Source organism: Paenibacillus sp. J22P143 (assembly GCF_059692035.1).
On the sequence record NZ_JCAUAQ010000002.1, the window covers coordinates 230,686 to 346,028 of the forward strand.

Annotated in this window: 105 protein-coding genes, 2 pseudogenes and 1 riboswitch (2 of these 108 only partly in view); of the genes and pseudogenes, 80 read left to right on the forward strand and 27 right to left on the reverse strand. The window is 45.3% G+C overall.

The features are described 5' to 3' along the window. The 4 genes in view from bioB to bioC are tightly spaced (at most 22 nt apart) and all read left to right on the forward strand, a layout consistent with a single transcriptional unit that may run on beyond the window. On the forward strand, positions 1-313 hold the end of the coding sequence (gene bioB / locus AC58PQ_RS04805) for a biotin synthase BioB (protein WP_497240834.1). The gene continues 686 nt to the left of window position 1, outside the view; the window shows 313 of its 999 coding nt (coding positions 687-999); its start codon lies beyond the left edge, outside the window; the stop codon is at positions 311-313. 22 nt (positions 314-335) lie between these two features. Continuing rightward, complete coding sequence (gene bioF, locus AC58PQ_RS04810) at positions 336-1,514, forward strand: 8-amino-7-oxononanoate synthase (RefSeq protein ID WP_497241290.1); 1,179 nt, start codon at positions 336-338, stop codon at positions 1,512-1,514. Continuing rightward, positions 1,511-2,293, forward strand: a complete 783-nt coding sequence (locus AC58PQ_RS04815) for an alpha/beta hydrolase (protein WP_497240835.1) — start codon at positions 1,511-1,513, stop codon at positions 2,291-2,293. Before bioF ends, AC58PQ_RS04815 begins: the two co-directional genes overlap by 4 nt. Continuing rightward, entirely contained in the window at positions 2,256-3,125 is an 870-nt protein-coding gene (gene bioC, locus AC58PQ_RS04820; RefSeq protein ID WP_497240836.1) for a malonyl-ACP O-methyltransferase BioC, read from the forward strand. The genes AC58PQ_RS04815 and bioC overlap by 38 nt, the downstream gene beginning before the upstream one ends. 64 nt (positions 3,126-3,189) lie before the next feature. On the opposite strand, the gene thiC is transcribed toward bioC, so the two are convergent. Continuing rightward, positions 3,190-4,965 carry a phosphomethylpyrimidine synthase ThiC gene (gene thiC, locus AC58PQ_RS04825; RefSeq protein ID WP_497240837.1) on the reverse strand — a complete coding sequence of 592 codons (1,776 nt, stop codon included), beginning with the start codon at positions 4,963-4,965 and terminating at the stop codon, positions 3,190-3,192. A 91-nt stretch (positions 4,966-5,056) separates the two neighbouring features. Beyond that, positions 5,057-5,166, reverse strand: a riboswitch (TPP riboswitch). A 51-nt stretch (positions 5,167-5,217) separates the two neighbouring features. Continuing rightward, positions 5,218-5,454: an AbrB/MazE/SpoVT family DNA-binding domain-containing protein gene (locus AC58PQ_RS04830; protein ID WP_497240838.1), complete on the reverse strand. Its 237-nt coding sequence runs from the start codon at positions 5,452-5,454 to the stop codon at positions 5,218-5,220. Positions 5,455-5,665: 211 nt separating this feature from the next. Here AC58PQ_RS04830 and AC58PQ_RS04835 point away from each other — a divergent pair, with 211 nt between their 5' ends. After that, complete coding sequence (locus tag AC58PQ_RS04835) at positions 5,666-6,892, forward strand: GNAT family N-acetyltransferase (RefSeq protein WP_497240839.1); 1,227 nt, start codon at positions 5,666-5,668, stop codon at positions 6,890-6,892. Between the two features lie 563 nt (positions 6,893-7,455). On the opposite strand, the gene AC58PQ_RS04840 is transcribed toward AC58PQ_RS04835, so the two are convergent. The 3 genes from AC58PQ_RS04840 to AC58PQ_RS04850 are packed head-to-tail and all read right to left on the reverse strand — an operon-like array spanning position 7,456 to position 10,760. Continuing rightward, the gene (locus AC58PQ_RS04840; RefSeq protein WP_497240840.1) at positions 7,456-8,319 is read right to left on the reverse strand and encodes a transglutaminase family protein; all 864 of its coding nucleotides are present in this window, start codon (positions 8,317-8,319) and stop codon (positions 7,456-7,458) included. Beyond that, positions 8,316-9,272 (reverse strand): alpha-E domain-containing protein, encoded by a 957-nt coding sequence (locus tag AC58PQ_RS04845; protein ID WP_497240841.1) that lies wholly within the window; start codon positions 9,270-9,272, stop codon positions 8,316-8,318. The genes AC58PQ_RS04840 and AC58PQ_RS04845 overlap by 4 nt, the downstream gene beginning before the upstream one ends. Positions 9,273-9,305: 33 nt before the next feature. Further along, positions 9,306-10,760 (reverse strand): circularly permuted type 2 ATP-grasp protein, encoded by a 1,455-nt coding sequence (locus tag AC58PQ_RS04850; RefSeq protein ID WP_497240842.1) that lies wholly within the window; start codon positions 10,758-10,760, stop codon positions 9,306-9,308. Positions 10,761-11,109: 349 nt separating this feature from the next. Between AC58PQ_RS04850 and AC58PQ_RS04855 the strand changes: the two genes are divergently transcribed. Further along, positions 11,110-13,317, forward strand: coding sequence for a methyl-accepting chemotaxis protein (locus AC58PQ_RS04855; RefSeq protein ID WP_497240843.1), 2,208 nt, complete (start codon positions 11,110-11,112; stop codon positions 13,315-13,317). Between the two features lie 346 nt (positions 13,318-13,663). Next, positions 13,664-14,197 carry a hemerythrin domain-containing protein gene (locus AC58PQ_RS04860; RefSeq protein WP_497240844.1) on the forward strand — a complete coding sequence of 178 codons (534 nt, stop codon included), beginning with the start codon at positions 13,664-13,666 and terminating at the stop codon, positions 14,195-14,197. Between the two features lie 408 nt (positions 14,198-14,605). Here the strand turns inward: AC58PQ_RS04860 and trhO are convergent, their stop codons facing one another. Together trhO and AC58PQ_RS04870 are read right to left on the reverse strand one after the other, a co-directional pair. Further along, on the reverse strand, positions 14,606-15,511 hold the full coding sequence (gene trhO, locus AC58PQ_RS04865) for an oxygen-dependent tRNA uridine(34) hydroxylase TrhO (protein WP_497240845.1): 906 nt from the start codon (positions 15,509-15,511) through the stop codon (positions 14,606-14,608). Positions 15,512-15,595: 84 nt separating this feature from the next. Beyond that, complete coding sequence (locus AC58PQ_RS04870; RefSeq protein WP_497240846.1) at positions 15,596-16,273, reverse strand: response regulator; 678 nt, start codon at positions 16,271-16,273, stop codon at positions 15,596-15,598. Here AC58PQ_RS04870 and AC58PQ_RS04875 point away from each other — a divergent pair. From AC58PQ_RS04875 to AC58PQ_RS04900, 6 genes are all read left to right on the forward strand, one after another. Then, positions 16,272-16,619 carry a hypothetical protein gene (locus tag AC58PQ_RS04875; protein ID WP_497240847.1) on the forward strand — a complete coding sequence of 116 codons (348 nt, stop codon included), beginning with the start codon at positions 16,272-16,274 and terminating at the stop codon, positions 16,617-16,619. The two genes, AC58PQ_RS04870 and AC58PQ_RS04875, sit on opposite strands and share 2 nt — an antisense overlap. A 107-nt stretch (positions 16,620-16,726) precedes the next feature. Further along, positions 16,727-17,842, forward strand: coding sequence for a stalk domain-containing protein (locus AC58PQ_RS04880; protein WP_497240848.1), 1,116 nt, complete (start codon positions 16,727-16,729; stop codon positions 17,840-17,842). 1,038 nt (positions 17,843-18,880) lie between these two features. Next, entirely contained in the window at positions 18,881-19,201 is a 321-nt protein-coding gene (locus AC58PQ_RS04885) for an SPW repeat domain-containing protein (RefSeq protein WP_497240849.1), read from the forward strand. A 191-nt stretch (positions 19,202-19,392) separates the two neighbouring features. Then, positions 19,393-19,941 carry a cysteine hydrolase family protein gene (locus AC58PQ_RS04890; protein ID WP_497240850.1) on the forward strand — a complete coding sequence of 183 codons (549 nt, stop codon included), beginning with the start codon at positions 19,393-19,395 and terminating at the stop codon, positions 19,939-19,941. A 47-nt stretch (positions 19,942-19,988) separates the two neighbouring features. Next, the gene (locus AC58PQ_RS04895) at positions 19,989-21,434 is read left to right on the forward strand and encodes a nicotinate phosphoribosyltransferase (protein WP_497240851.1); all 1,446 of its coding nucleotides are present in this window, start codon (positions 19,989-19,991) and stop codon (positions 21,432-21,434) included. Between the two features lie 158 nt (positions 21,435-21,592). Then, complete coding sequence (locus tag AC58PQ_RS04900; RefSeq protein ID WP_497240852.1) at positions 21,593-22,432, forward strand: aldo/keto reductase; 840 nt, start codon at positions 21,593-21,595, stop codon at positions 22,430-22,432. A gap of 89 nt (positions 22,433-22,521) precedes the next feature. Here AC58PQ_RS04900 and AC58PQ_RS04905 read toward each other — a convergent pair whose 3' ends face one another. Both AC58PQ_RS04905 and AC58PQ_RS04910 read right to left on the reverse strand, forming a co-directional pair. Then, the gene (locus AC58PQ_RS04905; protein WP_497240853.1) at positions 22,522-23,313 is read right to left on the reverse strand and encodes a hypothetical protein; all 792 of its coding nucleotides are present in this window, start codon (positions 23,311-23,313) and stop codon (positions 22,522-22,524) included. A gap of 152 nt (positions 23,314-23,465) precedes the next feature. Next, positions 23,466-23,678, reverse strand: a complete 213-nt coding sequence (locus tag AC58PQ_RS04910) for a hypothetical protein (RefSeq protein WP_173111184.1) — start codon at positions 23,676-23,678, stop codon at positions 23,466-23,468. Between the two features lie 203 nt (positions 23,679-23,881). On the opposite strand from AC58PQ_RS04910, the gene AC58PQ_RS04915 reads away from it, so the two are divergent. The 8 genes from AC58PQ_RS04915 to AC58PQ_RS04950 all read left to right on the forward strand — a co-directional run bounded on the left by AC58PQ_RS04915 (position 23,882) and on the right by AC58PQ_RS04950 (position 36,039). Continuing rightward, a complete protein-coding gene (locus AC58PQ_RS04915; RefSeq protein WP_497241291.1) occupies positions 23,882-24,829 on the forward strand; it encodes an ABC transporter ATP-binding protein in 948 nt (315 codons plus the stop codon). Then, complete coding sequence (locus tag AC58PQ_RS04920; protein ID WP_497240854.1) at positions 24,826-25,929, forward strand: ABC transporter permease; 1,104 nt, start codon at positions 24,826-24,828, stop codon at positions 25,927-25,929. Before AC58PQ_RS04915 ends, AC58PQ_RS04920 begins: the two co-directional genes overlap by 4 nt. Positions 25,930-25,933: 4 nt before the next feature. Beyond that, a complete protein-coding gene (locus AC58PQ_RS04925; RefSeq protein WP_497240855.1) occupies positions 25,934-26,491 on the forward strand; it encodes a Uma2 family endonuclease in 558 nt (185 codons plus the stop codon). 146 nt (positions 26,492-26,637) lie between these two features. Further along, complete coding sequence (locus tag AC58PQ_RS04930; protein WP_497240856.1) at positions 26,638-27,882, forward strand: vWA domain-containing protein; 1,245 nt, start codon at positions 26,638-26,640, stop codon at positions 27,880-27,882. Positions 27,883-27,961: 79 nt separating this feature from the next. Continuing rightward, positions 27,962-28,927 carry a helix-turn-helix transcriptional regulator gene (locus tag AC58PQ_RS04935; RefSeq protein WP_497240857.1) on the forward strand — a complete coding sequence of 322 codons (966 nt, stop codon included), beginning with the start codon at positions 27,962-27,964 and terminating at the stop codon, positions 28,925-28,927. Between the two features lie 18 nt (positions 28,928-28,945). After that, positions 28,946-31,852: a PD-(D/E)XK nuclease family protein gene (locus tag AC58PQ_RS04940; RefSeq protein ID WP_497240858.1), complete on the forward strand. Its 2,907-nt coding sequence runs from the start codon at positions 28,946-28,948 to the stop codon at positions 31,850-31,852. Next, positions 31,845-35,174 carry a UvrD-helicase domain-containing protein gene (locus AC58PQ_RS04945; protein ID WP_497240859.1) on the forward strand — a complete coding sequence of 1,110 codons (3,330 nt, stop codon included), beginning with the start codon at positions 31,845-31,847 and terminating at the stop codon, positions 35,172-35,174. Before AC58PQ_RS04940 ends, AC58PQ_RS04945 begins: the two co-directional genes overlap by 8 nt. A 124-nt stretch (positions 35,175-35,298) precedes the next feature. Then, complete coding sequence (locus AC58PQ_RS04950) at positions 35,299-36,039, forward strand: Fic family protein (RefSeq protein WP_497240860.1); 741 nt, start codon at positions 35,299-35,301, stop codon at positions 36,037-36,039. 94 nt (positions 36,040-36,133) lie between these two features. Here AC58PQ_RS04950 and AC58PQ_RS04955 read toward each other — a convergent pair. The 3 genes and pseudogenes from AC58PQ_RS04955 to AC58PQ_RS04965 form a co-directional block, all read right to left on the reverse strand. Beyond that, positions 36,134-36,769 (reverse strand): annotated as a pseudogene (locus tag AC58PQ_RS04955) (SpoVR family protein); the annotation flags it as partial. A gap of 15 nt (positions 36,770-36,784) precedes the next feature. Further along, the gene (locus AC58PQ_RS04960; protein ID WP_497240861.1) at positions 36,785-37,849 is read right to left on the reverse strand and encodes a hypothetical protein; all 1,065 of its coding nucleotides are present in this window, start codon (positions 37,847-37,849) and stop codon (positions 36,785-36,787) included. Beyond that, positions 37,843-39,258: a DUF3696 domain-containing protein gene (locus AC58PQ_RS04965; protein WP_497240862.1), complete on the reverse strand. Its 1,416-nt coding sequence runs from the start codon at positions 39,256-39,258 to the stop codon at positions 37,843-37,845. The genes AC58PQ_RS04960 and AC58PQ_RS04965 overlap by 7 nt, the downstream gene beginning before the upstream one ends. 315 nt (positions 39,259-39,573) lie before the next feature. Between AC58PQ_RS04965 and AC58PQ_RS04970 the strand changes: the two genes are divergently transcribed. From AC58PQ_RS04970 to AC58PQ_RS04985, 4 genes are all read left to right on the forward strand, one after another. Continuing rightward, positions 39,574-39,756 carry a hypothetical protein gene (locus AC58PQ_RS04970; protein WP_497240863.1) on the forward strand — a complete coding sequence of 61 codons (183 nt, stop codon included), beginning with the start codon at positions 39,574-39,576 and terminating at the stop codon, positions 39,754-39,756. Positions 39,757-40,197: 441 nt separating this feature from the next. Next, positions 40,198-41,082 (forward strand): GIY-YIG nuclease family protein, encoded by an 885-nt coding sequence (locus tag AC58PQ_RS04975; protein ID WP_497240864.1) that lies wholly within the window; start codon positions 40,198-40,200, stop codon positions 41,080-41,082. A 200-nt stretch (positions 41,083-41,282) separates the two neighbouring features. Further along, positions 41,283-41,516: a hypothetical protein gene (locus AC58PQ_RS04980; protein WP_497240865.1), complete on the forward strand. Its 234-nt coding sequence runs from the start codon at positions 41,283-41,285 to the stop codon at positions 41,514-41,516. Next, on the forward strand, positions 41,517-41,798 hold the full coding sequence (locus tag AC58PQ_RS04985; protein WP_497240866.1) for a hypothetical protein: 282 nt from the start codon (positions 41,517-41,519) through the stop codon (positions 41,796-41,798). It abuts the gene before it with no gap. A 143-nt stretch (positions 41,799-41,941) separates the two neighbouring features. Here AC58PQ_RS04985 and AC58PQ_RS04990 read toward each other — a convergent pair whose 3' ends face one another. Continuing rightward, the gene (locus tag AC58PQ_RS04990) at positions 41,942-43,375 is read right to left on the reverse strand and encodes a SpoVR family protein (protein WP_497240867.1); all 1,434 of its coding nucleotides are present in this window, start codon (positions 43,373-43,375) and stop codon (positions 41,942-41,944) included. Then, the gene (yhbH, locus tag AC58PQ_RS04995; RefSeq protein WP_497240868.1) at positions 43,372-44,529 is read right to left on the reverse strand and encodes a sporulation protein YhbH; all 1,158 of its coding nucleotides are present in this window, start codon (positions 44,527-44,529) and stop codon (positions 43,372-43,374) included. Before yhbH ends, AC58PQ_RS04990 begins: the two co-directional genes overlap by 4 nt. A 219-nt stretch (positions 44,530-44,748) precedes the next feature. Here yhbH and AC58PQ_RS05000 point away from each other — a divergent pair, with 219 nt between their 5' ends. The 4 genes from AC58PQ_RS05000 to AC58PQ_RS05015 are packed head-to-tail and all read left to right on the forward strand — an operon-like array spanning position 44,749 to position 52,462. Continuing rightward, positions 44,749-45,795 (forward strand): Wadjet anti-phage system protein JetD domain-containing protein, encoded by a 1,047-nt coding sequence (locus tag AC58PQ_RS05000; RefSeq protein WP_497240869.1) that lies wholly within the window; start codon positions 44,749-44,751, stop codon positions 45,793-45,795. Next, positions 45,783-47,309 (forward strand): replicative DNA helicase, encoded by a 1,527-nt coding sequence (locus AC58PQ_RS05005; RefSeq protein WP_497240870.1) that lies wholly within the window; start codon positions 45,783-45,785, stop codon positions 47,307-47,309. Before AC58PQ_RS05000 ends, AC58PQ_RS05005 begins: the two co-directional genes overlap by 13 nt. Then, positions 47,293-48,054 carry a DUF6063 family protein gene (locus AC58PQ_RS05010; protein ID WP_497240871.1) on the forward strand — a complete coding sequence of 254 codons (762 nt, stop codon included), beginning with the start codon at positions 47,293-47,295 and terminating at the stop codon, positions 48,052-48,054. The genes AC58PQ_RS05005 and AC58PQ_RS05010 overlap by 17 nt, the downstream gene beginning before the upstream one ends. Beyond that, on the forward strand, positions 48,038-52,462 hold the full coding sequence (locus tag AC58PQ_RS05015) for a coiled-coil domain-containing protein (protein ID WP_497240872.1): 4,425 nt from the start codon (positions 48,038-48,040) through the stop codon (positions 52,460-52,462). The genes AC58PQ_RS05010 and AC58PQ_RS05015 overlap by 17 nt, the downstream gene beginning before the upstream one ends. A 240-nt stretch (positions 52,463-52,702) precedes the next feature. Here the strand turns inward: AC58PQ_RS05015 and AC58PQ_RS05020 are convergent. Further along, positions 52,703-52,877: pseudogene (locus AC58PQ_RS05020) on the reverse strand (DUF444 family protein); the annotation flags it as partial. Between the two features lie 376 nt (positions 52,878-53,253). Here AC58PQ_RS05020 and AC58PQ_RS05025 point away from each other — a divergent pair. The 6 genes from AC58PQ_RS05025 to AC58PQ_RS05050 all read left to right on the forward strand — a co-directional run bounded on the left by AC58PQ_RS05025 (position 53,254) and on the right by AC58PQ_RS05050 (position 58,759). Beyond that, a complete protein-coding gene (locus AC58PQ_RS05025) occupies positions 53,254-53,634 on the forward strand; it encodes a hypothetical protein (protein ID WP_497240873.1) in 381 nt (126 codons plus the stop codon). Further along, on the forward strand, positions 53,603-54,031 hold the full coding sequence (locus AC58PQ_RS05030; protein WP_497240874.1) for a hypothetical protein: 429 nt from the start codon (positions 53,603-53,605) through the stop codon (positions 54,029-54,031). Before AC58PQ_RS05025 ends, AC58PQ_RS05030 begins: the two co-directional genes overlap by 32 nt. Continuing rightward, positions 53,973-54,707, forward strand: coding sequence for an FAD-dependent oxidoreductase (locus tag AC58PQ_RS05035; RefSeq protein WP_497240875.1), 735 nt, complete (start codon positions 53,973-53,975; stop codon positions 54,705-54,707). Before AC58PQ_RS05030 ends, AC58PQ_RS05035 begins: the two co-directional genes overlap by 59 nt. A gap of 123 nt (positions 54,708-54,830) precedes the next feature. Further along, positions 54,831-55,451, forward strand: a complete 621-nt coding sequence (locus AC58PQ_RS05040) for a hypothetical protein (RefSeq protein WP_497240876.1) — start codon at positions 54,831-54,833, stop codon at positions 55,449-55,451. A 193-nt stretch (positions 55,452-55,644) separates the two neighbouring features. Further along, positions 55,645-56,601, forward strand: coding sequence for a 3'-5' exoribonuclease YhaM family protein (locus AC58PQ_RS05045; RefSeq protein ID WP_497240877.1), 957 nt, complete (start codon positions 55,645-55,647; stop codon positions 56,599-56,601). 250 nt (positions 56,602-56,851) lie between these two features. Continuing rightward, positions 56,852-58,759: an ATP-binding protein gene (locus AC58PQ_RS05050; protein ID WP_497240878.1), complete on the forward strand. Its 1,908-nt coding sequence runs from the start codon at positions 56,852-56,854 to the stop codon at positions 58,757-58,759. A 43-nt stretch (positions 58,760-58,802) separates the two neighbouring features. On the opposite strand, the gene AC58PQ_RS05055 is transcribed toward AC58PQ_RS05050, so the two are convergent. Next, positions 58,803-59,042, reverse strand: a complete 240-nt coding sequence (locus tag AC58PQ_RS05055; protein WP_497240879.1) for an NHLP leader peptide family RiPP precursor — start codon at positions 59,040-59,042, stop codon at positions 58,803-58,805. Positions 59,043-59,116: 74 nt separating this feature from the next. After that, the gene (locus AC58PQ_RS05060; RefSeq protein WP_497240880.1) at positions 59,117-60,058 is read right to left on the reverse strand and encodes a hypothetical protein; all 942 of its coding nucleotides are present in this window, start codon (positions 60,056-60,058) and stop codon (positions 59,117-59,119) included. A 437-nt stretch (positions 60,059-60,495) separates the two neighbouring features. Here AC58PQ_RS05060 and AC58PQ_RS05065 point away from each other — a divergent pair, with 437 nt between their 5' ends. From AC58PQ_RS05065 to AC58PQ_RS05085, 5 genes are all read left to right on the forward strand, one after another. Beyond that, on the forward strand, positions 60,496-60,936 hold the full coding sequence (locus AC58PQ_RS05065; RefSeq protein WP_497240881.1) for a MarR family winged helix-turn-helix transcriptional regulator: 441 nt from the start codon (positions 60,496-60,498) through the stop codon (positions 60,934-60,936). Positions 60,937-60,975: 39 nt separating this feature from the next. Beyond that, positions 60,976-61,896 (forward strand): AEC family transporter, encoded by a 921-nt coding sequence (locus tag AC58PQ_RS05070; RefSeq protein WP_497241292.1) that lies wholly within the window; start codon positions 60,976-60,978, stop codon positions 61,894-61,896. Positions 61,897-61,993: 97 nt separating this feature from the next. Next, on the forward strand, positions 61,994-62,296 hold the full coding sequence (locus tag AC58PQ_RS05075; RefSeq protein ID WP_497240882.1) for a hypothetical protein: 303 nt from the start codon (positions 61,994-61,996) through the stop codon (positions 62,294-62,296). A gap of 35 nt (positions 62,297-62,331) precedes the next feature. Continuing rightward, positions 62,332-62,700 (forward strand): DUF423 domain-containing protein, encoded by a 369-nt coding sequence (locus tag AC58PQ_RS05080; protein ID WP_477590314.1) that lies wholly within the window; start codon positions 62,332-62,334, stop codon positions 62,698-62,700. Positions 62,701-62,890: 190 nt separating this feature from the next. After that, complete coding sequence (locus tag AC58PQ_RS05085) at positions 62,891-64,756, forward strand: putative bifunctional diguanylate cyclase/phosphodiesterase (protein ID WP_497240883.1); 1,866 nt, start codon at positions 62,891-62,893, stop codon at positions 64,754-64,756. Between the two features lie 46 nt (positions 64,757-64,802). Here the strand turns inward: AC58PQ_RS05085 and AC58PQ_RS05090 are convergent, their stop codons facing one another. Further along, on the reverse strand, positions 64,803-65,297 hold the full coding sequence (locus tag AC58PQ_RS05090) for a hypothetical protein (RefSeq protein WP_497240884.1): 495 nt from the start codon (positions 65,295-65,297) through the stop codon (positions 64,803-64,805). A 203-nt stretch (positions 65,298-65,500) separates the two neighbouring features. Here AC58PQ_RS05090 and AC58PQ_RS05095 point away from each other — a divergent pair, with 203 nt between their 5' ends. The 13 genes from AC58PQ_RS05095 to AC58PQ_RS05155 all read left to right on the forward strand — a co-directional run bounded on the left by AC58PQ_RS05095 (position 65,501) and on the right by AC58PQ_RS05155 (position 80,458). Then, positions 65,501-65,773, forward strand: coding sequence for a hypothetical protein (locus tag AC58PQ_RS05095; protein WP_497240885.1), 273 nt, complete (start codon positions 65,501-65,503; stop codon positions 65,771-65,773). 125 nt (positions 65,774-65,898) lie between these two features. Continuing rightward, positions 65,899-66,201: a YunC family protein gene (locus AC58PQ_RS05100; protein WP_477590140.1), complete on the forward strand. Its 303-nt coding sequence runs from the start codon at positions 65,899-65,901 to the stop codon at positions 66,199-66,201. 227 nt (positions 66,202-66,428) lie between these two features. Further along, on the forward strand, positions 66,429-67,217 hold the full coding sequence (locus tag AC58PQ_RS05105) for a basic amino acid ABC transporter substrate-binding protein (RefSeq protein ID WP_497240886.1): 789 nt from the start codon (positions 66,429-66,431) through the stop codon (positions 67,215-67,217). 78 nt (positions 67,218-67,295) lie between these two features. Next, a complete protein-coding gene (locus AC58PQ_RS05110; protein ID WP_497240887.1) occupies positions 67,296-67,943 on the forward strand; it encodes an amino acid ABC transporter permease in 648 nt (215 codons plus the stop codon). 2 nt (positions 67,944-67,945) lie between these two features. Then, on the forward strand, positions 67,946-68,677 hold the full coding sequence (locus tag AC58PQ_RS05115; RefSeq protein WP_497240888.1) for an amino acid ABC transporter ATP-binding protein: 732 nt from the start codon (positions 67,946-67,948) through the stop codon (positions 68,675-68,677). Between the two features lie 220 nt (positions 68,678-68,897). Next, positions 68,898-70,547 (forward strand): sensor histidine kinase, encoded by a 1,650-nt coding sequence (locus tag AC58PQ_RS05120; protein WP_497241293.1) that lies wholly within the window; start codon positions 68,898-68,900, stop codon positions 70,545-70,547. 7 nt (positions 70,548-70,554) lie between these two features. Further along, on the forward strand, positions 70,555-72,126 hold the full coding sequence (locus AC58PQ_RS05125) for a response regulator (protein ID WP_497240889.1): 1,572 nt from the start codon (positions 70,555-70,557) through the stop codon (positions 72,124-72,126). Positions 72,127-72,275: 149 nt separating this feature from the next. After that, the gene (locus AC58PQ_RS05130) at positions 72,276-72,965 is read left to right on the forward strand and encodes an ABC transporter ATP-binding protein (protein WP_497241294.1); all 690 of its coding nucleotides are present in this window, start codon (positions 72,276-72,278) and stop codon (positions 72,963-72,965) included. Further along, on the forward strand, positions 72,955-73,989 hold the full coding sequence (locus AC58PQ_RS05135) for an efflux RND transporter periplasmic adaptor subunit (RefSeq protein WP_497241295.1): 1,035 nt from the start codon (positions 72,955-72,957) through the stop codon (positions 73,987-73,989). The genes AC58PQ_RS05130 and AC58PQ_RS05135 overlap by 11 nt, the downstream gene beginning before the upstream one ends. A 64-nt stretch (positions 73,990-74,053) precedes the next feature. Then, positions 74,054-76,954 (forward strand): ABC transporter permease, encoded by a 2,901-nt coding sequence (locus AC58PQ_RS05140; protein ID WP_497240890.1) that lies wholly within the window; start codon positions 74,054-74,056, stop codon positions 76,952-76,954. 1 nt (position 76,955) lies between these two features. Continuing rightward, positions 76,956-77,840, forward strand: a complete 885-nt coding sequence (locus tag AC58PQ_RS05145) for an ABC transporter ATP-binding protein (RefSeq protein WP_497240891.1) — start codon at positions 76,956-76,958, stop codon at positions 77,838-77,840. 173 nt (positions 77,841-78,013) lie between these two features. Then, complete coding sequence (locus AC58PQ_RS05150) at positions 78,014-79,309, forward strand: homocysteine synthase (protein WP_497240892.1); 1,296 nt, start codon at positions 78,014-78,016, stop codon at positions 79,307-79,309. A 294-nt stretch (positions 79,310-79,603) separates the two neighbouring features. Beyond that, on the forward strand, positions 79,604-80,458 hold the full coding sequence (locus AC58PQ_RS05155) for a M15 family metallopeptidase (RefSeq protein WP_497240893.1): 855 nt from the start codon (positions 79,604-79,606) through the stop codon (positions 80,456-80,458). A gap of 52 nt (positions 80,459-80,510) precedes the next feature. On the opposite strand, the gene namA is transcribed toward AC58PQ_RS05155, so the two are convergent. Further along, positions 80,511-81,515, reverse strand: coding sequence for an NADPH dehydrogenase NamA (gene namA / locus AC58PQ_RS05160; protein WP_497240894.1), 1,005 nt, complete (start codon positions 81,513-81,515; stop codon positions 80,511-80,513). 247 nt (positions 81,516-81,762) lie between these two features. On the opposite strand from namA, the gene AC58PQ_RS05165 reads away from it, so the two are divergent. Both AC58PQ_RS05165 and AC58PQ_RS05170 read left to right on the forward strand, forming a co-directional pair. Then, positions 81,763-82,779: a Gfo/Idh/MocA family protein gene (locus AC58PQ_RS05165; protein ID WP_497240895.1), complete on the forward strand. Its 1,017-nt coding sequence runs from the start codon at positions 81,763-81,765 to the stop codon at positions 82,777-82,779. 36 nt (positions 82,780-82,815) lie between these two features. Then, positions 82,816-83,787 (forward strand): cupin domain-containing protein, encoded by a 972-nt coding sequence (locus tag AC58PQ_RS05170; RefSeq protein WP_497240896.1) that lies wholly within the window; start codon positions 82,816-82,818, stop codon positions 83,785-83,787. A gap of 176 nt (positions 83,788-83,963) precedes the next feature. On the opposite strand, the gene mtnA is transcribed toward AC58PQ_RS05170, so the two are convergent. Together mtnA and mtnK are read right to left on the reverse strand one after the other, a co-directional pair. Then, the gene (gene mtnA / locus AC58PQ_RS05175) at positions 83,964-85,046 is read right to left on the reverse strand and encodes an S-methyl-5-thioribose-1-phosphate isomerase (protein WP_497240897.1); all 1,083 of its coding nucleotides are present in this window, start codon (positions 85,044-85,046) and stop codon (positions 83,964-83,966) included. After that, positions 85,043-86,263, reverse strand: coding sequence for an S-methyl-5-thioribose kinase (gene mtnK / locus AC58PQ_RS05180; RefSeq protein ID WP_497240898.1), 1,221 nt, complete (start codon positions 86,261-86,263; stop codon positions 85,043-85,045). Before mtnK ends, mtnA begins: the two co-directional genes overlap by 4 nt. Positions 86,264-86,553: 290 nt before the next feature. Here mtnK and AC58PQ_RS05185 point away from each other — a divergent pair, with 290 nt between their 5' ends. The 7 genes from AC58PQ_RS05185 to sufB all read left to right on the forward strand — a co-directional run bounded on the left by AC58PQ_RS05185 (position 86,554) and on the right by sufB (position 92,984). Continuing rightward, the gene (locus AC58PQ_RS05185; RefSeq protein WP_497240899.1) at positions 86,554-86,712 is read left to right on the forward strand and encodes a hypothetical protein; all 159 of its coding nucleotides are present in this window, start codon (positions 86,554-86,556) and stop codon (positions 86,710-86,712) included. Positions 86,713-86,965: 253 nt separating this feature from the next. Next, entirely contained in the window at positions 86,966-87,535 is a 570-nt protein-coding gene (locus AC58PQ_RS05190; protein WP_497240900.1) for a DUF1802 family protein, read from the forward strand. A 166-nt stretch (positions 87,536-87,701) separates the two neighbouring features. Further along, complete coding sequence (gene sufC, locus AC58PQ_RS05195; RefSeq protein ID WP_497240901.1) at positions 87,702-88,532, forward strand: Fe-S cluster assembly ATPase SufC; 831 nt, start codon at positions 87,702-87,704, stop codon at positions 88,530-88,532. Between the two features lie 53 nt (positions 88,533-88,585). Then, a complete protein-coding gene (gene sufD / locus AC58PQ_RS05200; protein ID WP_497240902.1) occupies positions 88,586-89,881 on the forward strand; it encodes a Fe-S cluster assembly protein SufD in 1,296 nt (431 codons plus the stop codon). Continuing rightward, positions 89,878-91,104 (forward strand): cysteine desulfurase, encoded by a 1,227-nt coding sequence (locus AC58PQ_RS05205; protein WP_497240903.1) that lies wholly within the window; start codon positions 89,878-89,880, stop codon positions 91,102-91,104. Before sufD ends, AC58PQ_RS05205 begins: the two co-directional genes overlap by 4 nt. Further along, entirely contained in the window at positions 91,091-91,525 is a 435-nt protein-coding gene (sufU, locus tag AC58PQ_RS05210; protein WP_497240904.1) for a Fe-S cluster assembly sulfur transfer protein SufU, read from the forward strand. The genes AC58PQ_RS05205 and sufU overlap by 14 nt, the downstream gene beginning before the upstream one ends. Before the next feature lie 61 nt (positions 91,526-91,586). Beyond that, positions 91,587-92,984 (forward strand): Fe-S cluster assembly protein SufB, encoded by a 1,398-nt coding sequence (gene sufB / locus AC58PQ_RS05215; RefSeq protein ID WP_056624188.1) that lies wholly within the window; start codon positions 91,587-91,589, stop codon positions 92,982-92,984. A 59-nt stretch (positions 92,985-93,043) separates the two neighbouring features. Here the strand turns inward: sufB and AC58PQ_RS05220 are convergent, their stop codons facing one another. Then, complete coding sequence (locus AC58PQ_RS05220) at positions 93,044-93,469, reverse strand: PH domain-containing protein (RefSeq protein ID WP_497240905.1); 426 nt, start codon at positions 93,467-93,469, stop codon at positions 93,044-93,046. Positions 93,470-93,654: 185 nt separating this feature from the next. On the opposite strand from AC58PQ_RS05220, the gene AC58PQ_RS05225 reads away from it, so the two are divergent. The 6 genes from AC58PQ_RS05225 to AC58PQ_RS05250 all read left to right on the forward strand — a co-directional run bounded on the left by AC58PQ_RS05225 (position 93,655) and on the right by AC58PQ_RS05250 (position 98,105). Continuing rightward, complete coding sequence (locus tag AC58PQ_RS05225) at positions 93,655-94,767, forward strand: C40 family peptidase (RefSeq protein WP_497240906.1); 1,113 nt, start codon at positions 93,655-93,657, stop codon at positions 94,765-94,767. 235 nt (positions 94,768-95,002) lie between these two features. Continuing rightward, on the forward strand, positions 95,003-95,221 hold the full coding sequence (locus AC58PQ_RS05230; RefSeq protein ID WP_497240907.1) for a hypothetical protein: 219 nt from the start codon (positions 95,003-95,005) through the stop codon (positions 95,219-95,221). Further along, a complete protein-coding gene (locus tag AC58PQ_RS05235) occupies positions 95,221-95,871 on the forward strand; it encodes a hypothetical protein (protein WP_497240908.1) in 651 nt (216 codons plus the stop codon). Before AC58PQ_RS05230 ends, AC58PQ_RS05235 begins: the two co-directional genes overlap by 1 nt. A 4-nt stretch (positions 95,872-95,875) precedes the next feature. Further along, positions 95,876-97,072, forward strand: a complete 1,197-nt coding sequence (locus AC58PQ_RS05240; protein WP_497240909.1) for a glutathionylspermidine synthase family protein — start codon at positions 95,876-95,878, stop codon at positions 97,070-97,072. Then, positions 97,069-97,719 carry a signal peptide protein gene (locus AC58PQ_RS05245; protein ID WP_497240910.1) on the forward strand — a complete coding sequence of 217 codons (651 nt, stop codon included), beginning with the start codon at positions 97,069-97,071 and terminating at the stop codon, positions 97,717-97,719. Before AC58PQ_RS05240 ends, AC58PQ_RS05245 begins: the two co-directional genes overlap by 4 nt. Further along, positions 97,716-98,105: a DUF350 domain-containing protein gene (locus tag AC58PQ_RS05250; RefSeq protein ID WP_497240911.1), complete on the forward strand. Its 390-nt coding sequence runs from the start codon at positions 97,716-97,718 to the stop codon at positions 98,103-98,105. Before AC58PQ_RS05245 ends, AC58PQ_RS05250 begins: the two co-directional genes overlap by 4 nt. 12 nt (positions 98,106-98,117) lie before the next feature. Here the strand turns inward: AC58PQ_RS05250 and AC58PQ_RS05255 are convergent, their stop codons facing one another. The 3 genes from AC58PQ_RS05255 to AC58PQ_RS05265 are packed head-to-tail and all read right to left on the reverse strand — an operon-like array spanning position 98,118 to position 101,007. Then, the gene (locus AC58PQ_RS05255) at positions 98,118-99,167 is read right to left on the reverse strand and encodes an HD-GYP domain-containing protein (RefSeq protein ID WP_497240912.1); all 1,050 of its coding nucleotides are present in this window, start codon (positions 99,165-99,167) and stop codon (positions 98,118-98,120) included. A 49-nt stretch (positions 99,168-99,216) separates the two neighbouring features. Then, positions 99,217-100,281 (reverse strand): ThiF family adenylyltransferase, encoded by a 1,065-nt coding sequence (locus AC58PQ_RS05260; protein WP_497240913.1) that lies wholly within the window; start codon positions 100,279-100,281, stop codon positions 99,217-99,219. A 21-nt stretch (positions 100,282-100,302) separates the two neighbouring features. Further along, positions 100,303-101,007: a molybdenum cofactor biosynthesis protein gene (locus AC58PQ_RS05265; protein ID WP_497240914.1), complete on the reverse strand. Its 705-nt coding sequence runs from the start codon at positions 101,005-101,007 to the stop codon at positions 100,303-100,305. Positions 101,008-101,130: 123 nt separating this feature from the next. Between AC58PQ_RS05265 and AC58PQ_RS05270 the strand changes: the two genes are divergently transcribed. From AC58PQ_RS05270 to AC58PQ_RS05320, 11 genes are all read left to right on the forward strand, one after another. Next, positions 101,131-101,601 carry a molybdopterin-dependent oxidoreductase gene (locus AC58PQ_RS05270; RefSeq protein WP_497240915.1) on the forward strand — a complete coding sequence of 157 codons (471 nt, stop codon included), beginning with the start codon at positions 101,131-101,133 and terminating at the stop codon, positions 101,599-101,601. Between the two features lie 69 nt (positions 101,602-101,670). Then, positions 101,671-103,137: a bifunctional metallophosphatase/5'-nucleotidase gene (locus tag AC58PQ_RS05275; RefSeq protein ID WP_497240916.1), complete on the forward strand. Its 1,467-nt coding sequence runs from the start codon at positions 101,671-101,673 to the stop codon at positions 103,135-103,137. 48 nt (positions 103,138-103,185) lie between these two features. Further along, a complete protein-coding gene (locus AC58PQ_RS05280; protein ID WP_497240917.1) occupies positions 103,186-104,004 on the forward strand; it encodes an undecaprenyl-diphosphate phosphatase in 819 nt (272 codons plus the stop codon). Positions 104,005-104,121: 117 nt separating this feature from the next. Continuing rightward, positions 104,122-105,255, forward strand: a complete 1,134-nt coding sequence (locus AC58PQ_RS05285; RefSeq protein WP_497240918.1) for an HD-GYP domain-containing protein — start codon at positions 104,122-104,124, stop codon at positions 105,253-105,255. Between the two features lie 72 nt (positions 105,256-105,327). Further along, positions 105,328-107,553 (forward strand): MMPL family transporter, encoded by a 2,226-nt coding sequence (locus AC58PQ_RS05290; RefSeq protein WP_497240919.1) that lies wholly within the window; start codon positions 105,328-105,330, stop codon positions 107,551-107,553. Between the two features lie 129 nt (positions 107,554-107,682). Next, positions 107,683-108,810, forward strand: a complete 1,128-nt coding sequence (yfkAB, locus tag AC58PQ_RS05295; RefSeq protein ID WP_497240920.1) for a radical SAM/CxCxxxxC motif protein YfkAB — start codon at positions 107,683-107,685, stop codon at positions 108,808-108,810. 23 nt (positions 108,811-108,833) lie between these two features. Next, the gene (locus AC58PQ_RS05300) at positions 108,834-110,171 is read left to right on the forward strand and encodes a hemolysin family protein (RefSeq protein ID WP_497241296.1); all 1,338 of its coding nucleotides are present in this window, start codon (positions 108,834-108,836) and stop codon (positions 110,169-110,171) included. Positions 110,172-110,189: 18 nt separating this feature from the next. Next, positions 110,190-111,236 carry a sporulation integral membrane protein YtvI gene (gene ytvI, locus AC58PQ_RS05305; RefSeq protein WP_497240921.1) on the forward strand — a complete coding sequence of 349 codons (1,047 nt, stop codon included), beginning with the start codon at positions 110,190-110,192 and terminating at the stop codon, positions 111,234-111,236. A gap of 178 nt (positions 111,237-111,414) precedes the next feature. Continuing rightward, entirely contained in the window at positions 111,415-111,654 is a 240-nt protein-coding gene (locus AC58PQ_RS05310) for a spore coat associated protein CotJA (protein ID WP_497240922.1), read from the forward strand. Beyond that, a complete protein-coding gene (locus AC58PQ_RS05315; protein WP_477590201.1) occupies positions 111,651-111,917 on the forward strand; it encodes a spore coat protein CotJB in 267 nt (88 codons plus the stop codon). The genes AC58PQ_RS05310 and AC58PQ_RS05315 overlap by 4 nt, the downstream gene beginning before the upstream one ends. A gap of 52 nt (positions 111,918-111,969) precedes the next feature. Further along, entirely contained in the window at positions 111,970-112,539 is a 570-nt protein-coding gene (locus tag AC58PQ_RS05320) for a manganese catalase family protein (RefSeq protein ID WP_497240923.1), read from the forward strand. Positions 112,540-112,880: 341 nt separating this feature from the next. On the opposite strand, the gene nagA is transcribed toward AC58PQ_RS05320, so the two are convergent. Continuing rightward, positions 112,881-114,056: an N-acetylglucosamine-6-phosphate deacetylase gene (gene nagA / locus AC58PQ_RS05325; RefSeq protein ID WP_497240924.1), complete on the reverse strand. Its 1,176-nt coding sequence runs from the start codon at positions 114,054-114,056 to the stop codon at positions 112,881-112,883. Next, on the reverse strand, positions 114,053-114,781 hold the full coding sequence (gene nagB / locus AC58PQ_RS05330; RefSeq protein WP_497240925.1) for a glucosamine-6-phosphate deaminase: 729 nt from the start codon (positions 114,779-114,781) through the stop codon (positions 114,053-114,055). Before nagB ends, nagA begins: the two co-directional genes overlap by 4 nt. 314 nt (positions 114,782-115,095) lie before the next feature. Between nagB and AC58PQ_RS05335 the strand changes: the two genes are divergently transcribed. Further along, positions 115,096-115,343, forward strand: partial view of an HAD family hydrolase gene (locus AC58PQ_RS05335; protein WP_497240926.1) — the 5' portion only. Its footprint extends 424 nt past the window's final position; the window shows 248 of its 672 coding nt (coding positions 1-248); it begins with the start codon at positions 115,096-115,098; its stop codon lies beyond the right edge, outside the window.

The following is a 115,343-nucleotide window of genomic DNA, read 5'->3' on the forward strand; positions in this document are numbered from 1 at the left end:
CGAACTCGATGTAGATTCGATTCCCATTAATTTCCTGAATGCGATTCCTGGAACCCCGCTAGAACACGCAGGCCGTACGCCTTCGATGAAAGCGTTGAAGGTACTGGCTTTGTTCCGTTTCATTTGTCCATCGAAAGAGATTCGTGTGGCAGGCGGACGTGAGGTCAACCTCCGTAGCCTACAGCCACTGTCCCTATATGCTGCTAATTCACTTTTTGTAGGCGATTATTTAACGACAGCAGGTCAAGACATTACGGCTGATCATCAAATCATTGAAGATCTGGGCTTTGAAATCGAATTAAACGCCCTTTAAGGTTGTGATAACCATGGATGCTATGAATTGGATGGAAAAAGAACTTGAGTTACTCGCTGGAGCCTCGTTGGAGCGATCCTTGCGCAGGAGTAATCCAGTAGTCGGATCTCCAGGCTACATCGTGCGAGGAGAAAAAGTGTTGCTCAACTTGTCATCCAATGACTACCTTGGACTCGCCCAGCATCCCGCAATCATTGAAGGGATGAGGAAGGCGCTGCTTACAGAAGGAGCAGGTTCAGGCGCTTCGAGGCTTGTGACGGGCAATCGGCCACCGTATGAAAGTCTTGAAGAACAGATAGCGATTTGGCAGAAATGTGAAGCGGCACTCGCTTTTGCAAACGGCTATATGGCTAATTCTGGTGTTATTGGCGCGCTTGTAAGCAGGGGAGATGTGGTCTTCAGCGATCAATGGAATCATGCGAGCATCACGGACGGGATTATAGGGAGTCGAGCTGAACACGCTAGGTACCGTCACAATGATATGGCACATTTACGTAGGTTACTGCATAAGTACCGAGACAAAAGAAGGAAGTTAATCGTAACGGACGCTGTGTTCTCGATGGACGGTGATCAGGCGCCATTGCGTGAGCTAGTGGCGCTTAAACGCGAGTTCGGAGCTATGCTGATGGTAGATGAGGCTCACAGCGGGGGAATTTACGGGAAGCGCGGAGAGGGATTATGCCACGAGCTCTCCCTGCACGATGATGTGGATATTCATATGGGGACGTTCAGCAAATCGTTCGGTGTCTATGGCGCATATATCTGCGGCAGTCATATGCTTATTCGATGGTTGATTAACAAAGCGAGACCGCTCATTTACTCGACCGCTTTACCCCCTTCGATCCTAGCTGGTATTGCGGAGGGGTTAGCCTTGGTCCAAGCTGAGCACTGGCGCCGAGAAAGGCTATTCGCGTTAAGCGGCCTATTCCGTTCCCTGCTGAGGGCGGCCGGTTTCACGATCGGTGTCGGCAACTCCCCGATTGTACCCGTGATTGTTGGTGATAACGCTACGACCTTACGCTTTAGCAGAGCACTTGAAGCTGAAGGAATTGCTGCAGTAGCGATACGTCCGCCGACTGTTCCTGTTGGCACGGCTCGTATCCGCTTCTCTTTATCAGCCGCCCACACAGAAAAAGAACTGACGGATGCTGTTGAACATATCCGCAGCATTGGATTCCAACTGGGAGTGTTGAAGCGATGATGACACAGGATGTGAAAACTCGGAGAGAGTCAAGATCAACCGTGTTGTGGCTGACTGGATGGAGCATGTCGGATCAGGTTTTCGATCGTGTGCGAGCGTTGTTGCCTGATTTTCATCACATATCTGTCGATTACAGTAAGGCGGATTCGCCTGAGGAAATGCTACTCTTGACGGAAACGGCCGCCATGCCTATCATTTCTTCGAATGAGCGTGGCAGGCTGTTGATCTGCGGATGGTCCCTCGGTGGATTATTAGCACTGAGATTAGCAGCCAAAGGTTACGGGGATGGACTTGTGGTCATTGCGGCAAATGCTCGATTTACCCGTTCCAAAGAAGAGAAGGAGCTAGGATGGTCAGCTGCAGCCATTAGACAGATGATGACAGAGCTGCAGAAGGATCCACAACGTGTTGAAACTAAATTTCGGCAAAACTTATTTACAGAAGATGAATTAGAAGAAGGTCTTGGAGGGGGACTTCCTTTCCCTGGTGGATGGACAATCTCAGGACTCCTATCTGGCCTCCAGATTTTGCGAGATGTGAACATCGTGTCTGAGTTGCCGACTCTCACTTGTCCTGTGCTGATCGTTCATGGAACTGCAGATCAGATTTGCCCTTACGGCGCTGCACGAGAGCTTGCAGCCCAATTGCCGGATGCGGAGTTAGTTGCAATTCCTAATCGTGGGCATGCTCCGTTTATGGAAAGAGAGGCTGACATAGCTGATAAAATGAGGAGTTGGTGGCATGAACGCGAAGAAAACCGCTATTCGTCGTCAGTTTAACCGTAGCTCCAAGGGGTTGTATGATCATCATGCCCATGTGCAGCGAAGCATGGCTGAGAGGCTGGCACAATCTCTGCGGGATGTCCACGCAGATGAGTTCAACATACTTGAGATCGGCTGCGGCACGGGAGCTCTTACCGAAATTTTGTTGAACAAGTGGTCGTCATCCGTGTCGATTACTGCACTTGATATCGCACCAGAGATGATCAAAGTAGCTGAACAGCGAGTGCGATCAAGTAGATGGAACGAGATAGATGCCGTATACGGCCTTTCGTCTCGATTACGATTTTTGGTTGGGGATGTTGAAACGTGGGCGCATGATGCTCCAACAGCTTCATTTGATCTCATCGTCTCTAACGCCTGTTTCCAATGGCTGAATCATCCAAGGCAAACGCTAGGGCATCTTCGGCGGATTATTCGTCCTGGAGGCAGGCTGGTGTTCACCACTTTCGGACCCGATACGTTCTATGAATTGCACGAGTCATTTCAAGAAGTATATCGAGCAATCGGTATAGAACCGCAGCGGCATGGGCTGTCTTTACAATCGAGAGCGCAGTGGAAGGAATGGCTTTTAGAAGCGGGATTTTCACATATCCAAGACGAGCATTCGATCCAAAAAGAAATGTATGCGTCTGTAAGAGAATTTCTTTACTCCGTAAAAGCAATGGGAGCTAGCACGTCAGAAGCCATTGCATGGCATGGTCTCAGCAAACGACGTCTGTTCGCCAAGATGTATGAAGTATACGAGGAAAAGTTCGGTATACAGGGGGGCGTTGTTGCGAGTTACGAGCTTCTTATGTTCGAAGCGGAGGCGGATGAGTGGAAAGGATAATTCCTTCTAATAGATGAAGATTCACTGAAAGGAAAAGAGGGTTGCCGCAGCAACCCTCTTTTGTTTACGTATAAATTTTGTGACCCGCTTTCTTAAAAGCCTCCGACTTTTCACTCATGCCTTGTTCAATGGCTTGCGCATCCTCAATGCCTTGTAGTTTGGCGTAGTCTCGGATATCTTGGGAAATCCGCATGGAGCAGAACTTAGGACCGCACATCGAACAAAAATGAGCGATCTTGGCACCTTCTGCAGGCAGTGTCTCATCATGATACGCTATGGCTCTTTCTGGATCCAAGGATAAGTTGAATTGATCATGCCACCGGAATTCGAAACGTGCCTTAGATAACGCATTATCGCGATCCATGGCGCCTTTATGACCTTTGGCTAAATCAGCGGCATGAGCAGCAATTTTATAGGTGATAACCCCTTCACGAACGTCATTTTTATTGGGCAAGCCCAAATGCTCTTTGGGAGTTACATAGCACAGCATGGCTGTACCAAACCAGCCTATCATCGCTGCTCCAATGGCAGAAGTGATATGGTCATAGCCTGGCGCAATATCCGTAGTAAGCGGTCCTAATGTGTAAAAAGGAGCTTCATCACAGATTTCAAGTTGTTTATCCATATTTTCCTTGATTAAATGCATGGGTACGTGACCAGGGCCTTCTACCATGACTTGCACGTCATGCTTCCAGGCGATTTTGGTGAGTTCACCTAACGTTTCTAATTCTGCAAACTGGGCTTCATCATTCGCATCTGCAATAGATCCTGGGCGTAAACCGTCGCCTAATGAAAAGGATACATCATAGGCTTTCATGATTTCACAGATCTCTTCAAAATGTGTATACAGGAAGTTTTCCTGATGGTGGGCGAGACACCAGGCTGCCATAATAGAGCCGCCTCGTGAAACAATACCTGTTACTCGTTTAGCCGTAAGAGGAACATAACGCAGCAGAACACCAGCATGAATGGTAAAGTAATCGACGCCTTGCTCAGCTTGTTCAATAAGCGTGTCTCGGTACACTTCCCATGTCAAATCTTCTGCTTTGCCATTCACTTTCTCTAGTGCTTGATAAATAGGTACGGTACCAATAGGAACAGGGGAGTTACGAATAATCCATTCTCGGGTGGTATGAATGTTTTTACCCGTAGAGAGATCCATAATATTATCAGCGCCCCAGCGAGTAGCCCATCTCATTTTTTCCACTTCTTCTTCAATGGAGGACGATACAGCAGAATTTCCTATATTCGCATTGATTTTCACGAGAAAGTTACGTCCAATAATCATAGGCTCACTCTCAGGGTGATTAATATTTGCGGGGATAATCGCTCTGCCGCGAGCGACCTCGTCCCTCACAAATTCCGGAGATACATTTTCGCGAATCGCGATATATTCCATTTCGGACGTGATGATACCTTGACGTGCATAATGCATCTGGGTTACATTACGACCATTTTTCGCTCGCATAGGGTGACGATGTAAACCGGGAAAAACCTCAGCAACGTGCTCGCCCTTGGAATATCCGTTATCTTCCGGTTTAATCGTTCTTCCTTCATACAGTTCAACATCGCTGCGTTCTAAAATCCAATTCAAACGATTAGGTGGAATTCCTTCACGAATATCCGTTTGGATCTCCTCGTCTGTATATGCGCCGCTCGTGTCGTACACACGCAGAGGGGCGTTTTCCTGTTCTCCGTAAGCACCTGTTGTAGGACTCAATGTGATTTCACGCATAGGAACTCGGATGTCCTTTCGCGAGCCCTCGACATACACTTTTTTGCTTCCCGGAAAAGAGGAGATTGAAGAAGAGACGTTTTCTTTACTTGTTTCCATTGACATTTTCCCATGCCTCCTATAATTGATTGTGATCAAGCGGAGGATTCATGCTGCGAAAAAAGACCGCATCTCTAATAGAGGCGGTCTCCTGGTATACAAAGAGATCTTGTGTTCCTCCGCTGGCATTATCCAGATCAGGTTTAACGGTCGATAGTTGTAACTATCCTCTCAGCCTGGTCTCACCAAGCTCCCGTGACTATGCACTTAGGTATTTAATTTACACGTTAATTCCAAATTATGCAAATGTTATTTTGTTTAGGTAATCTCATCAATACATTTGCTGCAAACGAGCTTCCCTTTGAAATAGGACATGTCCTCAAAATTACCACAGAACACACAAGCAGGCATATACTTCTTAAGTGTAATACGCTCTGGATCTACATAGACCTCGATCGCATCACCGATCTCAATATGAAGTGTACGTCGAAGCTCAATAGGCAAAACAATACGTCCCAGCTCGTCTACTTTTCTTACGATTCCCGTTGATTTCATATACATTTACCCCCCTTTATTTCATGAACGAATGAAAGGCATCTCCAAGTTACAAGGCATCATAATGTGTATATACATCTATTCCACATATGCACTCAAATTCCTTTTATTTACTTCTTCTGTTTTAAGAATGTTGATAATATTCGGGTTGTATGGATTGCTTTGAATTCTACATGTTAGAATGGAAGCAAATAGACAAATGGGAGGCCCTATGGATCAAATCAGATTATTGAAGCAGGATGAATTGAAGGACAGTCTTGCGTTGTCGGAGTTTGCTTTTCAATTTGCTATGTTGCCGGAGGAGCGGGAAGACCGGTTGGCTGTGATGAAGTCCGAACAGATCTGGGGATATTTCGTGGAGGATCGGCTAGCAGCGAAATTAATGATTCTGGAGTTGAAAACGTGGATTAACGGCAAAGCATTGGGGATGGGCGGCATTGCTTCTGTTGCGACATGGCCAGAATATCGTCGTCAGGGAATGGTCGGCCAACTGTTGTCACAATCGCTGAAATCGATGAAAGAGTCCGGGCAGGTCGTATCGTTCCTAGCGCCGTTTGCCTTTGCGTTTTATCGCAAATACGGCTGGGAAGCCTATATTGATTACATGCGTTATGAAATTGCCGCAAACCAGTTACCCAAGCCGGAGGTTGCAGAAGGTAGCACGCTGAGACGGATCGAAGCGGAAGCGGCGGTGCTGAATCCGATCTATGAGGCGTATGCGAAACGCTTTAACGGAATGCTCGTTCGGACCGAAGCATGGTGGAGTAATAGAGTTTTCAAGCCTAAGAAAGGGATCGTAACCCTGTACTTGAATCCTGCTGGTGAGCCGGAAGGCTACATCATATATCAGGTAAAGGAAAGGATACTCACCGTACATGAGTTGGTTGCACTAAGTGAGGACGCCAATCGTGCGCTATGGCGATTGATCTCCAATCATGACTCGATGGTTGACAAAGTAGTATGCCAGGCGCCGCTTGGCGACCCGCTGCCTTATTTGTTGGCGGATCCCCGAATCAAGCAGGAAGTCATTCCTTATTTTATGGCACGGATCGTCGATGCCGAAGCCTTTCTGCAGTCATATCCATTTAACGAAGTTGCGGATGGAACTGAGGTAAGCAAGCCATTCTATCTGCAGCTTCAGGACGATCAAGCCGAATGGAATAACGGGATATTCCGAATTCAACTTGGGAGCGCTGAAGGGAACGACATCGTAAAGCTGGATGAGGAACAAGTGTTCCATAGTGGGGGCGGCGCCGAGGTAGAGGCGGAGCGGGACGTCATTTCGTGTGATATCCAGACGTTATCAGCGCTGCTAATGGGTTATAAGCGAGCCTCGTTGCTGCATCACATTGGCCGTCTACACGGCAGCGCGGATGAGATCTCCAGATTGGAACGATTCATTCCGGAACGAACAACGTATCTGACGGATTTCTTTTAAGTATTGGTAGAGGAGGGGCTGGCTTTGACTAAAATATTACTAACTTCTAACGGTTTCTATACTGCGAGTATTTAGAACCAATTTTTAAAGCTAATTGACAGAGAAATCAGTCAGTTACATGTTACGATTATTACGACTGCCTCTCCAAAATAGGGAACAATAAGTAAGTACTGTACCCGACGATGAATTGATTTTCAGTTCCAATCTCCACCAATCTCTACCTCTGAACGGAAACACTGAAATCAATGGTCAAAGATGCTAAAGTACATTTATTTTGAGAGGGCATGGTTCTAAATCGTAGAATTAGTGCAAAAATACAACCTTTTGGAGCAAAAACTGCCAAAAAGTTGTTTACTTCCAGAAATAGTTGCATAATCGCACGCATTTTAGATTAAGGGGTTGCTTCGATTCAAAAGGATGCACTTTCGCATTTTTGGCCACATAAGATTATAAGTTTCCGGTACTCGGAAGAACAAATTCTTATTGATGTAAAAAAGAGGGTTCCCCGCCACATACATGACTGGGGACACCCTCTTTTCGCTGTAGCTCCTGTAACCGCAAGTTTACTCCACTAGCTTTACATCCACAATCACTTCCAAGTCTTGTGTACCCGAGCCGCGATAGACGCCTTTGACAGGTACGATATCGTTGTAATCTCGTCCATGCCCAAGCTTGATATAGCGCCAATTGACTTCACAATTGTTCGTCGGATCATATCCGAACCATCCTGCGCCAGGGATGAGACACTCTACCCAAGCGTGGGAGGCTTGCGTGAAATCTGCACTGCCTCCTTGCAAATCACCGACGAAGTGGTAACCGCTCACGTATCTGGTTGGAATGCCTTTGTCTCGGCAAATGGCAATCATGAAATGAGAGTAGTCCTGGCAAACACCACGCCGCAGCTTCAACATTTCGCCAACGGTAGTCACAACGGAGGTTGCATAAGCGTCGTATGTGAAGTCGCGATTGATCGTGGTATAGATGTTGTGGAGTAGATCATATAAAGCTACTCCATCATCGGAAATGGCGTCGGCGTACACCTTCAATTCCGGCGTTAGTTCCGTATAACTTGTGGGTAATAAGTATTCGGCATATTCATTTTGGAAGTCATCTCCGAATCTCACAGCTTTTTCCTCATAGGGCGAGGGAACGGGAACAGGATTGTTATCATTGTCATGTGTGACGACGGTGGAGACCATCTTGATTGTGAGCTCACGATGCAGCTTATTCACTGTAAAGGCATGTACGCGGTTATGGAAATAATCAGAATACGAGAAAAAAGCGGACACGGGCTCAGTAGTAATCGCATGGTGATAACAGGACTGACGATTGTCCGTTAAAGGGGTGAGCCGAATCTCATTGACACTGTCCTGTGCGGAGTCGGTGTAGGAATAGCGTGTAATATGCGTGATTTCCAACTTCTTCATGCGATAACCTCCTCCCGAGAGGGAAAAAAGACTTTGGACATCCTGGAGCCCATCAGGTTACAGGAGTCTAGAAGTGCTTGTAATGTCATTTCTAATTTGCCTGATTTCATATCATCTTCATCCATGCAGGCCAAATTCGCTTTCACTTTCCCAGCGAGCTTCGCTAGCTTATGCACGGCGTTGTTGAGTTCGGGATCATCCAATTGAATCCCCTGAAACGAGCGCTCCAACGACTGAATGGAGAAGGCGACCGAACGCGGGAAGGTCTCATTTAACAGTAGAAATATGATGATATTGTTCAGATTGACGGTATCCGCATATTCTTTTCGATACGATTCGTATCCACTTACCGACTTCAGTACCGCCAGCATGAGCGGATAGGAGGAATAGTCCTCCTTGGCATATACCGAACAAAGAGATTGAATCAAGCGAAGGAGATTCTCTGCACGTTCTAGATAGCGCCCGGCTTCGACGAAATGCCATTCGTTCTGACGAGGCATAACCGAAGTTGCGGCGCCTTGAAACATAGACAGCGTATCTCGGATAAAGCGATAGAAGAGATGAGGCGAATCATTGGTGATGTCGCGGACTTCTTTTTCTTTTAACCATAAATAAAGTCCGTTCATGATATCCCATAACTCGGATGGCATCTTTTCCCGAATATTTCGTAGATTAGCACGTGCATGATTGGTACAGGCGAGAAGTGAGTTGGCATTATTTTTATCCAATGTAATGTACTGAAGCACATGCTGCTCGGTGAAGCTGCCGTACTGTTCGGTGAAAACAGCGCGATCTCCAATCGTATCGATGAGTCGGCTCCAGGATTGTTTACCATCTTCCATGTCCTCACGTATATGATAATACACATCGATTAGCCTCGCGTGATTCTCTGTTCTTTCCGAATATCGACCGATCCAGAATAAAGCTTCCGCTGTTCGTCCCATCATCACCATACCACCAGCCTCCATTCGATTTGCAGGTCACACTTAACGTATGACCCACGTATCCTTACATCCCCCGCCTTGCGAAGAATTCACGATGAGTGAGCCTTCTTTCAAAGCAACACGCGTGAGTCCGCCGGGGATCACTTGAATGTCTTCGCCTGCAATCACAAAAGCTCGTAAATCAATGTGCCTAGCTGCCATTCGGCCATCTATCATCACAGGTGCTCTAGATAGTTGTATGGTTGGTTGTGCGATATAACGATCGGGGTTGGCTAAGATTTTGAGGCGGAAATCAGCGATTTCGGTTTCAGTAGCCGATGGTCCGATCAGCATGCCATAGCCTCCTGAAAGGGAGGTTTCTTTGACGACCATTTCATGCAAATGCTGTAGGACATGCTCTCGCTCAGCAGGCCGCGAAAGAATGTAGGTTGGCACATTATTCAGAATGGGTTCTTCATTTAAATAGTAACGAATCATATCCGGCACGTAAGCATAGATGGCTTTGTCATCGGCTACACCCGTACCTGGAGCATTCACGATATTGATATTTCCCGCCCGATAGGCGTTCATAATGCCTGCGACACCAAGCATGGAACTTGGATCGAAAGCGAGCGGATCTAAGAAATCATCATCAATACGGCGGTAGAGCACATCGATTTGGCGAAGTCCTTTGATTCCGCGGATATACACTTTATGATCAATGACGACCAGATCGTGTCCCTCGACTAGCTCTAACCCCATTTGCTGAGCGAGGAACGTGTGCTCGAAATAAGCAGAGTTATAGCAACCTGGTGTCAATAGTCCAATGACGGGATCTGGCTTACCGGAAGGACTGAGCTTGCGAAGCGCAGTAAGAAACACATTTAAGCTATGCTCAATATCTTGAATGGAATGACTGAACACGAGTTCACGGAATAAGTGCGTCATAATCGATCTGCTTTTATATAAGTAAGAGAAGCCAGAAGGCGACCGCAGATTATCCTCAAGAACGAAATACTCACCCTGCTCATCTCGAATTAAATCAATGCCAGAAGACGTAATGTAGATGTCATTAGGAATGGAAAGGCGCATCATTTCAGGTCGGAAATAACAATTCGAAAGTACCATCTTCCTGGGAATAATCCCATCTTTCAGGATGGACTGCTCATGATAAATATCTTTGAGAAACAGATTGAGTGCCTTTACGCGCTGCTTAAGCCCTCGTTCGAGCTTGATCCACTCCTCCTGCGGAATAATCCTAGGTATAGGATCGAAGGGAAGTGTGCGCTCTAGCGCCTCAGTCTGATCTGGACTATAGAGAGTAAAGGTAATGCCTTCTTCCATCATCCGTTTCATCGTAGCGGTTTGGCGCTTGCTTAAGTTACCCGTCTTCATCGACATGAATTGACGGAAGGTGCTTTGATAATGAGGGCGAACCGAATATTGGTTCATAAACATCTCATCAAAAAAAGGACGAGGATCATAAGGGGTAGTGACCAGATTCTCAGGTTTAGACATCGCAGCTCCCTGGTTTCATCACTATGCTTTCGGAAGCTACATGAAGCTGCGGGCCCGAAGCAGAAACCAGGCCTCCTTTCTGATCTTAGTTCTAATTTTGTTATCGAATAGGAAAATAAGTGCGCATGGAAGATTGTGGTTTTTATTATTGTAAATTTTTCAGAAAATTATGTCAATATAGCTAACATGTAAAAATACCGACATTCCTCGTGAAATTTTTGTGAATGTTCGGAAATTTCATGAATATTCCAGTAATTTAGCTTGATTTGCGTCGAAAATCACTATAAAATTGTCAAATAAGCGAATGTTAAATAAATTCACATTGAGTGTGATAAAAGGGGTGTTGGGTATGTTTGACTGGCTGGGAATTAAAAAAGGTCTGCCATTATGGTGGTCATTTAAACTGAATCGTCATATCAAAGAAGATGTTGAGCATATTTTTGAGGGTATAGCTCACACGAGAATGGAAATTTTACGTGGCTGGGCTCTTGCCTATTGGTCCAATTTGGACCGTTTGCTTGAACAATTAACATTGGCTGAATCGTTGACGGAGATTTTGTCGAAGGACTCCTCTGTGGTTGGCAGGCTGCTAGCAGCAACAATGAAGAGTGGGGCGGACTTCTCCGAAGTCTTTATATTGAATGAAAAAGCTTCTGTCATATACTCCACACATCAGGCTCATGTCGGAAGGTCCTATGTGACAGGTGGTGATCTATGGAAAGGGTTGGATGAATCGAGAAAAGGTGTGAAATGCTTATTTGGACCTTTCTCTGATCCGCTTACGCTCCAAATTGGATCCAGCACCTCTCCATTTCATGATGCCATGACGATCGCCTTTATCTTGCCCATTATGGTGGGCGGGAAGTGGAAAGGAGCTATCTGCGGTCGTGTGCCGAACGATGTGTTGGGTGATTTAATTCAGCGTGAGTCGGGACACGTGTATCCGGATTCTGGTGATAACTATTTATTTATGGCGAAGCCTGTGTTAAATAAACAAATCATTCCTGGTACCGCCTTATCGCGAAGCCGGTTCGAGGATTTGACCTTTACGCATGGGGACAATTTAAAAGATGGCGTTCGAACGGATTATGGTATCGTAGGTGTCAAAGAGCACACCGAGCTTGAGCTTATTTTCACGGATCCTGCAACGGGACAACTGCATCCAGGCGTTGCGGGAACGATTGCTAAGGGAAATAATTTATTCGTGGAATACCCCGGTTATTCCGATTATCGACATATTTCTGTTATTGGCAAAGGTGTGACCTTCCAGCTGCCTCATTGCCCGGATGTGTGGGGGATGATGTGCGAAGGAGATCTGGAAGAGGTCTATCGGATTCGTTCTATTGATTGGAAAATGTTCAGACTGCAAATTCGGTTTATCGCGCTCTTCATCCTTCTGTCAGCTGGAGGCTTCTGGTTGTTAAATGGACAAGTTTCGGATGGTGTGGGCGCTTCAATCATGGCAGGTGCCAGTCTACTCTTCGGTGGAATGGGCGCAAGCTTGATTAGGCGTAAAGGAAGTAAGCCGATTGTGAAACAACTCGCTGAAATTAATAAATTTATCCGGATTAACGCAGAGGGAAAAGGGGATTTAACACAGCGTCTGAAGGTTGACGATTTTGCAGGTGATGAGACGCGAGATTTGGCCAAATGGATCAATAATATGATCGATTCCTTGGAAGGCATTATGTTGCAAGTGAAGCAAGCGGCTGCTGAGGTGCAGGTTAGTCAAGAACGGATGAATGACTCGACTGGGTCTACGGAGCAATCGACGGGACGGATGAGTACGAAAATCCATGATATGATTCGCTCGCTGCGTGGTCAGCTGAAGGATATTGATGTCGCGAAGGATGTTACTCAATATATGAGCGGAACATTACGCGAATTGGAACAGAAGGCTTCTGGGCAAATTGCAGTCGCACAGGACGAAGTTGAACGGATCGGTCAAAAAATGACGGATATCTCGGCGAAGGTCGAGGAAACGAATCAGACAATTCAAACATTCCTACAAACGACGCAAGAAATTCCAAAGCTGCTTAAAGTGATTGAAGAAATTTCCGCGCAGACGAATCTACTTTCCTTGAATGCTTCTATTGAGGCTGCGCGTGTAGGTGAGCATGGCAAAGGCTTCGCGGTCGTTGCTGGCGAGATTCGGAAATTGGCTGATTTAACCAAGAAATCAACCACGGAAATTAATGAGACGATCGAGCACATTGAAAGGCATGCGAACGAAGCTTTTGTCTCCATGGAGGAAGGAACGAAGGTCGTTCTGGAAGGGACGCAGATTGTTGCTGCGGCTTCCGAGATTCTCAGCAATGCGAATGCACACGACACCATGAAAACCCAGGTTGTGGAGGAAGTGGTGGCGTTAATGGAGAAGATTGCAGCGGTCAGCAAAGAGAACCGTCAAATCTCGGCGGAGGTTGAGCTCACGGTGAAGGATCTTCTGCAGGACATGCATCATGTACGTCAAACGACTGGCGATGTAGGTGCGATTACAGAGTCCATGCTCCTGCTTGTGAATCAGTTCCATTTGACGGAGAGCCGTATTCGTTAAAAGTACGTGTTCAAAAAGTCTGGTTTTCAGCACCGAGAAGATTGAAAGAAGCTAGGAAATGAGGAGCGGAGCGTAGTGGAAGCTACGTGAGCACCGGAATTTCCGGCTGAATTCAATATTCGATGTCGAATAAGCTTCATGAACTACTTCGTGATCAAAATTGGACTTTTTGAACAACCTCTAAAGGTTATTATTAGACATTCGTTCGCATGTTAACAGCCCCATGCCGCATACAATGATAATGCGGTATGGGGTTTAATTTACATACGAAGCAAGTTTTCTCGCGAAAACGCTAAGTTGATGCTTACGTAGAGCGTTTCTAAAGAAACTTTGAGGAGGATGTCGAATGAGTGACCGTTTGAGCATTCAAACGAATCGGGCAAATAATGTGAATCCTAGTGAATTTAGAATGCTAGCCCAGCGTTTGAAGGAGGAGCATGTGCAAATGCGTGAGCAGCTCTCCGACATTCGAACACTAGCTGCAGCTTTGTACGCCCTTGAAGATTGCTCAATTGGCATGTGTCGTCTGATCGAGCTTCAGGACGGCATACTATCCCTGGTGGAGGAGTTGGAGCAGCATTCGGAGTGGGAGGAGCAAGTCTTATTCCCGAGTCTGCAAACTTATTTACATCCGACGATGGCCATCTCGGTATCGCGGTCCATGCATGTGTTGGAGCAGGATCATGATTTGGCCAAAAAAGTCGTACAGTCATACGTCAATGGTGTCAATGCCATGAGCGTGCCGATCGACATGGACTTTGTTCATGTGATGGCCTCTGAGCTGCTGACCGCCTGCCTGATCCTACTGAAGCACTTCACGTTGGAAGAGGAGCTTGTCTACCCGTTAATTGATCGGATCATGGAACAGATTGCGGAGTAGCGTGGGTAGAGAGGAGTGCGAGGTAGCTGAGAACAGGTTGTGGTGGGAAGGTAGCTGGAGTAGCTGTAGTAGCTAGAAGAAAACAAGAGTAGAAAGAGTAGCAAGAGTAGAGTAGTTAAAGTAGTTAAAGTAGATTATGTTGTCCGAAATACGCCTGGGGAAAAAAGGACCTTCCGAAGTCAATCGACTTGGGAAGGTCCTTTTTTTCAGCCATTTCTCTACTTCTTCGCTCGAGTTAGTCGATTATTTCGATTAACTCAACCCGAGCTAATCGCTTAACGCGAAAAAGGTAAAATTAACTGAATTTTTCCGTATATTCTCAAATCGGTCCCCGAATTGAGAGAAAGCAGCTTGGTTTGAGCAATGACTGGAGAGGCGCCTAGCTTGACGCCTTTTCTAGCAGCCCCACTAAGCCTCCAACGTGCTCAATGTTTTCTCTTCACATTCTTTGGAACAGAAGCTGTCATGCTCATCTTCACAAGCCTCGCAGCAAATATGCTTCAAGTGGCACAGATCGTTGGCGCAGTTAATATAGCGATCCTCTGCGGTTCCGCAATGGTAGCATTTGCCTACAACGATATCTTCATCGGTGCGGTTAATCGGTACGGAGATGCGCTCATCGAACACGTAACATTTCCCATCAAAAAGTCGACCTTGTACGTCTTCATCTTTGCCATAAGTGACGATACCGCCGTCCAGCTGATACACCTCTTTGAAGCCTTCGTTGATCAGGAAGCCAGATAGCTTCTCACAACGGATGCCGCCTGTACAATAGGTGAGGATAGGTTTGTCCTTAAAATCCTGTAGATTGTTGCGAATCCACTCAGGGAATTCCTTGGTTGTCTCGACCTCAGGACGAATGGCGCCACGGAAATGCCCGATATCATACTCATAGTGATTACGGCCATCGAGCACGATGACATCTTCATTTTTGAGCTTCTCGTAGAATTCTTTAGGCTTCAAATGCGTCCCAGTTAGCTCATTCGGATTCACATCTTCTTCCAGACGGAAGGTGACGAGCTCCTTTTTCGGACGAACAAAAAGCTTCTTGAAGGCATGCCCTTCATGCTCATCAATTTTGTAAACCATATCTGTAAACAATGGCATGAGGTTCATCATCGCCATGTAGGCTTCCGTTTGCTCTACGGTCCCAGAAAGGGTGCCGTTAATGCCCTCAGGAGCAATCAGAATGCGTCCTTTAACACCAAGCTTTTTGCAATAAGCCAGATGTTCGCGCGCCAATGCTTCGTGATCAGCAACAGCGACAAATTTATAATACAACAAGATGCGGTAAGAAGCGCCATGTTCAGTCATAACAATTAACCACCTATACGTATAAAATGACACACGCCATTCAGATGGCGTATACGCATATAGTGACATAAATTCATGTTTTTTTCAATCTAGTAGCAATTTTTGGATCGATTGATAAACGGCCTGCAGCTCATGCTCTAACTTTTGAAGCAAAAGCACCACACCAGAGAGATCTCTTTCCGCTTCTTGCAACGCCTCTTGCTCTTTCACATAATCCTCTAATACGCTTGCCGCGGCAAAAACACGATTGGCTGAAAGGTTGCTAGAAGAACCGCGTATGCCATGCAATAAGTGCAAAGCTTTCTCGAGGTTCCCTGCGTCGATGTCAGCCTTCAATTCCGACACAAGTGGTATAGTTTGGGTCTGGAATTTGCGGAGCATCTCGCGATAAATCTCCGTTTTGCCGCCCATGCGGTTGAGTGCTTCCGCGATATCGAGTCCAAGCACTGTCTGATCTTCCACGTGCAAATGGAGCGTGGCTTCAATGGCAGCTAGCAGCTTTTCGGGAATGATGGGCTTGGAAATCATTTCACTCATACCAACCTCGATGCAAGCCAATCGATTATCTAGCGTCGAATCCGCTGTTATCGCGATGATGGGGATGTGTGCCCATTCTGGCTCAAGACGAATGCGCTTGGTCGTTTCAATTCCATCCAACTCAGGCAAGTGGATATCCATTAGGAGCAAATCATACGTATGATTTGCCAAATCGTTCAAAGCTTCGAAACCGTTACCAGCCAATTGGATGCGACAGTTCATCATGCTCTCCAAAAGAGAACGCGCAACGGTTTGGTTAATTTCATTATTTGAGGTAAGCATTGCGGAGAAAGCGTTCGGTCAAATCGTACAAGCTTCGCAAGAAGTAGCGAGCAAGATTCAAGAAACGGCGGCGGCAGCGCAACAGATGGCAGCAAGCTCGGAAGAAGTGGCGGCTACAGTAGCCCAAGTAGGCTTCGTTGCACAGCAAACCTCAGGCACAGCGCAGTCCGTCGCAGCAGTGACCGAAGAACAGCTGGCATCTGCCGAAGAAATTACGGCATCAGCCAAAAGTCTAGCCGGCATTGCCACAGATCTAAGTCTAGTGGTGGGTACATTCCGCCTTTCTTAAAATAAAATGGTGTCGGTCAGACTTTTTCGAAAGCTGGTTCGTCTAGTTATCGTGAAGGTTAGAACAAGAGAGAAAAAACTTGATAACTTAGAAGGAGCGAATTAGAAATGAAAAAAAATCCATGGAACATGTTGAAAATCGGTGTTGTTGGTTGTGCGATGCTTGTAGGTGTGAGTGCCTCCGTATTGCCAGTAGCTAACGTGGCTTCAGCAGATACCGTAGTGGCTATATCTGCACCTACATCATCAGTGCCAGTTGTCATTAAGGACGTCGTGCTGACTTCGAAGAATGCAGATTTAAAAACAAACATCAAGGTGCCGCAGCTGACAGGTATGCAGGATACGAGATATCAGGATGAGCTGAATGACATTCTACTTTCGCATGCCAACAAAGATTTAGTGGATTGGGAAAAAGATGCTACAGAGGCTGCAGCTTCAGCCAAAGAGCATGACTATACGTATCGTCCTTACGAGCTTACGATCCTGTATGAACTGAAATCCGATGGCACAGGAAACCCGGCAGGCGTTGTATCGCTTGAGGTTACAACCTATGGATCAACAGGCGGTACGGGCATGCCAAGAGTAGATACGTACAACGTCTTGAATGCAGCTCAGGCTCAGCGTGTCACTCTCCAAGATTTACTAGGTGCGGACTACAAGGCGACGATCGATGCAGGTGTGAGTGCCAAAATTTCCGAGACGCCTGAAAAATTCTTTAAAGATCAATTTAAAGGAATTAGTTCAGAGCAAGGCTTTTATGTTGAAAAAGGGGAAGCCGTCGTGGTGTTTCCGAAATATTCGATCGCTCCCGGTTCATCAGGAAGCCCGAAATTCCATTTCAGCTTGCCTGAAAATATGACAATTAAGCCAAATCCTGTTCCGCTGCCTGGTGCAGATAAAGTGAAAGTGGACCTGGTAACAAGCGACGTTGTTCTTAATGCGGACGGAGTCTCACTCGTTCCTTTCCGTAAAGTAGCCGAAGGACTTGGCTACACGGTGAAATGGAATCAAGATACGTACGCTGCTGAGTTGACCAAGAGTGCGCAGTGGACGAGTGTGAGCGTGGGGAAAGACAGCTATTTCTTTGCCAAAATGGCGCCAGTTGCGCTTGGAGCGGCTCCAGTCATCCTGAACGATTCCCTTTATGTACCTGTTAAATTTGTATCTGAAATTCTTAAAGCCGATGTGACTACGGTTTCGACAGGTCTTCATATCGAACAGTAAGAAGTAAAGAGAGTGAATAAGTGAAAAATGAATTAAGGACGGTTGGTTGGTCACTAGACTAGCCAACTTTTTTATGTTCGAATAGTTCGAACGAAGCGGTAGTGGCAATTGGGGGGATAGTCGAAAAAGGGTCTTAAAGTGCTGCACATTGGCAGTGTGTGGCGGGATCCCGAGCTTTAACGCCCTTTTTGGGCGTTAAAGGAGTACCCTCGAGGCGCGTGCGCACCAATAAGGCCCGAAAAGGGCCTTAAAGTGCTGCACATTGGCAGTGTGTGGCGGGATCCCGAGCTTTAACGCCCTTTTTGGGCGTTAAAGGAGTGCCCCCGAGGCGCATGCGCACCAATAAGGCCCGAAAAGGGCCTTAAAGTGCTGCACATTGGCAGTGTGTGGCGGGATCCCGAGCTTTAACGCCCTTTTTGGGCGTTAAAGGCGTGCCTCCGAGGCGCATGAGCACCAATAAGGCCCGAAAAGGGCCTTAAAGTGCTGCACACTGGCAGTGTGTGGCGGGATCCCGAGCTTTAACGCCCTTTTTGGGCGTTAAAGGCGTGCCTCCGAGGCGCGTGCGCACCAATAAGGCCCGAAAAGGGCCTTAAAGTGCTGCACACTGGCAGTGTGTGGCGGGATCCCGAGCTTTAACGCCCTTTTTGGGCGTTAAAGGAGTGCCTCCAAGGCGCATGAGCACCAATAAGGCCCGAAAAGGGCCTTAAAGTGCTGCACATTGGCAGTGTGTGGCGGGATCCCGAGCTTTAACGCCCTTTTTGGGCGTTAAAGGAGTGCCCCCGAGGGGCGTGCGCACCAATAAGGCCCGAAAAGGGCCTAATAGTGCTGCACATTGGCAGTGTGTGGCGTGATCCCGAGCTTTAACGCCCTTTTTGGGCGTTAAAGGAGTGCCTCCGAGGCGCATGAGCACCAATAAGGCCCGAAATGGGCCTTATTGTGCTGCATACCCGCAGCGGTCTAGGGGATCCCATAAAGTAACACTTTACTGTAAGCGTTTGCATATACTATAACATCCCGCATTTAGGAGGTGTGATCGGTATGTATCTCAAAAATTGTTTGTCAGCGCTCCTGGGTCTCTGGTTTCTGTTAACGCCTTGGGTGTTTGGATTTGGAGATGACACCAATGCGCTTTTGACCTGTGCACTGTTCGGAAGTCTACAATTCGTAAGTTCTATGCTAGCTTTAGGGAAAACAGGGAAGCATATGTGGCAGAACTGGGTTTGTGTCGCCACCGGCGCCTTTTTTATCGTATTCCCGAATGTATTTCATTTCTCTTTTATGGTGTTTTTCTCATACGTTGCCCTTGGATTTATGACCATACTCATGAATTACGCCAATTTGTATCCTGACGAGCAATAATTTCAGTAAATGCCTGTTGAAAAATGAATTCAATTATGTCATAATGAGTTTATTGAACTGATAATATTAAATGGACGCATCGGATTGCCGATCATGTGCCTCAGCTGTCAATTTACAGTTAGGCTTTTCTTTTTAACTATCGATAAAGTCATTATAATAATATTAGTTATACAATATAAGGAGTGATGTACATGAAAGCCCTCGTTCTTATTGATTATACGGTGGATTTCGTAGTGGGAAAGCTGCCCTGTGGGGATCCAGCTATCGCGATTGAAGCTCGGTTGTGTGAGCTAAGCGAAAACTTTCTTACCGAGAGGGACTTTGTCGTGATGGCTGTTGATTTACATGAGGAAGGGGATCCTTACCATCCGGAGACGACTTTGTTCCCACCTCACAATATACGTGATACGGATGGCAGAGATCTCTATGGTCGCCTACGAAAGGTCCATGAAGAGCACAAGGATGCCATTTATTGGATGGATAAAAAGAGATACAGTGCTTTTTGCGGGACGGATCTTGAATTGCAGCTCAGAGCTAGAGGTATTCAGAAGATTCATTTAGCGGGCGTGTGTACAGATATATGTGTCTTACATACGGCAGTTGACGCGTATAATAAAGGTTTCTCCCTCACCATTCATGAGGATGCGGTTGCTAGCTTTGATGCGCAAGGTCATGCGTGGGCTTTGAGGCATTTTGAACATACGCTAGGGGCTAAGGTTGTTCGGGATTGGAAAAATTAACAAAGAAATGCACCATTGGATGGGATGAGCTGATGGGCTAGTGGAGGATGAATACGATGAATAACTTAACGCTGCACACCGATAAATATCAAATTAACATGATGTACGCCCACTGGCTGCAGGGGACGCATACGGAGAGAGCTGTGTTCGAGGTGTATTTCCGCAAGCTGCCTTTTGATGGGGGTTATGCGGTCTTCGCGGGTTTGGAGAGGGTGGTTCATTATATACAGAACCTGCATTTCGGCGAGGAAGAGATCGCCTATTTGCGCATGCAAGAGGAGAGCTACAAGGAGGAATTCCTCGATGCGCTTCGTGCGTTTACATTCAAAGGCGATATTCAAGCCATACCTGAGGGGACGCTTGTGTTCCCGAATATGCCGCTTGTTCGCGTAATCGGCAGCATTTTTGAGGCGCAGCTCGTTGAGACGGCGATTCTCAACTTCGTGAACTTCCAGACGCTTATTGCGACGAAAGCTTCACGCATGAAAGGCGTTGCTCCTCACGATGTGCTGCTGGAGTTCGGCACACGCCGCGCCCAGGAGGCTGACGCCGCCATCTGGGGCGCAAGAGCGGCCTATATCGCGGGGTTCCACGCGACATCAAACCTGCGAGCCGGGATGCTGTTCGGCATCCCGACGAAGGGCACGCATGCTCACGCATGGGTGCAGGCCCACGACACGGAAGCGGAAGCCTTCCGTGCGTATGCCGAGGCCCTGCCCGAGCAGGTGACGCTGCTCGTAGACACCTACGACACGCTGCGCAGCGGTGTGCCGAACGCCATTGCTACGGCGCGGCAGCTCGCGAGCCGCGGCAAGCGCTTGAACGCCATTCGCCTCGACAGCGGCGATTTGGCGTATTTATCCCAGCAGGCGCGGCGCATGCTGGATGAGGCGGGCTTTCCGGAGGTGAAGATTGTGGCATCCAATGACTTGGATGAGCACATCATCGCCGGGCTGAAAGCCCAAGGGGCTAAGATCGACAGCTGGGGCATTGGCACCCAGCTGATTACAGCGGCCGACCAGCCTGCGCTGGGCGGGGTGTATAAGCTTGTTGCCCGGGAGAAGGACGGCGCGTTCGTGCCGGTCATTAAGATTTCGGGCAACCGGGAGAAGGTGTCGAATCCAGGCTTCAAGGAAGCCTACCGGATTATGAACCGAGCGACGGGGAAAGCGGAAGCCGACTATTTGGCTTTGCAGGACGAAGTGGATATTCGTCAAGGGAAGCGGATTAAGCTATTTGACCCGATCCATCCGTATCTGTTCAAATATATCGAGAATTATGAGGCGATTCCGCTTTTGAAACCGATTTTCGAGGGCGGCAAGTTGGTCTATGAGCTTCCTAGCTTGGATGCGATTCGTGACTACCATGCAGAGCAAATGCAAACGGTTTGGCCGCAATATCTGAGGATGCTGAATCCCGAGGTGTATCGTGTCAATTTGAGCGCAGCCTTGTGGCAATTGAAAATGGATTTAATTCATGCGCATCAAAATTAAGCAGATCCAGTCTTTAGATTTTTAGCCAGTTCCGCTTCCTTTCTCCTACCTCCTGCTTTCGTAGATTTTGGAATATCCGACTTCAGTGGTATGATTAATGTGAGCTACACGGTATAGATGCGCTCATTCTAATCTTATTCCGATGGAGGTTGTTAGCAATGTCTACGCAAGCGAATCAAGCATTTACAACTGGAGTTACGCTCAACAATGGTGTACATATGCCATGGCTGGGTCTGGGAGTTTATAAAAGTAAAGAAGGACAAGAGGTTATTGGAGCAGTTCAAGCCGCTTTGCAATTAGGCTATCGAAGTATTGATACAGCTGCGGTATATCGCAATGAGGAAGGCGTTGGTCAAGGTCTGCGCGAAAGCGGCGTGCCGCGTGAGGACATTTTCGTAACCACGAAGGTGTGGAACGCGGATCAAGGCTACGAGTCTACGCTCCAAGCGTTTGAAGCAAGCCGCAAGCGGCTTGGGCTGGAAACGATTGATCTTTATTTGGTACATTGGGCCGTGTCCGCGACGTATCGGGAAACTTGGAAAGCGCTGGTCCACCTCTACAAAGAGGGGCACGTTCGTGCAATTGGCGTTAGCAATTTCCAAATCTCTCATTTAGAGCACGTGATCGAAGATACCGGTGTTGTTCCTGCGGTCAATCAAGTGGAGTATCATCCGGAGCTTTCGCAAAAGGAGTTGCTCACGTTTACGCGTGAACGGGGCATTCAATTAGAAGCATGGAGCCCGCTTATGCAGGGGAAGCTGAATCAACCTGAATTGGCGCAGCTTGCTGCGAAATACGGGAAATCGGCTGCACAAATTGTGCTGCGTTGGGACATACAGCATGGCGTCGTGACGATTCCGAAGTCCGTGACTGAGCATCGAATACGTGAGAACGCGGATATTTTTGATTTTGAGTTGAGCGCTGAGGATATGGCTTTGATCGATTCGATGAATAAGAATCAGCGTATCGGGCCCGATCCGGATAACGTGACGTTCTAGATCGTTTTTCATAAAAACCTAAAGAGGAAACGCCAACTTTCATGGGGTTTCCTCTTTTATATGCGTGGGAAGAGATTTCCTCCCTCCGCCTATTTCAACAATGCAATCATTTGATACACCTCGCGGTGATCACCTGGCAGTAAGAAATTCGCGACCTTCAGCTGTGAGGAACCATCTCCGTCAAGAAAAAGCCCATCGACCAGCTGATTCTCCCCTACTTGCTCCTGTACCGCTGTACGGAACTCTTCCCCTGTGCACGGGGTTGGCGCTACAACGAGATACACGTTGTTCATGCGATCATAGACGATACCGGATCGCATGCGCTTCTCGTTGATGACAGGCATTTCTTCCGAGATCGCTTGCTCGGCCCAGCCAAATGGATTCGTAAGCCCCATGCTTACACCACCCTGCGCCCAATAACGCGTGCGATCCATCACCTTTAACTCACTTGCATTTTCGACAACTTGGACGGTAAAGGTATGCGCCATTTCATCCCACACTAGCGTCCCTCGTTTCCGATCCGTATTGTACCAGCCCGAGCCGTAATCACCGGGTTGCCCCTTGACAGGCAGATCATTGGTCACTGCGATGCTTAGCAAATGCCCCTGCCAGAAAAATCCGCCGTTAATCCCATTGTCTTGTCGATCGGTCACATTGGCTTTAATTGCTTTGAGCCCTATGTTTTCAGGTGACGTTTGGATTACGTGAAGCATGACGCCATTCGTTGCAGGTTGGATGCTGTACGCGGTATTCGTTGCCCGAGGCGGTTGAGAAGCCGTGTGAAGACCCCAGACTAAGGTCCATACGAAACTAATGATCATGATGAGAAGATAGATTAGTAGCTGAGCAGCATGCGCTTTGAAAAGGTTGATAACATACATAGAGTTCTCCATCCCAGCAGTAGTGGTTTCTTTACTATTAGTCTATGAAAAGAGTAGAGTTGATATGCCTATTTATCTACGAAAAAAAACGCTTACGAAGGAATCTACCATTCGTAGGCGTTGGTCATGAAACATCTATGTAATGTCATGAGTTAAAAAATAGGTATACGTGCCTTATTCCCATCTTTGGCATATAAAATCGCTTCCGAACTAAATAAATCTACACGCTCTAACGAATTAACTAAATTCATGGTGGTGAATTTGTTATGACGAAGTGCGTTGATCAAAGAGGGGATTAACTTATGATCCGTGCCGACGAAATTAACAGAAATCGGCTTCTTATTAAACAAAATATTCATTCTCACTTCAACACATCTCCTTCTGAATGTTTTATTAAGTAGATATTAAGATTATCATAACTTTCTCAATAAGTTCGTCGATTGACGGTGTCGGAATTCCACTAGTTCTGTCGGTGGAGTTTGTCTGATAGAGTTGATGGACGGTGTAGCTGTTTATTTTGTATGATAGGGTGAGTTAAGTAAAATTTGGGAGCGGAGGGGCTAGCGTGATGGAGTCTTCACACATTGTTATTGAAGCGGATGGTTTAATTAAAAATTATGGATCCTTCCAGGCCGTGAGAGGCGTTAATTTTCAGGTTTATCAAGGTGAGGTATTCGGCTTACTCGGTCCGAATGGCGCTGGAAAAACGACAACGATGGAAATGATCGAAGGGCTGCGGAAGCCTGATGGCGGACGTGCCATTGTAGCTGGATTTGATACGCAAAAGGATTTAGGCAAGGTGAAGGAAGTCATTGGCGTTCAGTTGCAATCGACATCGCTGTTTGAGCTGTTAACGGTTGAAGAAATTATGAGAATGTATGCCAGCTTCTATCCGAAGTCAATTCCGATTCAGCCTCTGTTAGAAGATATGACGTTGATTGATAAAAGGAACGGCCGCGTAAAGCATCTGTCTGGCGGGCAAAAGCAGAGGCTTGCCATTGGTCTTGCGCTGCTCAACGATCCCAAGGTTATTTTCTTGGATGAACCTACGACTGGGTTAGATCCGACAGCGAGACGAACATTATGGGAGATTATTCTGAAGCTGAAGGAACGGGGCAAAACGATCGTGCTGTCCACGCATTATATGGAAGAAGCGCATGTGCTCTGTGATCGTATTTGTTTAATGGATCAAGGGAAGGTCGTTGCATTGGATACGCCGCGTAATCTAGTGAGCAGCTTACAATCGGATAGCGCGATCGAGTTCAGTTTGCAAGATTTGGAGGATACGGACAAGGAATCGATCCTTCAAGAGCTACGCGATATCCGTGAAGTAAAGGGAATCGATGTGCGGAAGGACGTATTCGTCCTCTATACAGATAAACTACAGGAATCGCTAATCGACCTCATTGAGAAAAGCGCTGGCGGCAGATGGCAATTGGCAGACTTGCAGACGCGTACGGCTACGCTGGAAGATGTGTTTATTTCCATGACCGGAAGGAGCTTGAAAGAAGAATGAACACCTATATCCAATTAACGTTAAGCCAGCTTCGGTTGTTTGTGCGTAATCGACAAGTGCTCGTATTCACCTTATTCATGCCGCTATTCTTCATGATTATGCTCGGTTCCTTTCTGGGCAAAGGAAATGACATCATCATAGATGGCGTTGTTATTGATCAGGATCAGAGTGTTGCATCCAAGATCATGGTGGAGGCACTTCAAACGAATAGTATTCTTAAGCTAAAAGTCTCTGATGACATGGATAAGTCGCTGGAGCAGTTGAAACATGGCGATCAGAAGCTAGTTGTGATTATTCAGAAAAATTACGGGCAAGCGGTAGGGCTGAAAGGAGCGGATAGCACTAAGGCAAGCTTCCTTCAGGTTTACTATGATCAAACCAACCAGCAGAGTGCGCAGATCGGATTGCAAACGGTTGGACAGGTGGCGGATGGTGTTTCCAAGCAAATCTCTAACTACATCCCGATTGTTAAAATAGAGCCCGTTGGCGTGCAAGCTTTGCAGCTTCGCTACATTGATTTCCTCGTACCAGGTATTCTGGCGATGATGATTATGACTAACAACTTAAATGGCGTCTCGGGGCAAATCGCTTCTTGGCGGGAGCGAGGTGTATTGCGGCGGATGCAAAGTACACCGCTGAAGGCTTCGACGTTCATCGCCGCGCAGATTACCGCGCGCCTAGTGATGAACACGGCTCAAGCCTTGATCGTACTGCTTGTAGGGACCTTGATTTTCGGGACCCAGGTGAACGGCTCTTGGCCGCTGCTCCTGTTGTTTATCATCATGGGTACATTGACGTTCATGTCCATCGGTTTCATCATCGCCGGTGTGGCCAAAACCCCGGAGAGCGCCGGGCCGATTTCGGGACTGATCTCGTTCCCGCTTATGTTCTTGGGCGGCGTGTTCTTCTCCGTTTCCAGCATGCCGGAGTTCTTGCAGCCGATCGTGAAATCGATCCCGATTACGCAGCTCAGCACCGCCCTTCGGCAGATCATGAACGTAGGAGCCGGGATCGGAGAGCTCTGGCAAGAAGGGCTAATGCTGGCCATTTGGCTGGTTGTGTCTTTCATTGTTGCTACGTTTACGTTTAAGTGGGAGTAGGCTTATGGATGAGAAGAATATCCACACCTATCAAGATTGGTTGACATGGGACGGAGCATGGGAGTTAATTGATGGCAAAGCCTACAATATGTCGCCAGCGCCGACCTCATTGCATCAATTTATTGTAGGAGAACTTCATTTCGCCCTGCGGACATTCTTTCAGAATCGGAGTTGCTTTGTGTTCGTGGCTCCATTTGATGTGTTTTTTAGCGAAAGTGAAGAGTATGAGTCGCCCGACCATGTCACACAGCCTGACCTCTCGGTTGTTTGCTCGAGGGATCAGATCTTAAAAAATGGCTGTCAGGGTGCTCCAATGGTAATCATTGAAGTGCTATCCCCTTCCACCGCATTGAAAGACTTTAATGAGAAGTTTAATTTATATCAGAAATATGGAGTTCAGGAGTATTGGATTGTCGATCCAGGAAACCGAACGGTTCACGTGTATTCGCTGCAGGATGGTAGCTACCAGGTACGTCATCTGTATACGGAGCAGGAAACGATCCAATCCATCGCATTTAAAGATTTGCAAGTGCCTATGAACAGGCTGTTTAGCCTGGAATAATTAGAACAATAAACCGGCGAGATGCGCTCTCGACCGGTTTTTTTATACCCAAAATGGATACCACCCGAACAAATATTCTCTGACACCTAGTTGACCAACTTGTTTGCTACACTATCTTCAGATGCAGACAAGAGAGGACGATAAACATGAACGCACCCATTCAAATCACGCACGCTTGGAATAACCAGTTTTGGCCAATAGGAGGAACGGAGAAAGCATTCTTGCTACTCGAAATGAAAGGAAATGCTGGTATTCAATCGGAGCGGGCGCCGATGAATGTATCGCTTGTCATGGATCGCAGTGGATCCATGTCGGGGGCGCCGCTTGAATTTAGCAAGAAAGCTTGCCAATTCGTCGTAGATCAAATGAGTCAAGAGGATCAACTTAGCATTGTGGCTTTTGATAATGAAGTCGATACGGTATTTGCACCACAGCCTGTTCAACACAAAGATTTATTGAAACAACAGATAAATAGCATCCGAACGGGTGGCTCGACGAATTTAAGCGGGGGTCTGCTGCAAGGGATTCAATATGTGGTGCAAGGGAAATCGGAAGGCACCGTTAACAGGGTTCTGTTATTGTTAGACGGGCATGCAAATGCAGGAATCACGGATCCTGCGAAGCTGCAAGCCATTGCGAAGGAATTCCATAGCATGGGAATCGGCGTCACAACGATGGGTGTCGGGGATGGTTTTGATGAAGAACTGATGGAGGGCATAGCTGACCAAGGCGGTGGTAACTTCTATTTTATTGAGCACCCGGAAGATATTCCTGTGATTTTTTCGAAGGAACTAGATGGTCTATCCTCGGTCGTAGCACAGAATGTACAGTTAACGATTAAACCTACGGATACAACACAGATTACCAACATATTCGGCTATAAGGCTGTGGATGTGAAAGGGGGATTGAAGCTGTCATTAGGGGATGTATTTGATCAAGAAGTGAAGTCTATCTTAATAGAATTTACGTTCTTTCCACACACAGTGGGGACTCATAAAATGGTTGATCTTCAATGGGATTTTGTTGATGTAACAGAGGGGGCTAAGATGATTTCCCTTCAACACATGGTGGAATCTCAATTCACGAATGATCTTAATTTGATCGCGCATTCGTCTAACCCGCATGTTGAGAAACAAGTGAAAATTACCGAATCTGCGATTGTCATTGAGCATGCGATAATCGCTTTTGACCAGGGTGATGAGGAAACGGGTAAAATGCTTCTTCAGCAGCAAGCTGATGAGATGTTGGTGGCCGCAGTTAACTCGGAGGACGCAGAGCTACGAGAGGAAGCACAATTGCTGTATAGCCATTTAGAGAATTTCACTTTTTCAAGCAAAACAAGAAAGACACTTCATGAACAGAAGTACAGGCAAATGAAAAGAAAGAAATAGGAAGGACTCCCCTAACCATAGGTCGAATTTACTATATCTAGTAATTAGATCAGTAGCACCTTAGAGGAGAGAAATCGACGTGAAAGAGCTTTTAATTCGGCTAATGCGAATGATTAATTTGATACAATCCAAACCGGGCATATTGGCAAGGGAGTTAGCGGATCGCTGCGAGACAACAGAAAGAACCATATATCGCGATATCTTAGCACTGCATGCTATGAATATCCCAATTTCGAATCATGGGCACGGGAAAGGCTATGCGTTTATCAGCAATTTCTCTATGTATCCCTTGGATTGGACGGAGCAAGAAGCCTTGTCATTCTCGATGTTGCCATCTGTACTGGAACAAATGAAATCATTATTGCCGGAAGGCTTTGACTCTGCTTTGGAAAAGGTCATGGGCGTTCATAAGAAATCGAAATCGAAGCGAGTCGATATTCTGCAGCATGTGACGGATGTGATCCAAATGGGGACACCCGCCTATCGCGAGGAAGATGGAAGCGCTTCCGTACTTTACGATATCATTCAAGCCATGTTATCTCAGCAAACGATAAGAACGGTGTATTACACGCAAAGCCGCAATGAGGAGTCTCATAGAGACATTGATCCCTATTATTTAATTCCTCGAGACCATCGCTTTTACTTAATTGGTTATTGTCATTCTGCTGGTGATATTCGAACATTTCGGATCAGTCGGTTTCGTGATGTGAAGCTGCTAAGTGATACCTTTGATAAAGGTGATTTTAATTTGAAAGGCTATATGAAGAACACGTGGTCCATTGAGCGAGGTGCAGACCAAATTCGTTTTAAAGTCAAATTCCATGAGAATATCGCTCGTTATATAAAGGAAGAAGAGCTCTTTGTGAAGCCGAAATTGACGCCTCAGAAGGATGGAAGTCTACTTTTTGAAGTAACGGTGAATCATGAACGTGAATTTATGAATTGGTTAAGTCAATATGGTCCGGAAGCGGAAATTCTCGAGCCTAAAGCTTATCGGGATATCATGAGGCAGAAGCTTGAACGATGGAAGACCTTATACGAGTAAAAAAGGAGCAAAATAGCCATGGTATCAGCCTTTATTCGTAACTTGCATGAGAACTTTCAGACATTTCCTTTGTCCAAAAAGGTACTTCTTGCGCCTCGGTTCGCTGACGGACAGATGTGGCTGCATCAAGTCTGTCGTGCCTACGGCCACGTTGTGAATGTTGAGGTACAAACGATAGAAAGTCTGGCATTGAAACAGGCTGCACTTAAGCTTTTTCAGCAAAAGAAAACGGTTATTCGCCCTCAGCAATCGTTCTGGATCATTCAGCAAATCATGATGGAACTGACGAAGGGGGGCGATCCCTACTTATCAGAGTCGATGATCACACCAGGTATGGTTTCCTGTTTTCATCGTTCCATTGAAGATTTACGTCAAGCCTTTGTTCATGCCAAAGACTTAGAACTGTCTTATTTCATTGACTTCCGTAAGGGGACGTATGTGAGGGAAGTCCTTCTGCGATATGAGAAGATGCTGGAGGAACATCATTTCGTGGATAAAATGCTGTTAGCTGGGCTAGTTGAAGTTGAGTCGGATGGTACTATGTTTATCGTGCCTGAGAATAGCTTGCTTTCCCAAGTCCAGCAGACGATCCTTCAGACAATAGCTGGAGAACGCTTAGTGAAGCCAAAGCTTGGCTTACCATTTACAGCATCCGAATCTGATTTTCCGGCAGACAAGGCGGAATTGTTTCATGCAACGGGTACATTGGCTGAGGTTCGCGAAGTGATGAGAAGGGCGTTATCTCAGGAGAATCCCCTCGATCAGGTCGAAGTCATTGCATCGAATTATGAGGCCTACGCAAGTGCGATGCATACACTGAGCGCTGAGTTGGACATATCCTGCACGTATGGCGGCGGGTTGCCGCTTCAATACGCTCGTATGGGCCGAACCTTACTTAAGCTGGTACATTGGCTCGAAAATGACTTCCCCATTGCGGATTTCATTGCTTTGCTTCGTGATGGAGGCTTATCGCTGCGGAATGTGGATGAGAACATCAGATCATCGGAGTGGATTCGAACAATAGAGAAGCTTCCTATTGGTTGGGGCAAAGAGCGGTATTTAGATTTGCTTGAAATGATTGAAGATAAGGGAGCTGCAGAAGAGAAGCCACTGGTAGTCAGTCTTAGAAAGATATTTCAAGGCATGTTTGCAAAATGGCCGAGTGAAGATGCATGGAGCCCAACTTTTATCCTGACATGGTTACAGCGTATCATTACGAACTACGGTACGATTCAGAATGAAGATGATGCGGGTATTGTCAAAGAAATCGATGAGCTGGCAGCCACGCTAGCTTCTGTGGATGCGATCTCGCCTTCCCTGATGAAGAAAGACGTTGCGCAACAATATGTCGCACAACTCCTATCCGGTATTCGAGTGAAAGCTGCTTCAACACCCTCACCCGGTGCTATCCACATTTCATCGCTTTCGAGTGGCGGCCTAACGGGAAGGCCATTCACATATATGGTCGGTATGGATGAACATAACTGGTCTGTGTCATCTCGTCAGGATCCGGTTCTATTAAATGAAGAAAGGCAAAACATTAGCGCTCATCTGCAACTAGCATCAGAGCGCGGCAAACTTGTGAAAATAGATCAACATAGAAGGCTAGGAAGCATTACAGGGAATGTAGCTTTAAGCTACTCCTCTTATCAGATCGCAGAAGGAAAGCAAGCGAGTCCTGCTTTTGAGCTTCTGCAAATTTTCCGAAACAAGCATCAAATGTCGGATGCAGACTACAGTGCGATGGGGAATGTGCTCGGCATGCCTGTTAGTTATTTATCTCAAAGGGCGACAAGTGAGGTGAACTTCCTGCCATTGGACAGTTCCGATCTATGGACGGTCGCGTTGATGGATCGGCACGATCAATTGCGTAACGGACGAGACAGGTTGAATACGGCGTATCCGCATATGAACAAAGGTACTCAAGCTGTGATGAATCGCGTTTCCAACGCGATCACAGCACATGATGGCTTCATACAATCAGACACATTAGTCGCTGAAATGGGACAACGCGCGTTTAGTGCAAGTCAGCTGGAACGCTATGCCGAATGCCCTATGAGATTTTATTTCGGTTACGTACTGGGGATATGGTCCAAAGATGAAGCCGTCTATGACCGAACGTGTTGGTTAGAACCTATGGATCGCGGGAACTTATTACATCGTATTTTCTATGAGTATCTGAAGCAAATCACGTCGGGCGGCTCATTGCCAGCGAATCATGACAGAACGATTATGCAAGCCATAACGGAAAAGCAATTGGCGGATTACGAGCAGTTAGTACCTGCACCAAGTCAGCTTATTCTGCAAAAAGAGTCTGATGAGATCCGTCAGGATGTGGAATGGTTCTATAACGAAGAATTGACAAAGACGACACGTCCTCTCTATTTTGAGCAAGACCTTACGATGGATGGCGAACCAATGACGTTAAAATTGACAGACGGTTCCTCTCTTACTTTAAAAGGATTTATTGACCGGATTGATCAGATTGGTACGAATACCTACAGGATCATCGACTATAAGACAGGGAGTCCGGAGAAATATCGGGACCATGCGTATTTTGCCGACGGAACGCAGCTTCAACATGCGCTGTATGCGCTAGCGGCGGAGCAGTGGTTGAAGGATACGGGAAGAGATAGGGATGCCCAGGTTACGGAGTCAGCGTACTATTTTCCGACGGCAAGAGGAGTTGGTCGGGAAGTGGTGCGTTTGCAAGATAAGCGTGAGGTGCTGACTGGACTTGTGAGACGTTTGTTGACCTCCATGGAACAGGGTGTGTACATACCGACAGAGGACGCGAGGCGTTGCCGTTATTGCGATTATGCGACAGTTTGTGTGAATCATGCTTCCTTCATGGCAGATAAAAAGAATGATCCCGATAATGCCGTGAGGCTGAAAGAGCTCTTGGAGGTGGAAGCCATTGACTAGACCTAACGATTGGGAAGCTAGAAATCGTATCGTAGATGATCTGGGAACCAACTTATTAGTTGAAGCAGGAGCGGGCTCTGGTAAAACGACGAGTCTTGTTGGCCGAATGGTGTCTCTGATTCGAACGGGGAGCGCACAGGTTGATCGGATTGCGGCGATTACTTTTACGAATAAAGCGGCAGATGAGCTCCGGGAGCGTTTTCGTTTGGCTTTGGAAAAGTCGCTGAGCAGCGCGAAAGATGCTGGGGAAAAGCAGCGTTATGCTGCCGCGATGGAAGGGCTCGATCAGAATTTCATAGGTACCATTCATGCCTTCTGTGGCATGCTGCTTCGTGAGCGTCCCGTAGAGGCGGGATTGGATCCAGCCTTTAGAGAATTAGATGAAATAGCGGGGGCGGAATTCCAAAGCCGTTGTTGGGACGACTATTTACTGCAGCTTGAAGAGCTTGGACGGGTAAACGAGCTAGAGGAGCTTCAAGGGTACGGCATCAACGTGAATACGCTGAAAGCTGTGTATGATCGTGTGTCTATGTTTAGCGATGTGCAGATCGATGCGTCTGATGTGCCACGGCCTGACTTCGATTTGATTCGTTTGTCCTTACCGCCATTGATGGCATTGGCGTGGCCTTATATGCCGTCCAATGAGCCGGAAAAAGGTTGGGATGCGCTACAAAAGGTCCTGCGTTTAATTAAGCAAAAAGAGCGCAATTGGAGCTGGGAGAACGACTTCCATGTGCTGTCGATGGCGATGGAGTTCGATAAGAAGCTGGAGGTCACGCAAAATCGCTGGACAGAGAAGGCCATGGCGAAGGAAATGCGGGATCGGTTCCAAGACGGGCAGATAACCGTTCTATTTCCCTTCCTGAGAGCTTGGCGAGAGTATCTGTATCCGAAGTTCATTAAATTTGTCATGCCAGCGGTTGCCTACGCGCAGCAGAGAAGAACGGAGTCGGGGGTTGTCAGCTTTCAGGATTTGCTCGAGAAGGCGACAGCTATGCTTCGGGAATCCTCCGCTGTGCGGGGCTATTTTGCTGGCAGATTCCAGCGGCTGCTTGTGGATGAATTCCAAGATACGGATCCGATCCAAGCGGAGATGATGTTTCTTTTGACTGGAAGCGGAGAGCGCGAGGGTGAACAAGATTGGCGCAAGCTGCAACCGCGTCCAGGCTCCTTATTTATTGTAGGTGATCCCAAACAATCGATTTATCGTTTCCGCCGTGCGGATATTTCCATCTATAACGAAGTGAAGCGCAGAATCGCAGAGTCTGGGGATGTGCTGCAGCTTCATGCTAATTTCCGATCTGTGCAGGCGATTGGCGACTATGTGAACTATCAGTTTGAGTCAAAATTTCCGAAGGTAGCGAGCGAGGAACAGGCGGCTTTTGTGAACATGCAGACGCAGTCTCCGAATCCTGCCGCTAAGAAAAAGGCCACACATGGCATCCATACCTTGACGTATCCGAAAATGGCCGGGGGCAAGGCAGCCGTTGCCAACGAAGATGCGAGAAGTGTATCGGCCTATATCGCTTGGGCCTGTGGCAAGAATGGGCTGAACATCCAGGAGAGAGATGCGAATGGCGAGTATCAGGTGCGGAGAGCTGTGCCGAGTGATTTTCTTATTTTGCTGAAAACGAGAGAGTTCATCAGTCTGTATGCGGAAGCACTGGATCGCTGCGGAATTCCGGCAGATACGGCTGGCAGCGCGGCCATTTATCCAGAAATGTTTAGTTTGGCGCAGTTGGCTACCTGTATAGCAGATCCTTCAAATAAAATTGCGCTCCTATCTGTGCTTCGCGGCGAGCTGTTTGGCATTAGTGATCAGGAGCTCTACGACTATAAAAAGGCCGGATTTGCTTTCCACTATTTGGTGTCACCTGATGAAGGTGTAGATGTTGTGGAAGCGTTGCCTGTATATGGCGTGCTGGAGAAGCTGCGCACCTACTACGCTTGGACCCGTAAGCTGCCAGCAGTAACAGCGTTAACCCGCATCATGGAGGATATGGGTCTGCTCGTCCATGCGTCACAGAAAGAAGCAGGATCGACACGCGCGGGGACGCTAATCAAGCTATTGCAGCAATTACAGGATGAAATCAACAGCGCGGCTGGTTGGGGGGCTTTGGCCGACACACTTGCGGAATGGTGCCAAGGCAGAGGTGTCGAAACCTCCAGCTTATATGCGGGACGGAACCAGTCTGTGCGCATTATGAACCTGCATAAGGCGAAAGGGCTGGAAGCACCTGTAATCTTTCTCGCTTGCCCTTGTAGCGAATCGGATCACGATGCAACAGAATATGTCGACCGAACCGTAGATCCGGCCGTTGGCTATTTTACCATCTCGCAGCAAAAGTACGAGTTTGCGAAGGAAACATTGGCTCAACCTGTCGGTTGGGAGGCGATGAATCTCCGAGAGCGTGAGTTTATGAACGCTGAAAAGGATCGACTCTTGTACGTTGCAGCTACGCGCGCGAAGCAAATGCTAGTCATCAGCCAGTATCCGGAGCAACCGGCGAAAAGCCCGTGGAGTCCACTCCTGCTCGGGATGGAGATGGTTCCCGAGCTTGAAGTTCCTGCCTTTGAGGCGGAGGAACGTGCGGAATATACCGGGCAGCTGGATGTAGCCGGGTTCATGGCAGAACGAGCTGCGAAAGTGGTGCGACTGGGGCAGTCCACCTACGCGCGGGCATCTGTCACTGGTCTGACCAAGAGTTCGGGGGAAGTACCCGAATGGTCCTCCGAAGGACGCGGCATGGCTTATGGAAGCCTTGTGCATATGGGCATTGAAGCTGCCGGTAAAGGCATGGCAGGCGAGCAGCTTGCGGCCTATATGGCCATGCTGGCAGATCAGCTCAAGGTGGCCGCGGATTTCGAAGCGGAAGCCGTTCTTGCTGTGGTTGCTTTTACGAAGAGTGAGCTCTGGATGCGAGCGCGAAGGGCGAAAACACGCCTGCACGAAGTGAGGCTTTTATTTAAGAAAAGTGCTGAGGAGATTGCTGTGGGGGATGACTCGGCCACGGAAGCTGCAGTTTCTGTAGAAGAAGAGACATTGGCTGACACTGTGCGTACTGTCTATGTCGAGGGTGTCATCGACTTCTTGTTCGAAGAAGAGGACGGTTGGGTGATCGTTGATTTCAAGACGGATCACTTCGAGGCGGGGAAGGAAGAGGAGTTTGTTCGCTTCTACCGGCCGCAGGTGATGACCTATGAGCGGGAGTGGGAGCAGACTTTCGGGTATAAGGTGAAGGAAGCGGGGCTTTATTTTATAGGGCATGAGAGGTATGTGGTGTTGGATAGACGACTGGACAAAAAAGGGGAATCCGTATGAAGCAAACACAGAAGTGAGTCTTAACTAAAGAAGATTACAAAATACTGATCAATTATTTTGGATGCGGAAATTTTCCTGAGGCTCTGTGATATAATGGTAATAAAAGTAGGACGGGAGGGGCAATATGACCTTTGGTAAAATAGATCTTTTGAAAAGTGAATTAGATAAATTACGTCCTTTGCCAGCGGCTGCAGTAAGAAATCTGGAACAAGTCTATCGAGTCGAGTGGACGTACAACTCTAATGCGATTGAAGGAAATACTTTAACACTTTTAGAAACTAAATTGGTTTTAGAAGAAGGTTTAACAATAGGTGGTAAAAAGCTACGTGAGCATTTTGAAGTCGTTAACCATTCAGAAGCGATTTATTACGTACAAGATCTAGTAAATAGAAGCATGGAATTGACTGAGTACATCATAAAATCAATTCATCATCTTGTACTTAAAAACATTGACGATGAGAATGCAGGGCGATACCGGATGATAAACGTTAGGATATCAGGCTCAGAACATACCCCTCCAAACTTTTCAGTGCTCTCCGAAAAAATAGAACAGTTGATTCAATGGTATGATGAACACAAAGATAAATTGCATCCAGTTGAACTAGCCGCGGAATTTCATTTCCGTTTCGTTTACATACATCCTTTTTCTGATGGTAATGGGCGTACAGCACGACTTTTAATGAATTTAATCTTAATGAAATACGGATTTCCGCCAGCCATTGTTAAAGCTGCAAATGAAGCTCGAATGAGATATTATGAATCTTTAGAGTTAGCAAGTATAGGAAATGATTTAAAACCGTTCGTGCAATTAATTTCCGAATGTGTGGAGGATAGTTTGCAAAAGTACATAGGTGCGGTAATGTGACTTGTGAATGTAGTTTCCCGTTAATACAACAAAAAACCTCAACCCTCACGCATCCAACGTGGTGGCTGAGGTTATTTTTCATTTCCAATCCGAGTTACAAAAACCGCCGATGATGCTTCTTCCCATCAAAGCTAAACAACACCGGTTTATCCTCCACAACTGTATGCATATGAATGGTCTTTCCCCACAGCTTATAAATATACGGCAGCGTTCGCTCCACATACTTCAGATCCAGTTCCACACCTTCAAAAGCGTGCTTCAAATACAACTCGCCGTTACGCTGGTAATCTCCGTCTTCCACCACGATGTAGGGAAAACCGCCATTCACCCTGGAATAAATAAGCTGATCGCGCGTATTTTCCCACGTTTTATCCGTAATTTTCCACTCAGGGCCCTTCTTCTCAAACACATACAGGTCTAACTCTTCAACCAACGGTTTATTCAAATAATTACGGATGAACGAGGTATCGGATTCGTATTCACGTACTTCAAAGATCTTCTTCCTGCCTTGCCCAGGTTTCCGCCCGAATCTGCGAATTTCTTCGTCCGTCGGCGCATCCCAGTGCTTCTCGATGTCTTCAAATATTTTCACGCCCAGATAATAAGGATTCAAAGAATGACGAGAGGGAACGACGACGGAGGAGTTCAGCTTGGAGTACTCAATCGTTTCTTCCTCGGTCAAGTCCATCTCACGCAGGATGTGCTGATGCCAGTATGAAGCCCAGCCTTCGTATCGCTAAGGTGCTTATAATTTGGAATGAATTGTATTTACGATATTAGTAAACTCTTCTTTGCTATCGTGTCCAAAACCATCTATTCCACATGATACCTCATTGAAAGCTTGCCAAACATGACTTCCGAATCCATCTAAAATTTTTGCTTTAGGTTCGTATGTACTTAAATCAATGGCATGAAAAAAATTCTCGAATATACTCTTTATTTCATTTGTTTCAGTATATTCCTTACAAACAATACCCTTTTTTAAGTCAAAATAGGATTTTTGTAATTCGTTAAAATTAAAAAAATGATGATTTAGTTCTGAGTATCTGCTTTGGTCATTTAACCACTTTTTTATTGCATTATCGGGCAGATAATTTTCTATTTCGCGTTTCTGAAGAACTATTATGTCGAAGTTTCTTTCTTTACATTCCTGTTTCAAATTTGATATTTTTTCTTCGAGCTCTTGCTCTGGATACTTTTTGTCACTATCAACAATACAAACAGCTCTAGTCGGAAAAATGAATGAGTTGATAACCCTTGGAGTGGTATTTCCTCCACCAAGCCTAAATTCTATTCTAGTGTCGGCATCCATATTCAACTTTACATCAATGTCAAAATCTAATTCGATATCCGCATTAACAATAATATCGTAGACAGTTTTAATGAACGCCTTATCAGAATCGCTATTTTCAACAACAATATAAAGAGGACGAGCAAGGTAAGTTTCGATAAATTCGTAATGAAGATATTGATGTTCAACAGAGTCTTTATTGTGAATAACCAAATTTCCGTTAAAACAAATTTTCGAGTCTGGATTATTGGGGGTATGTTGCTTATCAGTTACTCTAACAACCATTTTGTGATTCAATCTATTTGTGTAGAAATCTTGTTTAGATTGGGCTAGTAAGGTTTCGGTAAAACTACTAAAATAATCACAATTTATTATTTTATCAATTTCAATGTAATTTTCAAATATTATTAAGTGTTTACCAGTCTCAACTAAAATTAATATTTGTTTTATAGCAGTTATTATGATTTGATCTCCGCCACGAGCGCGGTCCCAAAGTCTTGGTGATACACTAATTACCATTCTTCTTCGACTCCTGCACTGTTTTTCGATCTTAATTTGTTGATCTCGATGATTTCCTTGTAATCCTGGTCAAAGAAGTCTTCTGGAAAATCGTCTATAAAACCATCATCATTAACATTGAGTTTTCTAATTATTGACCCATTATCGGTACTATTTTGTTTTTCCACAAAGTATATCGCTACATTGGAAGCCGAAATTTTTTTCTCTAAGATTCTTCTACGTAAGCGCAATAGTATATGCTCGCTGTGTGTCTCAATAACATAATGATTTTTCTTGTCGATTTTATTTCCTGCAATAAATAGGTCTGCTAATAAAGATTGTGCAGCAGGATGTAAGTGAAGTTCTGGTTGCTCTATAATATTTATTTTTTTTAAAAGGTTGTTTAAAATGCTGCTTCGCATACGAAAATTTGTCTTTTCTACCGCATTGTTATTAATAAAAACTTGAACAATAATAGGTAATACTTGGGAAAGTCCGAAACCTACATCTCGAATATTATTAATTACACCTGTGTCTAGATCTGTAACGAGGATTCTGTACATTCCTCCACTAAGATCTTCTACATGGATATTGATCCTTAGATGTTGTTTTAACCAATTATTAAGTTTTTCAAAAAAAACATGGTCCTTCTTCTTATAATAACTAGCAAGTATTTCAGAAGTGTATTCACCATCGGCTCCTAGGTTTAGCATACTTGCTTGTTGATAACGATAATTTCGGTCAGGTGTTCTTCTGAATGGACCAAGATAATTAATTCTAAGCATAGTTTCCTCAATTACTAGTTCAATTGTTCTTAAAAAGTGACGAATATTTTGAAATTTTTCATTTAATTCATTATCGACACCCTCTATTAGTCTTCCAAATTCTTCGAAATCTATTTCTGGAACAAAAGTATTAAATATTAAATTTAGTTTGGCAGATATGCCAAACATTACAGTTGTATAACTGTTTTCTTTATTTAATTCACAACCAAAAATTACATTCTCACCGTCTTTGATTAACAATTTTTTTATCTCGATATCCGACCATACATTTTTTTTATCAGACGTCTTCCCGATTTCAACATATATCGAAACCTCATCGGTTATATTGATCCTATTCTTACGTGGACCAAAATATCTGTAAAGAACATGTTTAATCATCTTGGCTTGATATTTTAATGTGAATGCAATGATTTCATCTTCCTCATGAAAAAAAACAACATCCTCAAAATTTCCATAGTCAAGGAGTTTTCCGTAAAAAAGTAGGGGTCCTATGTTCTCAAGTAATGTTTGTTTTAACACAATCGGAAAACGGATTAGGCTGCTTTTACCACTACTGTTTTTCCCGATGATAATAGTTATGGGTTTAATTTCGATTTCTCCAGAATTCTTAAAACTCTTAATATTGAATAATTGAAAGCTGTCCACAGTTCACACTCCTTTTTTGGTAAATGCTAGAATTTACTAATCATATAATAATTCTAAATAATTTACATCATAATGTGTTGCTTTAGGATGATGTTTTTTGAAATGTTAACTTTTGAAAAAAACCATTTTGCTAGAAATCATTGGAATGTCTAATTCCCTATATGCTAGATCGTAAATTGGGAGGTTCGAAAACATGCCGCTTTTCAATGATCCTCCGTTTTTCTGACCAAATAACCTATTTTTTTAGAGTTATTTCATTTTGGCTGGATTCCAATAACATATGCAGTTGGAATAAATCGCGGGAGGATTGAATGTGTGTTTATTCCGGAAAAGTGGAGTGTTGAAGAAGAAGGTAAAGACAAAGGGCGATTATCATTTGAAGGGACAGAGGGACCTGTCAGTCTATTAAAAAAGCTTCAAGGGCAAACAGACAAATTATTGAAGAAATTTGGCTCTAAAAGTGCGTTAGCATACTTGTCACTTTCCGAATTGGATTAAATGAAGCTAGGATACTCGGTGTATCATAGCATTTATTTTAATTGAGGAATAATTCGTCTTACAGCTTCGATAAATAGCAAAATTATGACAGAAGCTCTTTATGGAAATGATGAATAGAAGAGAAACATTGGATGCATGGGAGGGCGGTTCCACAGATGGAAAAAAGCGTATCATTAATATTTCGCGAACGCCCTGTTCAATGGGGGTTGAGGGGCGATCCCTACCTGTGGACGACTTGGAAATCTATTTTTTAAACGTATTTAATCCGTGTTCAAACGAAGAATTTCTTAAGGAATTCTTCGTTTGAACAGTTCACTGGCAATAAACTTGTAATCTCAGAATATGGTATTTACACTGGCAAGGAAGTAACGTGATCTTCACAATATCTCAACGCAAGAAAACGTAAACACAAGTTATTTTTTTAGGTTAAAGGAGATCTCAATGGGAAAGAAACTTACGATATTCCTAATCGATGGTTTAGCTACAGGTCCGAGAACAATTGAAATAGGCAATTGGTCTGGGAAAGCCATCTATTCGCAGCGGTCTTCATTAGCTAAGATTTTGGATCGTGAAGAATTTGAACGACCAGGTGTTTACATTCTTAAATCCATGCCCAATAGCGAGAACTTTAATGAGCGCGTCTATATTGGGGAGGCAGAGAATCTCAAGAAGAGGTTGAAACAACATTTAGCTAACTCAGAAAAAGATTTTGTTGAGTTGGTAGCATTCGTCAGTAAAGATGAAATGTTAACGAAATCTCATATTAAGTATCTTGAATCCAAAATCATTGGATTAGCTCGTGAAGCTAAAGCTGCTGAAATTGATAACAGCGTAAATCCTGAGTTGACTACGCTACCGGAAGCAGATCGATCCGATATGGAATTTTATTTGGAACAAATTAAATTGATTTTGCCAGTAGTTAATTTCATGTTCCTTGTTTCATCTGTATATAAACCATCTAATTATAATCATAATGAATTACAGCAAACAGTCGATTCAAAAATGTATTATTTAAAGAGCAAATTGGCTGACGCAATGTTGATTGAAACCGAAGAAGGGTTCGTTGTATTAGAGAACTCGCAGTGTTTGAAGCAGGTGCAAAATTCATTTCCAGAAGGCTATCTCAAGCTCCGAGAGAAACTAATTGCGACGAATGTTTTGACGGATAATGGAAACTTGTATATCTTTAAAGAAAATGCCATATTTACAAGTATTAGCGCAGCGGCGGCGGTAATCTTGGGACGATCAGCTGCAGGTCCTATGGAATGGTTGGACTCCGATGGCATGACCTATAAGCAAAACCAGGAAAGAAAATTCAATAGTTGAATATTGGATTCATTCAAAGCTAGGTTGCTGTTGGCAACTTAGCTTTAAATTTTGTCAAACTATATATGAAGGAAGTACTTGATTTGCAGCAGTCATCTTGAACTTGTTTCAGCTTCAGCACTGAATGTGGTATAATGCAAAGCATAGAATATGCTGACGAAGTCATGTTTTCTACGAAAACATTTAAGGAGGCCAAGCTCATGCAATTCAGTCTCAAAGCTCCAGACGGCAGTGTCATTGACTCTTATTTGAAAGACCACAAAGAGTTCATCCGTATTGCAGGCATGGAGTATGAAGTCTATAGCCCTGTCGATGAGTTTGATTCCGATCCGGAAATCCGACAAATGATCGAGGCTTCCGAGAAAGATTTAATCCAAGGGAAAGTTTATTCCACTCAAGAGATGGTTGAAGCGATTAAGCGTGGTGAATTGTAATTGATCGTTCAATGGACCGAAACGGCGCGAAATCGATTTCGACAAATCAAGAGCGATCATTACAGCGAGCTGGAAACCATCGAATATAAGATCAATTTAATTCAGCGAGTGGAGCAGAAGGTCACTAGAATGGGAACAATGATGCCCTCGCGTGAATACCGCGACACCTATTACTGCATAGTGGACCACTATATTGTGTCCTACAAGGTGTTGGATAACGGTGAGCGATACGTGATTACCTCGTTCAAGCACGGCGCCATGAAACGTAATCTAAAATATTGAATGACAACCGGCTCATAGGTGAGTCGGTTTTTTTTGCCCGAATTTTAAAAACCTTGGCCATATGAAGCCCAGCTACAACAAAAAACCTCAACCCTCACGCATCCAACGTGGTGGCTGAGGTTATTTTTCATTTCCAATCCGAGTTACAAAAACCGCCGATGATGCTTCTTCCCATCAAAGCTAAACAACACCGGTTTATCCTCCACAACTGTATGCATATGAATGGTCTTTCCCCACAGCTTATAAATATACGGCAGCGTTCGCTCCACATACTTCAGATCCAGTTCCACACCTTCAAAAGCGTGCTTCAAATACAACTCGCCGTTACGCTGGTAATCCCCGTCTTCCACCACGATGTAGGGAAAACCGCCATTCACCCTGGAATAAATAAGCTGATCGCGCGTATTTTCCCACGTTTTATCCGTAATTTTCCACTCAGGGCCCTTCTTCTCAAACACATACAGGTCTAACTCTTCAACCAACGGTTTATTCAAATAATTACGGATGAACGAGGTATCAGATTCGTATTCACGTACTTCAAAGATCTTCTTCCTGCCTTGCCCAGGTTTTCGTCCGAATCTGCGAATTTCTTCGTCCGTCGGCGCATCCCAGTGCTTCTCGATGTCTTCAAATATTTTCACGCCCAGATAATAAGGATTCAATGAATGACGAGAGGGAACGACGACGGAGGAGTTCAGCTTGGAGTACTCGATCGTTTCTTCCTCGGTCAAGTCCATTTCACGCAGGATGTGCTGATGCCAGTATGAAGCCCAGCCTTCGTTCATGATTTTGGTTTCGAGCTGCGGCCAGAAGTAGAGCATTTCATCGCGCAGCATGGTCAAGATATCACGTTGCCATTCTTCCATGTAGGGGGCATTCTCTTCTATAAAAAGAAGAATGTCCTTCTCCGGCTTCGGCGGGAAACGTTTCGTATCTTCTTTATCCAGTGAAACGAGAGGTTTGTGTCGGCTATCTAAATCCCATAAATCCTCATACCCGTAGGTAGCTTCCAACCGTACCGCTGGTGTAGCCGCTTTGTTGTTTTCTTGGCGTTTGCGAGATTGGCCATACGTTAGCGTTAGTACAGGATCAATGTGCTCTTGGATGGCAAGTACGGCGTCTATGAATTGTTCAACCTCATCGATCCCGTACTGAATTTCATATTGGTGAATGCGCTCGGCCGTGGCGGACATGCTCTCCACCATATTACGATTCGTTTTGGAGAAGCGTGCATTATTTTTGAAAAAGTCGCAGTGAGCCAACACGTGCGCGACGATGAGTTTATTTTGAATCAGGGAATTTCCGTCCAAAAGGAAGGCGTAACAGGGGTCCGAATTAATGACCAATTCGTAAATTTTACTGAGTCCAAAATCGTACTGGGTCTTCATGCGATGAAAATTTTTACCAAAGCTCCAATGACTATAACGCGTTGGCATGCCATAGGCACCGAAGGTGTAAATGATTTCTGCCGGACAGATTTCGTAACGCATGGGAAAGAAGTCGAGCCCAAAGCCTTTCGCGATCTCCGTAATTTCATCAATGGCATATTCCAACTTCTGGATTTCGGATTTACTCACTGTGCAGGCACTCCTTCCTGTTTGGTGAAAAAGGTTTTCAACGCTTTATACACTTCACCTTTCTCACGGATGACGTAATGCAGGAATTTCGGATTGTTAATATGACGGAAGGCGGACATCAGCGTAGAGCTGCGGTTATATTGATTCACTTCCCCGTAGCCAAACATGTTCGACCGTTCCATTAATTGCGAGATCAGCTTTACACAGCGCTCGTTATCCGAGGTTAAATTATCGCCATCTGAGAAATGAAACGGATAAATATTAAACTGAGAAGGGGGATACCTTTTATCTATAATATCGATGGCTGTTTGGTAGGCGGAAGAACAGATCGTCCCTCCGCTTTCACCTTTGGTGAAAAACTCTTCCTCTGTAACCTCTTTCGCCTCTGTATGATGGGCGATGAACACAATTTCAACATTCTCATACTTCGTGCGCAAGAAGCGAGTCATCCAGAAAAAGAAGCTGCGGGCTATGTATTTCTCGAAGGAGCCCATGGAACCAGAGGTATCCATCATGGCAATAATAAGCGCATTGGAATGCGGTTTCTCGATCTCTTCCCATGTTTTGAAACGAAGATCATCCGGGCTGATGTGATGAATACCTGGTGAGGTGGAGCGAGAGTTGCGGCGCATATTTTCCAGTATCGTACGTTTCTTGTCGATGTTGGACATGATCCCTTTTTTACGAATATCGTTGAAAATAACTTCAGTGGTCGTCATGTTCCGTTTCTCTTTTTGCTGTAAATTCGGTAGCTCAAGCTCCGAGAATAACATCGCTTGTAGCTCTTCCATACTCACTTGGGCTTCGTAATAGTCTTCACCGGCTTGATCACCCGCGCCTTCTCCTTTACCTGGACCCTGTGCAGGCTGTGGATCTGTTCCCAATACATCGCCGACTTGTGAGTCGCCGTCTCCTTGACCAACATGCTTGCCTTTGTTGAAGTTATAACGGAAGCGGTATTCATCCAAGCTTTTTATCGGTACCTTCACGACTTGTTTACCGTTGGACATGACAATGCTTTCATCTGTAACCAGATCAGGAAGGTTCTGTTTGATGGCTTCTTTGACCTTCTCTTGATGTCTGGTTTGATCTTGGTATCCTTTGCGGTGGAGTGACCAATCCTCTTTGGAAACGATAAATAAGGGCTCTGTCATGGGGACACCTCCTTGGCGTTTATGATAAGCAGAACGCTAATCAGACATAGGGAAATAAAGCTTGTTATTAAATATATTCAAGTGCGCGGGGGATATGTGGTGAATTGCGGTGGGAATTTATCTAAAAAGAAGGTAATATTTTCTGTCACCTTACATGAACTGTTCAGAAGTTAATTTCTGATATAATAGAACTATCCCACTCTATTAGGAGTAATGATCATGGATCCCATCACTCAGATACGCACATATTTACAATCAATAAAGAAAGCCACAGTTACTCTTCATGAATTAGAAGTCCTTTTTCAAGGTCAGCTATGTACCTTTGACCAATTCTCTCAGTCGGTACTAGAGCTGGAAGCAGAGAAAATAATAGAGATGGTTAAGAGTAACGGGAGAACAAGTAAACCACCATTTCTTGCCTACCAATATAGAGTGCAGAAGAAGCGGTTAAAGGAAGATACAAATAAGGATATTCACCAAGCTAGACTGCTTCTGCATTCTGCCATTCAACTGGATAGCTATTATTCGTTAGGAGCTGACATTTGGGAGCGAGATAGGCCCTATATTGAACGGATCGATATTTATTTGAAGAGGGGGATGCTTCCGAGCACCCCTGTACCGGCGCCGGAGAGAAGTTTTGAGCTTGTAGCAGATGAAAAATGGATAACAGAAAAGCAAGGGAAAGAGCTGCTGACTCGAATTGGCTTGTGGGACAAGCTACTGATTATTCCTGTTGATGATCCCGTGATGTTTGCTGTGAATCCATATCGTTTAACGAGTGAGGTTCATAGGCATCTGATCGTTGAAAATAAAACAACGTATCAAGCACTTCTGCAGGCATTGCCGGATGTCCCGTTTACTACATTAATTTTTGGTGGCGGCTATCGTATAACGAAAAGCATAGAGCTGCTGCCGATGCAGCTTCCGCTCAGGGATGCTGCGCATGAATTCTACTATTTTGGTGATATAGATAGAGAAGGAATTTCTATATGGCATTTACTCAATGAGCGTGTGCTTGCTATTTTTGGCAGACCGGTTAGTCTGGCCCTTCCCTTTTACAGATCATGTTTGAGCATGGAGTTTGCTTACGGAAAAGAAAACCATCGTAGCAATGAGCAGGCTTTGCAAGCATTTGTATCTCATTTTACGGAGGAGGAACACATGAAAATTATCCAGTGTTTAGCAACGGGCGGCTATTTTCCCCAAGAAATATTACCTACCCACGAGCTTTGCAGGATTTGGAGGCACACATCATGGACTACTTAGAAATTGGTCAGGTGATTTCCGGGTTTCGGGAACGTATGACCAAGCTGGCGCTTTTTGATCCGCTCTATGAGCTTCAAAGAAAGCGCCAAACGGATCGACAAAATAAACCGATTGATTTCATGGAGCTCGGGCTACTGACGCTGCTTTACTTCTTTGAACAGAAGTTGATGCGAAATAACAAGGCAGGTGTCAAAGACTTAGCCGAGTTTCTTTTAAAGGTGACGGGGATTTTCATTGATTTGGACGATGTCGGATTTGAGGATCTGGCTAGGCAGATAACGCAAGTATTTCGTCCGACGACAGGGAAAAAACGGGATTTTACGTTTATGAATTGGGAATCCGGTCAGACGGAGCATATTTATATTTCGATTCTGAAAGCGAATGCCTTCGATTTAAAAACGAATACGCAGTACTACACGCTCGACGAGGATGGGTTGGAGCTTATTTTTGCGACCAAGGAATTTTATACGGAATTCCAATTGTCGATTCACCAACTGGTGCTCCGCAAGCAATTGGAAAAGGGTGAGTTCGAAGGCGCACTGCGGCAAATTAATGAAATGCGGATCGACGTGGAAGCTCTGCAGGAGCGGATGGTTAAGCTGGAGCATGAGTTAAAAAGAAACATTGTGTCGGAAGAAACGTTCGGACGTTATAAAGGGTTGCTGGAAGATATTTATTTGCGATTGCAAATGGAGAATGAGGAGTTTGAAGAATTACGACAATTCGTGAAAGAAACCAAGGATCGCGTTCAGGCGGAAATCGTTAGACAGGCAGATCAACGACCTTATGAGTTAATATTACGCATATCTAAGGAGTTGGAGAAGGTACATGGTGAGCATTCCGTTCTTTTTCACCAGAGTATGGTGTTGAAATCACATGCCTTGGGTGCAGCGCAAGAATCTTTATATTATACGGGACTCGATTCCTTTAATTTCGATCAGGATATTGCTTCTCTAATTTTTAGTACGCCATTGCCTTTAGATACTATGAAAGGTGTAATAGCTCCGTTCTTATCGATTCAGGAGACAAAGATGTGGTCGCCGTTGACGGTGTGGGCCGAGCAAAATATGCTTGAAGACAGTAGCGGACAAGAGCGGGATGACAAATTTCTTGAAATTGGCGAAGACAGCCATGAATATCAGTATCAGACGATGCAGAAAAAGTTGTACAAGCTTCTGATGAAACAGCTTTTGCAAATGATGGAAGAGCAGGTCCAGGTTGAATTGAAACCTTGTATAGAGCTGTTCGAAGCGTCCGAATATGCAAGTCTGTTGGGCGAGAGAGCCTTCTATGATTTTTGGATTTATCTGCATCAAAGAAGCCCCCTTCGGGCGGTGGATATGGATAAGCATCAGAATGAAGAGCAGGGAACATTGTTGGAAGATATGTATGCACTTCTGGGGAATCGCTGCTTGGTCGTTGTTGAACAAAAGGACATGATTAAGGTGAATGATAAGTTTAGTATACAGAATATGTTGATTTCGTGGGGAGAACAGGATGACAATCGGACTTGAAAATGGAACAGTAATGAAAGCATTTCGGATCTATACTTTGCTTGCCCGTGATAACGAGGTGGGGAAAGAGTGGCTTCAAGCCTACATGGCGGACGACGTGGTACGAGGACTTGTGGATCAATTTGCGCAAGAAGTCGATTGCGTCACGATCATTGCCGGCGAACAATTGTATATGATTCCTGAGACTAGGCTATCCCCTTTTCATTTGAATAATGAAGTGATTAAACGAACGTATCTTCGGGCAAACGCCGTGAATGCGGATCTTTATCTGATGTATGTCAGTATCATTGTACTCATTGGCGCTTTCTATGATAGCTATCAAACGATGGAGCCCACGAGAAGTTTTATCGGGATTGAGGAGTGGACAGCGCTTGTGAATGAGCGTATTGCGTTATTGAAGACACATCCTGAAGCAGAATTAAAAGAGATGGAGAAGGAGTTTTCGTATAATTGGACGGCTTTAATTGAAAAATGGAGTGCCATGGACGATATCAAGGAGACGGCTGCGAAGCAAAGCGGGAATACGATCAGCCGGGTCAGCTTTATGGATTCTGTCCGCAAGTTTCTTATCGCGCAAGAACTAGTGATCGATATTGGCAATCAAGAAATTACATTGACCGAAAAGGCTAAAGTCGTTGTGCAGCGTTATTTTATGGAATTGGAGTATAACCGCGGTATTTTGGAGTTTTTATATCAAAGCGATGCACTTGAGGGGGAGGGAAGCGAACATGCCAGCGATCTCTAGAATACGGTTTACGAATGTCGTCTACGAGGATGGAAATAAGCGTTACAACGACGAATTATTTCATTTCGATGGGCAAAACGGCGCGATTTTGTTGGAAAATGGAGGAGGCAAGACGGTTTTTATCCAGTCTGCTATTCAAGCCATCCTACCGCATGAGGAGCTAGCCGGACGTAAAATAAGAGATACTTTAAGTCTCGAAAATGGTCCTGCTCACATTGCGATCGAGTGGATTCTAAGTGAACGGCCTCGGAGATATGTAGTGACATGCATCAGCTTGTTTTTGACAGCAACAGGGATTGATTCGTATCGGTATGTGTATGACTATCCGGTGCTTGATCCGGATGCCATTGATCGGATTCCTTTCGTTAAGGAAAGTGCGGGCAATCTTCGAGCAGCGGATAGAGGCGAAATTCATGATTATTACCATCAGATGACGATGAAAAGAATGAATGCGAATATGCCACAAACGATAAAAGAATACAAAAAAATATTGGAAAACGACTATCACATTATCGCCTCAGAGTGGGAACGTATTGCGAAGATCAATAGCTCAGAGGGCGGTGTGGAGAGCTTTTTCGATGATTGCAAAACGACGAGCCAGTTGTTTGATCGCTTGTTGATCCCAACGGTAGAAGATGCCATGGCCGGATATGAACAAGGCGAGTTCGCGAATAATTTTGAAATGCACAGGGACGGCTTCAAAAAATATAAAGAATTAAAAGAAAAAATCGAAGAAAACAAAAAAATACTCGTTGAATTGGACCAGTATGTGCTTCGTTATGCCACGATGAATACGAAGCAGGTGGCTTATGCAGCTGCGCAAGCTGAAACGAAGGCCTATTGGCTGCTCGTCAATGAGCAGAAAAATGAGGAAACCGCGAAGCTCTCACAATGGCATCAGATGATGTCGGCATGCGATGAACAATTGCAGGGTTTGGCTCGGAAGAAGGAATCGCTGCATATTGCGAAGCAAAAGCAGGAGCAATCTGTCTTAGAAACGAAGCTCAGATTGGTTGAGGACGACGTTGAGTTTAAAGAAAAACTTGTACGAAGTGCTAAAGAAAGTTACTATTCGTTGCGTTTGGCCGATTACAGGCAGCGGTGGATCTCTGCCGAGGAGCGCATGAACTATGTGCAGCGGGGACTTGAACAATTCGGTCGTACCCAAGAAGAGGATGTTCTGCGGAACGCGTGGGTCCAGAATGGCGGGCAAATTCGCAGTATTTACAGCAAGCTTGAGCAGGAGTGGCAGGCTGAAGAAGAGAAGCTCAGTCAGGAAGAAGTTGCTCATCAGAATAGGTTGAACCTAGAGGAAATGATCCTGCGTGATCTTTCGAGCGAATTAGAGGCATTGAATAAGCAACTTATTGAACATAGATCCATTGTGCAAGCCCGCGAGAAAGATAGAGACGAACTGAGAGCCAATGTTTTGGCCAATCCGGCCGTCGAGAGCATGGAGGGCAGCATGACGGACTGGATTCAGCGTTATCAGAAATTGGATGAGGGTAATGTTCAACTGGTGCAGAAGAACAAGGATTTAGCATTTGGTAAAGAGGAGAGTGAGAGACAACTGGTAGGCGTGAGTGAAAACCTCAAGACCGCCTTCGTGGAGCGTGCCAGTGCAGAGTATAAGCTCGAATCTTTTAAAAAAGATCAGCAATCCATGCTTGAAGAAATCGCTTCGTACAGGTCTTCATGGGGGAGACTCTCGTCTGTTTATGAGAAGCAGAGTTCGATTGAAGAACGGCTTAGCGAGGATATTGCCAAGCTTTTGCTCGAGAAGGAAGCTTACTTGCTGAAAGAACGTCTAGCTTTTCGCTATATCGATGATTATAGCGCTCAGCCTATATTTTTTGCCGATGTCTATGTGGCAGGCTTGGTGGACAAGTGGAGAAACCAGTTCACGTTATTGGAGACAGGTATTCAATATTTGCAGAGTTTGAAATTAACCGAGCGGGCGATGACGCATCCCCTATGGTCCGTCACGTTGATTACGACGGAAGGTGAAGTTGGGTTAGTCACAAGTAAGCTGCGGCAGTATGCGGAAGATTTGCAGTTCCCAATTCAGGTGATCTCTTCTCAGGAAGCGGCGCGTCTGGCCAATGGTGATACACCGGTGGAGGATAGCGCATGGGTTGAACCGCAGCATTGGCGTGATAATGCGGAGTCGGCGGAATTTGACAGCTGGAAGCATACGGTCTCTCAAAAAGGAGAGGAAGTTCGGACAGCACGCAAAGAAAAGGAAAGTGATCTGCAGCGTACTTCTGATCTTCAAGCTGCTTTTAGCCGATTCCTATTGGCATATCCGCTTGAGGTTGTGCAAGCAATGGAACGGCGAGTGGGACTTACACGTGAATCTGTACGTGAGCTAGAAGGCCAAGAAGATGCCATCAAGAAATCCATTCGTCAGGTAGAGCAGGTGATTCAGCAGCATAATGCCGTCCTGGACGAGCAAAAAGAGGAAATGGTTCAACTCCAACAGTGGATTGAAAAAGGGCGGAAGTATGTCGAGCTGGGTAAAGAAATCGCGACGTTGAACGGGGTGATCGACCAACTTGCCCAGCAGTCTGACGATCAGCAACATAAGCTGGAGGGGAGACGGCGCTCTATGGAGCAAGCGAAGCTGCAGAGCGAATCCGTGAAGGGTAGAATGAACGCTTTGAGAACGGAAAAAGCGAGTCTGCAGAGCCAAGATCTGTATATTGAATTAGGGGATATGCAGCCCATTGAAGCGAACCATAGCTTAGATTGGTTGAAAACAGAGAGAAAAGATTTGCATCTCAAGCTCAACCATATTTCCCAAGGACGCCAACAGCTTGAAACGGAGTTGAAGCATGCCCAAGCTAGCAGAACATCGTTGGAGCGGGAGATGAGCAAGCTCCGCTTGGAACAAGCGGACCTGAATTTGAACGAGGATCTTGCCTTCTCTGTGACGGGTGAAGATCAGATGTCGCAGCTATTGTCCGAGCTCAAGGAACACGAATCAAGGTTGAAGCGCGATAAGGAAGAATTTGCAAGGGTCGACAAGCTATTTAATGAACTAGCAACGAGAATTAAATTACTAATTGAGCAGTATAGTGATACCCATGCGGGTGAACTTCCACTAACCTTCTCGGAGTCACTGAGCGCAGAGGATGTACACGTCCAAAGTGAGGAGACACGTCTACAACAGCAGAAATCGGGCTTGCAGCAGCAATATACGCAAATCCAGGCGCAATTAAGTAAAATCGGAGACGTGATTGATTACTTAAATCAATACAAAATCTTACACGGGTTTGAAAATTCACTCATTCAGGCCGCCTTTATCACACAAGAGCAAAAAGCAGAATTTCCGTATGACAGAATGAAATGGGTGCGGAAATCAGTGGCGTTGCTAATCGCCTTGATGAAAGAACTGGAAGCAGAAGAGTTAACCGTGAAGAAGGCTAGACTGCATTTTATTGATTTTTGCCGGAAACAAATTAAGGATGTCAAGATGAGAGATATGGCTGAGCAAGGTGTCGAGAACAAGGACAACTATCAGGATCTGACACAATTTCAGCACAAAATGCACAGCCGAATTGAACGTGTCAATCATGTCGCGGAAGAGACAATGCGTACACATAATCAGCAACTCGAGCAGTATATTATTCATGTGCATAGTCATTTGAAGCTGATCGCGTCCGAACTTCGAGATATTCCGAATAAAACGAGAGTTAAAGTCGAGGATCAGTGGAAGCTCATTTACTCCTTTCTCATTCCTGAATGGGATGAACTTGAGGCGAAAGATCATCTGCGCAATTATCTGGAATGGATTTTGACCGAGCTGGAAAAAGGCCATTACCGCGATGATAACGATCAGGAAGTGAAATCAACGGTTCGGAAGGAGCTTGAAAAATGGTTGGATACCAAGCAGCTTCTGCAGATTGTTCTGCAAGAAAAAGTTATGAAAGTATCGTGCCGTAAAGTCACCAATGAGAATAACGTAACGAAGGCTTCCTTCTCATGGGAACAGTCTAATAATTGGTCAGGCGGGGAAAAATGGAGCAAGAATATGACGTTATTCTTAGGATTACTGAACTATGTCGCTGAAAAACGTCAACATATTCAAGCGAACATGAAGCGACATCGCACCGTGATCCTGGATAATCCCTTCGGGAAGGCATCGAGCGACCATGTATTAAGTCCTGTATTTTTTATCGCTGAGCAGCTTGGATTTCAGATCATAGCACTCACTGCGCATGCGGAAGGCAAATTCCTCAAGGACTATTTCCCAGTCGTCTTTAGCTGTAGGCTCAGACAAGCTGCCAATGGAAGCAAGCTGGTCATGACCAAAGAAAAGGAAATCAATCAGGCTTATTTCCGTGATCATGCGCCGATTTCGCTAGAGCGGTTAGGAGATGTTAAACAGATGGAGTTATTCATTTAACAGCGTAAGTGATTAATGATTTGAATTCTTTCTGATCGTCTGTAATTACTTATTACTGTTCTTCAAGAAGAAGATCATCTTTCCATTAGTTCTGAAATTACAGCGAATCCAGAACTTAAGAACATGAATTTGATTTCATTTCTCAGGTTGTTTTGGAAAAGTAAATGCCCCATTGAATCACAAAAAGTCTGCTTAATCTCCGCGGCAATGTAACGGAGATCAAGCAGACTTTTTAGTTACTTCTGAAATGCCCATGGAAACAGAGGTATCCATCATGGCAATAATAAGCGCATTGGAATGCGGTTTCTCGATTTCTTCCAATGTTTTGAAACGAAGATCATCCGGGCTGATATGAACGTTTCTTGTCGATGTTGGACATGATTCCTTTTTTACGAATATCATTGAAAATAACTTCAGTGCTGAGGTCTCCATAACCAAAGAGGATGCTTGAATAATTAGATGAATCTAATCATGCCCCAAAAGTCTGCCCAACCTCTTGCGACTTAGTGAGATCAGGCAGACTTTTATTTTTCATCTTGCTAGTACTATTTTCTTCATGTTCGCCTGCTTTAATGATATGCTTAACTTCATATAAATACCATATTCGATGCAGCAGGGTGATGAAATTTGAGAAATTGGTTAATCAATCATATGAAATCGACAATCGTCTTGGGAATGCTTGTAATCATTACTACAGTTGGTGGAGTTTTAGGATACTTCGGACTGCACCGAGACAGTGATGGGAATTTACGCTACATGCGCATTCATCCTTTCGACCAGATGTAGTTGTCATGGGGACAGAGCTCGAAGGTATGTATCTCGCAAACAAGGCGAAACAGGAAGGGCTCGATGTACTTATCCTCGAAACGAAGGGGAGATTAGGTGGCCAACTCATCCAAGGTGAGATGCTTTATCTCGACGGAATTTACGATGATGAAGCTGCCCCACTCATGCAAGGCGGTATGAAAGAGCTGTTCCATCAGTACACGAAAGGAAGCATTCGTAAAAAAACAGAGTTTGCCCATTATTTTCACAAACTGATTGATGGTATTCCACTTGAGAAAAACACCGTGCTGGAAGACTTGAAAGTGACGGACGGCAAGGTCGTTTCACTTGCTTATATAGGCGGAGATGGAAAAAATGCGAATTGTGAAGCCTTCGTATGTTGTTGATAATTCGAACGACGCAGCGCTGATTCGTAAACTCAATGTGCAAGCGCTTCCAGGGTTAGAAGCACTTTATGGAACTAAGGAACGCGAGTATATGAGTGGCACGTACATGATGAAATTTAAAGGAGTCGATTGGGACAAGTTTCAAACTCATTTTTGGGCAATGGATAAGATCGAGCGTGCTCATAAATATGGACCTGAAAGCTATGTGAATTCCCACATCGCCTATGGATTTCCGCCAATCGTAGCGGCCTATGAACTGCACAATAAGAGTGAACTCAATTTACGAGGCTTGAACATTCTTAATCAGGGCGATGGGGAAATTCATTGGTGGATATTTCATGGACATTCAAGGATCGCGTTCCAATCGGGAGGGACTGGCTATCGGCAGACCGGATAAATATGGCATTCCGCTGCGAAGCTACTTGCTTCACGATTATGACAATGTCGTCACCGCAGGGAAGCTTGTTGGAGCAACTGCAGTGGCATATGGAAGCGTAAGAATTCAGTCGAACGGGGCAATGGCAGGAGAGACGATAGGTGTACTCATGGCGCAGATGCAAGGGAGAAGCCTGAAGTCGACGACGCCAGCGGAATTTGCTCGGCTTCATGAACGGATGGAGAGTAAGTATCAGATCAAGCTGCATGACAGATTCGCGAAGGACAAAATTGCCCATCTTTCTGTAGCAGAAAAAACAGAGTTAGACAAGGGGCTGATTACATTGTTGAAAGGCAATACGGTCGCACATCATCTGCCCTTTATCCGAATCAGCCTGGAAGGTCGAGCGATTACTTACAACGGGATCAAGCCAATTGTCATTGCAGGCATCCCTTGGGTGCCGCTTAATCAAACATTCGAGAAACTTGGTCTTGGAGATGCCACGTACGATGAAGAAAACAAGCGTATCCTATATGCTTCCATGGGAAGGACTGAAACGATTCCTTCGGCGGACGTACATGTGTTGAATAATTTTGTGCTCGTAAGCTGGGCGAAGCTCGCGGAAGTGTTAGGCTACAACTGGGAGTGGAACGAGGTTAGGGACGAGGTAATCGTGAGTTCAATCAGACTTTTTTAGTTTAGTGGCACTCGTCTGCCTTTGGTAACAGATGTTGATCGACGTTTCTGCCTAAGCCCACACCATCCCCCGCCATAAGCAATAGTCTACTCTATAGGGTTGTTTGAGGAGAGTGGATACAGGATGGGGAAAAGCCGACAGCATCATAAACTCGTGAGTTTACATTCAAAAGTTAGCTTGCACGCTACAAAGCCAATTAAACAACGCGTATACGCAATCCGCAAGGTTGCTAGGGTCATGTTGCCCTTCTACCGTAAGTTAGCGAGCAGCCGTACTTTTTCAGTACAATGGGCGAAGGCCGTGCGGGAGGCCGATATTGCACGCATGAATAAGCTGCTGCGTTCGGTCATCGGCTCAGAACCTGTATCCTCCTTGGCGTCCAATGGCGTGGGTTGGTTCGTGGATTTCCCTTTGCCGAAACCACTTCTTGTGATCACCAACGGGACGACGATTCGTCCAGGACAGGTGCAGTTCACGTTCAGCTCCACGATTAATCGTGCGATTGCGATGGCGGTCATTCCGCTTTATCGGGAAATCATTTGCAATCCTAGTTACGCGGCACATTTGGTCAAGGCGATTAATACGCAGAATGAGGCCAAGTTGAATCATTTGGTACGGAGTAAGGTAACGAGTCGGAGATTAGTCTCTGCCCACATTGATTTCTCCGGCTTCTTTCTTGGTTTCAAATACCCAGAGAGTAAGTATGTGTATTTGAATGAAGTGTTTCGTGAGTATGTCATGTGACAGGTTGATAGTTAAAAGCACTTATAAAGCACTTCAATCCCTGCATTCGCAGGATCCTGAGGTGTTTTTCTGCTTTGCAAATAGAGTTAAACTGCTAGAGCTCAGGAATTCGGTATAAATTTCTAGGTACGCCACTAATCAATTGGGAGCATTTCGTAGTATAATGTTTCTATTGATTATTGGAGGCACACACATGACATTAATTAAACATTTACAAGCACCAGATGAATTTACGGGTTTTTACTTAATTAAAGAGTTGGAAGTTAAACAGACCAATACAACACCTGCCAAGGATTTCATGGATATTGTACTCTGTGATGCGAGTGGACAAGTATCCGCCAAGATGTGGGATGTCAGCATCGCTGATAAAGAGACCTTTTTCCCGATGACCTTAGTAAAGGTACAGGGACTTGTGCAAATGTACCGCGAACGCTTGCAAGTGAAAATCGGGAAGATTCGCAAAGCGCTGCCCGAAGATGGCGTGCAAATCACTGATTTTATCCGCTCTGCACCGATCAGTCCAGCGGATCTGATTCATACAATCAACAGCGTTTTGGCGAGTATTTCAAATCCAACAATTCAGTCAATTGTCTCGTTTTGCGTGGCGAAGGTCGGGGATAAGCTGGACCATTATCCTGCTGCCAAAACGCATCATCATGCATATTTCGCGGGACTAGCCTATCATATCGTGCGGATGCTGGAGCTTGGCGAATTTATTTGCAAACAGCGGCCATTCCTGAATGCTGACCTGATCAAAGCAGGCATTATCCTTCATGATATCGCGAAGCCAGAGGAAATGATCGCACAGCTTGGCATCGTTTCGGACTATAGCGTGCAAGGGAAGCTGTTGGGGCACATCTCTATGGCCTCCAACTGGATTACAGAGGCTGCTCTGCATCTGGGTCTAGATCTGCAATCGGACCTCGTCATTGGCTTGCAGCATATTGTATTGTCCCACCACAACTTGCCGGAGTGGGGAAGTCCTGTACTGCCGCAGCTTCCGGAGGCTGTCGCGCTTCATTACATCGATTCCATGGATGCGAAGCTGCAAATGGTCGAGGATACGCTGCTCATCACACCGGAGTCCGAACCGTGGACACCGATGATCCGCGGGTTGGAGAACAAAGCGATGTATCGATTGAAGCTGTAAGGCAGCGAACCGGACGGAGAGCCGTTTCCGAGTAGAGAAGGATCTACTTGGGGATGGCTTTTTTGCTTGCTCAGCAGTCACATACTCTTCCTCATCCTCCTACACTGACAATTAAGGAGCGCTACCTAATCCAGGTAGCGGGTGTTTCATTTTGTTTTTAGAATGTTTACCTTATGAAGAAGGAAAGCTCCGAACCCTGTCGAATTAAATAATGTAAATTACTTACAGGCATCTGGGGGAAGGTGAATACATGCAAGGATGGCTTCAAATCCGTCAATTACGATGGAAAACATGGTTAATTATTATTATTGGCTTATTATTTATGGCTACTCATGCGAGCGCGGAGCAATCGGGAGGAATGAAAGCGATTTCGAAGTGGGATCTACTATGGGGAGGGGCTGCTGATAAGATCGAAGATGTCATCGCTTCTTCAGGTGAACTTCACTGGATGACAATCGAGGGTGGCACAGAGATACCTGAAAAGCCGGAAGAGGTTTCTACAGCTTGGGTTCGAATTAAACTTCCTTCAGAACTTCCAAAGGACTACGGCATGTATATCGATGAGATATATGCACAACAGTTATCGGTATACATTGGCGATCGACTCCTGCATGAAGTTATGTTTGATTACCCTACGGATCAGCAGCGCAGTTTATTTCCATTAAGTGCGGAGGATGCAGGAGGAACTGTCTATTTGAAGCTCCAGACATCCATGGACCGACTAGGTATTCAATCTGACATCCGATTAGATCATTATTCAACTCTGACGCGTACATATATATTTCGGGATTTACAGAACATAATTCTCGGATTTGGCTTTCTTTTTATAGCTGTGATCATGCTCATTTGTTCCTTTTATTTAAAAAAAATTGGGCGGGCTACCTGGATTTCTCTGAGTTTAATCATTCTTACGCTAGGCACGATCTTTCTAACGTATTCCCCATTCCTGTACGCTAATTTTACCCAGTTCGGGGCTGTGTTCCTGGATTTATTCGATATTTCACTGGCCATATTTTTACCCTCACTTACATACTTTTTTGAAAAAATATTCGACAATGGCAGATTTAAATGGATTCGTATTTTCCGTAAATTTCAAATAGGCTATTCGATTTTCTGTATTATCCTTATGCTGTTTAATCAGCTCAATCACTATCAATTTATTGATACCTATGTATTTTTCACACTTACCGTTCTAAGCGTGATTATGATCTTCCAATTTATTATGATGATTGGCTTATCCATTTTTTTTGTTATACGAGGCAATAGAGAGGCTGTTATTTTCTCATCAGGCTTCGCCATATTTGCCCTAATGGGGACTTTTGATCTCATTCTTTACTACTCCAATGATCAAAGGTATCAGTTCTTCTTGTGGAAATTTGGTGTGGTTGGATTTATTATTGCACTCATCGTGATTTTGGGCAGGCGTTTTGCTATTAACCAAGAGCAGATGTCTAACTATTCGAAGGAACTAGAATTTTATAATCACCAACTGCAGCTTTCTGAAAAGATGGAAATGATTAGTGCCTTAGCGGCATCGGTTGCGCATGAAGTGAGAAATCCGCTTCAGGTGACACGGGGATTCTTGCAGCTTGTTGCTGCTAGAACGGATGACAAGAACAAAGAGTATATGATGATCGCGATCGAAGAGTTGGATCGGGCCTCTGTCATTATTACAGATTTCCTGACGTTTGCGAAGCCACAGCTGGATGAGATCGTGGAATTGAATGTGAGCAAGGAAATTGGTCAAATTGAAGGTATTATTATGCCTCTAGCGACGCTGAATGGTGGACGGATTACAGTCAGCGTGTCTTCTGATTTACACATTTACGGAAATTCTTCGAGGCTCAAGCAAATCTTGATTAACATCATCAAGAATAGTATCGAAGCGTTTCAAGTCGATGGGCAAATTCATATTTGGGCTTATGAAAAAAATGATGAGGTATTCATCCATATCAAGGATAATGGCGAGGGAATCGAGCCCATGCAGCTGACGAAATTAGGTGAGCCTTACTATTCTACGAAGACAAAGGGGACCGGGCTAGGATTAATGGTTACGTTTCGTCTGATCGAGATTATGAAAGGACATATTGAGTTTAAAAGCCAAAGATACTTGGGTACAGAAGTTATTATACGGTTTCCCAATGTGACAGTAAAATAAGAAAAGGTGTTCCGCTAATTCAACGGAACACCTTATTTTTATTCTACCAAATTGCTTCTGCACCATTCGATGCTACCAAAATCTTAGATGGGTTTGTAGGGATTACTAGAACGAATTCTGTTGATGTTTCTTCAACAGCCTTAACCTTAATGTCGTCAGGAAGTGTAATGTTAAATGCTTGCTTAAGCGCTACTCTCGGATTGGATAGAAGTTGTTGTTTAAAGGCTTCATCTTCCCAAGCTTTTTGAATAATTTGTGCTTTTAGGCTTTCATTTGTGGACATTTCTAATCACTCCTAGTCACATGGGTAATTTTACCTACAAGTAAAAGTATATCATGTTCTTATCTATTAATCTATCAAAATTTATCAGAATTAGACAAAAAATAGTAGAACCCACCAGAGACTAACTCGGCTCTTCGTTCTTTAATTTCGTGGGCTACACGATGAATATTTTGCACAAGGGAATCATGGAAATCTACGATCTGCGCCATGCCTACAGAGAGGCTTAGCAAATGCTCATGATGGGAATCAGCAATCTTGGCATAAACCGCCAAATAATCGTGGACGAAGAGCTGCTGTTTAACCATTTCAGGTGTTAGCTCAACTGTTGTCGTAAGGTTCAAATGCTGTCGAATAGAGGCTAACAAGCAATTATACGATCCTTCTACCAGATCCTCTTCCCAGTCTGCCCAGTCATCTAGCATTTGAAGTGTAACTAGCGTTTGTTCAACAACAGCTGTGACAGCGGGTAGTAGCTGAGCTTGATTGGCGAGAAGAAGAGCCCCTGTGCTGGCATTTTTGACGGGGCTAGCTTTCTTGGCAATTTGCATTTTGTCATTATGGAAGTAATCCGATTGAAGCTCATTCGTTACACTCTTGGACCATTCTATGATGTACGTTTCATAATGGCTCCAGAAAGGGGAACTAGAAGGAAAAAGTTCACGATATAGGGATAGGAATTGGATGTGAAATAAGTTGGCAAGCGGCAGCTTGCTCGAATGTTCCCCTTTGGCGGCATCCATAATATCGTCTTGAATGAAGTAATAGAGCATGACGAATATATTTGCCAGAGATAGCTTGTTGAACTCTTCTGTAGTCAGCTCACAAATATCTTCCATCCAATAAGGGAGGAGATAACAAATATAATTTTTGGTACTCCCCTCGTTACTCGCGTCAAACTTAGCTAAATAAGCAAGTCCTAATTGGTCCAATGGAGAAGGGAATTGTCGTACGGCTTCTTTTGCCTCGTCAAAAATAATTTGGAGTTGGTTTTCGTGAGCACTTAACCATTTCATCATTCTTCCATTCCTTTCTGGATGAGCGCGTTATTTCTTGACTTCTTTAAGAAAATTACGCAGTCCGTGATGTTCTTACCTTATATTATTTCATTTGTTCTCTTTATTGCAATCGCATACAATATGTTTAATTGTGATACTGGTTTTGTAAATACAACGAATAAATCTTGGGGATCAAACCTGGTTGACTTCCTACTCATCATTTCCGGCTCCTTAACGGACAATGAATCCATTATACGAACTATACAATGATCGGCGATACCAACAGCAATGGTTGGAGTATGTGAAAAGTCAAAATATTAAATAAGTAAACTTGATTAAGCGGAAGAGCGCCGGATAGATGGGCGCTCTTTTCGTTTTGTATTGACAGTCGGAGGCTTTTTGTTTAAATTGGAAGCAAAACGATTGTTCACAATATGACGGTGGGAAAGGAAACGACAATGAGCAGCAGTGAATTTTTGAAGCTGGAGAATCAGCTTTGTTTTAGCTTATATGCGAGCTCCAGAGCGATTACTCGTATGTACCGCCCTTTTCTCGAGGAGCTTGGCATCACTTATCCGCAATATCTCGTTCTGCTAGTGCTCTGGGAACAAAAGGAAAGCACAGTAAAGGAGCTGAGTGAGAAGCTTGACCTGGATTCTGGAACATTGACGCCGATGCTCAAACGAATGGAGGCGCAGAAGCTGCTTGTTCGGAACCGTTCACAGGAAGATGAGCGGGTCGTACTCATCCACATCACTGAGACGGGGCAAGCTCTCTACGAGCAGGCACTCTGTATTCCACAGACGCTGTTTGCATCGAGTGGATTGTCGCCAGAGGAAATTACGAATTTCAATACACAGTTGAAACGAATTATTACAAGCGTGAATGCTTCAATATAAGGAGCATCATGGGGATTCTCGATGAATCGAGGCTTTGAAATGAATTATTTCATGTATATTCTTATCAATAATATTGTTCCAATTTGCATTATGATCGCGATAGGCGTGACCATGTATCGCGCCTTTCGCATTGATATTCGAACGCTCTCGAAGCTCAATTTCTATGTGTTCTCGCCTGCACTTGTTTTTGTGAAGCTCTATGAATCCGAAATGAGTCTCTCCATACTTATGCAGGTGCTTTTATTTTTTGTTATTTTCTTCAGCCTGCTATTCGCGATCATAGAAGTGATTATTCGCATACAGAAGTTGCAGCGCGGTATGCGGATCGCCATGCGGAATAGTGTTATTTTCTATAATAGCGCGAATTACGCGCTGCCGTTGAATCAAACGGTTTTCGGCGGCAATGCTTATACCTTATCCATCCAAATCGTGATTATGATTATGCAGTCGCTCATCCCCAATACCTATGGGATTTATACGTTAAACGCTCATAAAGCTTCTTGGAAAGCAACGATGAAAACGATTCTCTCGTTACCGGTGATTTATGCAATTCCCATAGCATTGTTATTGCGTTACTATCATGTCCCAGTGCCATCCTCGATCCATATCCCTGTGACCTACATTGCAAATGCCTTTATGGCAACAGCGTTGTTGACCTTAGGTGTACAGCTCGGTGCGATGAAATGGGAGTTTCATTTCTCCAATGTGCTGTTGTCGAATATGCTTCGCTTGGCGATTAGCCCACTGCTAGGTTTTCTCGTCGTTTGGATGCTAGGAATTGATGGCTTGACGGCAAAGGCATTAATTCTGTCCTGCGCAGTACCTACTTCACTGAGCAGTGTACTCCTTGCCATAGAGTATGAAAATGAGGCCGAGTTTTCTTCACAGGCTGTCTTTACATCGACACTATTTAGCATGTTTACCATACCGATTGCCATATATTTGTTGGATTTTATTTAAAAAATGTGGGGAATCATGAAAGTAGCAGGATTATCGACAATTTTCGGCGAATGGGTACTTATACCTAAACTTATCCAATTCAAGGGGGATTATTATCATGAGATACCAATTTTGCCAGTACGTTACGATTGTCGATATGAGTGATGAAATTTTGTCTGAAGTGTTATTTGAACATGGGGAATTTGAATCTAATGCAGTCGCTATTGGTTCTTCTGTTCTTATTCATCAACTTGGCTTGAAGCAGTTCGATGTTGTCTATGACAAGCGTGAGGGTAAGACCATTCGTTACAAGATCGAAGATATTGAAGTTAATTTAATTGAGCAGCCCACGGTGACGCGTGTTTTCCTGGAGCCTGTTCGATTGATTGTGGGTCAGCATGATATTGGGGAAGTCGAGTAATTCATATTCGTTGTGAAAGGAAATAAAGTCGTATGATGAAAATATTTATGTTGATTGGAAGCTTAAATGCTTTCCTTTCTGTCGCATTAGGAGCGTTCGGCGCTCACTACTTGAAAACGAAAATTCCCGATAAGATTGATGTCTTTCAAACGGGAGTTCATTATCACATGATTCACGCTGTTGCGTTACTCGTGATCGCGCTGCTGTCAGACAAGCTGGGTAATAACGCATTGGTGAATGCCTCTGGATGGGCAATCTTCATCGGAATAATCTTGTTCTCTGGCAGTCTGTATGCTTTGAGTACGACAGGTCTTAAGGTCTTCGGACCTATTACGCCGCTAGGCGGATTGAGCTTCCTAGTAGGCTGGATCCTCCTTGCCCTAGCTGTACTGAAATTAAAATAAGAAAAAGAGCCGGAGAAATTCGGCTCTTTTCTTATTTGATGGCAAGTTAGCAGGAAATGGAACAACCTTTGTAGAAAGAAAGCAATGATTGGAAATTAGAGCGTGATGGCTTAACAACAACTGGGAGTAAGATCGGAAATCAATGTAATGCTTCCCTAACGAAGATAGAACCAAATAAGGAGGCCAATTCGTGAAAAATCGGCTCTATATTGGCGTATATGTCGTCGCAGCCATATTCGTTAGCTTATTCATAAAGCCGTATGCCCCATGGATTTGTCTTTTGGGTGCACTCGTACTGCTGTATCTATTGCGAATGAATAGGAATCTGAGGCAACAACTTATGCCAAAGGAACTGCCAAGGGATCATGCGTATCTAAGTGTGCTGGATTCCCTTTTTGAACATAATCCCAATGCGATCGGAATCTTTAATGCGGAGGGCAAATTCATTCGGATGAATCAAGCGGCGGAATCGATATTGGGGTATTCGGTCGCAGAGCTCATGCATCAACCGTTTACGGGCATTGTAACGGAAGAACAGTTGAAACAGACAGAGTGGCAATTGCAACAAAGCAGAAACGGTCTCCCATACACCTTTGAGACTTCGGTGCATCATCAGTGCGGTTATCGTGTCGATTTATTTGTAACAGCTGTTCCTGTCGATATCCATCACCATTCTAAAGGAAACATTCTGATTTGTCAGGATGTAACGGAACGTAAGCGCGGTGACGAGCAAGTCCGTTATATGGCCTATTACGATGATATGACCGGGCTTCCAAATCGGCGGTTATTTAAAGATCATTTGAATGAACGACTTCGTGTCTTCCAATCCAATGGTCATAAAGTGGCGGTGTTTTATTTAGATATTGATCGCTTTAAACTTGTGAATGACAGCTTTGGACATGATTATGGTAACATGCTGCTTCTTCAGCTAGCTGAGCGTTTCACGCGATGCCTGACTGCGGAGGATTTCCTGGCGCGTACGGAAGGCGACGAGTTCGCTTTTTTCTATTCAAATGTTGAAGATGTGAATGATGTTATGACCGTCATTGCGGAAATTAATCGTGTATTGGAGAAGCCTTTCCTCCTTGAGCAATATGAGCTGCATGTGACTGCAAGCATTGGCGTCGCGATTTCCTCGGAAGATACGGACGAAGCGGACATATTGATGAAATATGCGGATATTGCACTCGCGAGGGCCAAAGAGAAGGGCAGAAACGATTTTCAGATTTTCAATAATGATATGAAATCTGTTTCTATCAATCGTTTGAAGCTGGAAAATGAGCTTCGCAGAGCGCTAGTCAATGAAGAATTCGTTCTCTACTATCAACCTCAGGTAGAGATTGAAACAGGGCGAATTGTTGGGGTAGAAGCGCTGATTCGTTGGAATCATCCGGAGAAGGGCATGGTTATGCCCAATCATTTTATCCCATTAGCGGAGGAAAGCGGATTGATCGTCCCCATCGGCGAGTGGGTGCTGCGCGCGGCTTGTAAGCAAAATAAGACATGGCAGTCGGCAGGGTATTCCCCTATTCCCATTTCAGTGAATTTATCGATGAGACAGTTCTTTCAGCATAATCTGATAGGGAAAATTAGTCATGTTCTTGAACAGACCAGGCTGGATCCGCAATATTTGGAGCTGGAAATTACCGAAAGTATGACGATGGATGTTGATCATGCGATACAATCGCTGCTTGAACTGAAAGAACTTGGCGTGAATGTGAGTATCGACGATTTCGGTACAGGTTATAGCTCGCTCTATTATTTGAAGAAGTTTCCGATTGATAAGCTGAAAATTGACCGGTCTTTCGTACGAGATATTATGGTGGATCCGAATGACGCGGCTATCGTTACAACGATTATTGCTATGACGCATCATTTGAATCTGAAGGTTATTGCTGAAGGTGTAGAGACAGAAGATCAATTGAAATTCTTATATCAAAACCGATGCAACGAGGTTCAGGGCTACTGGTTTAGTCCTCCTGTGGATAGCGTGGAGCTTGAGCATATGCTAAGGAATGGCATTTCTGTTGCGGCTGCTGCTGCGTCAGGTGAATGAGAAAAAGGTACCCTTGCGGATCGTCAGCAAAGGTACCTTTTCTTATTCAATCCGTGGTCACGTAATCATCGATTTCATTCAGCTTAAACAGGTAAACTTTCTTCTCATCGTCATGATAGACGGTAACATTCTGGCTGCTTGTATCAAAATTAAGGATTCGACAAGGGAGATTCAGCTTGATACCTTGTGCTTTGATCACCGTCAAACGGATCAAGGTATTATTGACTTTGAATTTCTCTAACTGTTCAACAATATGCATGGCAGCTTCTGAATTTGTCGTTCGCCCCGCTGGTGTTGGCGTAGGAGCTGAAGGCTTTTTATTTGTATGTAGGGAAGCTGAGCTTCCTTGTTTCGTGTTCAGTTCAATGAGTTGACCAAGTTGAATACCTTTAAGGATTTGATAATCTTTGATCGTGTCTACATTTAACAAATGAAGGAGCTTTTCCATTGCCAGGCCATTTGTCTCATCTTCAATTAAAATCTCTACGGTGAATAAATGTCCTTTTTTCGGACTTGTGTTTGCATTCCGTTGGTTCATCATAGCCTCCTTACCGCACTGAAATCGCACTTATCCTTACTATATCATGATATCATATCCAAATGTAGCTTCCTTTCACAATTACCTGACATCCAAGCTGACATCCATAAAGGCGATAGGTAATATTTGTATTGCCTACTATTCACTGGAGAAGTACGATGGATTTATCGAATAGCAATGAAAATAAAATGAAGGAAGGTTGAGCCATGAAGTGGATCGTACTCGTTATCATCCTATTTGTTGTCCTTCTTTTGGTGTATACAATTCATTTGAAAATTAGAAATAAGATGGCTGCTTCTAAGGTTATTAAAATGTCTTTACAAGGTAAACAATCTTCAAAAATAAACAAGCAAATGTGTTCGTTTTGCCGGAAGAAGGAAAAGAAATTGTCCTTCTACTCAGATGAACAGGGGAGAGTTGTTGGCGTTTGTAAAGGTTGTAAACCACAAGCGGAGCGGAGAGCTTTAATGAGGTTGTGACTTATAAGGAATGGCCTTTTCACAATAAATTGGAAAATCACACAATATCTTTACAGCGATCTCACACCGTACTAGCCGCAGGCGCATATACTACCGTAAGACTGCGAAGAGGAGCTGTGCAGAGCATGATGCGCGTAGAACCCATTCTTCTTGAAGGACATACAGCAATCGCGATTGAGGTTAAATTACCGAAGACGACATTGCTAGTGGTGACAACGGATAAAGGTTACATTATGTGTGGCGCCCTCGATGTGGCGCTGCTCAATGAGCGATTAAGTGACAGGAATATTGTAGCGGCACGAGCCACTGGGGTTCGAACGATCGAGGAGCTCCTGGAAGCGCCGCTTGAATCAGTAACCCATACAGCGGAAGACCTTGGTATTTTTGCTGGGATGACGGGCAGGGAAGCCATTTTGAAAATGATGTAGAAAAACCACACTGCAAACTTGAACGCTTAGGTATTTTAGACCTAAGCGTTTTTAAGATTTAGTCAAATCAACAAAGCAGCTCATGAGTTTTGTGCATGAAACTGAAAATGCATGGAAATTCACATTTCCTCCAATTTCCTTGCTTATTTTATGAATAAAGATGTTGTTATTTTATTGACCAAATGTTAATATATGATTCGTCCATTACATAGAACGGGGGAAAAATGATGAAAAAATTAATGATTTCAGTAGTTGCGGTAGCTTTAGTTTTGACAATGGCAGGTTGTGGCTCCAAAGATAGCGGTGGCACAAAAGTTAAATTTGCAACAGATGCAGCTTATGCACCGATGGAATATATGGATAAAGACAAGGTGGTAGGTTTCGATATCGACTTCCTTGCTGAAGTGATGAAAGAAGCAGGTCTTTCTTATTCAGTTACCAACACGGGTTGGGATACGATGTTGACGAGCGTTCAACAAGGTAAAGAGTATCAAGCCGGTATTTCCAGCGTATCGATTACAGATGAGCGTAAACAAACATATGATTATTCAGCTCCGTACTTCGAGTCAACGAACATGATTCTTGTTAAAGAAGGCAGCCCGATCAAAAGTGCAGTCGATTTGAAAGATAAGAAAGTAGCCGTTCAAATCTCAACTACGGCGGATACGCTGATGACGAAAATCATGGGTGGCGATAACAAGTCCCTGAAACGTATGGATAATAACACGCTTGCGCTGATGGAACTTGAGAGTAACGGTGTAGACGCGGTTGTTGCGGATATTGCTATTATTCGTGAGTATGTTAAAAATAATCCAAACAAAAAATTCGTTTCGATTGCAGATTCGAAAAATTTCGAATCCGAGTACTACGGCATTTTGCTTCCTAAAGGCAGCGACCTTAAAGCGAAGCTTGATCCAGCGATTAAGAAAGTTATCGAGAACGGCACATACGCGACTGTGTACAAAAAATGGTTCGGTCAAGACCCAGATACGAAGAAATTGCTAGAACAAAAATAAAAAGTTCAAAAGCATGCGTGACTTTACCTTACGCATGCTTTTCTTCTGTGAGTAGAAGAATAAGAAAGGAAGTGTGGAATGGAATTTCGCTTTGACATCATTATTGATTATTTACCTTTGCTGCTGAAAGGAACGCTATGGACGATTGGTATTTCCATTCTCTCCATTTGTTTCGGTTCTGTATTAGGGCTGGCAGTTGGTTTAGGCAAAATGTCACACCGCGGCTATCTGAGATGGCCAACTAGTATGTATGTTAATTTTTTCCGCGGCACACCGCTGCTGGTTCAAATATTGCTTGTCCACTTTGGTGTTGTACCCTTATTCTTAGGCTCTACTAACCCAATCATTGCATCAATTGTGGCTTTGTCCTTGAATTCAGCAGGGTATATGGCTGAGATTTTCCGTGCAGGGATTCAATCCATTGATAAAGGCCAAACAGAAGCCGCGCATTCACTGGGAATGACACATTTCCAAACGATGAAATCCGTTATTTTACCGCAAGCGATTAAACGAATGATTCCGCCGTTCGGAAACGAATTTATTGTGCTAATCAAGGATTCCTCACTATTTGCGATCATCGCTGCACCTGAACTTATGTATTGGTCCAATGCGATGCGCAGCCAATATTTCAAGGTATGGGAGCCGTATTTAACAGCTGCACTTATTTATTTGATTCTTACCTACTCTCTTAGCAAGCTTCTTAGCTATATCGAAAGGAGAGTATAACGATGACCGCTTTAATTGAAGTAAAGAACCTGAAAAAAGCGTTTGGAGATAATGTTGTTCTACGTGACATTAGTACGGAAATTCAGCATCAAGAGGTGCTGGTTGTGATTGGACCTTCGGGTTCAGGGAAATCCACGTTCCTACGATGCTTGAACCTTCTGGAACAGCCAGATGGCGGAACGATCACCATTGATGGTCGTAATCTCATGAATCCTGCGAATAAAATTAATGAGATCCGCATGGATTTGGGAATGGTATTCCAACGGTTTCACTTGTTCCCGCATATGAAGGTTATTGATAATATTATGCTTGCACCCATCCAAGTACGGAAATGGCCGGAAGATAAAGCGCGGAAGAAAGCGCTGGAGCTATTAAATAAGGTTGGGCTCGCAGATAAAGCTAACGCGCTTCCGGACTCTTTATCCGGTGGTCAGGCACAACGCGTTGCGATTGCACGCGCACTCGCGATGGAGCCGAAGATCATGCTGTTCGATGAGCCTACCTCCGCGCTTGATCCCGAAATGGTCGGCGAAGTGCTTAACGTCATGAAGCAATTGGCCAAAGAAGGCATGACAATGGTTGTTGTTACGCATGAAATGGGCTTTGCGCGTGAAGTAGGCGATCGCGTCATGTTCATGGAGCAAGGCGTCATTGTCGAGGAAGGCAAGCCGCATCAAATTTTTGAGGCACCAACCCAGGAACGGACGAAATCGTTCTTGTCTAAAGTGCTATAATATTCAATTGGGGAGTCGCTTCATGCGGCTCTCTTTTTCGTTTTCTCATCAAAAAAATAAGATGGAAAAAATTCCAATATGCTATGATGGACAATGAGGTAACCAAACCATTCGAAACGAAAGGTGACTTATGCCATCACTGCTCACTCATCTACTTAACCGATTTCAACTTCGTGTATTTCTTTATATACTTTTGGCGATCTCCCTACCTTTGTTGCTTGTGCTTTATGTTGGCAATCAGCAATTCTCATCCTACAGAGAGAAAGAGCTTATGCGTTCCTTGGATCAACAACATGATCAAATCATCAAGGGACTACAACAGGAATTGCGTTTTGTAAAAGAAACGACACATCGACATGCCGAAGATTATGGCATCCTTTCTTTTGCCAAACTCAAAGATGCTTCTTCACAAGCTGCCAAAGAACTGAGTACCTATACGAATAGCTTGCTATCCGAGCAAACATTCCAAAATCGTTATGTTGAGCAGGTATGCGTATCGGTCCAGGCTTCCAATAGAACGCTATGTGCGCATAATGGGGAAGTGGATGGGGCACTTGTTGCACGAGAGAAAAGCACGAACAAAAGCTTTGAGCCATTAGGTGAAGAGTCAAGTCGACTTAACGCCTATCTCATGACCTATTCGGAGTTGATGATTGACAAGTCTAGCATGCTGGAGCTTGGACGCGTTACGCTTTGGTTGAACATGAATGAATTATGGAAGACTTTATCCTTGAAGAGTGGCAGTTCTCAATCTTATGTGCTCATGGACGCAGAGAAAAGGATTGTCTACCGTAACGGGGCCAACATCGGGGATTTGCAAGGCATGGGGCAGGACCTAATCCGTATAGATAAAATGACAATTCGTTCCGCGAAGCAGGTTGAGATCATCGGAGAAACGCCGTGGATTTCGGTTTATGAAGTTCCACTGTCAATGAACGGTGAAGCATTTCCACATTTTCATTCCTGGCTTATTGCTTTAGTTGCTTTAGTAATCGCACTTAGTTTAGGCTCTCTCTTACTTTACATCTCATCTGTGACGAAGCCGCTCTACGCCCTCAAAGCATTAATGAACCGCGCCGAGCGGGGGGATCTGAGAGCCTATTGGACTACTAAGAGTTCCGAAGAGTGGACACAAGTAGGGCAGAGCTATAATCAAATGTTGAACCGTTTGGAAGACCTCATTAAACAGGTGAAGCGGGAAGAATCCTTGAAGAAAGAAGCTGAAATGGAAGCGCTCCATTATCAGTTGAATCCGCATTTCCTCTATAACACATTGAATACGATAAAATGGGTTGCCAAAATTCATAAGACGCCTCAGATCTCAGAGGTCGTTAGTGCATTAGTTCGTCTTTTGCAAGCTAGCTTAGGTAAAAAAGGGGACTTTATCACATTGCGTGATGAAATTGGACTGACCCATGACTACATGGAAATTCAAAGGTTTCGTTACGGGGATCGCATTCAGATAGAAACGCATGTGGATGAGATTACATTAGGCTGTTTAGTTCCGAGGATGCTCCTGCAGCCGCTTGTGGAGAATGCGATTATTCATGGAATCGGGCCAACCAAGCGAGAGGGAACCATTACGATTCGGACATGGTTAGATCGAGACCTCTTATTCTGCCAGGTGGAAGACAATGGAATTGGGATGCAAGTCGAAGAAGGCAGCTCTGGCTGGAAAGCGATGCATGCAACGGGAGGAGCACAAGCTGATCGCATGCTGAAGGAGCGAATGAGCGGCGTTGGAATTTCACATATTCGGGAGAAAATTAAGCTGATCTATGGGCCTGAGTTTAAAATGCATATTAGTAGTAAACCTGGTGAAGGAACTACGGTTAGGATGTTTCTTCCGATCCATCATGGCGAGGAGTGAAGTGAAGATGAATGTACTTGTTGTGGATGATGAACCGATCATTCGGCAAGGTTTGCGCGAGTTGGTGGATTGGGAACAGCATGGCTTCACTTACGCAGGTGATGCAGAGGATGGTATGGAGGCCTGCGAGCTTCTGGAAGCCTTGCATATCGACATCGTGATCACCGACCTCATTATGCCGCGCATGGATGGCTTAGCGTTAATTCGTAAGCTAAAAGAATGTTCAAGACCGATCAGCGCCGTCGTATTGAGCTGTATGGATGACTTCACCTATGTGAAAGAAGCGATGAAGCTGGGGGCTAAGGATTATATTCTTAAACCAACGATGGAGCCTGAGTCGTTAATCGACATTTTGCTTGGCGTGAAGCGAGAACTCGAAATTCAACTCATTGAGCGGAGGGAACAAGGGATTAGGGAGCTTGAGCTTGCATCAACGCTGCAGATGCAGCTATCGAATCGGCTGCAGGCATATCTGCAGACAGGGGTTGATGAAGCTTCGCTGCAGGCAGAGCTATTCGGTGCTGCGAGCAGCGCCGGAGGCAGCAACGGCGCAGGAAGTGACAACAGCAGCTTGGTCAGCCTGCTGCTGCATACCGGTGCCAGTGGCGCTGCCGCAGGCTGGCGCTGGACAGGCTGCCTCGCGGCGCTGCCGCTGGCCGCAGACAGTGTGCTGCTGCTCATGCCGGCAGCAGCAGACGGCGACGCTCTCGCTGCTGCCGCAGCGCTCGAGCGCGCAGCGCAGGTCCGGCTGGCGCACGCGCCGGACTGGTTCATTGGAGCCGGCGTCGTCCTTCGCCGGCTCCAAGATGTGCAGCCTGCTGCGGCGTTACACGAGCAGCAGCTGCATGAGCGATTCTACGGCGTGAGCCGGAATCGCCGAATTGTGCTTGCGCCAGAGGCTGCAAGCAGGGCAACCGAAGCGCTGCCATATGACATACGCAGCGACCTGCTGCGCTGTATCGTACACGATAACAGCGAAGGGTACTTGCATCACGCGGAGCTTCTGTGCGCGAGACTGAGGGAGCAGCGCCCGAAGAAGGATACGGTGTTGTCTTTTATCCAGGAGCTGCTTGCGTTAGCTGCTGGATATGCGCGCGAACGCGGCTACACAGAGATTGAACGCTATGAGGAGCTGTTCGTTCATAACAAAGCGATGCGTCATTGCGCAAGCTTTGAACAGGTAACGGAGCTCCTAATTCAAGCGATGCGCATGCTCATGGACAACCCGGTGGCGCTAGGAAACGATTTGAAGACTCGCTCAAACAATACGTTTATCCGGAAGGTGCTGAGCTATATGCAGGAGAATTATGCCTCGCCCATCAGCACTTCGGACATGGCCGATTATGTTAGGCTCAGTCGCAGCTATTTAAGTGATTTATACAGTAAAGAAATGGGCGAGTCGCTGAGTGAAACACTGACACGAATCCGTATGGAAGAAGCGAAGCGCCTCCTGCGATCGGGTGAAATGAAGGTATATGAAGTAGCGGATGCGGTAGGCTTTCCTGATGCCAAAACATTTGCAAAGACGTTCAAACGTGTTGTGGGCTGTTCGCCGAAAGAGTTCGAGAAGCAAAATTAGAACCGCATGCCTTTTTAAAGCGATGATAAGAGAAAACGAACAAACAGACACCTTTTCCAACAAAGGCGGTCTGTTTATTTATTATGTAAAGGTTTACATTTATAGAGAAGATACGAGATTAGCGTAAAGATGAGGTGTTAACTTTGACTATGCATGAGGTTCAGGTGCCCATGGTGCAAGCTATTGGTGTCACACGTATATTTGGGAAGGGACCAGGAGCGGTTCATGCGTTGCGTGGAGCGAATCTCTCGATTCCCAGAGGTAGACTAGTGGCATTGCGTGGAAGGTCCGGTTCTGGTAAAACAACCTTGCTGAACATCATAGGAGCCTTGGACCATCCTTCGGAAGGTGCTGTTTACCTAGATGGGATGGAGATCAGCACGCTATCCGAATCCAAGCGAAATGAACTCAGACGGAAGCAGATCGGGCTCATTTTCCAATCGTTTGCCTTAGTGCCTTATATGTCTGCTTACGAAAATGTCGAGTTTGGTTTGCGCATTTCGGGTATTCCTCCCAGTCAATATAAATCATTAGCAGAAGAGGCACTCCATTTCGTGGGCTTGAAGTCGAGAATGAAGCATCGACCTTATGAGCTTTCTGGCGGCGAACAGCAGCGAGTAGCGATAGCAAGGGCAATTGCTCACAAACCTAAGCTGATTTTGGCAGATGAGCCTACGGCAGAGTTAGACAGTAGAATGGGGCTTCAAATCCTCAAATTATTCAAGGACTTGGTGCAGGAAGGTATGACCATTATTTTGACTACGCATGATCTGGCGATCATGGAAATTGTAGATGAAGTCTATGCATTGGAGGATGGTTCCATTGTCGATGAAGGTTAATAGAATCGCTTCGAGGTTTGTTCTTATCACCGGGGCGATATTCATACTTGCTGGCTGCTCCTTGCTGCCGAAAGAAGAAGAAGCCTTGAAGCCGCCTTTAGTTAAGCCAGTCAAAGAAAATTTTGAGCTGTATGAAGTGAAAAAAGGCACTATTACGCGGAAGGTCAGTGCAATTGCGACGTTTAAGTCGAGTAAAACGACCAATTATTATTTTAAAGAGTCGGGTCTTCGCTTAGCTGGATTGCGTGTCAAATCAGGCGATATCGTGAAACAGGGTGATGTGTTGGTTGAGTTGGAAAAAGGTGATTTAGAAACGAGGATTGCGCTTCAGAAATTAAATCTGGAGAAAGCTCAGATCGCTAGCTTACAAGCCAAACAAACTTCCCCCGATCAAGAGTTAACGATTCGTCTCAAGGCCATTGATGTGGAAGCTGCGCAGCTGCAACTGGCAGCCCTTCAAACGCAATTGGCGAAAACGAGAATAACGGCAGAGGCTGGTGGCGTCGTCACCTATGTGACGGATGCACAGGAAGGTAAGATCGTAGATGCCTTCAGTACACTTGTCGTCGTGTCTGACCCTACCAAGCTGCAACTCTTTTATGAATCATCAGATAGCAGTACGCTTTCGGGTATTGAAGTAGGCATGAATGTAGACGTGAAGTTTGGTGCCAATGACAAGGTAGTACAAGGCAAAGTACTGCAAACCCCTTCAAGCGCTCCTCCAACCGATAATAAGCCGCAAGCCGAACGAAATGCCAAAACGATTATCGTGGGGATCCCGGAGGGGGCAGAAGGAGCAGAGATTGGTGCATCTGGTGACATGACGATCAACGTTGAGAAACGAGAAAATGTCATCGTCATACCAAGAACAGGTCTTCGGTCTTATCTAGGTCGAGATTATGTGCAAGTGCTGAATGGTGAAAGCCGCAAAGAAGTCGATGTTGAGAAAGGGCTTGTCACCGCTACGGAAGTGGAAATCCGAACGGGGCTTAAGGAAGGTCAGAATCTCATTTTAAATAATTAGCACGCTTTAAAGCTTATGCTTACGATGCTAGTTTTGCTAAAGCAAAACGCTTAGGAGGATTACAATGGCTTTATTTCTGATGATTCTCCGTAAAATGGCAAAGAACCGTTGGTTAGAGCTCAGTTTATTAATAGGGTTAATTATATCGGTTGCCCTTGCCAGCTCGATGCCGATTTATACGCATGCCATTTTGCAACGTATGTTGATCAAAGATTTGGAAGTTCAACAGACCCAAACACTTCAATATCCAGGACAAGTGACTAATCACGCCTATTTTGCCAAATCCAAAGATGGAGATAAACGATTAGCAGAAACGGATACCATCGTAACCGAGCAGATCAAGCGCTTTGGTTTGCCGATTCTCGTTTCTACGATAACCCGAAGTACACAGACTTTTGATCTTACACCCAGCGATCCTAGTAAAATAGATCCCATAGTAAGACGGTATGGCGAAATAGCTGCCATGACGGATTTGGAAAAGCATATTCGGCTTGTAGATGGCGTCATGCCTTCCAATGAGATCGTGGACGGTGTATATGAGGCGTGGGTATTTCCAGAGTTGTTGACGAAGCAGAAAATCGTACTTGGCAATGAATTAACCATCGTGAGCAATGATTTGAAGAATAGCATTCGAATTAAACCAGTAGCTGTGATTGATCGAGCAGATTTTGCTGATATGTACTGGACGACCAATAAGATGAATGATACGAATTCAAGATTTTTCATTCCTTATGCCTTATTTGATCAAGATTTTACGAAGAACGGCAATTTTACGGATATGTTTTCTTATTGGAATCATGCTTTGGATTATCATCAATTGAAGTTAGAGGGCATAGACACCTACATCGCGACATACAAAGAACTGGAGTCTTATTTTAGTCGAAATTTAGAAACCTTTACATCTAGTAATCCAACGATCACCACCTTGCAATCCTATGGGGACAAAGAGAAGAAGCTCCGTATTCTGCTTTGGTCATTGAACGTACCCGTATGTATTTTACTTGCTTTCTATTTATTCATGGTCGCTAATTTGATTACGGAACGGCAGAAAACAGAAATCGCCGTATTGCGAAGTCGAGGAGCAAGCCGAGCTCAGATTTTGATTGGATATGTGATCGAAGGCATTCTACTCGGTGGAGTTGCCCTGCTAATCGGTCCTTTTGTAGGGCTTCAATTAACGAAGGTCTTGGGTGCTTCGAATGGTTTTCTGACGTTCGTCCAGCGTGCTGCGATGGAAGTGAAGCTGAATGAAGAGGCCTATCAATATGGTTTGATCGCTGTCATCGCATCGGTTTGTATGACGCTCATCCCCGCTGTACTGGCTACACGTGTGAGCATTGTTGGTCATAAACAAACACTTGCGAGGAAGAATAAGCTTTCTTTTGTTCATAAAATATATCTGGATGTTATCCTCTTAATTGTTTCTATCTATTTATTGCAAAGCTTTAATCGCCGGATGGATGATCTGATTGCGCTAGGATTAGATTCGATGGACATGAAGGTTGATCCACTATTATTTGTCGTGCCCGCCTTTTTCATATTCGCAATGGGTCTTTTCCTGCTGAGGATCTATCCGTTGGTCATTCAACTGATCTACGCCGTCGGTCGCAATTGGTGGCCAGCCTATTTATATTCAACGCTGCTGCAAGTGGGAAGATCAACCACGCAATATCAATTCATTATGCTATTTATCATTATGACACTGGCAACAGGCATTTTTAGCGCGAGCGCAGCAAGAACGATGAATAAGAATGTGGAAGAGAAAATCCATTATAAGAATGGATCCGATATTGTTTTGCAAACGGCATGGGATAATGATGCGCCTCCTCCACAGACAGGTCCGCCAGGACCCTCCAGTGAAGCGAAACCGCAAGGAAGCGAAGGTGGGGGGAAGAAACGGGTCCAATATGTAGAGCCGCCATTCATGCCTTTCACGCAATTAACAGGCGTAGAAACAGCGGCCCGCGTATTTCAAAAGAATGATGCTTATATCGCACTTGGTAAGGATACGAAAAAAGCAACACTCATGGGGATTGATACCGATGATTTCGGTCGAACAGCCTGGTTCCGTGACCATTTGCTAGATCATCATTTCTATGACTATTTGAACGTGTTGGCTACGGATTCCAAAGCCGTATTGATTTCTAGGTCCATTGCCGAAGAAACCGGAGCCGAAGTGGGTGATGCGGTTCGGATCGGTTGGAATGATGTGGAGGGAGCTACGGCAGTCATCTATGGCATTATCGATTATTGGCCCAGCTGGAATCCGAATCCGATATTGACGGCCTCTACAAGCTCGGTGAGCAAAACAGATGCGTCAAAGCAAAGTAAAGTGGACGCACCGAAACTTGTCATCGGACATCTTTCTTATATCCAAAATAATTTAGCTGTAGAGCCTTATGATGTGTGGCTAAAGCTAAAGCCGGGGATGACGAGTCAAGCCTTATATGAAGCGCTGGAACAAAAGCATATGAAGGTCACTCATTTAGTGGATACGAATATGATGGTGATTGGGTCTAAGAATGACCCCTTCCAACTGGCAGTGAATGGCGTCATGACGCTCGGATTCTTGATAGCGATTGGCATCAGCTTTATAGGATTTCTGCTATACTGGCTACTCTCGTTATATGGGCAGATTCTACAATTTGGCGTGCTTCGTGCGATGGGAATTTCCTATCGGCAATTGATCGGAATGCTAGTCGCCGAGCAACTTCTTACATCAGGAGCAGCTGTACTGATTGGTATGATCACAGGGAATACAGCTAGCCGATTGTTCGTTCCTCTGTTCCAATTAACATTCGATTCATCCAGCCAAGTGCCGCCTTTCCAAGTCAGCTTTGATCCGAGAGATCAACTGCATTTATATATCATCGTTACGATCATGATCGGGACGGGACTCCTATTGCTCGGTACGATGCTCTCCAGAATTAAGATACATCAAGCCGTAAAGCTTGGGGAGGATTAGTATGATTCATTGTGAAAATTTAGTTAAAATTTATAAAGCGGCAGATCTTGAAGTGGTTGCCTTGCAAGGGCTTGACCTTCATATTCAAGAGGGTGAGCTGATGGCCATTATCGGCAATAGCGGCAGTGGGAAATCGACGCTGCTCAATATGCTGGGCGGTCTGGATCGACCTTCGGCAGGGAATCTGACGGTGGATGGGAAGGATTTATTGAAGTTTAAGGAATCCGATTTGGTCAGATATAAGCGAGAAACCGTAGGCTTTGTCTGGCAAAATAATGCCCGCAACCTGATTCCCTATTTGACGGCATTGGAAAATGTGGAATTGCCTATTCTGCTGCAGGGACGGCGCAAACGCTATCGTGCTATGGATTTATTGGAGGCTGTAGGGTTGAGCCATCGGAGAAATAACAAGCTGAATGAGCTTTCCGGCGGGGAGCAGCAGCGTGTCGCGATTGCGATTGCGCTGGCAAATCAGCCCAGGCTCTTGCTGGCGGATGAACCGACAGGATCCGTCGATACGAAGATGGCGAATCAGATCTTAGATTTGTTTCGTGAGTTGAATCGTAACTTCGGGTTGACTGTCGTGATCGTTACGCACGATCCGCTTCTGGCGAAGAAGGTAGACCGTGTGGTTGCGATTCGTGACGGTAAAACCTCCTCCGAAATACTGCGACGCAAATCCTATCAAGAAGAATTGCTGGAGCTGGAGCAGGGGATCATTTCTTCGGAAGAGGATTCACATGTTGAGTATGCTGTCGTTGACAAGGCAGGCAGATTACAAATTCCAGCTAACTACCTTGAATCCATAGGTGCTGCCGGCACGAATAAAGTTCGCGTAGAGATGGAGAATGGACGCATTATTCTTCTACCGCAGGACAAAGCATGAGGAGAGCTCGTAATCGAAGATGGTTTCGATTGCGGGCTTTCTTTTGTCCAAATTTCCATATTGACTTCAGGTAGAAATTTCCAGTACAATCAAAGCTACTAATCCAGTAGGAATTAGATATTATGGTTACTGGAACCATTACTAATCGAACGATTATCCTAGGAGGCATGCTGATGTCAAATTCTGAACGTAAACACTTACCGGAAACACTAGCGATTCATGCAGGTCAAAAGGTTGATCCTACGACCAATTCACGGGCGGTCCCAATCTACCAAACAACATCGTATGTGTTTAACGACACGGAGCATGCTGCTAATTTATTTGCGCTCAAGGAATTCGGCAACATCTATACACGGATTATGAATCCGACGACAGATGTATTTGAACAACGCATTGCCGCACTGGAAGGTGCGCCTGCCGCGCTAGCTGTGGCGTCAGGTCAAGCGGCCATCACGTTTTCGATTTTGAACATTGCCGAGGTTGGAGATGAAATTGTGTCTGCTTCAGCATTATATGGCGGAACTTATAATTTATTTGCCAATACATTACCTAAATTAGGGATCACGGTGAAGTTCGTAGATTCTAGCAATCCTGAGAATTTCCGAAGTGCCATTACTGAGAAAACGAAAGCCATCTATGCCGAATCTATCGGCAATCCCAAAGGGGATATCCTAGACATCGAAGCCGTCGCGGCAATTGCTCATGAACATGGTATTCCGCTTATCGTGGATAATACGTTCCCAAGTCCTTATCTGCTTAGACCCATCGAGCATGGAGCCGATATTGTGGTGCACTCTGCGACCAAGTTTATTGGAGGTCACGGTACGACAATAGGTGGAGTCATCGTTGATGGAGGGAAGTTCGATTGGTCAGCAAGCGGCAAATTCCCAGGGTTGACGAAGCCAGATCCAAGCTATAATGGCGTTGTCTATACGGAAGCCGTCGGTCCAATCGCCTATATTATCAAAGCACGCGTGCAATTATTGCGAGATTTGGGAGCGTCGCTGTCCCCTAACAGCTCATTCCTTTTACTTCAAGGCTTGGAAACCCTGCATTTGCGACTAGAGCGTCACAGCTCCAATGCCCTACAGGTTGCGAAATATCTAGAATCCCATGATTCAGTGGAATGGGTAAGTTATGCTGGTCTAGAAAGCCACCCTTCGTACTCATTAGCTAAGAAATACTTACCAAAGGGGCAAGGCGCGATTTTGAGTTTTGGCATTAAAGGCGGCATAGAAGCGGGGAAGAAGCTGATACACGCAGTGGAGCTATTCTCTCATTTGGCGAATGTAGGAGATTCTAAGTCATTAATCATTCATCCTGCAAGCACAACACATTCGCAATTAAATGAGCAGGAGCAAGCTTCAGCGGGTGTATCTCCTGGACTTATACGTCTATCTGTTGGAACAGAAGCGATTGAGGATATTATTTATGATTTGGAACAAGCCATCGTCGCTAGTCAGAAGTAAACTTGAAACATGAACCCGTTCCGCATAAAATATGAGAAGGCTGCGATTTAGGAGCTCAACCTAAATGCAGCCTTTTTTACCACATAAGAATTTAAGTTTCCGGGGATCGGAAACACAAATTCTTATTGGCGATAAAAACAACATTTAAAACGCGGTCGCTCATCCTCGAAGTACTTCGATAGAAGTTTTTCTCATCTGTTGAAAAATCACGTCAGGTATGAAACTTTTTCATCTCAAAAGCGGTCTATTACTTTGATAGGCTTTTACAACTTCTAGGGGGCATGACGACAAGAAATGAAAGACAAAATGAAAGTATCCATCGCCGTTTTTATGGCGTTATCCATCTTGGCAGGTTGCGGGAATAAAAGTGAAGTGACGCCTAGCAGTTCGCCTACGCCAACAGTGGCAGCAACACCAACAACGACGGTTTCACCAAGTGCAGAAGCGATTCCTACTACACCAGTGACCCCTTCGCCTACGGTTACGCCTAAGCCTTCTGCTAAACCAACAGCTTCTCCAGCGGCAAGCATTGTTCCGCCTAAGAATGATGTGATGCAAGTAATCGCTAGACCAGAGAGCATAACCGTTCTTGTTAATAAGCAAAATATGCTGCCATCGAGCTATGAGCCGACGGATCTTGTTTATCCGAACATTGCATTTACGTTTTCAGAAAAAAATGAAAAACGTAAAATGCGACAAGATGCGGCTAACGCGATTGAAAAGCTTTTCGCTGGCTCGGCAAAGGATGGTATCCCTTTAGCAGGTGTTTCTGCGTATCGCTCGCATGCAACACAGAAAGCGCTTTTTGACAGCTATGTGAAAAAAGACGGCTTAGAAAAGGCGAAAACATACAGCGCGGTTCCCGGAACAAGTGAGCATGAAACAGGGCTTGCCATCGATGTGTCGGGCAGCAACGGGACATGTGCGGCATCGGATTGTTTTGCAGGAACGAAGGAAGCTGTGTGGTTAGGGAAGCATGCCTGGGAGTACGGTTTCATAGTCCGCTATCCCCAAGGGAAAGATTCCATTACGGGCTATCAATATGAGCCGTGGCATTTGCGATATGTAGGAACAGACATTGCGAAGGAAATTCAATCGAAGAATTTGACGATGGAAGAATATTATCATACGGTACCAGTCACGAAGTAAACCAATGAAAATAACCCCGCTAGGACCAAATGTCCAAGTGGGGTTTCTTCGTTTACCAACCTCGTTGATAAGGCCCTGGTGGAGTAAGCTCAACGCGTAAGTCTTGAGCAGCTGATCTGGCCCAATACGGGTCACGTAATAGGACCCTGCCCAGGAAAATAAGGTCCGCGCGGTTGTTTTGAAGAATTTCTTCCGCTTGCTGCGGCTCCGTGATAAGCCCGACAGCACCTACAGATATGGTAGCTTTGGTGCGAATTTCTTCGGCGAATGGAACTTGGTAGCCTGGGAAAGTATTTGGCACTACCGGCGCATTGCCGCCAGAACTGACATCGATCAGATGGACGCCGAGCTCTTTCAGTTTCGTGGCGAAGTAGACATGATCCTCAGGCGTAAGACCGCCTTCTACATATTCATGAGCTGATATACGGACAAACAGCGGACCATCCCAGCGCGTTTGAATGGCTTGAACCGTTTCACGCAAGAAGCGGAAACGTCCCTCATTGTCACCGCCATACGCATCTTGGCGATGATTCGAATCTGGCGATAAGAACTCATTGATGAGATAGCCATGCGCTGCATGGATTTCAATCACATCGAAGCCAGCTTGCTTGGCACGATCAGCCGCATCTGCGAAGGCCTTTATCGTATCCTTAATGTCCGTTATCGTAGCTTCCGTAGGCGTTTTGAACGTATCTGAGAAAGGAATGGCAGATGGCGCTATGATCGGGGGATCAAGAACTGCTTTTCTGCCTGCGTGAGCTAGCTGAATGCCTACATGTGCGCCATGACCATGGATGGATGAGACAACACGTTTCAAGCCATCGATATGAGTATCCTCCCAGATGCCTAAATCTCGCGTTGAAATGCGCCCTTGCGCAGTGACTGCAGTTGCTTCGAGTATAATAAGCCCAACTTGGCCAACGGCCCGTGTAGCATAATGAACGTGATGCCAGTCTTTGATTTCACCGGAATCGTCAGAAGCATACATACACATGGGTGACATAACGATGCGGTTTTTGAGGGTTATGTCGGCAATTGTATAAGGTGTGAATAACATGCGAAATCAACTCCTTGTATGGAATTAGAACAATCCATTAATTGTATACTATTCACATTGGAATTATCAAGTTTAAACGGTTCATTAAAATGCTTGACGTTACAGTCATTCTATCCTAATGTTCGAATAAGATCATATTCGTTGGATGTCGCAATTTTGCACCTTCAACTGTCGTCAATTTGAAATTTATCCGCATTCAACCCCATGATACAATGAAGCCAAGTCACTTATTTGGAGGTCTTTTAGGATGAAAGTAGCGATGTTGAGCTTCTGGCACGTACATGCAAAGGATTATGCAAAACAGGTAAACGAACACCCAGATACTGAAATTGTCGCGATTTGGGACGAGATTGTGGAAAGAGGTCAGCAAGAAGCCGAAGAGCGAGGTGTAACCTTCTACGCAAGTCTCGAAGAGCTTTTAGCAAATCCTGAAATAGAAGCAGTCGTTGTAGATACACCAACAAATCTTCACCGAGATGTAATCATCGCTGCCGCACAGGCAGGTAAACATATTTTCACAGAGAAAGTCATTGCTCCTACGCTTCGCGAAGTGAATGAGATCCTCGCAGCTGTGGAGGAAGCAGGTGTAACCTTAACGGTCTCGTTACCGCGTTTGAATTCACCATCTACGCTTGCAATCCAAGAAATTGCCCAGAAAGAGCTGTTGGGTCAAATTACACTTGTCCGCACGCGACTCTCTCATAATGGCGGAATTTCTACCACTGCGAATCCCAATGGTTGGTTGCCGCAGCATTTCTACAATGCCGAGCAATGTGGTGGCGGAGCTCTAATCGATCTTGGCTGTCATCCCATGTATCTCAATCGTTTATTCCTAGGTTTACCTGTTGCTGTAAGCGCTTCTTATGGCTTTGTGACGGGTAGAGAAGTTGAAGATAATGCCGTATCGTTACTCCAATATGAGAATGGTGCATTGGGTATTGTTGAAGCGGGCTTTGTGAATGCTTTCTCACCTTTTGTCATTGAAGTTCATGGCACAGCAGGCAGTGTATTGTACTCCGAGCAAGATGGACGTGTCATGCTGCGTACGAACAAGCTAGAAGAAGCGGCGGGACAATGGGTGGCTTATGAGTCTATTCCAGAGGCTAAGCCGACTGCGTTCGATCAATGGGTATCACATATTCAAAATGGCACCAAAGCCACTGAAAATATCGCATTGGCTGTGGACTTAACGAAGCTTATGGAAGCTTCAAATCTGTCAGTTGCAAGCAAAAGCCAAGTCCGCTTGGATTCCTTGGTTAACTAATGTTTAGAAGCTGGAAAGGAAGCGGTGTTTACCGGTATGAGTCAACCCTTTTACTTCGAACCCATGCTAGAAAATCCGATGGCTTTAGATCGCCTGGAATTAAGCTTCCGCTGGGGGGCTTACGGACTTCGGGTATTGCGTTGTCACCTGACCTCCTTTCCAGCAGGAGCAATCGTTGATTATCATCAGCATTCCGAGTACGAAATTCACTATATCCCCTGCGGCAAAGGGAGAGTCATTCTGGATGGGATTACACATCCACTCCATGAAGGACTGCTCTATGTCACAGCCCCCGGCGTCATCCATCGGCAAGAAGCGGATGAGCTTGAAGCCATGGGGGAGCTATGTCTCCATGTGGATATTGTGAAGCTTACTCAGAAGGAGGAAGCAGGTTCTTCTATGACTACTCCTGGTTGGGGCGAGGAATGGGAGATCGCAGAAGCGGAAGCCTGCATCGGACAGCTAGGTGAGCTGCCCTATATTCCGGCTGTAGATCGCCATGAGGCGATGAAATGCTTCCTCGTTGCTTATGAAGCTTGGCGGAACAATCAGTTGGGACAGTATACGATTATTAAACAGTCCATTGTTCAGATGCTGCTAAGGACAGTAAGTGCCTATAGACCGGACCAGCAGGGCGTGAACCTGCCTGCCCGTGATATGAAAAGCTATCGCTACCAGATGGCTATACAGTTCATGGCTGATAATTTTCACCGTCCCCTTACGTTAGAGGGAGTAGCTGATCGGGTGCAAATTAGTTCGCGGCAGCTCCAACGTATTTTCAAAGAGAAGGCGAATGTGTCGTTTAGCGAGTATTTGGAACAAGTACGTCTCAAATTCGTGTGCAGTGAGCTGCACCAAACAACGCTTACTTTAGAAAAGATTGCAGAGCGCAGCGGGTTCACATCCAGCAATTATTTGCACTATGTGTTCAAAAAGGCGCACGGAACGACCCCCAATGCCTATCGTGAAAATAGGCTGCCCCTGCCCCTGCACGCGAGCATCATCTAGAACCCAAAAAGAGCTGTTCGGAAGTAGATTTCTCTACTTCCGGACAGCTCTTTTTAGTGAAATACGAGTAAGCAAGCAACCAAGCACCAATCAACTAACAGGAAAAACAAAACTACATTTAATTTCTAGGAGATCGCTTTAAGGCCCGTTTCGAATCCGAAAAGCCCGTACTAGGTCTATTCGAAAAGCCTGCGCAGATTTTCACCGTAAGGAGCTTGAACGATACCTTTTTCCGTGATAATCGCGGTGACATACTCATTCGGCGTCACATCGAACGCAGGATTGAACACTTTCACACCAGCTGGTGCTGTACGTTTGCCAAAGCCTTGCGTGATCTCGTCCTCATGGCGTTCCTCGATCGGAATATCGCCGCCAGTCGGCGTGTTCAAGTCGATGGTGGACAATGGACTTGCCACATAGAACGGGATGCCATGTGCTTTAGCCAGCACAGCTACGCTGTACGTGCCGATTTTGTTGGCTACATCGCCGTTTGCAGCAACACGGTCCGTTCCCACGATGACCGCTTGAATCCAGCCCTTCGCCATGACCGCGCCGGCCATGTTGTCACAGATCAGCGTGACATCTACGCCTGCCTGCTGCAGTTCAAAAGCCGTTAGCCGCGCGCCTTGCAGCACGGGCCGTGTTTCATCGGCGAACACTTTGATGTTCATCCCTTGTTCCTTCGCCAAGTAGAACGGCGCTAGCGCCGTGCCGTACTTGGCGGTTGCCAAACCGCCGGCGTTGCAGTGTGTCAGCACGCCGAACCCATCTTCGAACAGCGTGAGCGCATGTTCGCCAATCCGGCGGTTGGTGTCTTCGTCCTCCGCCTGAATGACTTGCGCTTCTGTTAGAAGCGCAGCCTTGAACGCATCCGGGCTCACGCCCTCGGCTGCCAAAGCACTTGCTCTCGCACGCATGCGATCAAGCGCCCAGAACAAGTTCACCGCTGTCGGACGTGACGTCGCCAGGTAATCCGCTTGCTTCTGGACTTCCGCCAGAAGCCCATCAACCGTAGCATCGCCGCCGCGGATGCCGAGGTACACCCCATACGCGGCGGCGATCCCAATCGCAGGTGCGCCGCGAACTTTTAAGTGCCGAATCGCTTCCCACACCTGGGTAGGTGTCTCCAACGGCAAATACACAATCTCCTCCGGAAGGAGTCGCTGATCCAGCAAATCCAACTGCTGGCCATTCCAGCGCAAGGATTGCAAAGCACCATGCTCTTGGTTTTTATCTTCTACATTGTTCGTTGTCGTCATAGTACGTAACCTCTCTCTGCTGCTCGTGTTGCGATTGCAATTAGCTCATCAATCGATGTAACTTGACGGTTCGCGCGAATGCTGGCTGTGCCGATCGTTAAAGCCATACGCTGAGCGCGTTCTCTCGCTGCAGCATCTTCAATTTTATCAATATCAGCGACGTGGGCGAGCCCGATTACGCGTCGTACCATTTTGGCGCCTGCGAATCCAACCGTATCACGCAGCAATTTAGACATGAAATAATCTTGATAACCTGGAGCCGTAAAAACACGATCTACCCCATGATCGTTCCATAACGTACGGAAATTTTGTTCGAAATGAGTCCATACATCCTTAACCGTTTCAGTTAAATAAGCACGATAGGCGGAACGGCTTACTTCATCCTTGCTCCAACCTTCTTGTGCAGCAAAGTTGAGAAGGAGGTTGGCAAGAACAGCGCCAATATCGAAGCCCATCGGTCCATAGTAGGCGAATTCAGGGTCAATGACTTTCGTAGAATCAGGTTTGATGAAAATACTGCCCGTATGCAAGTCGCCATGAAGCAGAGCTTGCGCCTGTGTTAAGAACTTGTTGCGCAGAATCGCAACTTCGAAGTGAAGTTCTTTGTCTGCCCATAGGTGTTCGGCTACATCACGGATAGATGCTTCAAAATTGTTCGTTTCCGCATCACGATAAGGATCATCGAAGATTAAATCCTCGGTAATTTTGCATAGCTCAGGGTTGATGAAGCGTCCCAGCTGGATCTTCTTTTCTTGTTGATTTTTGCCTAAGTCCGAAGTGAAGAATAAGGTATTAGCTAGAAAACGCCCGATATGCTCAGCGAATAGCGGGTATTGATTGCCTTCAATTAAACCTCTGCGCATAATGACATGATCGCTCAAATCTTCCATGACCGTCAGGGCAAGATCAGCATCGTAAGCATACACATGTGGAACAAGGTCTGGAACGTGCCCTTCTTCAATAATCAAAGCTTCACTCTCGATACGCGCGCGGTCAAGCGTCAGCGGCCAAGATTCCCCAACCACTTTGGCATAAGGAAGAGCTTGCTTCAAAATAATACTTTTTCCTGTAGCAGCTTCAGTTATACGAAATACGAGGTTTAAATTCCCATCTCCGATTTCTTGGCTGGCTAGATCAGCACCTGCATGAAATAATTGCGGAATACGTCGTGCGTATTCGATGGCTTGCGCTTCCGATAACGGATGATAAGTGGACATAAACGTGCCTCCTAAAAGTTTTCGTCAGAAAACTGACTTCGTAAGCGTAATCTTAAGTGATTGGAATTAAATCCAACTAATTTACTGAGTATTAATATTCTTTACCTAGTATAAGACAAATTGATTCCGCATGAAATACACTTTTCATAAATGTCGGTTATTTTACATAAAATCCACGAAATAACCGTAAATTAACGTGTACAATTTACACAATCTTCAACTCGCTCAAACATCCCCATAATGAAAACCAGATATCCTAGAGACAAAATGGTTTCGAAGGATGTGGGATAATGAAAATCCTGAATGTCATTGTTGCCGTAGTGATAACTACAGTTTTCCTATGGTTGGCTTCTCATGCAGATACGCCTGACACTACCCGCGATCCGAACCCAATGAAAGTGAATCAAGAACAGTTTACCCGAATAGAGCAAGCGAATTACGCTGAATAAGAGAAATGAGAAAACCTCTATCGCAGCCATTCGAAGATGAGCGACCGCGTTTAAAGGTAGGTTTTATCGCCAATAAGAAAGCTATTTTCGGTAACCGAAAACTTATACTTTCTTATGTGGTAGGAAGAAGGAATGGCCGAATTATTGCGCCGTTCCTTTTTATTTTTCCTGAAATATGTCGATTTTCATTTGTTTTGCTTAGAAAGTTTATTTATAATAGATGGATTAATGAGGAGAACGAGGAGTTGGCGTCATGGGGCATGGTATGGCTTTAAAGGAATGGGCATCAGCGGTCAAGGCACTAGAAACGGGTTCGCAAATTTTTATTATGCGCAAGGGAGGTATTGTCGAAGAAACAAGAGATTTCCAAGTGGAATCGAATGATTTCTTTCTCTATCCAACGTATGAGCACCAGAGAAAAGAACTACTGAAAGAGCAATATCGCGGGGTTATCGATGAAACTTTGGTTAATTGGAGCGCTGAAGATACACATGTGACGATCAGCTCCTTTGCCCGGATGGTTGAAGATATTGAAGTGAGCGATCAGGAACAGCTAAATCAGTTATTTCCATTTCATATTTGGACAGAAAATTTCACAGAAGAGCGTTTGAAGTGGAAACGTAAAAACCCGCTGCATATAATGATTTTAAGGGTATATACGCTTAATCAACCGGTTCAAATTGAGATCGAACAGGCCTATATTGGCTGCAAATCATGGATACAGCTGGGGGCATCCGTGCCGGATGATTCCGCGATGACCCCTGTGTTGAATGAGGAAGAATTTACCGTACAAGTTGCTGAAATTAAACGTACTTTGGCGTAAAAATTACGTAGTATTTCACAAATCGATCTCCTTTTTCACGCGAATGCCCTTTCTTGATTTGTAACAGTAAGTTATAATAGAATTATTCTAATGAGAATCAGTGATAATCAATACATGTGGTTGTCATCAATCAAGTACACTCAAACATTATGGAGGCTTAAAGAAAATGGCAAATTCATCAACATTTACAATAGACGGTCTGAAAGCGACCATCGAAGGAAAGGAAATTTTGAAAGGTCTTAGCCTAGAAATCAAAGGCGGCGAAATTCACGCGATCATGGGGCCGAATGGTACTGGTAAAAGTACATTGGCATCCGCGTTAATGGGCCACCCTAAATATGAGGTAACAGAAGGCTCTGTCACTTTAGATGGCGAAGATGTGCTTGAAATGGCAGTTGACGAGAGAGCACGCGCTGGCTTGTTCTTGGCGATGCAATACCCAAGCGAAATCACTGGCGTAACGAATGCTGACTTCTTGCGAAGTGCAATGAATGTTCGCCGCGGTGAAGGTAACGAAATTTCATTGATCAAATTCATCCGTCAAATGGAAGCGAAAATGAAGCAACTGGAAATGAACCCTGAGTTCATGCACCGTTACTTGAATGAGGGCTTCTCCGGCGGTGAGAAAAAGCGTAATGAGATTCTTCAAATGCTTTTGCTTGAGCCTAAATTCGTTATCCTTGATGAAATCGACTCCGGTCTAGATATCGATGCATTGCGTATCGTTGCTGAAGGTGTGAATGCTATGCGCAGCGAAGAGCGTGGATTCTTGATCATCACGCATTACCAACGTTTGCTGAACTACGTTAAACCTGATTTTGTACATGTTATGATGCAAGGCCGTATCGTGAAGTCCGGTGGTCCAGAGCTTGCTGAGCGTCTGGAAGCGGAAGGTTACGACTGGATCAAAGAAGAACTCGGCATCGTTGACGAAACTGTTGGTCAAGATACGGAAGAATTCAAAGTACCAATGAACACGCCAGGGCCGAAGTACTAGGAGATGAGAGACTTTGATCTTAGGGTCAAAGATACTTATAAATGGAGGAAATCATGAGCACTAAAACAACACTTTCCATCGATTCTAACGCTGTTATCGAGCTCTCCCGCAGCAAGCAAGAGCCGGAGTGGATGACAGCCCTTCGTACAGAAGGGTTAGCGTTAGCGAGTTCGTTGGAATTACCTATACTAGAAAAAACAAGAATCGACCGTTGGAGCATTTCAGCTTACGGTTCCTATAAAGAGCAAGCAACTTTGAGTTCACTTGATGCACTTCCTGAAGTGACTAAAGGTTTAACTAATTCCGATAACCTGATTGTGCAACGCAACTCCGGTATCGTGTACAACCAAGTGTCTGAGGATTTGAAAAAGCAAGGCGTTATTTTCACTGATCTTGAAACAGCGATTCGTGAGCATGGAGATTTGGTTAAGCCTTACTTCATGAAAGCTGTTCAAGCGAATGAAAATCAGCTGACAGCTTTACATGCGGCATTGTGGAATGGCGGTATCTTCATCTACGTTCCGAAAAACGTAGTCGTTGATATTCCGCTTCAAGCACTGTTTGTAGCAGATGATGCAGAAGCTACATTTGCACCGCATGTTCTGATCGTTGCCGAACAATTCAGCTCCGTGACGTATGTAGATAACTTTGTGTCCTCTGTTGGTGACGCAGCTCTTGTACAGAACGGAATCGTTGAAGTGTTTGCAAAACCAGGATCACGCGTAAGCTATTCATCCATTCACAGCTTGGAAACATCTGTAACTGATCTCACGTATCGCCGTGCGATTCTTGAAGATGATTCCCGAATCGGCTGGGTTGTTGGTGAATTGAACTACGGGAATTCGATGTCCGATACGACATCCATTCTCAAAGGTAAAGGGTCCGACTCCGATGCGAAAATTATCTGTGTGGGTACGCACGAACAGAAACTAAATCTGACGACTCGCGCTGTTCATTGGGGCAAAGCGTCTACAAGCGATATGATTACTCGTGCGGTTATGCGTGATAGCTCTACAGCGATCATCAACGGGATCACGAAGATCGAAAAAGGTGCACAAGGCTGTAACGGTCAACAGACTGAGAAAGTCTTGATGCTTAGCCCGAAAGCACGCGGAGACGCGAACCCGATTCTTTTGATTGATGAAGATGATGTTAAAGCTGGTCATGCAGCGAGCGTTGGACAAGTGAATGCAGAACAAGTTCACTACCTGATGTCCCGTGGAATTACGAAGGAAGAAGCTCAACGCTTAATTATTTACGGATTCTTGGCACCAGTTATTTCCGAAATTCCAGTTAAGAGCGTTGAAGAACAGCTGCAAAGCTTAGTGGAGAGGAAGCTAGGACAATGATACCTGCCGAGATACGTGAACTTTTTCCCATTCTGAAGCAAGAAGTGAACGGTCATCCTCTGGTTTACTTGGATAGTGCTGCTACTTCCCAGAAGCCAATTCAGGTGATTGAAGCACTGAAGCATTATTACGAGTGGGATAATTCTAACGTTCATCGCGGGGTTCATACCCTAGGTTCCCGAGCAACGGATGCGTATGAAGGAGCTCGAGCCAAAGTGGCTAAGTTCATCGGCGCAGCCAGTGAGCAGGAAATTATTTTCACTAGAGGCACGACAACCGCTATTAATATTGTGGCAGCAAGCTTTGCACAATCGGTCCTTCGTGAGGGCGATGAAATCGTCCTTACACCGATGGAGCATCACAGCAACCTAATCCCTTGGCAGCAAGCTGCTAAGAAATCAGGCGCCATTTTAAAATATATTCCGCTACAGCCTGACGGATCCATATCCCTTGCAGATGTTGAAAACACGATTACCGATCGTACGAAAATCGTTTCGATTGTGTATGTGTCCAACGTGCTAGGCGTCATCAACCCGATCAAAGAAATCGCACGTATTGCACATAAGCATGGTGCCAAAATCATGGTCGATGGTGCGCAAAGCACACCGCATATGAAGGTGGATGTGCAAGATTTGGATTGTGACTTTTATGCGCTATCTGGACATAAAATGTGTGGTCCTACCGGAATCGGGGCATTGTATGGGAAGAAGTCTTTGTTAAATAACATGGAGCCAGTCGAGTTTGGCGGGGAAATGATCGATCATGTCGATCTTTACGAGTCAACCTGGAAAGAACTTCCGTGGAAATTCGAAGGCGGAACGCCTATCATTGCAGGAGCGGTTGGGCTTGGCGCTGCAATCGACTTCTTAACTGAAGTCGGCATGGATAATATATATAAACATGATATTCAACTTACGAATTATGCATTGGATCGTATGATGCAGATCGAAGATCTAGCTGTTTACGGGCCTACCACGAATCGTGCAGGACTTGTAACTTTCAATCTTGGAGATGTTCATCCACATGACGTAGCAACCGTGCTGGATTCAATGGGCATTGCAGTTCGTGCCGGTCACCACTGCTGCCAACCGCTTATGAGATGGTTAGAAGTTAGCAGCACAGCTCGTGCGAGCTTTTATCTATATAATACGGAAGATGATGTAGACCGTCTTGTGATGGCCTTACAGAAAACAAAGGAGTACTTCGGCGATGCAATTGGATGATTTATACCGTAGAGTAATTATGGATCACTATAAAACTCCGCGCAACCGTGGGAAGTTTGAGTCCGGCGAGTCTGTTACGATTGATCTAAACAACCCAACCTGTGGTGATAAAATTTCACTTCAGATGCAGGTTGAAGAGGGTATCGTAAAAATGGCGAAATTCACAGGCGAGGGTTGCTCGATTAGCTTATCCTCTGCATCCATGATGACGGACGCAGTCAAAGGCAAAACCATCGAGGAAGCACTGAAGATGGCCGATGATTTCTCTGGCTTGATGAAGGGCGAACCTGTCGATTTCGAATATGAAGACATTGAAGCCCTATCTGGGGTGAACAAATTCCCAGCCAGGATCAAATGTGCAACTCTTGCGTGGAACGCTCTTCGCAAAGGGATTGAACAATCTCATAAGACCGATAACTAACGCATTTGCGATGGAATAGGTAACTATAGGTAAGGAAGAGAACGTTAAGGAGGAATCAACCATGGCTAAACAAATGCCAGATTTAGAGGATTACAAATATGGTTTTAGAGATGAGCACAAATCCATTTTCCAATCCGGTAAAGGCTTGACTCGTGAAATCGTTGAAGAAATCTCAAGAATTAAAGGCGAACCAGAGTGGATGTTGGAATTCCGTCTGAAATCACTTGAGCAATTCTTCAAAATGCCAATGCCGCGTTGGGGCGGAAACATGGATGACTTGGATTTCGATGATATCCAGTACTATGTTCGTCCATCAGAAAAGCAAGGTAAAACGTGGGAAGAAGTTCCAACGGAAATTAAAGAAACATTCGACAAGCTTGGTATCCCTGAAGCAGAGCAGAAGTTCCTAGCTGGTGTATCCGCTCAGTATGAGTCCGAGGTTGTTTACCACAGCATGCAAAAAGAGCTTGAAGATCAAGGTGTTATCTTCACAGATACAGACACAGCTCTTCGTGAATACCCAGAGTTGTTCAGACAGTATTTCGGAACAATCATTCCTCCTGCTGACAACAAATTTGCAGCATTGAACAGTGCAGTTTGGTCAGGTGGATCTTTCATTTACGTACCAAAAGGCGTGAAATGTGAAGTGCCTTTGCAGGCTTACTTCCGTATTAACTCCGAGAACATGGGTCAATTCGAGCGTACATTGATTATTACGGATGAAGATAGCTTCGTGCATTACGTTGAGGGCTGTACAGCTCCAATCTACAGCACAAACTCCCTTCATAGCGCAGTAGTAGAAATCGTATGTTTGAAAAACTCCCGTGCTCGTTACACAACGATCCAAAACTGGGCACCTAACATCTACAACCTCGTTACCAAACGTGCGGTTGCAGAAGAAGGAGCAACGATGGAGTGGGTTGATGGTAACATCGGATCCAAGCTTACGATGAAGTACCCAGCTGTTGTTCTTAAAGGCCGCGGAGCTAAAGGGATGGTTCTTTCCATCGCTGTTGCGGGCAAAGGTCAGCATCAAGATGCGGGCGCGAAAATGACGCATCTGGCACCAGATACAACATCGACGATTGTTTCCAAATCGATTTCCAAGCATGGCGGTAAAGTAACGTACCGTGGTTTGGCTTCCTTCGGGCGTAATTCCCAAGGTTCCAAAGCTAACATCAAATGCGATACGTTGATCTTGGATAACGAGTCCACATCGGACACAATTCCTTACAATGAAATCTTGAACGATAACATTACGCTTGAGCATGAAGCAACAGTATCCAAGGTTTCTGAGGATCAATTGTTCTACCTTATGAGCCGTGGTCTTACCGAAGCAGAAGCTACGCAAATGATCGTTATGGGCTTCATTGAGCCATTCACCAAAGAACTTCCGATGGAATATGCCGTGGAAATGAACCGTCTCATCAAGTTCGAGATGGAAGGCAGTATCGGTTAATCTCCTGATAATAGAAAAAGCGTTCCAGAGATATTTCTCTGGGACGCTTTTTTCGTAGGCTAACCGTTCATTCGCTTGCGATTCTGTGTCGCTGCCGATTGGAGAGCAACATAGAGTGATTGGATATTGAACTTTTTCTTAAACTCAAAGCGATAAGCCGCGGTAGAGATGTTGTTCGCTTTGTAATAAGGTGATGTTATGTAATGGATGATTAACTCGCTGTCATCAAAGCCTGTACCGCCAGATTCCATCGAGACTTCATAGATCGAGTCTAGGTCAATGGTAGAAACCTTGGTTTTTTTGCCAGTAACACCTTGGTGATCAATCAGGATAATACGTTCGTCAGTGATAACGAAAGAATCTCTCACTAACTTGAAGCCTGTAGAAATGGTTTCATTTGGCATTAGATATACACCGTACTGCTTCGTTAGCTCCTCTACAGAAACCTCCGATAAATTTCCTAATAATCCACTGAAAATACCCAATACCATCACTCCTTCTTGAACAAATATATGTAGGTATTCCACATTTAGACTGTGTTTTCTTTGCAATATCCGTCTATCTTTCCAACATACTCCAAGACAGTTTGAGCGAACTGATTGCATATTTACATGCCAGTTGTCTCACTCTATTAAGGATAATAATGTGTTCCCTAAGGAGAGAAAAATTCATGTGGAGTAAGCTAAAGGTACCAGCAATAGGAAGTATGGTCGTCGCGCTGGCGATTACGACAGCATGTGGGAAGGAAAATGCGAGTCCGCCAACTGTATCACCGTCGCAGAGTCCGACAGGGATTACAGGCCCAGGCAACACGGGTACGAAGAGCCTGTCACAAGCAGGCAAGGAAATTATTGCGCTTGCGAGTAATGATGCCGTTCTCCCGATGAAGCAGATTGGCAATGTGAATTATGTGTCTGCACAAGATCTCATTAAGACGTTAAAATTTCAATCAGAATGGGAAGAATCGGAGAAAAAGTTGATGTTTGGCGATAATGATGCCAACTTTCAATTGATCATGAACTCGAATAAAGCGATTTTGGATGGTGAGGACATTCAATTAAGTCAGCCTGTTGTGAAGGAGGGTTCTACAGCTTATTTACCTGTCTCCGGTTTAGCTGATTTGTTTCAAGAAGATATGTCCTATGAAGTGAGAAACAATGATATAATTATTCACGCATCCCCTATCGCGATCATCGAAAATGAAGATGATACCGTTAGCGCGAATGACAATTCGCCAGAGTTGAATTTCGCTGATGATCCTACTGATCCTTTCAAAGACAATGGAGCAGGCGCAAATCCGGCAATGATGCCGAATAGTACAACAGATGATCTACAAGTCTGGTCTCAGTTTGAGCAAGAAGAAGCCGTGCCGGTTCTGAAGAATATCGATATCAATGCCATGATTAACAAAGGAAAGCAATATCTAGGCGTCAAATATAAGTTTGGTACGGGTCCATATCCACAAACTGGACGATTCGATTGCTCAACATTTATGCAATATATTTACGGGAAATATGGTATCAAGCTGCCGCGGGTAGCTCGTCAACAAGCGACGTTAGGCACTTTTGTCTCCCGGAAATCGTTGCGTAAAGGTGATATGCTGTTTTTTTATGTTCCCGGACGTTTCAAAACAAACAAAACAGTCGGGCACGTTGGTATTTACATTGGAAATAATCAGATGCTTCATTCGTCACCTAAGCCGAAGGATGGGGTACAAATAACGAATATTAACAAACCATATTGGAAAAAAACATTTATCAAAGGGAAACGTATTGCCTATTAATGGATGAAATGTAAAAGCCTATCCCTCGGATAGGCTTTTATTTTTGACCACATTAGAAAGTAAAAGTTTTCGGTTCCCGAAAACATCTTTCGAATTGGCGATAAAAACTACCTTTAAAACGCGGTCGCTCATCCTCGAAGGACTTCGATAGAGGTTTTTCTCATGATTTTGAAACAATTGAATCCCTCGTGCGTTTAAATGAGTAGGAAGTTTTTGTGGAGGGAGGCATGGAAGAATGAGAATTGTGCTTTATGAAAAATTGCTGGATGGGCAACTGCTCCAAATCGGTGAACGCGTATGGGATGATAAGCTGATCCAAGCCTTAAATGTGGCTAATTTTATTCTCGTTGGCGGGAAGGAATACGAAATGATTGAAGGTCGATTGAATCTAGATCTCCAAGTATTTGAACTGCTTCTCGTTGCAGCCGGCTCAGAAGGGGGAGGAAGCAAGTAGTGAAACGACCACTTAAAGTGCTATCAGCTTCACTCACCCTAATTCTGTTAGGTCAAATGCTATTGGTCTCGGCTCAGGCTGCTGAGACGCCAAGTCCGAATACAGGTTCATCCAAATTGGTGGAATGGTCGAATGAAGACGTTAAAGCGTATTACGATCCACAGGTGGATTGGAGTTTACCCGTCCCGTTTGATAAGAGCTTAGTTTCACCTTCACCAACGCCAACCCCGAGCACAACGGGTGGTAGCAGTGCTCCTATCATTGTGAATCAGGTTTCGGGTAGCGGTTTTGGATGGGATGATCTTCTCCTGTATCATCTTATTTTCAACACGGTGAGCCCATATTCATCTAGCAGTTGGGGAAACAATCATCGTTCGTATTATTATCGTTCGAATACCCCCTATGTCAATAAAACGTATCAACCAAGTTCGTTTACGAATCGTTCCACCACCAAGACGCCTACAACCTCAAGTGGAAGTGGAACTTTTACAACGAATAAATCATCAACTACCACGAAATCAGGAACGACAAGTTCTTCAGTTAACAGTTCTAATTCCAGCAGCTCCAAATCAACTTCAACCTCTTCAGGCAGCATTGGTGGTAAATCAAGCGGCTTTAGCTCATCCTCCAGCTCAAGCTCTGGGGGTTAATTACATGGAATTTGAAGTATGGGGGACACCAGCTCCCGACAGAGACTTTAGAGTTCAGCAATTGGCTGAGCTTGGGTTCACATGGGCTAATTTGGAGAAGGAAGACTACTGGATTGATCAACTCGTTGTAATGCCAAGTAGGGTTTACGAGGAACTTATTCATGCCGCAACAGAACTATGGCAGGTGTTTGATAAAGCAGTCCGTTATGTTCATGGGAATCGAGAGCTTTATGCAGACTTATCTATCCCTGAAGTGCTTTGGGATGGGTTGGATCGGCTTGAACCCAATGCGGAAGGTTTCATAAGCCGTTATGCCAGATTTGATTTTTCCGTCGGTCAGGACGGTGCGATTAAACTTCTTGAATTGAATGCAGATACACCTACCGGTTATGTCGAAGCTGCAATTGCCACCCCATGGCTCTGCGAACAATATGGTGCCCAATCACCGAATGTCCGGATGAAAGAGCTCATTAGGGCCGCATGGGAAATCGAGGCACCTGATTACGCGGCGTGCATAGCGTACGGACAACATGCAGAAGACACTGGCACGATAAATGCGCTTGTCGCACATAGCCAGAGAGAGATGTCTTGTGTGGATTGCTTGGATTTATGGATTGATGAGGGCGTCGTCAAGGTTGGTGCGGATCAGATCATTCAGCGTATGTTTGCCCTATATCCGAAGGAGTGGATGGGGGTTGACGACGGGGGAGAGGCACTGTCGTATGCAATCGAAGAGCAATTCGTTCACTTGTTTAATCCCTTGCACGCTGTTGTTCTGCAATCCAAAGGCTTACAGGCGTTAATTTGGGATCTTCATGTGAGACATTCGGAGTTATTTACGCTAGATGAGCACGAGGTGATTAAGAACTACATGCTGGCTACATACATGGCTCCAATCCTCGAAGGCAGTTATGTGTCCAAGTCGATGTTTGGTCGTGAGGGCGGCTCTGTAGAGCTATATAACGAGCAAGGAGAGCTGGAGTTCAAGGATGAAGCCGGCTTTGATACAAGTGTGTTTTTTAAACGTGTGTACCAAGAGCGGGCAGATTTGCCGCGGCTTTCCTTCCAGCATGGCCAAGGCCATTTATTAACAGGCCTTTTTGTATTGAATGGTGAGCCTTGCGGGCTTCTAGGAAGAGCAGGCGGAATCATAACGGGAAATGCAAGTCAATTTGTGGCGATTGGAGTGAAAGCGCCTTGAAACAAGGAAGATTCATGCTATTGGCAATAGGACTTATCGGAATCATTGTTATTATATGGATATTCAGCATGGCATTTAATAAGAAACCATCCGTCCTGAGCACAACAACATCCGGAAATGCAGCAACAATGACGAATGCTACACCAGGTGAAGTGCCATGGGACTATCAAGTTCAGCAAGTGAAGGTCGGCGATTTAATCGATGGCGACATGGTGTTGTTGCCTAACAATGATCGAATTTCCAACGATCAGAATTTTGCGACAGGAGATACCATTTGGGTATTGAGCTATATGCATGCAGCGATGAAAGCGGATAGTCAAGGGAAAAACGATGTCACCTTGTCGCAGTGGAAGCCCATAAAGTCTTTCAAAACAAAAGAAGAGGCAGACAAGGATCTGGCGGAGTTGAAAGTAGAGATAAAGACGGATGTGAAATTGGTCGGGGTTTATAAAACGGAGCTTGATAGCAAATTTAGATTTTTTGCCGTGGTAGAATTGCCAACTGGCCAGAAGGTCAAGCAACCGATTCCAGAAGATCGTTATCAATCTTTCAAGGATAAAAAAGAAGTAGGCGTTGTTCTAGAAGAAGTACATGATTATACAGATTTTGATCAATCCATGGCTAAATTTCGGGGGTGGGCAGAGTGATCGTTTTGGATATTGTGATTAGTTTATTTGTTATCGTCCTGCTACAGTTTGCAGGGATGTATATCTTTAGTTTAATGACACCTTATCGCGACATGGAAGAAATAAATAGTGGCAATGTGGCCGTAGGCATCACCATGGGAGGTAAGTTCGTAGCTACTGCCATCATTCTAGCCATTGCAGCCTACACGAACTCCTCCATCTGGCATATGAGTCTTTGGTTTGCGGTAGGGTACGCATGTTTAATAGCTTCATATTGGGTTTTTGATTGGTTAACCCCGGGTATGAAGCTATCCGATCAGCTGAAGCAAGGTAACATTGCCGTGGGTACCCTGCTGGCTGCCGTCTATATTGGTATTGCGATTTCGGTGAGCAGTCTAATTATTTAATTTGCCTATGTATTAGATCGCAATTGTTGTTATTTCAACATTTGCGAGTTGCGATAAGTCCAAGAATTGATTGTCGATGTTAATGAGCGGTCGGAAGAAATCGGTAGGGTTCGTCATAATGATGGTACCTTCACGTCCGTCGCTCAGAGACACCTTCTTACCAATAAAGTTAGGAATCATATTACGTATAAATACTTGCGTGATTTTGGGGTCCAGCTCACCAAAGCTCATGCGGTGCAGCTCTTTAAGAACATGCAGAAGATCACGACGCTGTTGATAGACCCTGCTTGATATCATGGCGCTGTAGACATCAGCAACCGCGACAATACGCGAATAAGAATGAATGTCTGTACCGAATTTCCGGAGCGGATAGCCGGAACCGTCCATACGCTCATGATGCTGTAGAGCAACGAGAGCTAATGTATCGTCCTTTATTGATTTACGAATGATGTCATAGCCATGAATGGTATGTTTCTGAACTTCCTCGAACTCTTCCTTCGTTAGCTTGCTTGGTTTATTCAAAATATCCGGATGAATTCTACTTTTTCCAATATCGTGTAAATAACCTGCTTTACCGATCACTAACGCTTCTTTCTCGGATTTATTCATCCATTTGGCAATATAATAGGATAACATACCAACTTGGACACTATGCTGAAGGGTATAATCGTCCTGGGTGTTCAAATTAAGGAGTAGAGAGACAACATCTTTCTCCTCTTTAATGCTCTGAATCATCGGATTGAAAGCGGATTCTACAGCTTCATTGCGAAGAGAAGCTCCGTCTTGCAAAGCTTCAAACATCTCTTTGATGCCTTGAACAGCGTTGTTAAATGAGTTAATTTGCAATACATTGGCTTGTCTGGTCGGTGCTTCTTCTACGACTTTCTCGATTTCACTGCTTCTTGGCGCTATATCAACATAATCCACACTGTGGCGATTGAGCATTGAAATGTCTCCAGCATCGAGAACCGTGTCTGATGATAGGAGATGTAGACCTACTGTGTTGTAGGAATCGGAAATTAATTTGTCACCAACGATAAGTTGAAGCACATGTACACGCATAGAAGCTCCTCTCCAAGTCCTGATATCATGTAGGTATATAGTAGTAATACTACATCCCAATATAACGGCTGTAAAGACTTTTGGCTTGAATTAAATCCTCAGTCCCTTGAATGAGAACACGACCGCCAGGGAATAGAATAATTTGAATATCCGCAGAAGCATGAAACTTCAACAGAAAGCGGTTTTTCTCAACAAGGCCAAGAGGTTTTAACCGTTCCTCCCAGTATTCCAGCGGCTGTGTGCTTGGGATGATCGGATGAATCTGAACCGAATTACGGCCGCAAAGGGATTGAATTGTATCGCTTTCAAGAATGGCATCTAAGTACTCATATTGCTTATTTGCACAAGCGGGACAATCCGATTTCTTAGCCCCTGATACTCGTATCGCTGAGTTCTGATTGAACCATAAGTCCCATTGCTGCATGCTGAGATTGAGCTGATCAGTAGCTCCTATAAGCAGCTTGAGTGCCTCAGTGGCTTGAAAAGAAGCGACAACATGAATGATACCGCCAATGACTCCGGCTGTATCACAAGTATCCGTTGTGCCCGCAGCAGGCGCTTGTGAAAATAGGCAGCGCAAGCAAGGTGTTTGGTCAGGGAGAATCGTCAAAGAGACACCTCTCGAGGCAACAGCACCGCCATAGATCCAAGGAATTCCTAATTTGATGCTGACATCGTTTAGCAGGAAACGGACGGCAAAATTATCCGTGCCATCGAGAATGACATCGACATCATGCAGTAAGTGTTCTGCATTCGTAGCGTTAAGATCACAGACATGCGGATCGATCACGACAGCTGAATTAACAAGCTGCAGACGTTTCGCAGCAGCAATCGCCTTAGGAATTGTAGCAGCAGCATCCTCTTCATCGTAGAGCATTTGCCTTTGCAGATTGCTCCTGTCTACAAAATCACGATCAATGATGCGTACATAGCCAACGCCGGCGCGCACCATATGATTAGCAAGTACGGTGCCTAAGGCGCCCATACCAACAATGGCAACACGACCTTGGCCAAGCTTGCGCTGTCCTTCAAGGCCGATAGGTGAGAAGAGAATTTGCCTCGAATAACGCGCGTCAACGTCAGGGGCTGTTTCTGTATGTAAATGTGGATCCAAGTAAATTCATCTCCAGTCAAATCATGATTCAGTTACAGGTGCTTGGAGCGGGTTCCAGGGTCCGGTTTGATGACCTTTCCATTCCGATCCGTCTTCCCATATTTCTTTTTTCCAAATGGGTACGATTTGCTTCAATCGCTCAATCGCATAGCGGCTTGCTTCATAGCAGTCTGCCCGGTGCGGGGAGGATACGGCGATCACAACACTGGCCTCTGCAATCGCAACTTTGCCTAAACGATGCGTGATGGCACACAAGGTGCCAGGCCACTTGGAATCGATTTCCTCACCGATGCTCGCCATCGTTTTCAAGGCCATAGGGACATAAGCCTCATACTCCAATAGGACGGTACGCTGTCCATAAGTCATTTCTCGCGTAGTACCGATGAAAGCAAGTGAAGCGCCATGATTGGGATGATTCACCTTTGAGGTCACTGAAACAACATCAATAGAAGAATCGGTGATTTCGTAAAGGGAAGGCTGTCCACCTGAAACAGGCGGTATGAGAGCAAGCTCGTCAGATGCGGATACGGTATCCTGATCACTGGCATAAGCTTGATTTTTGGCGAAAAAGCATATAGGAAGCTGGGCCGCGGCTGCAGGATAGTCAGTCATGATTTTATCCTTTAATTGTGCGATCGTAACGGACTCTTGTTCGAAGGAAATCGTTAGAATAGAAGTCCCGAATAGGTCGACAAGACCTGCGAAAAGTTGGATGTGTAGGTTCAATTTGTATCTCCTAGCGATAGGTGTTAGAATCCCTTACAGCATATCATATTTTGCCCTGAAAATGGTATAATGGAGTAATCCTTTGATAGGAAAAGCCTCTGAAATAGGGAAGGAGATCTAAGCATGCAAGCTAATTTACTCATAGAAGTGTCTGATATACATAACAAGAATGTATCCTTGACCGTTGATGAAATGGTCGCTTTGGCGGAACACCGGTTGAACATTCAAGATCGCATACCCACTGTGGAGGGCGATGCATTTGATCTCAAAGCGTGGTACCACAACTGGACAAGCAAGGGGCAGTATGATGGAAGCGAGGAGCCTACCCACGTGAGGGTGGAAGCCGTAGATGAATTTCAAGCGTTAATACCATGGTCACAGGTTGATCAAGCCCTTTTTCTATATGCACAGGAGGGACAACCGCTGAAGAAAGGGTATCCGATTCGTCTATACGTACCTGATGGAAGCAGCGAATGTCTCAATGTAAAAAGTATTGTAAAGATATGGTTTCTGGGCGAACCTGCTTTGGGAGAAGAAGCGACGTATGGGTTTAAGAACAAAGTGTCCCTCGATGAGTTGAAATTCAAGAAATGAGCAGGCGGATACTTGCATAACATAGAGACATGCTAGGAAACTAGTCGAGTATGAAGTGAGGTGAACGGGATGTCGACCCCCCTGCAACGGTTAGTTATTTTACATACGAATGATATTCACAGTCATTTTGAACAGATGCCCAAAATAAGCGCGTATTTTGATCGTGTTCGCCGCCTTTGGCCGCCGGATCAGGTTTTGACACTTGATATAGGCGATCATATGGATCGGATGTTCCCCGAAACAGAAGGAACGAATGCGATCGCGAACTTAGAAATTATGAATGCCACAGGCTATGATGCGATGGTTTTGGGAAATAATGAAGGATTGACCTTCACACCGGATTGGCTAAGAGCTGTTGTGCTGGAACACGCGCAATTCCCGATTATTGGCAGCAATATTACCGAAATCGCTACGAAGAAGACGCCGGATTGGATGCTGCCGACGCTCACCGCCCAGAAGTCGGGTCTTCGTATTGGATTGATTGGGGTCACTGCGGCTTATCAGGATTACTATGAGCTGCTGGGCTGGCATGTATCCGATCCTATGAAGGCCGTGAGCGCCCATGTGAGCCTTTTGCGGCCTACGGTAGACATTCTTGTCGTCATGTCACATTTGGGTCTGAGGACCGATCAACGGATGGCTGAGGAGCTGGAAGGCATCGATGTGATCCTAGGTGGACACACGCATCATCTCCTTGAAGAGCCGCTATTACTCGGCGGCACCTATATTTGTGCAGCCGGCAAGTTTGGTCAGTATGCCGGCCACATCGAGCTCGCCTTCGACCCGGCGCAGCGCCGGATCGTGGAGATGCACGGCCGCGTCGTCCCGATGACGGCGGACAGTGAAGAAGACAGCAGCGTGACGACGCTGCTGGAGCACTACCGCATCGCCAGCGCAGCCGCGCTGGCGGTGGAGGTGGCGCAGCTGCGGCAGCCGTTGCGCCTGGATTGGTACGGCGAATCCCCGCTCGGCAACTTGCTTGCCGCGGGGATTCGCCGCTGGACCAGCGCCGAGATCGGGCTGGTCAATAGCGGGCAGCTCCTTCAGGGCCTGAAGGAGGGGGGCCTGACCCGGGGCCGGCTGCTGGAAATCTGCCCCGGCCCGATCAATCCCTGCCGCATGCTGCTCAGCGGCGCGGATATTCGTCAAGCGCTCGAAGAGTCGCTGCTTGACGAATTTATGGAGAAGCCGATACGCGGCTACGGCTTCCGCGGGGAGGTGCTTGGCGTACTCTGTGTGGACGGGATAACCGTCCAAGTGGATGCCACGCGCCCACCCTATGAACGCATCCTCGCCGTGCATGTTGGCGAGGAGCTGCTAGATCCAGAACGTACCTATCTCGTCGGAACGATCGATATGTTTACGTTCGGTTCCGGCTATTTATCGCTGAGCCGGGGCAAGCAGATCGTCTACATGCTGCCAGAATTTATCCGTGATGTACTAGCAGATCAACTGCAAGATGAGGCTGCGATTGCAAGCAGCCAGATGCTTAGGTTCACAGATGTTGTCAGACCCAGTCACAAACAGGTAGAATAGGTAATTGGAGCAGGGTTCACGATATTTATCAGGTCATAGGGGGCAATTATGCATACAATTTTTGAGGCGATCATCATTGGGATCGTTGAAGGCTTGACTGAGTTTTTACCCGTATCATCGACAGGACATATGATTCTAGCTGAAAGCTTATTACACATTAACACAGAGAATGACCCAGTGATGAATACGTTCAATTTTGTAATTCAATTGGGCGCTATTATGGCCGTTGTTCTTATCTACTGGAAACGAATTCTCTCGTTATTTGGGCTCGTGAAACGGAAAAGCGAAAGTAAGACAGGGAAAAAGCTGAATTTAATTCACATTTTAATTGGTATCGTGCCTGCTGGTGTGATTGGTGTCTTATTTAATGATATTGTGGATCAGAAGCTATCCAACACAACGACTGTTTTAGTTGGACTCGTGCTTGGTGGTATTCTCTTGATCATTGCCGAGCAGAAGAAGGAAAAGCCAAGTACAATGGTACTTGACGATTTGACCTACCGCCAGGCATTTTCAATTGGATTATGGCAGCTTCTATCCATCTGGCCAGGTTTTTCTCGATCGGGTTCCACGATTGCCGGCGGCATGCTTTCAGGGGTAAGCCGTGCGGCTTCAGCTGACTTTACGTTCATTATGGCGATTCCTATTATGTTCGGAGCTTCAGGCGTCTACTTTTTGAAGAACTATGATGCACTTTCTTCAACTGATTTGCCCTTCTTCATTGTAGGATTTCTAGTGGCTTTCGTTGTCGCGTTGCTGGCTGTCGTTTCTTTCATTAAACTTGTACAAAAGATGAAATTAACGTACTTTGCCTATTATCGTTTCGCTGTAGCGATTATTTTCGCGCTTTATATGTTTTTAAAATAGAAAGTCTGATAAATCTAGCGAATCGCGTCGAAAGACGCGGTTTTTTGTATTGAACTTTTGGGCAAAATCTATTACATTTAAATAGAACGTAATGCTCACCTAGGCGGGGGTCCTGAAATGCTGTTTATGCCGATCAACATGTGTCAACCTGGAATGAGGCTGGCCAAGAATATATACAACGATGATGGTATGGTCCTTCTGGCCGTTAATGTTGAGCTTACACAGAGACTCCTTGATCGCTTGTTTAGCTATGGAATTGATTATATTTACATAGAAGACGCAAGAACGAATGACATTATTCAAGTAGATGTGATTCAAGATGAAACAAGAAGCAAGGCGGTTTCCGAAATTCGTAATACCTTCAAGAAGGTATTGGAGGATTCGAATAAACGCGGTGCCGTTAATTATTACGATATTGGGCGTAATTTTCGTGATGTCATGAAGATGATTATTGATGATCTCAGTGCTCATGAGGGTGCAATGCTCATGCTCAATAATATGAATGTGAAAGATAACTACTTATTTCAGCATTCTGTGAATGTAAGTATATATGCGATTATGCTTGGAATCAGTTATGGGTATAGTCGGGATAAGTTGGAGACACTTGGTTTGGGTGCATTATTGCACGATATTGGGAAAACGAAAGTACCGTTAGGTATTCTGCGCAAGCCTTCTCAGCTAACACCTGATGAGTTCAAAGAGATGAAGAATCATACGACCTATGGTTTCAATCTATTGAAAGATGAGCCGAACATCCCACTTCTTTCTGCTCATTGTGCCCTGCAGCATCATGAACGGATTAATGGCAGTGGATACCCACGGGGGATTCAGGGGAGTGAAATCAATGAGTTCGCAAGATGGATTGGACTCGTTGATTCCTATGATGCGATGACGACAACGCGGGTATATCGAAGACCTTTATTACCACATGAAGCGATGGAGCAGCTATTCGCAGGCTCTGGAACGATGTATGATCAAAGTCAGATTGCATTATTCCGAGACAAAATTGCCATTTATCCATTAGGTATTACGGTACGCTTGAATACAGGCGAATACGGCATTGTATCCAAGCTGAACATGGCTATTCCGCAAAGACCGATTATTCGCGTGCTTCAAGATGAGGCAGGTACTGTGCTTAAAGAACCCTATGAAATCGACCTTTCAAGCAAGCTATCGATATTAATTTCCGAAATTGGGGAAATTAAAGTCAGCGAATCGGAACTAGATACAAGTATGCCAACAATTTTTTAGAATAGACATAGCACTTATTAATTGAAGAACCTGGGAAACCAGGTTCTTTTTGTAGATCAAGGAGGATGTGCGATGCGGGAGTCCATGGTACAAGGAAAGTTTTGGAGATGGGGCCATGCCATGTTTCAGTTCCGCTGGCTCGTGTTAACAATCGGAATCATCTTCATGCTCATCTTTGCTGTCTTCGCACAGAAAACACCAAGTATGCTCAAGGACAACGGGTTTACGCCGAAAGGGAGTGAATCCGATCTGGGCTTGATTCAAATGCGGAATGAGCTTGGCGTGCCAGGAACACAGCTGAATCTCGTTTATAAGAGTAAGAACGGTCTTGATTTAACAGAGAAAGCACAGCAAGATGCGATTATGGACTCTCTTACGAAACTGAAAGAGTTGCCTTATGTCGAGGGTGTGAAGTTTGTATCTACGCCTCGTAAAGAAGGACATCTGGATGTTCAAGCTGTTACCGTATCACTCGTGTTGGATACGGATCCCGCATTAGAGAAATATCCGGAGCTCAAGTCGTATGTGCATCCGCCTCCAGGTATGGACGTGTATGTAACCGGGGGTCCAGCGATTCTATATGACATGCAAGTAGCCAGCAAACATGATATTGCCAAGTCGGAAGCCATTGGTTTACCGATTGCACTCATTGTTTTGCTTATTGTCTTTGGTACATTCGTTGCAGCGCTTTTACCTATGATCGTGGGTATAATGAGTGTGACCCTTACACTTGGCGTTACCTATTTTATCGCACAGCACCAATCGTTATCGAATTTTTTGCCTAATATGGTTACGATGCTGGGGCTTGCTGTCGGTATTGACTATGCGCTTTTCCTTGTCAGCCGATTTCGTGAGGAGCTCAAAGTCCAAAGTAGTGTCGCCGACGCCGTAGCGATGACCTGTCAAACAGCAGGTAAATCGATCTTCTTCTCTGGTATCGCTGTACTCATTGGTTTGTTGGGCATGTTCTTTGTGGATTTGACCTTCTTCCGCTCCTTGTGTCTCGGGGGTGTCATTGTTGTTTCCATCTCTGTGATTGTGGCCAATACGGTGCTGCTAGCGCTTCTAGGTGTTCTAGGTCATCGTATTAACTCCTTACAGGTCGTTCCTAAACGATTCCGCAAGCAAGAAACTTCCTTGTTTTGGGAAAAAATTGCCTATGCGGTGATGAAACGTCCGGTCATTTTAGTTGTTCTTGTAGGTGGCGTCTTGATCTATAGTATGACGCCCCTCGGTCATATGAAATTAGGTGTGCCGAATGCGGAAGTGCTTCCGCCGAGCTATGAATCCCGTTTTGGAGCAGAACTGATGAAAACCGCTTATGATCCTCGAATGACAGGGCCGATTCAAATTGTGATACATACGAAAGATGAGGTTTGGTCATCAGCTTCGATTGAGGAGATTCAAGCTTACGCTAATCGGGTTAAAGCTGTCGCTGGTGTAAAAGAAGTCCAGAGCTATCTAAGCGTCCTAGGGTCGCATTCGGATGCTGAGCTTGCAGGCATGTTGGCCAATCCCGATGTTAAAAAGCAGCTTGAAGACACGCAATTAGCGAATGGCCATACCGCTTTGTTGGTCGTTGTACCCGAGAAGGATACGGATGATCCTGCGACGGATACGCTTGTTCACGAGCTTCGCATGCTGAATAAAGCGGGATTAGAGACTGCGGTTACTGGCGGGCCTGCCTATCGACTGGATATCATTGATCGCATTCAAAAGGAAATTCCTGCAGTCTTAATTTTTGTAATGGGAATTACTTATCTTGTTCTGATGTTTGCTTTTCGTTCTGTTCTGCTTCCACTTAAAGCAGTGCTTATGAATATGCTTAGTTTGGGTGCTAGCTTAGGCATCATTGTTTTAGTTTTTCAACATGGGTATATGGCGGAGATGCTGCATATTACCTCGATTGGATATGTGAGTGCAACGCTGCCAGTGATCATCTTCTGTGTCGTTTTTGGCATTTCTATGGATTACGAAGTGTTCCTTATTTCACGTATCATGGAAGAATATGAGGCAAGCGGTGACAATGATCAGAGTACAGCAGAAGGTTTGAAAAAAACGGGAAGCTTGATTACAAGCGCAGCTTTCATCCTTGTTGTCGTAGTGGGTTCTTTTATTTTCACGGATATTGAAATCATGAAGGCGCTGGGACTGGGTCTTGGACTTGCTGTATTGATCGATGCCACAATTGTAAGAGTCATGCTCGTGCCTGCGCTTATGAAGCTGTTCGGTGATGCGAATTGGTGGGCACCGAGATGGCTCCGAGTTAAGCCGCAAGCGAAAGTGGATAAGCGGTAAGCGCCATCTGCGATTACTTCCCCAGTTTCCTTTTTTGTGAATCATAAGTTACAATAAAGGGCATAGGTATAGGCATAAAAGGTAGTAACATGTTCTTGAATAGGAAATGATAGGTCAGGTGTAAACAGCATGAATAGGAACGTATCACACTCCATCTTACCGGAGCTAACTCCCCATTATGATCCATGGGACCCCATTCGGTCGTATCGGAAATACGGGAAGCATGTCTTAACAAGTATAGAGCTTACCATCACCAATTTGTGTAATATGCGATGTGAGCATTGTGCAGTTGGGGATTCACTTACGATGACAGAAGGACCTCGAATTCCGTTACCGGTTATTTTAAAAAGGCTTGATGAGATCGAGCATTTGGAAACGATCAGCCTAACTGGCGGCGAGCCGTCCTACCACATCAAGATCGTGAAGGACTACATGCTTCCGATACTCAAGTATGCGCGTGAGCGCGGTATTCGCACACAAATTAACTCGAATTTAACCTTGGATTTGGAGCGATATGAGTTGCTTGCGCCTTATCTCGATGTGATGCATATCTCGTTCAATTATTTGAATGCAGATGATTTCCATCAAGTAGGGTTTGTAAACGCACAGCGTCCTGTTGGTCAAGCAATTGCTTCAGGGATGTATGAGCGAATGGTTAATAATACGATTGCACTCAGTAAAGGCGGACTGTACGTCTCTGCGGAATCGATGATTAATACGCGGACCCATTTGAAATTGCCTGAGATTCATCAGTTGATTAATGAAATGGGGTGCAAACGTCATGAGGTACATCCGATGTATGCGAGCTCTTTCGCCTCACATCTTCCGATGGTTTCGCTGGATGAATTGCGCGCGAGTATCCACCGCTTGTTAGATCGGCGTAATCCTGACATGTGGATGCTATTCGGAACGCTGCCTTTCTTCGCATGTAATGAACTGGAGGAGGATCGCAGGTTAGTTAAGCGTCTACGTGAGGAACAGAATGTAACGGTTCGTAACGACCCCGATGGACGAAACCGATTGAACGTCAGTACGTTCACCGGCGAGGTTTTTGTCACCGATTTTGCTAATGAGCCTCCGCTTGGAAATATACATGATGATGGGCTTGATGCCATCTTTGCACGTTGGGAGAATAATCAGCTGAACCAGCGCGTGAACTGCTTCTGTAGTGCTGCTTCTTGTTGCGGACCCAACCTGCTTGTTGCTGATTCATACTATCGAAATGTGGATTTCAAAAGCCGTAAAGCTATTATCTAATCATCTTTCTGAAGGAGAAATACATATTGGCACATACGTCGTTTGATTTCGGTTCCATCGCCATCAATCTTTTCATCGTTATTATACTCGTCTTGCTGAATGGGTTTTTCGTTGCAGCGGAGTTCGCTCTTGTGAAGGTTCGAGTATCTCGGATTCAACAACTCGTAAATGAAGGCAGCAGTAAAGCCAAATATGCGAGTATTTTAACGTCCCAATTGGATAGGTATTTATCAGCCACACAGCTTGGGATTACACTTGCCTCCTTGGGGCTGGGTTGGGTTGGAGAACCGGCGATTCACGATCTGATTATGGAGCCCCTTTTTCATACATTTGGCTTAGGGGAATCTGTGTATACAACGACTTTGTCCTTTATTATTGCCTTCGGGTTTATAACATTTTTGCATATTGTGTTGGGTGAGCTGGCACCTAAATCGTTTGCTATACAAAAACCAGAAGTAACTTCGTTATGGCTTTCAGCACCGTTATTGTTTTTCTACAGACTGTTTCGCCCAATCATTTGGGTGCTTAATGGCGCAGCGAACAAATTTCTTGCGATGATTGGCGTAGAGCCAGCCGGTGAGCATGAAGCAGCACATACAGAGGAAGAGATTCGTATTCTGATGGATGAGAGTGTCAAGAGCGGCCATATCAATGAAGATGAGATGACGCTTTTCGATAACATTTTTGAATTTTCCGATCTCATCGCTCGTGAAGTGATGCTGCCGCGGACAGATATGGATTGTCTGTATATGGAAGCAAGCTTTATCGATAATTTACGGTTCGTGCACGAAACCAAACATACACGGTATCCTGTTGCCGATCAGCATAAAGATAACATTGTAGGCTTTGTACATATCGCGGATCTGCTGACGGCGGATCCTGATGTCGAGCAGGAGCTCAAAACCTTCGTTCGTCCCATTTTGAATGTGCCTGAATCGATGGAAGTTAGCCGGGTGCTTAAGCTGATGCAGAAAAAGCATTCCCAACTCGCAATCGTCGTTGATGAGTACGGGGGGACTGCGGGGCTCTTGGCCTTAGAAGATATCATCGAAGAAATCGTCGGTGAATTGCATGACGAATTTGATGTTAACGAACGTCCTGGTGTGGAAGTCAAAGACAAATATACATCTGTCGATGGTCGTGTATTACTTGAAGACCTGAATGATATGCTGGACCTCCAAATTGAAGACGATGATGTAGATTCGATTGGGGGATGGTTGTTTAAAAAGGTAGAAGGCGCGCCTGTCAAAGGTAAAAAAGTACCCTACGCCAACCATGTGTTTGAAGTGACTGAGGTAGATCGATTACGTATTGTACGCATACATATAACGAATATCGACACAGATCAAATCGGGAAATGAATAATCGGAGGAGTCCCTATGTCACCTAAGACAGCCATACTCATGGTGTTAGGATTATTGCTGATGTACGGTTTGTTTACCGTAGGGCTGCCATTTCTCCTCGCACTGGTGACTGCTATTTTCTTGGACCCATTAACGTCTCTCTTGATGCGTGTCGCGAAAATAAGCCGCATTATCGCCGCAACCATTGTTAGTACAGCATTTACACTTCTGATGATGGCATTAATCTATTTTATTGGGATGAATGTCGTAACTGAATTAATCGATCTGGGGCGTAAAGCACCGAACTATATGGAGGATGTCAATAAATACGTGGATCAAGCTGTTGTGCGCACCCAAGTATTCTATGATTCCTTATCGCCGGAAATGGCAGCGCAGGTACAGACCTGGCTGGAACAAAGTACAGAAACGCTAACAGGTGCTTTAACGAGTATACTGAGCGGAATTTCAGGTTTTTTCCTCAATATGGCCGGTAAAATCCCTAATTTATTCATGTTGTTGATTGTGTACGTGATTGCCCTGTATTTGTGCATGTACAACTTGCCTAATTTGAAGGTAGCGTTTCTCTCGATGTTTGAGTCGAAATCCAAAGATAAAATGGAACATGTGCTGACTTATTTGCGTGAGGCTATTTTCGGTTTCATTCGCGCACAGCTGATCATGGCGATATTTACCTATTTGTTCACGTTCATTGGATTGCTTCTTCTGCGAGCAGAATACCCACTGGCCATTTCGCTGCTCGTTATGGTGATGGAATTCCTGCCTGTGATTGGGACCGGTATTATTTTCATCCCATGGATCATTTACCAGCTGCTTATGGGTTATACGGGTATGGGTATTGGATTGTTTGTTCTTTTCCTAGTGCTGATCATACTCAGACGTATCCTTGAACCTAAAGTGCTTAGCGATGCTGTTGGTATCAATTCGTTAGCCGCTCTAATTTCGTTGTACATAGGTTTTGAGTGGCTTGGATTTGCTGGATTGTTCCTCGGCCCGTTGGTCGTCATTATTTATCAATCGTTGCGCAAAGCAGGCGTGTTGAATTTTAACATTAAACTAGATTAAAAGATAAAAGAGTAATTAAGAAATCCTTTTTCGAATTGCGTGTGCGCAATTGGAGAGGGATTTTTTTGTTTTCACTTCGAAACAAGAGCATCTCCTCGAAAAAGATGGGAAATCGGTGATTTTGGTCAAGTTATGCCGCATATAACGAGTCATATAAGCTCTAAAAAGGAGGAGACGTATGTACGCACAATTTAAACCGTGGTACCCGTATGTAGGACCGTGCGACCCATGTCCACCAATTCGAGTGAAATGGTATAATACGCCGCCGCAGTTATATATTCATTTTCAACCGCCAGGATTGCCGCAGTTTAGTCCGTATGAGGCTTTAAGAGTAGGGACGCTCTGGCCAGCGCTCTATGGGCCTTACCCGATGCCGATACAGGAGCCAAGAGCTGATGAAGGAGGCCAAACTACATGAGCGAGCGAGTGCTACCAGAAGCCTATTACAAGCAGCTTCGTGATCTGCAAGCCGTGGATTTTGTATTGGTGGAGTTGACGCTCTATTTGGACACACACCCTGACGATCTGAGTGTTATCCAACAATATAATCAATTTGCTCATAAACGTTTGCACATGGTTCAACAGTTTGAACTGGAATTTGGCCCTTTGATGTCCTATGGACATAGCTTCACGAAAGCGCCGTGGCAGTGGGTGGAAACACCTTGGCCATGGCAAGTTTAAGCTAATGCTTACGAAGCCAGTTTTCTTACGAAAACTTTAAGGAGGATAGCCAATGTGGATTTATGAGAAAAAGCTGCAATACCCAGTCAAAGTTAGCAAATGTGATCCTCGGATGGCCAAACTGCTTCTTGAGCAGTATGGAGGGGCAGATGGGGAGCTTGCCGCGGCGCTGAGATATTTGAACCAACGATACTCGATTCCGGATAAGGTCGTTGGTTTGTTGACGGATATCGGAACGGAGGAATTTGCTCATCTTGAGATGATTGCGACCATGGTGTATAAGCTGACGAAGGATGCGACATTGGAGCAACTTAAGGTGGCTGGCTTGGATGATCACTATGTAGCCCATGATCGTGGGCTCTTCTATCAGAGCGCCGGAGGCGTCCCCTGGACAGCTGCCTACATACAAGCAAAGGGTGACCCTATCGCCGACCTCTACGAGGACATAGCGGCAGAGGAGAAGGCTAGAGCGACTTACCAATGGTTAATCGATGTAACGGATGATGTGGATTTACAGGATAGCTTGAAATTTCTCAGGGAAAGGGAGATTGTACATTCGCTTCGGTTCAGGGAGGCCGTTGAAATTTTGAAAGCGGATCGTGAGGAGAAGAAGGTGTTCTAGTGGAGTGGGGCCACTCTTATCCCCCGTCCCAATGAAAGAGGGCCGACTCAAAGTAGATATCGCTGCTATGAGTTGGCTCTTTCGTTATTTAATGGATGCGGATAATGAGATTAATTCGACAATTTCGGACTATTAGGGTTGCCGAGGGAGTAATCCGTCCCGAGCTAATCGAAAAATCGGATAAGGAAGATCAAACTAGATTAACTCGTGCGCAGAAGCAGCCCGGCGAATGGAATCAGTCAATATGCTAGATAAAATTAACGTAAAAACGTGGTCGCTCATTGTTGATTAACTGAGCTACCACGTTTTCTTATGCCATTTATCTAGTTAGACAACCACGATTAAGCTTCTTTCATCGCTGCACCGCGCACCCAAACCTGCTCAAGCTCAAGCTCCGAGCTGATCAGCAGCAGGTCGGCTTGTTTGCCTTCAGCAATCGAGCCGTGCGTCGCTTCGAGGCCAAGCAGCCTCGCCGGATTGCCGCTCGCGAAGCGGCTCGCGTCTGCGACGCTGACACCGACCTCGCGCACCATAAAGCGGAGCGCATCGATCATCGTCAGCGTGCTGCCGGCGAGCGCGCCGCCTTCCGTCAGCCGGGCAACCCCCGACTGCACGGTGACGGCCTGGCCGCCCAGGTCGTACTGCCCGTCGCCGAGCCCAGCGGCGGACATGGCGTCCGTGATCAGCAGCAAGCCATGCGGCTGCTTCACCATCGTCAGCAGCTTGATCGCTGCTGGATGCACGTGAATCCCATCGGCGATGACCTCGCCGCTGATGCGTGCGTCGGTGAGGACCGCACCGACGGTTCCAGGCTCGCGATGATGCAGCGGCTTCATCGCGTTGAAGGTGTGCACCGCATGCGAGAGCCCCGCGTCCGCCGCCGACTGCATGTCGGCGTAGCTGGCGTCCGTGTGGCCGCATGCGGCAACGATGCCGTGATCGCGCAGCCACGCGATCATCTCAAGGCCCCCCTCGCGTTCGGGGGCCAAGGTCAACTGCTTCATGAGCTGCGGGAACCGCTCATGCCAATCCTTCAACCAGTCAAGCTGCGGTGTGACCATGAGCTTCGGATCCTGAGCTCCCGCCCATTTGGGGGAGATGAACGGCCCTTCAAGATGCACGCCTAGCAACTGAGCATAAGGCATCCCTTGCTCCTTATAGCGCTGTACTTCGACAAGCACGCGATCAATCGCTTCACGGGTAGCCGTCATCGTCGTTGCCAGCATACCGGTGGTGCCATGCGAGGCATGATAACGTGTGATCGTATCCAATGTCTCAGCGTTCGCATCCATGAAATCCGCGCCGTAGCCGCCATGGACGTGAACATCGATGAAGCCTGGCAGCAGCCATTTGCCGCCAGCATCGATACGTTCGGCACTAGGACTAGCTGTGTCCGCCAGCCAGCCAGATTGTTCACCTACGTAAGCCAATTTGCCATCAACCACGTGAACCAACCCATTTTCAATTATGCCTTGTTCCGTAACAATCTTGGCACCTGAGATGAGAAGCTCGCTCATTCAAAAAGCCTCCCAGCCTCAGCATCAAGAAGTACAACAAGGTGAGGATGAGTTTGAAGCAGTGTAGCAGGAACTTCTGTGGTAATCGGTCCCGTCAGGGCACGATGAACGATTTCGGCTTTATCGGCGCCGCGTACGATCAATAAGATGGTTTTAGCTTTTAGGATCGTACCGACTCCCATCGTCAAAGCGTGCGTAGGCACGTCGTTAATCGAATCGAAATAACGCGCATTGGCTTCACGTGTTTCATCTTTCAGTTCAACACGGTGTGTGCCGCTAATCAAGGAATCGTCGGGTTCATTAAAGCCGATATGTCCGTTATGGCCAAGGCCTAGTATTTGCAAATCAATTTGCTTCGCATCATCTAAAAGTTGATTGAATCGCTCACACTCCGCTTCCAAATCAGCGGCATTGCCATTCGGGATATGGGCAGCCTCGGCAGGAAGATCAATGTGTGCAAATAAGTGTTGTTGCATGTAAGCATGATAACTTTCTGAATGGTCGACAGGTAAGCCAACGTACTCGTCCAAATTAAAGGTCGTTACCTGTTTAAAACTAACACGGCCTTTATCATAGGCTTTCACAAGCTCTTCGTAAATACCTACGGGTGTGCCCCCAGTGGCTAAGCCAAGAACGGCTTTCGGCTGCATTTGAACCAGGGAGGTTATAATGCCTGCACCTGCCTCGTTTAATTCTTGTTGATTTTGGAAAATATGAAGGTTCATTATCGTTATTCCTCGCTTTTTATTTTTTTAGTTGGAGTTGGGGTTATTTTGCGTGAAAGTATCATTTTTGGTTTAAATTATTCTCATTTCAATCATAACTGATTTTTTGGGGATCAGCAATAACCATTTTGCCATGAAATATAGAGCGTATAAGTTTCACTTTCTACATTGTCTATATTTTTGATAAACACTGTGAGAAGTACAAGAAGGACGGAGTAGTCGTTTATTTTAATTGTACATTGACTTACATGGGTATGTTTGCCATTCTTAACTAAGATCATTACAACTATTTTATACATATAAGGAGCAAGAAGATGACTACTCGGGGACAACTGCCAGAAGCGATGCTTTTTGATTTGGATGGGACCTTATTTCAAACGGAAACCTTACTTTTACCAGCGTACCATGCGACATTCGACGAGCTACGAGCAAGAGGCTTTTTCGAGGGTGAGACGCCGCCAGAAGAACGAATCCTAGGAGCTCTTGGCATGCTCCTTGAACATATATGGATGCGTGTTATGCCAGAAGCGCCTATTGCCACACATCAGGAAGCTGATAAATT

Coding starts and splice junctions, on each gene's coding strand:
- AC58PQ_RS05165 (WP_497240895.1), top strand. CDS start 81,763: ATGAAAGTAGCGATGTTGAGCTTCTGGCACGTACATGCAAAGGATTAT.
- AC58PQ_RS05040 (WP_497240876.1), top strand. CDS start 54,831: ATGGGGAAAAGCCGACAGCATCATAAACTCGTGAGTTTACATTCAAAA.
- AC58PQ_RS05190 (WP_497240900.1), top strand. CDS start 86,966: ATGGGGCATGGTATGGCTTTAAAGGAATGGGCATCAGCGGTCAAGGCA.
- bioF (WP_497241290.1), top strand. CDS start 336: ATGAATTGGATGGAAAAAGAACTTGAGTTACTCGCTGGAGCCTCGTTG.
- AC58PQ_RS05185 (WP_497240899.1), top strand. CDS start 86,554: ATGAAAATCCTGAATGTCATTGTTGCCGTAGTGATAACTACAGTTTTC.
- AC58PQ_RS04885 (WP_497240849.1), top strand. CDS start 18,881: ATGTATCTCAAAAATTGTTTGTCAGCGCTCCTGGGTCTCTGGTTTCTG.
- AC58PQ_RS05320 (WP_497240923.1), top strand. CDS start 111,970: ATGTGGATTTATGAGAAAAAGCTGCAATACCCAGTCAAAGTTAGCAAA.
- AC58PQ_RS05150 (WP_497240892.1), top strand. CDS start 78,014: ATGTCAAATTCTGAACGTAAACACTTACCGGAAACACTAGCGATTCAT.
- AC58PQ_RS05000 (WP_497240869.1), top strand. CDS start 44,749: ATGGATCCCATCACTCAGATACGCACATATTTACAATCAATAAAGAAA.
- AC58PQ_RS05125 (WP_497240889.1), top strand. CDS start 70,555: ATGAATGTACTTGTTGTGGATGATGAACCGATCATTCGGCAAGGTTTG.
- AC58PQ_RS05055 (WP_497240879.1), bottom strand. CDS start 59,042: ATGTCCACAAATGAAAGCCTAAAAGCACAAATTATTCAAAAAGCTTGG.
- AC58PQ_RS05145 (WP_497240891.1), top strand. CDS start 76,956: ATGATTCATTGTGAAAATTTAGTTAAAATTTATAAAGCGGCAGATCTT.
- AC58PQ_RS04950 (WP_497240860.1), top strand. CDS start 35,299: ATGACCTTTGGTAAAATAGATCTTTTGAAAAGTGAATTAGATAAATTA.
- bioC (WP_497240836.1), top strand. CDS start 2,256: ATGAACGCGAAGAAAACCGCTATTCGTCGTCAGTTTAACCGTAGCTCC.
- AC58PQ_RS05065 (WP_497240881.1), top strand. CDS start 60,496: ATGAGCAGCAGTGAATTTTTGAAGCTGGAGAATCAGCTTTGTTTTAGC.
- AC58PQ_RS05230 (WP_497240907.1), top strand. CDS start 95,003: ATGAGAATTGTGCTTTATGAAAAATTGCTGGATGGGCAACTGCTCCAA.
- nagB (WP_497240925.1), bottom strand. CDS start 114,781: ATGAACCTTCATATTTTCCAAAATCAACAAGAATTAAACGAGGCAGGT.
- mtnA (WP_497240897.1), bottom strand. CDS start 85,046: ATGACGACAACGAACAATGTAGAAGATAAAAACCAAGAGCATGGTGCT.
- AC58PQ_RS05225 (WP_497240906.1), top strand. CDS start 93,655: ATGTGGAGTAAGCTAAAGGTACCAGCAATAGGAAGTATGGTCGTCGCG.
- AC58PQ_RS05205 (WP_497240903.1), top strand. CDS start 89,878: ATGATACCTGCCGAGATACGTGAACTTTTTCCCATTCTGAAGCAAGAA.
- AC58PQ_RS05170 (WP_497240896.1), top strand. CDS start 82,816: ATGAGTCAACCCTTTTACTTCGAACCCATGCTAGAAAATCCGATGGCT.
- AC58PQ_RS05060 (WP_497240880.1), bottom strand. CDS start 60,058: ATGATGAAATGGTTAAGTGCTCACGAAAACCAACTCCAAATTATTTTT.
- AC58PQ_RS05240 (WP_497240909.1), top strand. CDS start 95,876: ATGGAATTTGAAGTATGGGGGACACCAGCTCCCGACAGAGACTTTAGA.
- AC58PQ_RS05015 (WP_497240872.1), top strand. CDS start 48,038: ATGCCAGCGATCTCTAGAATACGGTTTACGAATGTCGTCTACGAGGAT.
- AC58PQ_RS05005 (WP_497240870.1), top strand. CDS start 45,783: ATGGACTACTTAGAAATTGGTCAGGTGATTTCCGGGTTTCGGGAACGT.
- AC58PQ_RS05010 (WP_497240871.1), top strand. CDS start 47,293: ATGACAATCGGACTTGAAAATGGAACAGTAATGAAAGCATTTCGGATC.
- AC58PQ_RS05315 (WP_477590201.1), top strand. CDS start 111,651: ATGAGCGAGCGAGTGCTACCAGAAGCCTATTACAAGCAGCTTCGTGAT.
- AC58PQ_RS04940 (WP_497240858.1), top strand. CDS start 28,946: ATGGTATCAGCCTTTATTCGTAACTTGCATGAGAACTTTCAGACATTT.
- AC58PQ_RS05035 (WP_497240875.1), top strand. CDS start 53,973: ATGGACATTCAAGGATCGCGTTCCAATCGGGAGGGACTGGCTATCGGC.
- AC58PQ_RS05100 (WP_477590140.1), top strand. CDS start 65,899: ATGATGCGCGTAGAACCCATTCTTCTTGAAGGACATACAGCAATCGCG.
- AC58PQ_RS04895 (WP_497240851.1), top strand. CDS start 19,989: ATGAATACGATGAATAACTTAACGCTGCACACCGATAAATATCAAATT.
- AC58PQ_RS05255 (WP_497240912.1), bottom strand. CDS start 99,167: ATGCGTGTACATGTGCTTCAACTTATCGTTGGTGACAAATTAATTTCC.
- AC58PQ_RS05130 (WP_497241294.1), top strand. CDS start 72,276: ATGCATGAGGTTCAGGTGCCCATGGTGCAAGCTATTGGTGTCACACGT.
- AC58PQ_RS05080 (WP_477590314.1), top strand. CDS start 62,332: ATGAAAATATTTATGTTGATTGGAAGCTTAAATGCTTTCCTTTCTGTC.
- AC58PQ_RS05155 (WP_497240893.1), top strand. CDS start 79,604: ATGAAAGACAAAATGAAAGTATCCATCGCCGTTTTTATGGCGTTATCC.
- AC58PQ_RS04880 (WP_497240848.1), top strand. CDS start 16,727: ATGAAAAAAAATCCATGGAACATGTTGAAAATCGGTGTTGTTGGTTGT.
- AC58PQ_RS04905 (WP_497240853.1), bottom strand. CDS start 23,313: ATGTATGTTATCAACCTTTTCAAAGCGCATGCTGCTCAGCTACTAATC.
- AC58PQ_RS05275 (WP_497240916.1), top strand. CDS start 101,671: ATGTCGACCCCCCTGCAACGGTTAGTTATTTTACATACGAATGATATT.
- AC58PQ_RS05090 (WP_497240884.1), bottom strand. CDS start 65,297: ATGATGAACCAACGGAATGCAAACACAAGTCCGAAAAAAGGACATTTA.
- AC58PQ_RS05110 (WP_497240887.1), top strand. CDS start 67,296: ATGGAATTTCGCTTTGACATCATTATTGATTATTTACCTTTGCTGCTG.
- AC58PQ_RS05280 (WP_497240917.1), top strand. CDS start 103,186: ATGCATACAATTTTTGAGGCGATCATCATTGGGATCGTTGAAGGCTTG.
- AC58PQ_RS04915 (WP_497241291.1), top strand. CDS start 23,882: ATGGAGTCTTCACACATTGTTATTGAAGCGGATGGTTTAATTAAAAAT.
- AC58PQ_RS05105 (WP_497240886.1), top strand. CDS start 66,429: ATGAAAAAATTAATGATTTCAGTAGTTGCGGTAGCTTTAGTTTTGACA.
- sufU (WP_497240904.1), top strand. CDS start 91,091: ATGCAATTGGATGATTTATACCGTAGAGTAATTATGGATCACTATAAA.
- AC58PQ_RS04975 (WP_497240864.1), top strand. CDS start 40,198: ATGGGAAAGAAACTTACGATATTCCTAATCGATGGTTTAGCTACAGGT.
- AC58PQ_RS04830 (WP_497240838.1), bottom strand. CDS start 5,454: ATGAAATCAACGGGAATCGTAAGAAAAGTAGACGAGCTGGGACGTATT.
- AC58PQ_RS04835 (WP_497240839.1), top strand. CDS start 5,666: ATGGATCAAATCAGATTATTGAAGCAGGATGAATTGAAGGACAGTCTT.
- AC58PQ_RS04840 (WP_497240840.1), bottom strand. CDS start 8,319: ATGAAGAAGTTGGAAATCACGCATATTACACGCTATTCCTACACCGAC.
- thiC (WP_497240837.1), bottom strand. CDS start 4,965: ATGTCAATGGAAACAAGTAAAGAAAACGTCTCTTCTTCAATCTCCTCT.
- sufC (WP_497240901.1), top strand. CDS start 87,702: ATGGCAAATTCATCAACATTTACAATAGACGGTCTGAAAGCGACCATC.
- AC58PQ_RS05095 (WP_497240885.1), top strand. CDS start 65,501: ATGAAGTGGATCGTACTCGTTATCATCCTATTTGTTGTCCTTCTTTTG.
- AC58PQ_RS04920 (WP_497240854.1), top strand. CDS start 24,826: ATGAACACCTATATCCAATTAACGTTAAGCCAGCTTCGGTTGTTTGTG.
- AC58PQ_RS05140 (WP_497240890.1), top strand. CDS start 74,054: ATGGCTTTATTTCTGATGATTCTCCGTAAAATGGCAAAGAACCGTTGG.
- AC58PQ_RS04855 (WP_497240843.1), top strand. CDS start 11,110: ATGTTTGACTGGCTGGGAATTAAAAAAGGTCTGCCATTATGGTGGTCA.
- AC58PQ_RS04860 (WP_497240844.1), top strand. CDS start 13,664: ATGAGTGACCGTTTGAGCATTCAAACGAATCGGGCAAATAATGTGAAT.
- AC58PQ_RS05285 (WP_497240918.1), top strand. CDS start 104,122: ATGCTGTTTATGCCGATCAACATGTGTCAACCTGGAATGAGGCTGGCC.
- trhO (WP_497240845.1), bottom strand. CDS start 15,511: ATGACTGAACATGGCGCTTCTTACCGCATCTTGTTGTATTATAAATTT.
- AC58PQ_RS05025 (WP_497240873.1), top strand. CDS start 53,254: ATGGGGACAGAGCTCGAAGGTATGTATCTCGCAAACAAGGCGAAACAG.
- AC58PQ_RS04875 (WP_497240847.1), top strand. CDS start 16,272: ATGCTCTCCAAAAGAGAACGCGCAACGGTTTGGTTAATTTCATTATTT.
- mtnK (WP_497240898.1), bottom strand. CDS start 86,263: ATGTCCACTTATCATCCGTTATCGGAAGCGCAAGCCATCGAATACGCA.
- AC58PQ_RS05070 (WP_497241292.1), top strand. CDS start 60,976: ATGAATTATTTCATGTATATTCTTATCAATAATATTGTTCCAATTTGC.
- AC58PQ_RS04930 (WP_497240856.1), top strand. CDS start 26,638: ATGAACGCACCCATTCAAATCACGCACGCTTGGAATAACCAGTTTTGG.
- AC58PQ_RS05310 (WP_497240922.1), top strand. CDS start 111,415: ATGTACGCACAATTTAAACCGTGGTACCCGTATGTAGGACCGTGCGAC.
- AC58PQ_RS04850 (WP_497240842.1), bottom strand. CDS start 10,760: ATGTCTAAACCTGAGAATCTGGTCACTACCCCTTATGATCCTCGTCCT.
- AC58PQ_RS04815 (WP_497240835.1), top strand. CDS start 1,511: ATGATGACACAGGATGTGAAAACTCGGAGAGAGTCAAGATCAACCGTG.
- yhbH (WP_497240868.1), bottom strand. CDS start 44,529: ATGACAGAGCCCTTATTTATCGTTTCCAAAGAGGATTGGTCACTCCAC.
- AC58PQ_RS04980 (WP_497240865.1), top strand. CDS start 41,283: ATGCAATTCAGTCTCAAAGCTCCAGACGGCAGTGTCATTGACTCTTAT.
- AC58PQ_RS05075 (WP_497240882.1), top strand. CDS start 61,994: ATGAGATACCAATTTTGCCAGTACGTTACGATTGTCGATATGAGTGAT.
- AC58PQ_RS05115 (WP_497240888.1), top strand. CDS start 67,946: ATGACCGCTTTAATTGAAGTAAAGAACCTGAAAAAAGCGTTTGGAGAT.
- AC58PQ_RS04890 (WP_497240850.1), top strand. CDS start 19,393: ATGAAAGCCCTCGTTCTTATTGATTATACGGTGGATTTCGTAGTGGGA.
- ytvI (WP_497240921.1), top strand. CDS start 110,190: ATGTCACCTAAGACAGCCATACTCATGGTGTTAGGATTATTGCTGATG.
- sufD (WP_497240902.1), top strand. CDS start 88,586: ATGAGCACTAAAACAACACTTTCCATCGATTCTAACGCTGTTATCGAG.
- nagA (WP_497240924.1), bottom strand. CDS start 114,056: ATGAGCGAGCTTCTCATCTCAGGTGCCAAGATTGTTACGGAACAAGGC.
- AC58PQ_RS04845 (WP_497240841.1), bottom strand. CDS start 9,272: ATGGTGATGATGGGACGAACAGCGGAAGCTTTATTCTGGATCGGTCGA.
- AC58PQ_RS04870 (WP_497240846.1), bottom strand. CDS start 16,273: ATGATGAACTGTCGCATCCAATTGGCTGGTAACGGTTTCGAAGCTTTG.
- yfkAB (WP_497240920.1), top strand. CDS start 107,683: ATGAATAGGAACGTATCACACTCCATCTTACCGGAGCTAACTCCCCAT.
- AC58PQ_RS05030 (WP_497240874.1), top strand. CDS start 53,603: ATGCGAATTGTGAAGCCTTCGTATGTTGTTGATAATTCGAACGACGCA.
- AC58PQ_RS05050 (WP_497240878.1), top strand. CDS start 56,852: ATGCAAGGATGGCTTCAAATCCGTCAATTACGATGGAAAACATGGTTA.
- AC58PQ_RS04900 (WP_497240852.1), top strand. CDS start 21,593: ATGTCTACGCAAGCGAATCAAGCATTTACAACTGGAGTTACGCTCAAC.
- AC58PQ_RS05045 (WP_497240877.1), top strand. CDS start 55,645: ATGACATTAATTAAACATTTACAAGCACCAGATGAATTTACGGGTTTT.
- AC58PQ_RS05135 (WP_497241295.1), top strand. CDS start 72,955: ATGAAGGTTAATAGAATCGCTTCGAGGTTTGTTCTTATCACCGGGGCG.
- AC58PQ_RS05290 (WP_497240919.1), top strand. CDS start 105,328: ATGCGGGAGTCCATGGTACAAGGAAAGTTTTGGAGATGGGGCCATGCC.
- AC58PQ_RS04925 (WP_497240855.1), top strand. CDS start 25,934: ATGGATGAGAAGAATATCCACACCTATCAAGATTGGTTGACATGGGAC.
- AC58PQ_RS04960 (WP_497240861.1), bottom strand. CDS start 37,849: ATGGTAATTAGTGTATCACCAAGACTTTGGGACCGCGCTCGTGGCGGA.
- sufB (WP_056624188.1), top strand. CDS start 91,587: ATGGCTAAACAAATGCCAGATTTAGAGGATTACAAATATGGTTTTAGA.
- namA (WP_497240894.1), bottom strand. CDS start 81,515: ATGTTATTCACACCTTATACAATTGCCGACATAACCCTCAAAAACCGC.
- AC58PQ_RS05270 (WP_497240915.1), top strand. CDS start 101,131: ATGCAAGCTAATTTACTCATAGAAGTGTCTGATATACATAACAAGAAT.